This window comes from Nocardia bhagyanarayanae, from assembly GCF_006716565.1.
Lineage (GTDB): Bacteria > Actinomycetota > Actinomycetes > Mycobacteriales > Mycobacteriaceae > Nocardia > Nocardia bhagyanarayanae.
In genome coordinates this window covers 5513923-5629265 of sequence record NZ_VFPG01000001.1, presented here as the reverse complement: position 1 = coordinate 5629265, position 115343 = coordinate 5513923, and the positions used below count along the sequence as shown (strand labels likewise).

The following is a 115343-nucleotide window of genomic DNA, read 5'->3' as shown; positions in this document are numbered from 1 at the left end:
CCGCGGCCCGTCGGACAGAGCGAGCCGCCGCGAGTTCATGAGTAGACGAGTCTCGATCACCATGGCGGCGTTGTCCGTGCTCGCCGCCGCGACTACCGCGCCCGTGCTCGCCGAAGTGCTCGCCGCGCCCGCGAGCCCGGCGGCCGCGCCGACGCAGGCGCCCGCGGTCGATCCGAAGATGACCAGGACCGGTCTGCTGACCATCGAGAGCCTGGGTCCGCGCCGCGACCGCCTGCACATCGCCTCCGCCGCGATGCGCAGGGTCATCGAGGTCGACGTCCTGCGGGGCTCGGGCTCGGGCCCGCGCCCGACGCTGTACCTGCTCGACGGCGTCGACGGCGAACCGACCTCCGGCTGGCTCACCAAGGGCGGCGCGGAGCGGTTCTTCGCGGACAAACCGGTCGATGTGGTGCTCACCACCGGCGGCACCGGCAGCATGTACAGCGACTGGCAGCGCCACGACGCCGCGCTGGGGCTCAACCGCTGGGAGACCTTCCTCACCGAGGAACTGCCGCCGATCGTGGAATCGCTGCTGAAGGCCGACGGTCGGCGCGCCATCGCGGGCGTCTCGATGGGCGCGCAGGCGGCGATGATGCTCGCGCAGCGCCATCCCGGCCATTATCTGGCGGTCGCGGGCATGAGCGGCTGCTATTCCACCGCCGATCCGCTCGGTCACGCGGTCACCACGATCACGGTGGCCTCGCGCGGCGGGAACGTGGAAAACCTCTGGGGCCCACCGAGTTCGCCCGAGTGGGCGGCGCACGACAGCCTGCTCGGCGCGGACAAGCTGCGCGGCACCGCCATCTACTTGTCCGCCGCCTCGGGCGCCCCCACCGCCGCCGATCTGGCCGCGGTGGCGGCGGCGCCGTCGGTCGTCGACGCGCTGCGCCTCGCCGGGGGAGGCGCAGCGCTCGAGGCCGGCGCCCGCGCGTGCACCGAACGGTTCGCGGGCCGGCTCGCCGAACTGGGGATCCCGGCCGAGGTCGAGTACTCGGACGCGGGCATGCACACCTGGCCGGACTTCGAGGCGCAGCTGCCGCGCGCCTGGCGCGTGCTGGCCACGGCGCTGGGGGTGTGACCCGGCGTCGCGGTGGAATGGGCGAGCGGCGGGCGCGTTGACAACGGGTATGACCGCGGCACTGCCTTCCGTTCGCTTCTCCATCCTGGACCGCTCGCGGGTGCGCCGCGGGCAGTCGCATCCCGCGGCGCTGCGCGAGACGGTCGAGTTCGCGCGGCTGGCCGAGCAGTGGGGTTACCACCGGTTCTGGGTGTCCGAGCACCACAGCGTGCCGGGCGTCGCCGGGTCGGCGCCCACCGTGCTCGCCGCCGCGGCGGCGGCCGCGACCTCGCGCATCCGGATCGGCACCGGCGGGGTGATGCTGCCCAACCATCAGCCGCTGGTGGTGGCCGAACAGTTCGGCGTCCTGGAGTCGCTCTACCCCGGACGGATCGACATGGGCCTCGGCCGGTCGGTCGGCTTCACCGACGGGGTGCGCCGCGCGCTCGGGCACGGCAAGGCCGACGCCGAGGATTTCGACGACCAACTCGCCGCGGTGCTCGACTACTTCGCCCACGGCAGGCAGGGTGTGCACGCGTGGCCCGCGGAGGGCCTGCGGGTGCCCGCGTTCCTGCTGGCCACCGGTTCCGGCGCGGAACGCGCCGCGCGCTTCGGGCTGCCGCTGGTCGTCGCGGCGGTGGCGGGAACCGATCGGATGGTCGAGGCGATCGAACGCTACCGCGCGGAATTCCGCGAAACCGCTTGGGGGAGCGAACCGTACGTCGTCGTCTCGGGCACCGTCCTGATCGCCGACAGCACCGAGGAAGCGCGCAGGATGCTGCTGCCGGAGGCGTGGTCGAACGCGTACTCGCGCACCCGCGGCGAGTTCCCGGTGTTGCTGCCGCCGGAAGAGATCGAGTCGGCTCCGATGACCGAACGCGAGCGGCGCCTGGTCGCGGAATCGATGCGGGATCAGATCCACGGCACCGAGGACGAGGTGGCCGAGGCGCTCGAGCGGCTGGTCACCCGGACCGGAGCGGACGAGATCCTGGTGCACACCAGCACCTACGATCGCACCGCGCGGCTCGAGTCGCACCGGCGGCTGGCGCGACTCATCGGATTGCTTCCTGCCGAGGAGCGACGGGCGGCGTAGGACGCGCCACGCCTCAGCGGAATCGCGCCTCGACCGCGGCGTAGCCGAACAGCCGACGACCCTCGCAACGGAGGTCCACCGTGAGGGTGGCGGCGCGTCGGCGTCGATCCAGCGCGGTGATCCGGCCGCGCAGGGCGAGACGGACCCGCTGCCCGGGCCGGACGCGCAGGCCGTGGACGCCGGGCGCGACCTGGGTGCGGAGCCTGCCGATGGCGCCGGGATCACCGAGCCAGTCGGTGAGATAGCCCGTGGCGAGACCGATTTCGTACATGCCGGATGGCTCGTCGCTCGGCAGGCCGGTCACGTACGAGTACTCGGCCAGATCCGCACCGGACACCTCGAGCAGCTGGACCGGTAGTTGATCGCCGACCGCGAGGGTATCGAAATCTACTGCGGTGCAGAGCGTTCGATCATCGGTGTGGGGGAGCGCTGTCTCGGCCTGCTGCCGATCGGCGAACGCCTCCGCGCCTCCCGATCCGGTCACGGCCCGCACCCGCCCGAGCACCGTCGTCGTGCCGGTGTGCACCGCGCGACCGGCGCCGTCCACCAGCGCGCTCCTGATCGTGAGCACCTCGTAGTCCGAGAAATAGCGCGAGGATTCGACGTGCACCCGGCACTCCAGCCGATCGCCCGCCAGCAGCGGCCTGGCCAGATCGAGCACGTGGTCGGCGTGCAGGACGCGGGGCGCGGTGTGCGGGACGCGAGACGCCGCGGCGGTGATGGTGGTGCGCGGAGAGTGCAGCAATTCCCGGTACAGGTGGCCGAGGAACACGGTGGCGAATGTCGGCGGGGCGACGAGGCCGGAATACCCGAGCCGGTGCGCCGCGTCTTCCCGCCGGTGCGCCGGATGGAAATTGCGGACGGCGCGGGCGAATTCGCGAATGGTCTCTTCGCGAACCACGCCGCGCCACGACGCCGGGATGTCGTGATACGACGGTGATTCGGTGCGGGACATGGGCGTGAAGAGCTCGGTCATAATTTGCTCCAGAATTGCCGTGCCGGTGGAAAAGGGGATCGCCGATCAGGCGGGCGGACCGAAAGGGACGACCAGCGCGGGCACCTGATCCGGTGTCACGGTGGCGACGACGTCCACCCCCGCGCCGGCGAAATCGCCGACCGCGCGGTCGATGTGATCGGCCGAGGTGACGACGACCGCGTCCCTCGCGCCGATGTCGCGCATGATCCTGGCCGAGTGCTCGGCGTTCTGCACCGTCGACGCGGCGTCCGGCTCGACGATCACCCGGTCGGCCGGAATACCGCGGGCGATGAGCCAATCCGCCATCGCCCGCGCCTCGGTGACGCCGTTGCGCGGGTTTCCGCCGGTCACGATGACGGGCGAGGCGGGAGCGAGCAGCGCCTGCGCGAATCCGGCGTGCAGGCGTGCGAGCAGTTCCGGGCGCATCGCGCCATCGGGGAGCAGGCCGTAGCCGAGCACGACGATCGCGGTGTCCGGGCCGCGGAAACCCAGCGCGGGCTGCGCCGAGGCGAGGTGGGGCGGCGGCGGGGAAGCCGCGGCCGAACCGGTGCCCCCGTCGGCCATCGCGCCCGGGGCGTGGAGCAGCGCGGTCGCTGCCGTCGCGGCGCCGAGCAGGGCGCGCATCGTGCCGCGGCGGAACCGCGGTCGCGGAAACAACGTGTGGAACATGGCATCTCCATCGATTAGCCATCGAGTGGCCTTCGATGGCTGGGAAATCTCGCTCCATGATCGCGCCGTGATCCGCCCGGCACACCGTGCCCGCCGGAATATTTGGAGATGTCATCGTTCGGCGACCGCGTAATTGGAGGGTTGCACTCGAGGTCGTGAGCGATACCCGAAATCGTTCGGCGCGCCTGTCACCCGAACCGGCGCACGCCTGCGCGGCGGTGACTGTGCACGTTCCCTACGGCCGCGGCAAACGCTTCGTGAGGTGTCCAGATACCCGCTCGCGGTGTGGGTTTCGCCGTTTCGCCGGTCCTAGCGTTGGCGCAGTTTCAGTCCCGCCGACCGGCACGGCGGGCCTGCGAACCGCAAGAACCGAGAACGAGGGAACGACGTCGTTCCGACCGAAAGGCATCTGATGAAACGAAGTACCTGCGGCCGAACACTCGGCGCCGCGGCGGTGTCGATCGTATCGGTGCTCGCCATGAGCTTCACCGGTGTCGCGGCCCAGGCCGCGCCCGAACCGGCGCCGACCGAACAGGCCTTGGCGGACCTCATCGCCGCGGGCCGCAAGGCGGCGCCGGTCGCCGACTCGGGCAGCGCAGGCAGCTCCGGCTCGGCCTGCACCTCCGGCAGCGGCGCGGGCTCCGGCAACGGCTCGGGCGACTGCTACGGGGGATCCGGAAGCAGTTCCGGTTCCTCGGGCGGATTCGCCAGCGACACAGTCGGTTACGGCCCGCCGATGACATCGTGGCTGGCCGCGTTCGGCTACGGTCTGCTGAATCCCGATGTCGCCCCGCCCGGCGCCAACGACTGGAACTGCAAGCCCACCGCCGAGCACCCCCGTCCCGTGGTGATGCTGCACGGCACCTGGATGAACGCCTACAACGGCTACGCCTTCATGGGCCAGCCGATCAAGGACGCCGGCTTCTGCACCTTCACCTTCAACTACGGCCGCTCGAATTTGCTCGAGGGCGGCGGCCTCGGTTCGGTGCTGCCCGGCGTGATGGGCACCGGCTACATCTGGGACTCGGCCAAGCAACTGGCCACCTTCGTCGACCGGGTGCTCGCGGCCACCGGAGCCGACGAGGTCGACATCATCGCCCACTCGCAGGGCGGCGCGATGGCCAACTGGTACACCAAGTTCGAGGGCGGGGCGGCCAAGGTGCAGAACCTCGTCACCTACGGCGCGACCCACCACGGCACCAGCCTGATCGGGATCGGCGCGCTGGGCCGGGCCATCAACAACTTCGGCATCGACATCCTCGGCTTCATCGAGATCTTCGTCGGTCACGCGGGCATCCAGCAGACGGTCGGCTCGGAGTTCGTGCAGAAGCTCAACGCCAACGGCGACACCGTGCCCGGCGTGGACTACACCATCGTCGGCACCCGCTACGACGAGATCACCAACCCTTACGACCTGACCTTCCTGCAGGCCGGTCCCGGCGTGAAAGTGGACAACATCACCCTCCAGGACGGCTGCGAGCAGGACGTCTCCGACCACCTCACGATGATGTACTCGCCGCGGGCGCTGTCGATCGCGTTGCGCGCGCTGGACCCGGTGGGTCACCCGCAGCTCGACTGCACCTTCAACCCCTGGCTGATCGGAGGTGGTGGCGCACTGTGACCTGTTGACCGATCGGGCGGTCGGGATGTCGGGCGGGAACCCTCGAACCCCTCCCGTACAGGCGCGACCCGACCGCCGGCGCCGAGCCCACCGAGCGGAGTAACGCACGCACTGCCGCCCGGTGGGCTTCGGCGTGCTAGGAGTCGACCCGGTCCGGAGCCGCGGGCTGCCGAGCCCACCGCTGCTGGATGCGGCCGTAGCGCCACACCAGCAGCGCGAGGACCCAGGTGACGACGAACAGGCCCACGACGACATAGCCCAGGACGTTCAGGTCGATGCCGGTGAGCCAGTCCCAGAAACCGCCGGACCAGCCGAGCTGCTCGGCGAGCAGGCCGAGCAGCTGGACGGTGCCGATGAGCAGGGCAACGGCGACCGACAGCGCCGTGACGGCGATGTTGTAGTAGACCTTGCGGACAGGTTCGGCGAATGCCCATCCGTAGGCGAAATTCATGAACGTTCCGTCGATGGTGTCGAGCAGGCTCATGCCCGCGGCGAACAGGACGGGCAGGCACAGGATCGCGTACCAGGGCAGACCGGCGGCCGCGCTGGTCCCGGCCAGCACGAGCAGCGCCACCTCGGTCGCGGTGTCGAAGCCGACGCCGAAGAGCAGACCCACCGGGTACATCTGCCACGGCCTTTTGACCGCCTTCATCACCGGTCCGAGAAGGCGATTCGTCAATCCCCGTTTGGCGAGCTGATCTTCGAGCGCGGTCTCGTCGTAGACCCCGGCGCGCACGCTCCGGAAAACGCGCAGGATGCCGATCAGCACAACGATGTTGACGATGGCGATGAGGTAGAGGAACGCGCCCGAGACCGTGGTGCCGAACAGCCCGGTGTAGTGCTGCAGACCGGACGAGTCGTCCTCGACGGGTCCGGCGAGCGACCTGATCCCGATCGACAGCAGGAAGGCGAGTCCGAAGACGATCGTCGAATGCCCGAGAGAGAAGAAGAATCCGACCGAGAGCGGGCGCTGCCCGTCGCTCATCAGCTTGCGGGTGGTGTTGTCGATCGCGGCGATGTGGTCGGCGTCGAAGGCGTGTCGCAAACCGAGCGTGTAGGCGGTCAGGCCGACGCCGACCCCGAGCGTCTGCGCGCCGATGTCCAGATTTCGCGGCACGACGAACACGATCAGGGTGACCCAGCCGACCAGGTGCAAGGCCGCGATCACGGCGAACATGCCTGCCATGCCGAGCCACTCGGGGCGGGTCAGCGAGTGGCGAACGACGTCGAGGCGGGATCGTCCGGTGCCGGAGGAAACGGTCACGTCCGCGACAGCCTGTCGTTGGTGACGCGCAACTGGCGGTCCGTGCTGTCGGCGAGGTCGCGGACCTGCTCCGGCTCCAGCAGCCCGCACAACCGATCCCAGTGCAGCGCGACGAGATCGTGCTCGCGCACGTCCGGCGCGGGGGAGTAGCCGTCGACCCACACCGCTACCTGCCGAGTCTCGGGCGGGGACAACGCGAGTCGGTTCCCGTCCCACGCCAGGCGGCGAGTCGACACCGTCACCCGATCGTCCGCGCGAGCCAGGACCGTTCCCCAGGTGATGCGGCAGTTGTCGAGGACGCGCAGCGGGTGCTCGTCGTTTCCCCGTCCGAGCAGTCTGGTCCACGGGTAGACGCCGAAGACGTGGAAGCAGTGGTTGGCGGCGGCCTCGGGCGCCAGTTCCGTGGTCAGATGCGCCCAGTAGTGACCGGCGACCGGACCGATGACCGCCAGGAGTTCCGCCATGAACTCCGCCGGGTCCAGCCGCGCGCCGATTCCCCCTCCCAGCCAATACGATTCGACGAGGCGGCGGTCCAGCGGGTCGTCGATGCCGGTCAGCCGCGACATGACCCGCAGGTAGGGCCACGCGCCGGAGAATCGGCGCGCCATCGCCCTGACCTCCGCCGCGGGCAGGTCGACCATCGACCCGCTCGCGGCGGGACCGCAGTGGCCGAGCGCGTTGGGCGCGTGGGCGTAGCGGGCGAACATCTCCGTTCCGTCGAGGCCTGCCACGTCGAGCCCGGTGACCGAGCCACCTCCTCGCGCCGCCCCGGCGGAAGCCGAATCGCCGTCCATGTCAACAGATTCGGGGCAATTGCTCGCCCGCGGGCAGGTCGACCACCCGGTTTCCGCCCAGCGCCGTGCGGGCGACCACCATGCCGGGATGTTCGTCGACGCAGACGCCGATCGCCTCGGCGCGCCCGCCCAGCGGGTGCTCGCGCATGGCCGCGAGGACCCGGTCGGCGTCCTCCGGCGCGACGAAGGCGATCAGCTTGCCCTCGTTCGCGACGTACAGCGGATCCAGGCCGAGCAGTCCGCACGCATCGCGAACCTGCGAGGACACCGGGATCTTCCGCTCGTCCAGCGACACACCGACTTTCGCCACCCCGGCGATCTCGTTGAGCGTCGCGGCCACCCCACCGCGCGTCGGATCACGCAGGACGTGCACGTCGGCGCCGGTGGCCAGCATCGCCGCGACCAGACCGTGTAGCGGCGCGGTGTCGCTGCACACCGTGGTGCCGAATTCCAAGCCCTCGCGACAGCTCAGCACCGCCACGCCGTGCAAGCCGATCTCCCCGCTGACCAAGACCACGTCGCCCGGTCGCGCGCGCTGCGGGCGGATGTCGACGCCGTCGTCGATCAGGCCGATACCCGCGGTGTTGACGTACACGCCGTCGCCGTGACCGGCGTCGACGACCTTGGTGTCGCCGGTGACCAGCTTGACCTCCGCCCCGAGGGCGGCGGTGCCCATGGCCGCGGCGATGCGCGCGATGTCGGCGAGCGCGGTGCCCTCCTCCAGGATGAAGGCGGTCGACAGCACCATGGGACGGGCGCCGGACATCGCGAGATCGTTGACGGTGCCGTTCACGGCGAGCTCGCCGATCGAGCCGCCGGGGAACTCCATCGGTTTCACCACGAACGAATCGGTGGTGAACGCCAACCGGGCGCCGCCGAGGCTGACCACCGCCGAATCGCCGAATCCCGCCTCGGCGGCCGATCCGAACGCGGGCAGGAAGAGATGCTCGATCAGCTCGCCCGACATCGCACCGCCGCCGCCGTGCCCCATCACGATGTTCGGCGAATCCCGCAGCGGCATCGGGCAGACCCAGCTGCCCATGTCGACGCGCGCGGGCGCGGGCGATCCGGTCTCGTCAAGCATGAGCGACCTCCGCGGGTAGGTCGAGCCGCCGGTACAGGTAGTAGGCGGCGCACGCGCCCTCGGAGGAGACCATGGTGGCGCCCAAGGGATTTCGCGGCGTGCACTGCTTGCCGAAGGCGGCGCACTCGTGCGGCTTGATCAGGCCTTGCAGCACCTCGCCGGACCGGCAGATCGAGGACTCCTCGGTGTGCAGCTCGTCGACGGAGAACCGCTGCTCGGCGTCGTAGTCGCGGTACCGCTCCGACAGCCGCCAGCCGCTGCGCGGAATGACGCCGATGCCGCGCCAGGCCCGGTCGGTGACCTCGAAGACGTCCTCGAGCATCGCCTTGGCGGCCGGGTTGCCCGCGGCGGCCACCGCGCGGGGATAGGCGTTCTCCACCTCGTGCCGCCCGGCCTCCAGCTGCATCACCGTGCGGCGGATCCCCTCCAGGATGTCGAGCGGCTCGAACCCGGTGACCACCACCGGAACTCGGTATTTCTCGGCCAGCGGCGGGTATTCGCCGGTGCCCATGACGGTGCACACGTGACCGGCGGCGAGGAACCCCTGGACCCGGCAATCGGGCGACTCCATGATCGCGGCGATGGCGGGCGGCACCAGCACGTGCGAGACAAGCAGCGAGAAGTTCCGCACGCCGAGCCGCTTGGCTTGGTAGACGGTCATCGCGTTGGCCGGCGCGGTGGTCTCGAAGCCGATGCCGAAGAACACCACCTGCCGGTCCGGGTTCGCGCGCGCGAGCTCGAGCGCGTCGAGCGGTGAGTAGACCACGCGCACGTCGCCGCCTTCGCTCTTGACGCGGAACAGATCCTTGTTGCTGCCGGGCACCCGCAGCATGTCGCCGAACGAGCAGAAGATCACTCCCGGCCGCGCGGCGATCTCGAGCGCCTTGTCGATCACCTCGAGCGGGGTGACGCAGACGGGGCAACCCGGGCCGTGGATCATCTCGATCTGGTCGGGCAGCAGCTGATCGATGCCGTGCCGGATGATCGAATGCGTCTGGCCGCCACAGACTTCCATGATCGACCACCGTCTGCTCGTCGCGCCGCGGATCCGGTCGAGCAAGCCCTTGGCAAGCTGTGGATCGCTGAATTCGTCGAGGTACTTCACGACGTCACCTCCGGATCGTCTCGCTGCTCGGTCGTTTCGGGGTTCTCGACTCCCGCCTGCTTCGCGGCGATGGCGAATCCGTCGCCGAACTCTTCGTTGAGCACACCGAGGCGTTCGAACTCGGCCAGGGTCTGTAGCGCGGACTGCTCGTCCAGACGCTGAATCGCGAATCCGACGTGGACGACGACGTAGTCGCCGACCGCCGCGTCGGGGATGTATTGCAGGCACACATCCTTGTGCACGCCGCCGAAGTCGACGGTCGACATCAGCGTGCCGTCCCGCTCGTGCAGGCTGAGCACCTTTCCCGGTACTGCCAGGCACATCGTCGCTTCTCCTTTCCGCTCATCCCGCTCCGATGGCGAGTAGCTGGCCGAACGCGAGTCCGCCGTCGTTCGGCGGCAGCCTGCGATGGCAGAGGACTTCGAAGCCCTTCTCCTGTAGAAGTTTTCGAGTGGCCGAGAGCAGCAGGGCGTTCTGGAACACCCCGCCGGACAGGGCCACTGGCGTGGCCGAGGCTCCGTATTCGACGGCGAGGTCGAGGATCAGGCGCGCGACCGCCGCGTGGAAGCGCGCGCCGACCACGGCGGGCGGGACCCCGGCCCGCACATCGGCGACGACCGCGGCGATCACCGGAGCGGGATCGATCGCGGTGCCGCCGCGACCGCGGGAGCCGTCGTTCGCCGGGATGGCGAACTCGTAAACTCCCGCACCGGGATCCGCGCCGCGAGCCAGTCCCTCCAGCTCGATCGCCGCCTGGGCCTCGTAGTCCACCTCGTGGCGCACCCCGGCCAGCGACGAGACCGCGTCGAAGAGCCTGCCCATGCTCGAGGTCGGCACGCAGCCGAAGCCGGTATCCAGCTGGTGTGCCAGAACTTTGCGTTCTTCGGCCGGGCATGCCCGGACCGCGAGGATGTCCTCGGTCCAGTCGATCCCGGCGGCGCGCAGGTGCGCCAGCGCCATGCGGTACGGCCGACGCACGCTCAGGTCGCCACCGGCGAGGGGCACGTAGCGCAGATGCGCGAGCCGCCGGTACCCCTTGTATCCCGCGGCGAGCACCTCGGCGCCCCAGATCGCCGCGTCGGGCCCGAAACCGGTTCCGTCGAACGCGATTCCGAGCACCGTCGCGGCGGGGTCGAGGCCGTGCTCGCCCATCACCGCCGCGATATGGGCGTGGTGGTGCTGCACCGTCCGTAGCGGGCGGCCGTCGGCGTGTTGTTCGGCCCACGCGGTGGACCGGTAGCGCGGGTGCGCGTCGGCGGCCAACTGGATCGGCCGCACGGCGGTGAGCTCCTCGAGATGCCGCTCGGCCTCGGTGAACGCGCGCAGCGTTGCCAGGTCGTCCATGTCGCCGATGTGCTGGCTCAACCACGCGTAGCGGCCGTCGGCCACCGCGCAGGTGTTCTTCAGATCGGCGCCGACAGCCAGCGTCGGCGGCATCGGCGTCGGCAGGGCCAACGGCATCGGCGCGTACCCACGGGAGCGGCGCACCGGCAGTTCGACGCCGTCGACCAGCCGCACCACCGAATCGTCGCAGGGCACCACGATGCGCCGGTTGTGCGTGAGCCACGCGTCGGCGAGGCCCGCCAGGCGCTCGCGCGCGTCGGCGTCGTCGTAGCAGATCGGCTCGCCGCCGAGGTTTCCCGAGGTCATCACCAATGCCTGGGGGCCGGGCGGGTCGTCGGGCAGCCCGAACAGCAGCAGATGCAACGGCGAGTAGGCGATCATCACGCCGAGATCGGGATTGCGCGGAGCCACCGATCTGGCCGGTGCCGGAAAGGCCGCCACGGCAGGCGATTCGGGCTCCGCGCGCCGCGGCAGCAACACGATCGGGCGGGCGGGCCCGGTCAACAATGCGGCGGCGGCCGCGTCGACCTCGACGATCGCCCGTGCGGTCGCCAGATCCGGCACCATGAGCGCGAACGGCTTGTCGCCGCGCCGTTTCCGGCGACGGAGCTCGGCGACGGCGGCCTCGTTCGCCGCGTCGCAGGCCAGGTGGTATCCACCGATGCCCTTGACCGCGAGAATCCCGCCGCGCCGCAGCAACTCTCGGGACGCCGCGATCGGGTCTCCCGCGCCGGGGCCGGTGTAGCCGAGCGTGGGACCGCAGTCGGGACAGGCGATCGGCTGCGCGTGAAAGCGGCGATCGGCGGGGTCGGCGTACTCGCGCGCGCACGCCGCGCACATGGGGAACTCGGCCATCGACGTGCGGTCGCGGTCGTAGGGCAGACTCGCGATGATGGTGAATCGAGGACCGCAGTTGGTGCAGTTGACGAAGGGGTGCCGGTAGCGGCGATCGGCCGGATCGCGCAGTTCGGCGGCGCACTCGGCGCAGATCGCCACGTCCGGCGAGGCCAGTGTGCGTCCCGCGCCGTCGCGGGTGGTGTCGGCGATGTGGAACCCGGTGCCGCCGCGCGCCGGAATCTCGGTCGTCTCGATGGATTCGACGACGGCCAGCGGTGGCGGACTCTGGTGGACGCGGCGCTCGAATTCGTCCAGATCCCGCGCGGCGCCCTCGACCTCGACGATCACACCGGAGCTGTCGTTGGACACGCGACCGGCCAGCGACAGCTCGGCGGCGGTGGTGTAGACGAACGGCCGGAATCCGACGCCCTGCACCACGCCGCGGACCAGGATCCGCCGCCGGGTTCGCGCCGCGGTCACGGTTCCTCCCCGCGTCCCAGCAGCCGCAGCCCCGCGAGCGCCTCGGCCGCGCCCGCCTCGTCGGTTCGCTCGACCGCGAAACCCATGTGGATGATGACCCACTCGCCGGGGCGCACCGGGCCTTCGTCGAGCATGCCGATGTTCACTTTGCGCGTCTCACCCGAGACGTCCACCAAGGCCACCTGATCGTGGTAGCCCTCGGCCATCCGCACGACCCGGCCCGGAATCCCGAGGCACATCGTTCACACCTCCTGTCGGCTGAGCAGGTCCGCCAGCACCGACCCGACCGCGGCGGCGGCGGGTGCGACGGCCGCCTCGACGGGCTCGGTGAGGCCGATCCCCTCGGCGACCGAGACGACCTGGCACCCGACGATCACCGTCGGCGGCACGGTGCCGCCCAGCGTCCGCACCATCGAGAACACGGCCTCGGGATCCATCGCGTGCGCGTCGAGCCGGGTGCCGGCTTCCTCCGCCTGCTCCGCACGGAACACCTCGACCCGGCCCGGCGCGCCCCGATCGGGCAGGGCGTCGACGAGCACCAGCGCGTCCCAGTCGTTCAGCAGGTCGTAGGCGAGGTGCATGCCCCGGATGCCGTAGTCGGCGACGCGCACGTCCGCCGCGGTGGGGGCGGGCAGCCGCCGCACCACCGCCGGGCCGAATCCGTCGTCGCCGAGGAAGATGTTCCCGATCCCGGCGACCAGCACCTTCGTCGTCGCCTCACTCCTGTTCGTCGGTCGGCGTCGGCGTCGTCGCGCCGCCGACATCGGCGCCCTCCACCTCACCCGCCGCTGTCTCGCCCGGCCGATTCGCGGTGTCCTTGCGCTCGTCGTAGGGCGGGACGGCCGGTTCGGCGTCGGTGCCCGGCGTCGTGGTGAAGTCGGTGCCGCGCTCGGGGCGCTCACCCTCGGCCGAGGTCAGCTCCTCGTGCCCGATGTCGCCGGGTTCACGGTCCGTCGGACCGCCGGCGACCGTGTCCGAACCGGTGTCGCGCGAGCCAGGCGCCCCGCGTGCCGACTGCGGCTCTTCTTTCCTGTCACCCATGACTTGTCCTCACCTTCGCTACATGTTGCGGATCCGGAAATAGCGCCGGATGTCCGGTATCGACCGCACCCCGACGACCGTGAGAACACCTCCGATCACCGCGGCGATGGCGATCGCCACTGCTCCCACCCTGTCCATGGCCGACTCTCCTTTCATTCGTCTCGGTCTCCCTCGGTCGGCCCGTCGATCGGCTCGATCTCGTCGGGCGCGAAGTAGAGGTAGCGGCCGTACCACTCGTGCAGGTCGGCGGCCGGGTCGTTCTCGACGACGACTCCGACGTGCACGTCGCCGTCGACGTCCTCGTGCACCGACACCACCCGCGCGGGCTCGCCGTCGTAGAACAGATCGTGGGCATCCGCGCGCCGCGCCGGGCGCAGACGCACCCGGCTGCCTCGGCTGACCAGCACGCCCGCGACGACGACCGCGTCGGAATCGGGACGAACCGCGTTGTCGGCCAATGGATCCCACCAGTCGACGCCGTCCGGAACCTCGGGCAGCACGCGCGGCGGGTTCGCCGGTTCGCGCAGCACGCCGTGCAGCCGGTTCAGCTGGTCGGCCGTGGTGGCGTCGCAGCGGTCGACGATTCGCGCCGCGAGCGGGTCGGTGGCACGGGCCTGCTCCTTCTCCTCGTCGGTCATGCCCATCACGCGCAGGGTCAGGATCTCGTCGATCTCGGTCGCGTCGAACAACGGGCCCTCGCTTTGTTCGGCGATCTCCGGGTGGTCGTAGAGGATGATCGGCGAGATCAGCAGCAGACCGCGGTCGCCGGGCGGCCCGGCGAGAACCGGGAAGCAGCGGTGCTGGCCGCACTGCTCGACCGCCGCGGCCGCTTCGGGCGGCGGCTCCAGCAGCGACACGAACTCGCCGCCGTCGAGCTCGGCGATCACATGCGTGCCGAGCAGCGAATGCGCGAGCGCGTCGTCCGAGTTCGTCAGCGCAGCGGCGACATTGCGCACCGCGATCGTGACGCGGTGGCAACCCGCCAGCTCGTCGACCGATACCTCGACCCGGCAGTCGAGCGGTCGCCGGGTGCGCACCAGCCGTCCCGCGACAGCGCCCGCGGCGTCGTGCACGTCCTCGACATCGACGCCGCCCGGGACCGACACATCGAACACGGTGCCCGCCAGCGGCATCGGCCCGCGCTCGATCTCGTGCTCGACCGCCTCGTCCCAGCTGATCACCCTGCGGCCGCCGAGATCGAGCTCGGCGACCGGAGTTCCGTGGCGGTCTTCGACGGTGCGCCGCTGTAGTTGCAGGAACCGGACGGTCAGGACGAGCGTGGGGTCACCGTCCGCGGTGACCGGGAATTGCGCGCGGAGCATCGAGTCCTCACCGAGACCCGCCTGCGCGGCGCCCTCGGGACCGAGGACGCCGAATTGCCAGCGGCACTGGTTCTTTCGCGCGTTCGCCCGATACGGGTACAGCAGATAGCCCTCGTACAGCACCGCGTCGGCGACCGCCCGCGCCCTGGCGCGCGCGGACCGGACGGAGCGAGGGGTGCTCACGTCGGCTCCTGCGCCGAGGCGAGCAGCTCGACCACGGCGTCGTCGTAGCCGAGCAGCCCGCGCTCGTGCTTGTAAGCCGACAGGGCGTCGAGCGTCTCGCGAGACAGCCGGATCCAGCCGGAGTTGGGGAAGTGCGCGGCCATCAGGTCGTGCCACACCGAGACCGGCATGTCGAACTTGTCCTCGCGATCCCACGGCACCTGTTGCACCGCGAAACCGCCGGCGCCCCTGATGAATACGGTGCCGCTGAACAGGAAGAGCAACGGCACCGTGCCCTCGCGCAGCGCGTGCAGGTACTTCGATCCAGCGACCTCGAAGTCGTAGGTACACGGCAACGGCAGGTCCACCTCCGCGCCGCCGGTGAACCCGGGAATCGTTGTCGCGCAATGCATCCAGAGGAACGATCGCTGTGTGTCGTGCCACCGTTCCCGTGCGCCGAAGAGATCCGTGAGCCCCGCCGCCTCCTCGTCGGTGTAGGAGCGGCGGCGCGGTTCGATCCTGACCTGCGCGCGCAGCGCGATGGCGTGCACCGGCTCCTCGTGGAGCGCCGCGATCCCGACGCGCGCCGACAGCGTCGGCGTCGCCGCGTACGGCTCGGGCCGGATGTCCAGGACGCCGAAGGTGATCGAGTAGGCCGGGCTCATCGCGCGCCCCCCTCGGTTCGCGCCCGCGCCGACATCGTGGCGAAGAAGTCCTCGATGTACTGGTGCGCCTCCTGGCCGCCGTCGAAGCCGCGCCACAGCAACCGCATCCGGCCGACGAACTCGTAGCAGGCGTCGATGGGCAACAGCAGGCAGGCTCCGGGTCGGCCGCGGTGCGGCATGCGGATCAGCAACGCCTCGACATCGTCGGCCGCGACATCGATCTCCGGATGCCGGTCCAGGATCGCGTGCCAGCGCGGCAAGGGCAGTTCGGACTCGGTCGCGCCCGCCGGGCTCGGATAGAACGCGACGGTGCGCCCGAGCGCCGAATTGCGGAAGAAGAAGGCCAGACCGACCGGGATCTCGAGCGCGTCCCACTCGTCCTGATCGATGACCACGTCCGGGAACGACAGATAGCGGTCCGGCACCGCGCGGTACCGCAACGCGGCCGTCTGGTCGGTGAACAGCAGATAGCAGCCGCGGCAGACGCACATCAGCTGTCTGCCTTCGATATTCACCACGTGCTGGTGGGATTCGCCGATCGGGTCCGCGCACATCTCGCAGCGTTCGCCCGCCGGGGCGGGCGCCGGTCGCGGCGCGGTCAGGCGGCGCAGCACGCCGAACGCCGAACTCATCCGGGCACCTCCGCGGGAACCGCCACCGACAGCTCACCCGAGCGCACCAGCACCGGAAGCGGTTCGAGGTGCCCGTCGCCGTCGACCCGCGCACCGGCGTGCACCGCGTCGAAATGCGCGCCGCACGACGGGCAGCGCAGTACGGCGTCGCCCACGGGGAAGCCGAGGCGCCGGTGCAGGACCGCGCCCGCCATCGAACGGCCGCAGGCGCCACACCGGTCGCGGTAGACGAACACTTCGTCGCCGACCCGGCAGGCCAGCACCGGAACACCGGCCACCGAGAATCCGCCGACTTCACCGACCCCGAGCGCCGCCAGTTCGGGGACGGCGATCCAGCTGCCCGAATGCGGACCCGCGGCGTGCACGCGGGCGAACAACGACTCCGCCGCGATCACCCCCGAGCCCGCCTCCGGTTCGGCCGCGACCACCTCGATCGCCTCGATCTCGGGCGCCGCGGCGCGCACCGCCTCCTCGACGGCCAGTTCCAACGTCACCGACGACGACGGGCAGGTGCGGCAGCTGCCCGCCAGCTCGAGCCGCACGATCCCGTCCTCGACCGCGATCAGGGTGACGTCGCCGCCGTGCGAACCGAGGTAGGGCCGCACGCTGTCGAGCGCGGAGCGCACCCGAGTGGCCACGTCGTGCGGGTGCAGCCCGTGCACGAGCAGCAGACTCGCGATCAGGTCGTCACCGGCGAGACGTTCGAGTGCCGCGTCGTCGAGCATGCCGACGATGCGCTCGAGGCCCGCGCCGTAGAGATCGGCGACCTCGCGGACCAATTCCTCGGCCCGCTCCCTGGCCGCGGCGCCGCCCACCGAACTCGATTCGAGCAGCGTTTCGATGCGTTCGCCCGCGCCGCGCCAGCGATCGTCGTCGACTACGGCCTCGTCGTGGCCGTTTCCCATCTCTCGCTGCGGGCGCGCCATCCGCTACTCCGGGGTCAGCGTCTGGGCGGGGGAGTGCACTTTCTCCAGCGTCTTTCCCTTGCCGAGATACATGTGCACGCCACACGGCAGACACGGATCGAAGCTGCGCACGGTGCGCATGATGTCGATGCCCTTGAAGTTCTCCCGGTTGTTCTCCTCGAAGATCGCCTGGCCCTGCACCGCGTCCTCGTAGGGGCCCGGTGTGCCGAAGCTGTCGCGCGGGCTGGCGTTCCACGGCGTCGGCGGATACGGGTGGTAGTTGGCGATCTTGCCGTCCCTGATCACCATGTGGTGGGACAGGACGCCGCGCACGGCCTCGGTGAAGCCGCACCCGATGCTCTCCTCGGGCACCTCGAACGGCTCCCAGGTCTTGGTGTGCCCGGCCCGGATCTCCTCGATGGCCTTCTCGGCGAAGTGCAGGGCGCAGGCCGCCGCGTACGCCTGGAAGTAGGTGCGAGCGCGGTCGCGTTCGATGGTGTTGCTCCCGACGGACGGGATCTTCCATTCGAGCTCGACCGGCCCCTTCAGGGCGGTCTTCGGGAAGTTGATCTGCACGCTGTGCCCCGTCGACTTCACGTAGCCGATGTCGACGAGCCCGGCCAGCGCCGTGGTCCACAGCCGGGCCAGCGGTCCGCCGCCGGTGTCCAGCGCCAGGTGGTCCGTGCCGTCGAACCAGCGCGGCGACATCACCCAGCTGTACTTGTCCTCCAGGTCGCGCTTCTGCGGCTTGGGGTTGGTGTGCTGGTTCCACGGGTGGCGCCGGTCCACCGGATTGCCCAGCGGATCCGTCTTCACGAACATCTCCTGATCGGTCCAGTCGTCGTAATACGAACTGCCCAGCAGGATCCGGATGCCGAGGTTGATGTCGACCAGGCTGGTCGTGAGCAGTTTCCCGTCCACCACCACGCCGGGGGTCACGAACATCTTGCGACCCCAGTCCTCCATGTCCTTGTACGAGAAGTTGCAGAACTCGGGATCCTGGAACGAACCCCAGCAGCCGAGCAGCGTGCGGCGCAGACCGACCTTGTCGTAGCCGGGCAGCGCCTCGTAGAAGAAGTCGAACAGGTCGTCGTGCATCGGCACGGCCTTCTTCATGAACTCCACGTACCGCATCAGACGCGTCATGTAGTCGGTCATCAGCTGGATGGTGGCGACGGTGCCGACACCGCCCGGATACAGCGTCGACGGATGCACGTGCCTGCCCTCCATCAGGCAGAACATCTCGCGCGTGAACCGGCTGACCTGCAGCGCCTCGCGATAGAACTCGCCGCTGAACGGGTTCAGCGCGCGCATGATGTCGGCGATGGTCCGGAAGTTGTGCGCGTCCGCGTGCGGCGCTTCGGTGCGCTCGGCGCGAGCCAGCACACCGGGATTGGTCTCGGCGACCATCTTCTCGCAGAAGTCCACGCCGACCAGGTTCTCCTGGAAGATGTTGTGGTCGAACATGTACTCGGCCGCTTCGCCGAGGTTGACCAGCCACTCGCCCAGGTGCGGTGGCTGCACGCCGTAGGCCATGTTCTGGCAGTAGCACGAACAGGTGGCGTGGTTGTCGCCGCAGATGCCGCAGATCCGGCTGGTGATGAAGTGCGCGTCGCGCGGATCCTTGCCCTTCATGAAGATGGAGTAGCCGCGGAAGATCGACGACGTGCTGTGGCACTCCACGACCTGCTGATTCTCGAAATCGATCTTGGTGTAGATACCCAAGCTGCCGACGATCCGGGTGATCGGATCCCACGCCATCTCCACGAGGGCGTTCGGGTCGACCTTGCGGTGCGACGGCTCCGGAATGATCTGAGTCATCGAAGTCCTCCTACCAGGTGCGCGTCGCGCCGGTTTCCAGCTTCTCGCCGCGGTGCCGCCAGCGCGGCTCCTTGTCAACGGTGCGGCCGGTGACCGAGCGCAGGCTGCGGATCACCGACCCGTACAGTCCAGAGGCCGCCGAGGAGAACTTGCCGCCGGGCGGTTCGTCCATGAACGGCATGAACTTGTCCGGGAAACCGGGCATGGTGCAGCCGATGCAGATACCGCCGACGTTGGGGCAGCCGCCGACGCCGTTGATCCAACCGCGCTTGGGCACATTGCATTTCACGACCGGACCCCAGCAGCCGAGCTTCACGATGCACTTCGGCGATCCGTACTCGGTGGCGAAGTCACCCTGCTCGTAGTACCCGGCGCGATCGCAGCCCTCGTGGACGGTCGCGGCGAACAGCCACTTGGGCCGCAGCGCGTCGTCGAGCGGGATCATCGGCGCCTGGCCGGTGGCCATGTAGAGCAGGTAGGTCAGGGTCTCGGAGAGGTTGTCCGGGTGGATCGGGCACCCCGGCACGCAGACGATCGGGATGTCCGCCTTGCTCCGCCAATCCCAGCCGAGGTAGTCCGGCACGCCCATCGCCCCGGTCGGGTTTCCCGCCATGGCGTGGATGCCGCCGTAGGTGGCGCAGGTACCGGCGGCCACGATGGCGGTGGCTTTCGGGGCGAGGCGATCCAGCCATTCGCTGGTCGTCATCGGCTGGCCGGTCTCGGGGTTGTTGCCGAACCCGCACCAGTAGCCCTCGGTTTTGAGCTGCTCGTTGGGGATCGATCCCTCGACCACGAGGACGAACGGTTCGAGTTCGCCGCGGTCGGCGCGGAAGAACCATTCCAGGAAATCGTCGGCCCCACCGTTGGGACCGCATTCGAAATCGATCAGCGGCCAATGGACGGCAACCTTGGGGAGACCGGGGAGCGAACCCAGGGCGATCTCCTCGATGCTGGGCTGGGAGGCGGCAGTCAGCGCCACCGAGTCACCGTCACAACTGAGGCCGGCGTTGATCCAGAGAACGTGGATCAGCGTTTCTTCGGCTTTGACTGCTTCCTTAGTCGGCATGAGATGCCACCTTTCGAAGCTGGAGCGCCGCACAGGCTTCTGAAGGAGAAACCGTCCGGAATGTGACACTCGTCACGCCAGTCTAGGCGGGGCTGGAAGCTTCCTCAAGGGAGGTCGGCGGCGGCGACATCTGCCCGGAAAGCCATGTGTACCAGCTAGGCAAGCCCTCGCCGGTGATCGCGGAGACCGGCATGATCGGGACACCGGGATTGATCGAGTGCGCGTATTCGGCGCACCGGTCGAGATCGAAATCGACGTAGGGAATGAGGTCGATTTTGTTGACGAGCACCAATCCGGCCGCGGCGAACATATGCGGATATTTCAGCGGTTTGTCGGTGCCCTCGGTCACCGAGAACACCACGACCTTGGCGAGCTCGCCCAAATCGAACAGCGCGGGGCAGACCAAATTGCCGACATTCTCGATGAACAGCAGCGTGCCCGGCGCCGGATCGAGTTCGTCGAGGGCATGCCGCATCATTTCGGCATCCAGGTGGCAACCTGCACCGGTATTGACCTGCACCACCCGGCACCCCGTCGCCTTGATGCGTTGGGCGTCGAGCAGTGTCTCCTGATCGCCCTCGACGACCGCGATCGGTCGATCGCTCAGATCGCGGATGGTGCGCTCGAGCAGTGTCGTCTTGCCGGCTCCCGGCGAGCTGGTGACGTTGAGCGCCACGATGCCGCCGCGGCGCAGCCGATCTCTGTTGTGCTGGGCCAGCCGATCGTTCTTGGCCAGTACCTTCTGCTCCAACGTCACCGTCTCGGTGATCGGCACGTGGACGTGATCCGCGTGCTCGTGGCCGTGCTCGTGGCCGTGGTGGTGGCCGTGCGCGTGCTGGTGGTCGGGTTCGTGCCGGTGGTCGGGGTCGTGCTCGTGCGGGTGGTCGCGCAGGACCGTGATCATGGCTGTCGAATCGCCGCATCCGCAGGTCGCGCACATGGTTCGCTCACCTCCATCGTTCGGATTCGAAGCTCCCGCCCGGCCCTGATCTCGACGTCGGCGCTACCGCACGGACACAGCAGGATCAGGTCGACGAGGGCGAACTCGGCGCCGCAGGATCGGCAGATCGCGGCGCCGGGCACGGTCTGCACGACCAGCTCGGCGCCGTCCGCCACGGTCCCCTCGGTCGCCAGCTCGAAGCAGAACCGCATCGCCTCGGGCACGATCGCGCACAGCGCGCCGACCTCCACGGTGACGCTGTGCACCCGTCGTCCCGCCGCATGCTCACACACGGCGTCGACGACACTTCGAGTTATCGCCATTTCGTGCATTGTGGCCTCGGCTTTTGGGATATGACCCTTATCGAGGCTACTCCGCGGCACACGGGCCGGCGTCGTATCGGAGAATCCATCCGCCGACCGGCGGTGGGGTTCGGCGGTCGGCGAATCGCCGGGTGCGCCGCCCTCACAACTCCTGGGCGACGAGGGAGTCCACCAGGTCGTTCAGCTCCGCGACGAGGGCGGGTGCGCCGCCCGCGTGGGCGAGGTTGCGCAGCTCGAGCGGGTCCTCCTGGCGGTCGTAGAGCTCGTATTCGAACTCCGAGCGCGGGCCGGACAGGTTCTCCGGTGTGGAGTATCGGGCGAAGCTGTAGCGCGGGGTGATCGCACCGCGCAGGCAGTAGCCGACGCCGGGCAGCAGACCGCCGCTGGACTTGGCGTCGGAGGTGAGCAGAAGGGCGTCGCGCACCGTTCTGCCGGGATCGGCCAGCAACGGGGTCAGGTCACGGCCCGCGACGGGGCCGAGCGCTCCGGCGGAGGCTCCGGCCAGCGCGGCAAGGGTGGGCACCAAGTCCACGTGCGAGGTCAGGCCGGTGGCGGTGGTCCCGTGGGCGCCGGGATTGCGCGGGTCGGCGATGACCAGCGGGACCCGGTTGTTCTCGCGATAGATCATCGCGCCCTTCTGCCGAAGCCCGTGCGCGCCACCGAGTTCCCCGTGGTCGGCGACCCGGACCACGACGGTGTCGGCGGCGGCGCCGCTGTCGTCGAGGGCGCCGAGCACCCGGTCGATCAATTCGTCGGTGCGGCGCAACAATTCGAGGTACCAGTTGCCCCACTGTCGCCACTGCCGCTGGGCGAGCGGCGAGGTGACCTCGTCCGGCATCACCCCGCCCACAATGGAATTCGCTGTGCGCCAAGCTGTTTGCACGCGCGGCTTGGTCGACAGGTCGGATTCGAAATTCGCCGGTACGTCCGCGCCGTAGTCGGGGACGTCTTCGAGCCGGTAGAAACGCGGGCAGAACATCATGTCGTGCGGGTTGACCATGCTCACCACGCACAGCCACGGCTCGGTAGCGCCCGCGTGTGCGCGCAGCCAGTCCACCGCCTGATCCACGACACCGGGATCCTCGTGGATGCCCTCGTTCGGCCCGCCGCCGGACAGGATGTCGAGCGCCTCGTCGAACCCGTACTGCGACAGCGCCGTCGGCTCCGTGCCGACCGGATCGGACAGATGCCATTTGCCGATGTAGGCGGTGCGGTACCCGGCGCCGCGCAAGATCGTTCCGAGGGTCGGGATGGTGGCGTCGAGATTCGGGCTGAACGCCTCCATCGCGCCGAGCAGCGCGCCCATGGGCTCGCTGCCCCGAACATTGTCGAGCATGCCGGTGACGGGCGCCTGCCGACCGGTGAAGAACGTCGAGCGGGCGGGCGAGCACGGCGCTGTCGGGGTGTGGTGCATGGCGAAACGCACTCCCTTCGCCGCGATCCGAGCACGTGCGGGCAGGCTGAATCCCGGCGGCAACGCGACATCCGCGCGTTCCTGGTCGGTCATGACGACCAGGATGTTCGGCCGACGCGACGGGGGGGCGGCCACCGCGCGCGGGACCGGCGCGGCCGCGAGCACCGGCGCCGCGGCCATCATGGCGAGCACCTCGCGCCGGCCGACCATCGTTCGTTCGGGCATGTGGGACACAACCTTTCGCCGACTGCACACAAACTGACGATATCTTCACTTACGAACGAAAGGTCAGTCAAGTGTCGGGCGAATGGCGAGCTGCTAAGACGTGGTCACCGCGACCATGCGGCTGACGCCCGGCGAGGCGGCGGCGATCCGCGCGAGTCGACGACATCGGCCGGTCGATCACCACGCACGCCACCAGATCCGCGCCGCCGACGGGAACCTGGTGGCCCGCGCCACCCAGGACCTGCACGTCCGCCGCCTGGCCTGAGCGGTCTACTCGGTGGAATTCGCTTGCCGCTCCGCCAATTCGGCGAGGCGTTCGATGGAGGCGGACAGCTTGTCCGCGGTGGTGGCACGGGCGCGCACCAGACGCTTCTCGTCGGTCAGCGTCGTCCAGTCGTAGGTGTGCGTCACCAGCGTGCGACCGGCGCCGGCCGGTGCCAGCTCCCAGCGCCACAGGTGACCGGGCGGCTCCTTGCCCGGCTCCGACGGCCGCCACGCGATGCGGCCGCCCTCGGCGAACTCGACGACATGGTTGTCGCGCACCGCGCCGTTCGTGAGCGTCATGCTGAACACGTCGCCCACGGCGCGCACCCGCTGTCCGGTCGGCGCCTCGGCGAGGTTGTCGTTGCCGTCCCACCGCGGCTGCTGCGCGGGATCGGCGATGAGCTCGAAGATGTCGGCGGAGTCCGCCGCGATCTCACGACTGGCGCTGACTAGACGAATTTCGTCGATCTGCTCGGTCACGGGCGGTATCGAATCATCCCATCAACCAGGCACACAACACTTGTGCTCGAGGCGGCGTGAATTCGTGCGCGCACCTTTGCACTCGGAGGAAGCCGCGCCAGTGTTGGGCGCGCGGTCGCGGCATGGTCACGCGTGGGCGGCGGTTCGTCACTCGTGGGAGGTCGCGGTCAGATCAGGAGGGTGTTCAGTTCGTCGGCGTACAGGAGGGCAGGGTCGAACTCCATGTCACGGCGGTGTCGACGCGGGCCGTGCGTCGCGCCGACCGCGTCGATCGCGATTCCGCAGGAAAATGTCGGCGAGACACGCGCTCGGATAAGCCGCTGATGTTGCCGCAGGTGAGAAGGTCGCAGGGTGATCACGACTACTGACCGCGTCATCGACCGCTGTGTGACCGTGAGCCGTTCCCACGACCCCGCCGCGATGGGATCGGGGTGGACGTCGGAGGCGACAAGCGATGACCGGGCCGGAGATTTCGGCGTGCATCACCGCCCGACGCCCCGCCCCTGCCCGGAGCAACGCCGTCTGCTCGAGGCCATCCGCGTGGCGGCCGAGCACCTCGCATCGGCGCCCGGCTACACCGGCGAGGAACGCCGCCGCGCGCAGGCGCTGCTGGGCGACGCCGTCGCGCAATCGCGGAGCGCGGCCGAGATCTTCGATATAGACCCCACTCTCACCGACGAGTCGAACCTGACCGCCCACCACGTGGACCTGCTGATCGAGTTGCTGGGCCAGCTCCCGGCGAAGCTGGATGCCGCGTGCCCCGAACCGAACGACCCGCGCCGCACCCACGGTGCCGCCGCGCTCGCCCAGCAGTGGGCCGAAGCCATCGCGCTCGCCAGCGCTATCCGGGCCCGGGTGAACCAGATGCTGCAGGAGCTGCCGCGCCCGGACTGGGCCAGCCCGGTGGGCCAGCACCGCATTTCCCGGCAGCGCTTGGCGCGGAACGTCGCGCTGATCGCCGAGGCGGTCGACCTGCTGCGCGCGGCGGTCGGCAGCGCTGTCGCAGTCGACGTGCCGCACCCGCAGGCCCGCGCGGTCGCCCGGCTCGTGGACACCCTGGACACGCTGGTCGAGGACCTGCGAGCAGAGAACCCTCACTGACCGCCGGCCGCGCCGCGCCCACTGGCACTTCCGCGTGCCGTCGGCCATCGCCACGCTGCTCGAACCAACGCCGGACACGGTGTGCCGGATGTGATTCCGCGCCACGCCGACGCCTCGGGACATCAGGCATACACTGTTCGACGCGCTCGCGATCGGTGGTGCTCACCGCGCAAGCACATCGAGTTCGAACCGGGAAAGCCGCCGCCACGGCGATCGAGTATGAAGGTGTGACGCAGCACGGTGCGGGTACGACCGAGGTGTCGGTGGCGGACCGCGCGTGTTTGCGCGAGCAGGTGAGTGATCATGAAGACGAAATCGCCGGAGACGGTGAAATGCCGGGGATGTCAGAGCTGGTGGCCGTTGAGCGCCCACAATGTGTGCCACTGTTCGCAATGTCATCAGACGTTCACCGGTGAGAAAGCCGCGAACCTGCACCTGGTGGTCGATTATCGCCACAAACCGCACGTCACTTGCCGGACACCGGCCAGCGTCGGCCTCATCGACGCAGGCCGCGACTACCCGTGCTGGGGGTTGCCGCAGAATTAGGTCTGCGCGCCAACGGTTTCGGTGATCGCATTTCGATCGCGCCATACCGCCGATGCCCTGCGTGGACGGACAGGCACTGGGTTGTCGATCGCGCCAGCTCTTCGGTCGACAATCCGTCTGCTGTGGAGCAAGTTCCGGTCCGGCCGAAATGGACCGTTGTCCCGGTCGCGCGGCTGCGATGGGGGCGCGGTTGCTCGGGCTCGCCGGCCGCGTAGGCGACGGCTTCGAGCGTCAGGCGCTTTATCTGCAAATCGGATTCACACAAAGTTTCGGCGACACTTTGGGATCTCCACGAGGCGGTCGCAGAAGGCTACCGGCGGGTAACGAAGCGTGGTCTGATGGGCGCGTCCCGAATCCGGGGCGCGTTGAATGCACAACCAGAGGATGATGTATGACCTCCAAAATTGTTCGCCCGCTTGCCCTCGCCGCCCTGGTGCTGTCAGCCGGCTCGCTGAGCGCCGGCACCGCGACTGCGGCCACCCCGGTGTCGGGTTCGGTGGAAGTGTGCACCGGTATCCCGGTCGGTCCCGTCGAGCTGAGCTTCTGCCTGTAGCGGTTCGCCTCGCCTCGCGGCTGTCGCGAATCCATTCGTGGTGAAGAAGCTGCCTGACTTCATCGGTCTGGAATCGCCACCGCCGCAAGGCCTTGGACGCGTCTCCGCCTGGGGCCGCACGACCCCAGGCGGAGATGGGCGTGGCAGGGACGCTGTTCGCGAGCTCTGGCTCTGCTTTCGGCTCATCGGAGGTGTGGCCTATTGTCCATGGTCATGACCGGCCTACCGGATTCCGCAGCCGAGCTTTTCCGGAGGGATCCGCGCCCGCCGAACGAGATCGAGCGCCGACGGTCCGCCTCATACGAGGCGTGGCGGCAGCTCGTGGTCGCCGGCCGAATCGCCCATGAACAGCTGGTGGCCGACCTGGTCGGCATCAGCCGCTGTGTCCATTCTCCTGATGCCTACGCATTCCGATATGCGATTCCCGAAGACCTGCCGAATGTTTCACGAAACCGGCTCGCAGCCGCCCTGCGTGACACGCTCGCCCGGCTGCCGACGGAGTCGGCAGGCAAAATCCCACTCGAAGAAGTCGCGATCCGGCTCGTAGTCTTCTTCGGACCGGTGCCGATGGAATGGCTTTCGGACTCCGCCATCCGGGCCGCGTTCTCCGGCCTTCGACCCCGCGACGTCGAATTCAGGGAGTATGCCTACTATCCCGCGGCACTGGACAAAATCACAGTTGCCGATCCGCAGCGTCTGAGCCTTCTCCTGTATGACGTCGCCGATGCTCAACTGCTGTGCGCAGCTCGGCTGGCGCAACCGGCCCATCTCACGGCGCTGCATGCGGTATTCGGCCACACAGCCGGCGCACGGGCGGTCTTCTCCTACCTGGCCTGCGACTTTCCTCCGGCCCTCGACATCCCTGCCCCAGACAACCCTCGGATCCTCGCCGGTCTCATCACACTCGCCGACGGCATGCCGGGCGACGCGGTCTCGCACGGTCTGTTCCCCAGCCCCATCACGAAACTCGCCCGCCTGTGCCTCGCCTCGATAGGGCACTATCCGCCGACGGCAGTCCTCGACGCGGCGCGGGGTGCCTACGATGTAGGACGCTCCTACTGCGCACACGACGCCGTGGCATGTGCGCTCGTGCACCCGGAAATCTCCGTCACCGAGCGCGCGGACCTCATACGACATCTGGCGGCGGCTGACCCCTACGGGCGAGCGGTCCGCAGATGGCGAGCTCGCAAGAAGTTCTGGCGCATCGCCCGGCGGTATTCGAGTATCGCCTGCTGATTCACATCGATCCCGTCCGCGCCATCGACCCGCACCAGGCGATTCACTGTCGCGGAATCGGTGGCCGGTCGGTCGCGAGCAGGGTGCGGACAAGATCCCTGGCGCGAGCAGCCGGCCCCTCTGCACCGAATTCCGCGACCGTGGCGTACACACCCTCCATGACCAGCATGAGCTGATCGGCCAGCTCTGCCGGTTCCATCACGGACGTGCCGGCGGTGAATTCTTCGGCCAAGCGAATGAATTGGGCTCGCACCCAGGTTTTCATGGTCACGGCGTTCTTGTGACTGGCGAGATCTCGGTCCGGTATCTCGTCGAGCGCGATCAGGAACGGGCAACCACGGCATTGATCGGGGCGGACCTGCACGGCGAGCGCGTCGAAGACGGCAAGGATGCGAGCTCGTGGTTCCACCTCGGAATCGACTGCGGCAGTGAACCATTCGCGATAATGCAGATCCTCGCGTTCCAGGTACGCGGCAACGAGGTCGTCCTTGGACGCGAACAGCCGGTACAACGTGGTCGGCGCGACGCCCGCCTCCGCCGCAACACGGTCCACGCCTGTCGCCCGGATGCCGTTCCGGTAGAACAGCTCACGGGCGACCTGCAAGACATGCTCACGCGTCTCGACGCCGGAGCGGCGTTTCGTCACCATGCGAGCAAACTACCCCGATGTCAGGAGTCGTTCCCTCCCATCCCGATGCGACCCGCCTTTGTGCTGTTGGGCTCGGGTGCGCCGACTACACCTTCAGGTTCGGGGTCCGAGGTAGAGTCCACCGTTGACTTCGAGCGTCTGACCGGTTACCCAACGCGCATCGTCGGAGGCGAGAAACGCGACAACGTCCGCGATATCGGGACTGCGGCCGACGCGATCGAGGGCGGTGATCGCCGCGATTCCCGACGACGCTTCGTCGGTTTCGTGCAACCACGCATTCATCTCGGTATCGGTGATACCAGGGGACACCGTGTTGACGGTAATTCCCCGAGCACCAAGGGTGTTGGCGGCCGAGCGCGTCATCGCGTTGAGCGCGCCCTTGGTCATCGCGTACACGGTCTGGGGAATCGCGAACCAGGTGACGCCAGAGGAGATGTTGACCACTCGGCCACCGTCGGGAAGGACTGGCAACGCACGCTGAAGGATGAAGAACGGTGCACGCGCGTTGATGGCGAACAACCGCTCGAACTGCTCCGGAGTTGCCTCGTCGAGCGTGGCCTCGTAGGTCATGATCGCCGCGTTGTTCACCAGAATGTCCAGTGGTGCGCCGTCGAGGTGCGCTGTGAGAGTGTCGAACAAGGTGTCCACGCCGCTGGCCACCGCGAGGTCGGCGCGAACAGGGAAGGCCGCTCCTCCGGCGGCTTGGATCGCCTCGATCGTCTCTCGCGCTGCCGACTCGTTGCTGCCGTAGTGGATTGCGACCCGGGCGCCGTCGGAAGCCAAGCGCTGCGCGATAGCCCGTCCGATGCCGCGGGAAGCGCCGGTGACCAGGGCAGTCTTGCCGGTGAGATTGGACATCTCCAACTCCTCATTTGTAAGGGAACGATCCCTAACAACTTGACCCGCGATGGGGGTATTCCCTTCGCGCTCGCGGAGATCGGAATCGTGGGAGCCGGATGTTCAGCGACTACATCTGTTGCGGCCGAGGGGCTTTCAGTGTCCAGCCCCCTCGGTCGACAGCGCGGCACATCGTCGGTGCAACCGTATGGCGGCGTGGGCAACCCGTAACGCGGGCCGCGTCCTGCTCGCTACCGGACGGTCGGTGACGGCCTTTCTCGGGGATCGCCTACGACTACTCGGCGGCGCGACTGGTGAAGTCGAAGGACCCGCCGTCGATGCCCCACGAGATGATCCGTTCGGGGTGGATTCGGATGACTGCGCGTTCCTGGGGTTGGAACGGTGGCTCCTCGTCATCGAGCGCCTCGGCCGTGCCGCGTACCTCGATGCCGCGAATCACGTACGGCTCCAACGAGACCTGTTGGTCGACGACGAACGACACCCGGCTGCCCGCCTCGACATTGCGGTACTTGCGACTGGCGCGCATCCGCATGCCCCCGATGTCGATGGTGCCGTCGGCGTTCACCCGATAGCTGGTCGGGTTGTTCTGCACAACGCCGTCTGGCGATACCGTGGCCAGCCGACCGATCCCGGCCTCCGCGAGGAACTGCTGCTCATTGATGGTGAAGGTCATTTCGGTTACTCCTCGGTGAATTCGATATCAGAACAGAATCAGTGCGGCGCACAGTCCGGCGATGGCAATGAACTGCAGGGTGACCCGGTACTTCAGAATGCTGTCCCACTTGTCCTGCAGGGCACGGGCATTGGCCGGAATGATGCCGCTCTGCGCAGCGGCGGTCTGCTGGGTATTGATCGGCTTGGCGATGCGGACGTAGAAGGCGAGCCAGGTGAGCAGTGCCGCCACCGTGATCCCCGCCGCGACAGCGGCGCCGATCTGCCCGGCCACCAGCGCGATCAGCAGTGTGAGCACCGCGGTGACCACACCGCCCGCACCGAAAACCGGCATGCGTCTGTCGCCGTAATAGTGACCCCATCCCGCGCTGATGGTCACGGTCGCATCATCGAGCTTGCGGTAGACGGACCGGGTGATCACGGCCCCGCAGACATCGGTGCCGTAGACGACGGCATTGGCGAGAACGGCGACGGCGGCGACGATCTGGCCGGTGACAGTGAGCATTTCGGCTTCCCTCTACCTCGGATTCTAGCGGCGCTAGAAGATGGAGCAACGGTAACATTCGCTCGCTAGCCTGTCTAGCGTTGCTAGATTTCAGCTCGCAACCGCTGGGGGAAGAAGTTCGCTGCGCTCGTCGTTGTTGGCGCGGATGGACACCGAAGCCGGTTCGTTCACGCCGGTAGGTGGTTGGGGGAGTTGGGGACCGGAATTTCGAACTGCCAGGGGCCGGGGAGGCTGGGGCGGGCGGCGGCCTGGGTGTGGAGGTGCAGGTAGTCCGCGCGGGGGAGGTCGACGGCGCCGAGCGAGGTGAGGTGGCTGGAGGTGACCTGGCAGTCGATGAGGGCGAAATCCCAGGCGGCCAATTGGGCGCAAAGCCAATACAGCGCGACCTTGGAGGTGTCACGGGCGCGGGAGAACATGGACTCGCCGGCGAAGGAGCGGCCGCATGCGACGCCGTAGAGGCCGCCGACAAGGTCGCCGTCGCGCCATACCTCGACCGAGTGCGCATGACCGAGGTGGTGCAGCCGCAGGTAGGCCGCCAGCATGTCGGAGCCGATCCAGGTTCCGGCCTCCTTGTCACGCGGTTCGGCGCAATTCGACATCACATCGGCGAAGGCGCGATCCATGGTCACCCCGTAGTCGGCATTGGCGACGGATCGGCGATAGGACCTGCTCACCCGCAGGTCGGTCGGCACCAGAATGCTGCGCGGGTCCGGGCTGTACCAGTGGATCGTTTCGCCGGGGTTGTACCAGGGAAAGATGCCCGCGGAATAGGCGCCCAACAGCCGCTGTGGCGACAGATCCCCGCCCAAAGCGACCAGTCCGGTCGGATCCGCGAGCTCGACAGGTGGGAAAGGCTGATCTGGATGGACCAGATACATCCGCATCAGGTCGGCAGCGTCGGTCACCGGACAGACATTACCGACCTGAGCGAACAGCCTCAGGCTGCGATGACGGGGTGTGATTTCTCCTTTGATGGTGGTTCCGGCGGCCAGCCGAGTCAGGCGAAGGGTTCGAGGCTGAAACGGCCCCAGGCCACGAAGACCGCCATGGCCAGGTAGAGCACCTCGGCGACGGCCGTGACCCACAATCCGCGCCGGATCCGCACGATGATCGCCCCGCTGAAAAGCAGGGCCGTGCCGGTCGCCGCCACCGGCACCAGGATCGGTGCGATGTCGGGCACGGCGGGCAGGATCAGCCCACGGCCCCCATAAGGTCCACGACCCCAAGAGCTTTCAGAGCGCTCAGATCCCGCGAATCGCGCCGCGAGGACTCCCTCGACGAACACGGCGCAGGCCTCGAGCCGCGGCTTCGGGCCGATCCCGAGGAGGAGGCCCTGCTGGCGGATCGCCTTCGTCCTGCACGACCTGTTCGCCGTACCGTTCGCCGACATCGCCGCGATCGTCGACCGCAGTCCCGAGACGACGCAGCGGATCGCCAGCCGGGCGCGCGGTCGGGTGCGAGGCAACTCCGGGTCGGGCAGCGACGACCGGATGCGGCGATACCGAGCCGTCGAGGTGTTCCTGCGCGCCGCACAGAACGGCGAGTTCGAAGCGCTGCTGGCGATGCTCGACCCGGACGCGACCTACCGCACGGACGAGGCCGCACGCCTGCTGGGGGCGGGGACCGACATCGACGGTGGCCGAGTCCTCGCCGAAGCGTTCTGTGGAAGGGCGCAGCCTGCTCGCGCGGTCATGCTCGACGGCGAGCCGGGCATGGTGCTGGCACCGCGCGGCACGCTGATGCTGGTAATGACCTTGCGATTCGTGGGCGAGCGCATCGCCGGGATCGACGCGGTCGCAGATGACGACCGATTGTCGAAAATGGAACTCACGGTGCCATAGTCCCGGGCTCTCCAGATGATGCCGGACCGATGCAGCGCTCGCCGAGACGTCGCTGCCCATGGTTCACTGCCCTGATGGCAGAGGTCGAGATCCTCGCTGAGCGGCTGGTGGCGAAAGGGTTCGCTGTCACATCGCTCGAACAGGTGACCGGCGGGTGCATCTGCATCGCCGGGATCGCCACATTGCGCGACGGCGGCCGGATATTCGCGAAGACGCTGGCAAACGCTGACGTCTTCGACGTCGAGGCCGCCGGACTGTCGGCGCTCGCACGGCTCGGTGGTGTGCGTGTCCCTGCCGTGGTCCACGCTTCGACCAATCTGCTTGTGCTCGAGGCTCTGTGCCCTCGCGGCGAGGACGAGCAATTCTGGGAGCAGCTTGCTCGCATGGTCGCCGCGCTGCACACCTCCACAGTCTCCGACCGCTTCGGCTGGCACCGTGACGGCTGGCACGGCCGGATGCGGCAAGAAAACGCTTGGTCGACAGACGGATACGAGTTCTTCGCCGAGCACAGGATCCTGCGCTGGCTGCGGGAGGAGCTGGTGCTGGCAGAGTTCGACCGAGACCAGCGCACAGCGGTTGAACGGCTCTGCTCGGCGCTACCCGAGTTGGTCCCGCCGCATCCACCATCGCTGACCCACGGCGATATGTGGCCGGGCAACATCCTTGCCGACGGCTTCGGCATGCCCGCATTGATCGATCCCGCGGTGTCGTTTTCCTGGCCGGAGATCGACTTGGCCGCCCTGTGGTGCCAACCCCGACCGCCCGCGTCCGGCCGGTTCTTCGCTGTGTACGAGGAACTCGCTCGTCCGTGTGAGGGGTAGCGAGACCAAGCGCAGCGCAGCGGTTTCTCGCAGTGCGACGGTGTCCTACTCGAGCGCTGTCTCGTTCGACACGCTATGTGACACCTACGGTTTGGCCGACAAGGCGGTCGGCGGTGCGGCCGGGACACTGGTGTCCGGCAGCCCCGCGTAGTCGGGTAGTTCGACCCCATTGATCGCGCGCTCGACCAGCTCGGCGAACCACTCTCCGGTGAAATCAGGACCCGGCTCGGCGTCGGACCCGGGGATGTCGCGGCTGCGGGCGTTCAATTGGGCGATCTCCTGATTGGCCTCGACGAACGAGCGCATCCGCGCCTCGTAACGGGCGAAACCGATCTCTGGATTCCACTCGGCAGCAGCCAGTTCGCCGGCCAGCACGTAGGCGCCGACCAGGGCCAGCCCGGTGCCCTGGCCCGACATCGGGGAGGAGCTGAACGCCGCGTCCCCGAACAGCCCCACTCGCCCACGCGACCAGCGATCCATCACGACCTGGGCGACCTGGTCGAGATAGAAGTCCGGGGTGTCGTCCAGATGCGCGAGGATGCGCGGGGTCAACCAGCCCAGGCCGTCCATCCGCTCACGCAGCAGCCGCTTCTGGGCCTCGATATCGCGGTAATCGACATCGACGTCGGCCGCGGGGAAGGAGAACATCGCCATCGCCCGGGTGGCGTCCTGTATCGGGCGTAGCCCGGCCGAGCGCCCGGACTCCTGGTACTCGAGCAGCCATTTGTCGAGCCCGAATTCGTTGGGCACGCTGAAGAAGGCCAGCACGTGCCCGAGGTGGCGGACGAACTGCTCGTGCGGCCCGAAAACCATTGTGCGCAGCGCCGAATGCAGCCCGTCGGCTCCGACCACCAACTCGAAACGCCGCCGGTCACCGCTGTCGAAGACCACCTCGACCCCGTCCGCGTCCTGGGAGAGCTCGGCGATCCGGTCGCCGAAGATGTATTCGACGTCGTCACGGGTGTCCTCGTAGAGCACCTGCGACAAGTCACCGCGCAGGATCTCGATCTCCGCGATGAATCCGTCGCCGCCGTCGTCGTCCACGCGGAAGGTCTCCAGCACGTTCCCGTCCGCGTCCACGGTGTGCGCGCCGATGGTCTGGGTGCAGGCCGCGCGTACCGCCAGGTCCAGCCCCATCCGCCGGATGACTTCCTTGGTCACTCCACGCGCGTCCACGGCCTGGCCACCGGGACGCAGTTCGGCGGCCCGCTCCACCACCGTCACCACGGCTCCCCGCCGGTGCAACCAGTGGGCCAGCGCGGGCCCCGCGATGCTCGCTCCCGCCACCAACACTCTGACACCGCTCACTGCGCCTCCCACTTACCCCGCCGAATCACTGTCCGGATCGATTGCCTCTGTTCCTGACCCACCGCTGTCGGTGTATCCAGAGGTATCGACGACCGAGCCGCCAGGAATTCATCGGTGCACCCGAGACCACGTTCCTGCGAACACCTTGAACTCGGCAGTTGAGTGCGTTGGCCACTTCGGGCCATGACAGGTTGTGCACCGCGACAGGCTCCTTCTCCGCTATCCCGAATCCGCCACGTGTCCCACATATCTCGCTCCGGGAACCCTTGCCGCCTCTCGAATGGAGCGAGAGCTCGTGCCAGGTGCCGATCTCCAACCGGGCGCGGGTCGTGGCGCAACGGATCTTCGGTTGCAGAGAATATGTAGATCGGTCTACTGTTTCGGTATGTCGTCGGAACGCAAGGGCCAGCTCACGAGCGCCCGCATGGTTGACGCGATGCTGGATTCGATCCAGTCACACGGTTACGCCGGGACCGGGATCAACACCGTGCTGGCGCAGGCGAAAGCGCCACGGGGATCGATGTACTTCCACTTCCCTGGAGGGAAGGAGGAGCTCGGTGAGCAGGCGATCGGCAAGGCCGCCAAGCAATTCCAGCAACTCATCGCCGACGTCACAGCCGATGCGGCAGGCCCGGGACAACTCGTCACCAGGATCGTCGAGGCGTTGATCGGTTTGCTCGTCGAGAGTGACTACGCACTGGGCTGTCCGGTATCCGTGGTCACCTTGGAGATGGGTACGCACAGCGATCGGCTGCGCACGGCATGCGCCACGACCTACGAGTCCTGGATCGCGCCCGTGGCGGACTACCTGATGTCCGCCGGGCACACAGCCGATCGCGCACGCGACCTTGCCGAGACAACCCTCAGCACCCTCGAAGGAGCGATCATCCTCAGCCGAGCGGCACGGGATACCCGTCCGCTGGCCAGCGCCGCGCGCGTGCTCGGCCCGCTGCTCGATCAGCACGCCACATCCACGAGCGAGTCCGAATGAACCACGTTGGAGAACAGATGAATTCAGGACAAGCCCGGCACGCGTTGGTCTTCGGTGCCACCGGTTTCGTCGGTCGGCACCTGATTCTGGCGCTCGATGCCGTCGGCGTATCCGTGCTGGCGGCATGCCGCACCGAGATTTCGTACCAGAAGATGACCGATTGGCTCACCGCGCACGGATGTCGGACGCTGCCGAAGCTGGTGTCGGTCGATTTCGATGCGCCGGGACTCGGGTTGAGTTCGCCGGCTCAGTTGACCGAGGTCTCGGAGATCTACAACTGCGCGGGCGCATACCGATTCGGAATGTCCGAACACGAGGCCCGCAAGGCCAACGTGGACAGCGTGCGTGCGATCGTCGCGCTGGCCTCAGAAGTCGCCGGGCTGCGCCGACTGGTCCTGCTGTCGGGATACCGTACAGGCGGACAGGATCCGGCTCAGGTGCCGTGGAGCCCCGAGCGTATTCGCCACACCTATCGGGCCCTGGGCGCGTACGAAGCCTCCAAAGCCGAGTCCGACGCGGTCTTCCAGTCCGAGGCCGATCGGCTGGGTGTCCCATGGAGCATCGTCAATCCCTCCAGCGTCAGCGGGGTCGGCGCGACCGGTGAATCCGATCAGTATCTGGGTTTGGCAGACAGTTTCCATCAGTTGTGGAACGGCGGTATGGCGGCACTTCCCGGCAGCAAGGACACCTTCGTGCCGGTTGTCCCCGTGGACTACCTCGCGCGGTTCATGAGTCTGCTGCCACTGGATCCGACCACCCAAGGCCGTGCCTACTGGATACTCGACGAGGCGACACCGGCATTGCCGGAGCTGTTTCGCGTTGTGGCCCAACACTATCGAGTCAAGGTGCCGGCGATCGGAATCCCTGTCGGTCTTCTGAAACTGCTGCCCCGTGCGCTGACCAAGGCCGACCCGGAGACGATCGGTTTCATGTCGACCGACCGATACCCGACTGCTTCGGCGCAAGAATTCGCCGCCCGGCACGGTCTGACACTGCCGGAATCGGTCCCCGCGATCCAGCGATGGGCAGATCACCTCGCAGCACACCGTTTCGGCGAAGCCACGACCACGAGCCTTCCGCGTAGGTTCTCCGAATACGCCGGTGTGCGAACCTTCCGGCTGGGACCCGATCACGCATCGACGGTCGTATTGCCCGGTCTCCCGGTCAATGCCGAAACCTGGGCCGCCGTCGCCGAAACCCTCGAGCAGACGATTGTGGCCGATCTGCCCGGGCTGGGCATGAGCGACGGGGACAGCCGAGTGTGGCCGGACTGGCTCGATCACCTGTTGTCGAGCAGCGAAAGTCACCATGTGGTCGGACATTCCATCGGGGCGGCCGCGGCCGTCGAGGCTGCTGGCAGAAATCCCGGTCGTGTCCGGCAGCTGACGCTGGTGTCCCCGTTCTTCCTCCAGCGTCCCGCGCCGATGCACACCCGCATCAGCTTCCTCACCGAATTCGTCCTCCGCCGTATGAGCAGCGAGGCGTTGTCACGTCAGCTCACCGGCGGAGAAGCCGGCGCACCCGCTCTGCGGACGAGCGTCACCGATCTGCGGCGCGCCGGGACAGCAGGCCGGACAGCACGCCTGCTGCGGGCGACGACCGAACGACAATGGCGCACCCGCCTGATTCGCCAGCTCACCGAGTTCGGCGGCTCCGTCCACCTCATCGTGGGCTCCGAGGACCCCCTCGCCCCGTGGGCATCCGAGGTGATCGAAGCGCTGGGAGAACGGGTGCGGACAACCACGATCGACGGTGCGGGACACCACCCTCAGCTGACCCACCCCACCCACCTCGCACACACGATCCAGACCTCGCCCGCCACACATCGCTGAGGGGTGACGAAGCCGGCGGCCCAGTGCTTCAACAGAAGCGCGACTGCGAGATGCCGCTCGGGCGCTTGCGCGAACGGTCGACCCGGTAGTTGAAGCGTCGATACCTCGCCATATGCGCCGCGTAATAGCAGATCCAGTACACCACCAACGACACTGAGAATGTCAACCACGCAGGGATGCCGCTCGCCAGCACGCCGCCACCGATGAATGCAAGCGACAGTGCCAAGGGAAGCGCGACGGCCCACGCGAACAGAAGCCGCCGCCTCATGACGTGGGGCATGATCAGCGCGACACCTGTGAGGATGTAGTCCTGCTCGGCCCGCAAGTGGTTGTCGAAAGCGTCCCCTACCACCAGAACCGGCCGTCCCTTCCGAAGCCGGACCTGCGCCCCTTCCGGAAACATCTTCGACACCTTCCCCGACTCGACATCGAGAGGCTGCACACCGAACCTGGCTGCGATGTCACCCATGCGTGTTCTGGTCTGATCGAGCTCCACCCGCACATATTCTCGTACGACTGTGCAGGTCAGGCTGCGGGGCGCAGGCGACGCGCGAGCCCAGCATTACTCCGCTCAGGGTGCCCCCGGCGTGTTGTCTGCGAGAGCAAGAGCGCTAATGACGGCTTCTTCGGAGATTTGGTGTGCAGGCCCGCGGCGATGTCGTTGCCACCATCGTGAGTGACGTGCGATCTACCGAAGTCGTGACCACATGAAATCGATAGCACACCAACAGGATTTGGTTCGTCCGCTTAGGGTGACTTTTCCTGCGGCCTCGAATTGTCAGGCCGAGGCGAGTGCGACGACTACTCCGTCCAATCTCACTCGTCAGGAGGGGTCGCGTCGAGGACTTCGGTCACGTGAAAGTAGCCGACCTGGCGAGCGCCTTCGGTGATGATGACAACGGTGCCGGCCTGGACCGCGTGTGCACCCGTGTTGCCGACCATGAGCCATCCTGCGGTGGCGGGCGAGCGCCAGGCTGAACGATCCTGCACTCGCACGGCGAACGATCCCAGCCCGTTGTCGATGCCATACGGGGGCACGAATGCTGTGGCGGCATAGTCCTGATCCTCCGGTGTTGGTGGCGGTCCGGATGATCGGCCGCCTTGATCAGGGGTGAGCCAGATGATTTGGCCGCGGAACGGAAGGTTGCCATGAACGAGCACAACGACATTCTGTCGTTCGGTGGTCAGTCGCGATCATGGGGCAGCTTCGATGGTTGAGGAAATCTCATACTTTCGGGCGCTGGCGGCCCCGCGCCCACGCCTCGAGGACCTCCCGGTTGTCGGGTGCGGTCTCGGGAATGTCGGTGTAGTACTTCTTGGCGACCGCCTCGGTGTTGCCCAGTTGGCGCGCCGCCCGCTCCGGGGCTGGCGCACGACCGTGGCGACATGCGCGATCGGACGGTGCCGGCAGCGTTGCACGAGGCGTCGCCGCCCTCCACGGACAACGGGGCATTACGGTGGGACACGGCGGGTCTTTCTCGCTGGCGGATGCAGGGATTGGCGTTTCTCATCCTGCCGCTGAAAGACCCGCCCCTCAGCTCACACCACGTGTGACGTCACCAACGTCATGACCCGCAACAACTAGCCCAGCAACTGGCCGCCCGCCCGGGTCCGCGCCCTTGGCATCGAGAAGTTCGTCGTCCGTGGTTCCGGCTGTCGACTGGCGGCAACCGCACGGAATGTCAACTCAACCGTCAGACCACCAAGCTGCACGAAGCGACTAGACCTGTGTTCCGGGCTCACGATCTGCGAACCAACCCGATGGCCCGAGCGTGTTGCCGATGCGTGGCGCGTAATGGTCGAAGAACACTTTCGACATCAGTTCGCGCCGGCTGGAGACCCCGGTCTTGTCGAAGACCACCTTCAGGTGGTCCTGCACCGTGTACGGCGACAGATGCAGCTGCTTGGCGATTTCCGCGGTGGTCGCGCCGCGCAGCACGGCCTCGACCACATCTCGTTCGCGCGGGGTCAGCCCGAACGCCGCCACCACCAACGGCACCACCTCCGATGCGCCGGCGCGTTCGATGGTGACCACCACCTGGCTGCCGACCGCACCGCGGCCGTTCAACGGGGAGGCGTGCACGGTCAGCCACTCGCCGAGCCGGGACCGCACCTGCACCCGTGGCACGGTGCGGGCCCGGCCCGACTCCAGCGCCCGCGCCGCCGCAACGATCGCCAGCACCGGTTGCGGCAGCTCGCGCCAGAGGTCGCCGCCGAGTTCGGCGATGCGCTGCTCGGCGGCCGGGGTGGCCTGGCACACCTCGTTGTCGGAGTCGAAGGTCAGCACGACCGGTCCCTCCGCCGAGTCGTGCAGCTGCACCGGGGCGCCGGCCGCGTCGGCGATCAGGCCGGCGCGGATCCCAACCGCCAGTGTGCCGGATAGTCCGTCGAGGAAATCCGCCTCCGCGGGGCTGAAGCCGCTGCTGCCGAGTCCGCGGTAGATGGCGACGCCACCCCAGGTCTGGCCGCCACAGCGCATCATCGCCCGCAGTTCGTGCCCGAGCCCGAACACCGGCTCGAACAGCTCCCGGAACCGCGAGCTGCGCCGCGGGTCGCCACCGGTCTCCTCGTGCAGGATGCTCACGCCCACGTCCCGGCTCGCGAGGTCGCGGAAGAGGCTGACCTCGTCCCGCACGTACTCGTGGAAGGCGAACTCCGCCTCGCAGGGCTCGCCAAGCCCCACCTTCACCGAGCCGGTCACCAGCGAAGTATTCGGATCGATGGTGCCGAAGCACGCGGAGTCGAAGGGCACGGCGCGCACGAGGATGTCCAGCGCGTTCTCGCCGAACTCCTGCCACGGCAGCCCGGCGCGAGACAGCGCGTCCAGCGCGGCCCGCGCGGTCTCGGCTCGATAGGTACTCACTGTGGCAAGTGTGCCGGGCAAGACCGAACCCCCAGAACCCTGGGGGATCGATTTCCCACGTCGGTGGGATACCGCACGAGACGCCCGGCGGCGACGGTTGGTGCATGACTTCGACAACCGAGACCCACCCCGCCGGTGACCCCGTGCTGGCCCTGCGGGCAGGCCTGGACGGCGCCCTGACCCTGCCCGGCGACAACGGTTGGGAGCTCGCGGCGCGGGCCTGGAACCTGAGCGTGGCCCAGCGTCCCCGCGCGGTACTGGCCGCCCGCGTCGCCGCCGACGTGGTCACGGCCGTCCGGTTCGCGCGCGACCACTCGCTGCAGATCTCGGCCCAGCCCAGCGGCCACGGCGCTACCGGGGCCCTCGACGAGACGATCCTGATCCGGACCGCGGCCTTCGACGATGTCTGGATCGACGCCGACGCCCGGGTCGCGCGGGTCGGATCGGGCGTCACTTGGGCGCAGTTGCAGAGTGAGCTCGACGGCACCGGGCTGACGGGTCTGATCGGCTCGAGCCCGGATGTCACGGTCGTCGGTTCCTGCCTGGGCGGCGGGCTGTCGTGGCTGTCGCGGCCGTTCGGCACCGGCGCGAGTTCGCTGCGGGCCGTGGAGCTGGTCGACGCGTCGGGCCGACACCGCTGGGTCAGCGACGACAAGGACCCCGAACTGATGTGGGCGCTGCGCGGCGGCGGCGGGGACTTCGGGATCGTCACCGCCGTCGAGCTCGACCTGTTCCCCGCGCCGCGGATCACCGGCGGGCGGCTGGTGTTCCCCGCCGAGCAGGCGGCGCAAGTCCTGCGCGCGTTCACCGCAGTGACCAGCCTCGCCCCGGACACGCTGAGCCTGTGGGCGGCGGTGATGCACTTCCCGCCGCTGCCGTTCCTGCCCGAGGAGATCCGCGGCCGCTCCTTCTGCTTCGTCGACGCCGTGCACGTCGGAGGCCGCGACGAGCTGGCGACGCTGCTGGCCCCGGTTCGGCAGGCGGGCACCGTGCTACGCGAGACCGTGCGCCCGCTGCGGCCTTCCGAGATCGGCACGGTGTGCGAGGAACCGGCCGAACCCTCGCCCGCGACGCACACCGCGATGGGGCTCAGCGTGGTCGACGACGAGGTGATCGACCGGATCCTGCGGCTCGCCGGGCCGGGCACCGGGACACCCCTGACCCAGGTCCAGATCCGGCATCTCGGGGCGGCGCTGCGCAGGCCGGTGGCCGGTGCGGCCGGGCGGATCGACGCCGAATACCTGGTGTCCGCACTGGCCATGCTGCCCGAGCCGACGCTGGCCGGCCCGGTCGCGGCGGCGATGACGCAGCTGCGGGAGGCAATGGCGCCCTGGGACGCCGGCCCGACGGTGCTCAGCATGCTCGGCCCCCACGAGGAGGTCACCGCCGCGTTCGACGAGCCGACGCTGGCCCGGCTGCGCCGGGTCAAAGCCACCGTCGACCCCAGCGGGGTGATCCGCGGGAACTACCCGCTCGCCGGAAAGTAGGCGATTCCAACGGTTGCGGTGCGAGGCTGCGTCACGCGCCCCACCCTGGATGACGGTTGTCGCCGATGGTTGCCAGTGGTAGGTCACGCGAAAGCGATTGCCCGGCAACACATTCAGCGATTCGAGTGATTGCAACCCGAACTCTTCAGCCCGGCTTCCCGGTCACGGGACGAACAACTCGAGGGCCGGCGTCACGACGTTCGGATTCTTCTGTATGTCTGCTGGGAGGGTCGCAATGCGGCATGGAGCAAGAAGTGTGGCGAAGCACCATATCTGTCACCGGTTCTAGTACCCCAGCTGGAACGACCCGTCGGGCGGAGCCCTGTCACTGGAGTCGCAAGCTACTTGTCACCCCAGCGCCGGTTCAGTCAGTGTCATCGGTGAAGCGGACCGACCCGCGTACGTAACTCCCGCCTATCCGTTCCCTGCGAGAATGCGGCCGCACGGCTTCATACCGCGCTTCTGCAAGGTCTTCGATAGCTCGATCAGGTGCTCGAGAGAGCGGCCGAACATGGCAACCGTTACAGATTCGGTGGACTTCGACCTGCGGGAACGAACTGGGCCGCAACATGTCTCGTGCAAGATCGTTACCGGACGCTCGGACTCGAGCACTGCCTGTTCATGCCGATGTGCAAGCGCTTACATCTCGGCCCGGTCCGCTCTCCCGGAGGCGGACCGGGCCCAGATCCTTGATGCTGTTCAGCTTCCGGCAGGATCCGTCACGCCGGTTCGATGGGCAGCCACAGCTCGCAGGTCGCGATACTGAAGTCATCCGCGCGCTCGAGGACCGCAACGATCGAGGGACCCGGCCGCAGACGCCATGGGTTGGAGGGGAACCACTCGGTCGCAGTCGCGGCCCAGGCCTCCTGCAGGGTCTGCGGATGGGGTCCGGCGGTGTGGAAGACCGCCCACTTGCCGGCCGGTACCTCGATCGCGTCGAGGTCACCGGGGGTCGGAGTGCCCTGGGCGACAGCGACCCCATGCAGGTAGGTCAGTTCGCTTCCCTCGGTGCCGTCGGGGTCAAGGTCGTCGCAGACTTGCAGCAGGCCCCCTGGTTCGGCGTCTCCGAGGTCCTTCAGCCGCGCATGTTCCTCCTGCGGTAGTGCGGCGATGTGCCGCTGAATGTGCGGGTTGATGCCCTGGTGGATGAGTGGAACCCGGGCGCTGTGTCCGACGAGCCGGAACGCGGGGCGGTCGACGATGCGGGTGTCCATGGGGATACTCCCTTCGACGGTCAGGCGGAACCTGAGCTGCGGTTGTGTGCGAAGGGGGCCTCCGTCGCGGCGGACGTCGCTGGGGCGGGCGCCGTGGACTACCCGAAACGCCCGCCCGAACGCCTCCGTCGAGCCGTATCCGTGCCGGACGGCGATGCTCAGCAGATCGTCCTTGCCCCGGACGAGGTCACCGGCGGCGACGGTCATGCGGCGTCGGCGTACGTATTCCGACAGCGGCATGCCAGCCAACGACGAGAACATCCGGCGCAGGTGGTATTCGGTCGTGCCGAGTGTCCTGGCGGCTGCGTCGACGTCGAACTCTTCGGTGAGGTGCTCCTCGACAAGAGCGACAAGCCGGTTGAGTGCCGAGATCATGAGGCCTCCCTTCGATATAAACCCTGGCGGAAGGTACCCCTGCCGTGCCCGACCATTGCGATCCGATCCGATCATCTGATCATGCGCGTGGGCTGGCGCGCTCATGCCGTTGGGCGAGCCTCTCCAGTTTGGGCTATGTCGCCCTCACATCCAGTAGCCCACGGATGGCCGGATCGACACCCGGTCTTTCCCTGCGTCTCGGGCGGGCATTGATGTTCTCGCTGTGTGCGGGCGCAATGTGAGCGAGCACCTCGTCGTCGATGCGGCGGCCCCTCGCGGCGCATCTGTTCGACCGCCAGGCCGTAAGACTCTGCGGTCCAGGCGATCACTGCGTTGGTGGCCGAGGTCAGGCACCACGCCTGTTCGGTCTGGAATTCCAGATGCCGGGCGCGGATCATGCCTTCGTGGGCGTAGAGCAGGTCCCGGCGCAGGGCGTGCAGGGGTTCGCCCATGTTGAGCTGGCGGGAGATCTCGCGCCGATAGTCCGGATCCGCCCTGGACCCTTCCGAATTCGCTCGTTCAACGCAGGTGCGAGATACAGATCACAGCTCGTGCTCATCGGATTTATTCCCTTTTCGGAGCCGAGCGCGGGCCACAGCAGCGCGGGCACCATCGTGTCCACCGCGATGTCGTTGGAGATCAGAGCTGTCGCAAGGCTATTGGCGTTGTCCATGGTGACGAACTCGACGCTGACCCCCGCTTGTCGAAGAAGCCCTCCTGCTCGGCGACGAAGGTCATCAGATCGGCGGGCACACCATGCGCCAGACCAATCTTCAGGACGGCGCCCTGTGACCGTTGCTTTGTCGAAACGTCTTGTGGCGGACGAACTGTGGGAGCTGGTGGAAACCACTGCTGCCTGAGTTCACCGCGCGCCAGCAGGGCGGCGGCACCGCGCCGCTGGACCAGCGAGCGGCTCGGTGGATTTCGCGCCGAGCAGGCCCCGGCGCGGTCCAGATCGGCTCAGATTTGTGCAGTCCAGTTGACGGGAGGTAGTCCGTCGGCGCGGCGTAGCGTGTCGGCGACTGATTCCAGGTACAGCATGGTTCGCATCGACAAGCCGGTGACGACACGCCCGAGGCGGCGCAGCGCCGGATTGTCCAGGTCCGCAACGACATCCGCGTCCTCTTTGTACGACAGGATGGGTAGGTAGGTGAAATACCCGGGGTCCACGCCGAATACCTGAGCGAGACCGGAGCGCAGCGGCGCGGGGACGATGGCGATGTGGCCGGCGCGCAACCGGTACACGTAGTCCGGGGTGACGCGCTGGCCGATGGCAGTCAGCCACGCCGCGACGGTCTGGTCGGAGAGTGGACGCCCGTACCTGCGCTCCCACATCTCGAACGCCAGGGTCAACCGGGTTCCGAAATCCTTGTCCACAACTGCCTCGCCTTCTGGCCCCACTGCCGTTGATGAATCACTGAATTCTTCGACACCGTAAACCGAACCATCCCGGTCGTTCGTCCGATTCGGCACGAAGATCGAAGTTGTTCGGCCCGATGGGGACCTCGGCAAACTTTCCAGTCGGAAATATTAGTGAATTACCGTCCCACGCCCTGTTTTTCGCTGGCGCGCCGGGGAATCGAGTGCTCGCCATGGATGACTCGTCGGGAAGACGCCGTGTCTCATGTCGCCGTAATTCGTTGACAGTGTGTCGGAACTGGTGTTGTCGCCTGGTGTCGACGCGGGCTCCCGGCCAGTTGTCGAAACGCCTTGTGCCAGACGGTTTGCGGGCTCTCATCGAGCATGTTCTGCCGGAGTTCGCCGTGCGTCCACACGGTGGGATACGGCCCGGTCGAGGACCGTGTGGTGTTCACCGCGGTGGTGTTCGTGCTGACCAGTGGTTGCGGCGGTGGTGGTCGGGCCGTTGGGCGTGCGGGTACTTCAGGCGCGTGCGGGGACGGTCGCGCGGGTGGGAACCGATAGGTCGAACGGGCGGAGGGCGTCGGTGCGGTCCCAGTGTGCGGGGTCGATGGCGTCGCGTTGTCGGATGTGTTCGACCGGTTGGAGGCCGTGCGCGCAGGAGGGTGTCGACGTGTTCGAGCTGAGGAAAGTTCTCCAGGGTTCGCCCTGTTCGGCGGCGGCGGTCATGACCAGCTCGGCGTAGGGCTGGCCGACCTCGTCGCGGTGCTCGGCGGGGAGGAGGTGTTCGATGACGAGTTCGGTGCCGGGTGCGAAGCCGGCGAGGGCGCTCAGTACCTGCTCGATTGCGTCGAGTATGAGGTACATGGTGACGCCGAGCCGGTTGACCAGAGCGGGGCGACCGAGGTCGAACCCGGCGCGGGCGAGACGAGCGGGCAGTGAGTGGGCGGGTTCCTGCTCGAGGTCCAGGGCCACGAAGCGGACCGACGCCGGTGCCGTCGTCGCTGTCTCGACCAGCAGCTTCTGTTTCCAGCCATAGGCGTCGGGCTCGTCGACTTCGAATACCCGCATGCGGTGGGCCAGTTCGGAGCGGTAGGCGACGGAGTCCAGTCCGGCGCCGAGGATCACGGGCTGGTCGACGCCCTGGTCGGCCAGCCGGGTCGGGCGGTCTTCGGACTCGCCCGTCGCCCGCCTGCCAGCTACTGGTCCGCAACTGTGCTGGTGTCGCGGGTTCGGTCGAGATTGGTGGCGAGCCGGGTCAGTAGGTGTTTCAAGGTGGCGATTTCCTCGGTGGTGAACCCCGCGACGGCTCTGTTGTCGAGGGCGGTGAGGTGTTGGTGTGCCTCGGTGAGTTGAGCGTCGGTTCCGGGAGCCAGTGCGATCGTCTGGCTTCGTGCGTCGCGTGGGTGCGGCTTGCGGCGGATGAGCCCGTCGCGATCCATGCGGGTGAGCAGCTGGGCACGGATGTGGACGGTCGTGTGGGCCACGCGGTGACCGGCCTCCGACGCCCAGAACTTGGCGGTGGCGATCTCCGCGTCCGCGGGCAGTTCCCCCGATTCGCGCCAGGCGGCCTGCCACAGGGTCAGGCGCACGGCTTCGACGTCAAGGTAGGCGTCGGCCAGGCGCTGACGGACGGCCTGGAAGGCGCCGATGGGCTTGTCGAATTGCTGTCGGGTGCGGGGTCGGTGACAACGGACAGTGCGGTCGGGCTCGAGACAGGCCGATTGAGGTCGTGTAGGACCGCGACGACGGTCCGGGCCTGCTGGTGCAATTCGTGCAGCAGGTTGAGCACCTCGATCTGGCGGGCGATATCGAGGTAGGGTCGTGGGTTCGTCGACCAGGCGGGTCGACAGGTCCGCGGTGACGGTGGCCGAGAGTGCTTGGGCGACAGCGTCTTCGTCGGCGCGTGACCATTGGCGCAGCAGCCGCTGGTGCGGGACCTCCCGCGGGCGACCAGTTCGACGACGGTGATCCCATCGGGTGCGGTGGACGACTGCACCATGGGGGACCCTGCGCTGAGATACAACCGCGCCCCGGTGCCATCGATCGTGTCGGTGACATCCGGGGCGCGGAAGGGTGAATCAGCCCAGGTCCGGGTGGCCGACCCACTCGACAATCGTCCAGCCCTTCTGCGGGCTGCCCTCGAGGACGACGCGGCCGCCGTTGCGCATCGGATCGGTGCCGAGTTTGCTCTTGTCGGCGTTGTCGGCGTTCATCATCGACCAGAACATGATGGTGCCGCCGTGCGAGAAGATGACCGGGTTGGCGCAGCCGCGGCGCTGCACATCGAGCAGTGCCTGATCGACGCGGCCGTCGAACTCGTTGCCGTCGATCGAGCCTGGAATCCGCGCGTTCAGGTCGCCGGAGAGCCACTTGATCGGCGCCTGTAGGTACCCGGACATCGCCTGGGCCTCCGGGGTGCCCTCGTACTGGCCTGCCTCGATCTCCCGGAAACCGGGCTGGATGTCGAGGCTCAGGTCCTGCTTGGCGACGGTCGGTGCCGCAGTCTGCTCGGTACGCACCATGTTGGACGCGAAGGCGCAGTCGTAATTCTTGTCGGCCAGCTGGATGGCCAGATTGTCTGCCTGTGTCCGGCCGCGTGAGGTCAGGTCGGGTCCGGGCACCTTGGTGTCGATCAGGCCGGAGGTGTTACCGAGGGACTCGGCATGGCGCACCAGGGTGATAACCATTTCGCCGCTGCTGCCGGAGCTGCTGCCGGAGCTTCCGAAGTCGATATCGGCGGACGCGACGCCGGTGGTAGCGGTTGTGGCCGCGACCGCGGCCGCCATCACCGCAATGGACAATCGAAGAGATCGGATTCGCATGGGTGGGAATGCCTTTCATCGTGGCGAACGCCACTTCAGGTATGCCGAAGAACCGGAATTTGGGGTGTCGCGTCTCACAGAAGCAGCTATTTGCCCGAATCGAGTATGGGGTATCCCATTCATCGGGATCTTTCGCGCGTTGGACCGCGCGCAGGCGAAACCACCGATAGCGGAGGTGCGAGCGGCATGTCGACTCACTCGACCCGCTCATCCGGCCGTTTCGATGCCGCCGATCCCGTCAGTCGACCCGGCATCGTCGGACTGTTCGTCGACTTGGGCCATCCACCAACCGGATTCGTCGACGTCCTGCATCTGCCGTTTCCTCCGACCAATGGCCGACTTTCGGCACAGTCACCGAATTCGAGGTCCTCCAGCACAGACGCGGGCAGGTTCGCCTCTGGCCACTCGATCCCGCCTTCCGATCGAGCACGACGAGCTTTCCCTCCATGAGCGAGATCCGTCGGTGTCGTCGGTCATCGGGGTCGCTCCTTTCCGTGGATCGGGTTCACGGGTTCCAGTCGGTGACCGGTGGGGCCGCCGACTCGGCGGCCTGGGCGACGATCTCGGCCATGGAGACGTCCAGGCGGAACCGGTGGCCGATCTGCTGTTCGACCGCGGCGTAATGAGCGGCCAATTGCGGATGCAGTTGCGCGGCGCGCACGTGGGCGCTGCGTGAGGCGAGCACGCAGAAGACGCAGGAGGCGCGAGGAATCCAGCCAGGTATGCCGGATGTGGTCGAGTACCCGCAGCGGTGATACGCGCCCATGCGGTCCCGAGACGCCAGGAATGGAACGGCAGCCAGGTATCGACGATGCGCAAACTGTTGGAGACGCTGCCCGTGGGGGCGCGGCCGTCGGTGCGCCATAACCCAGTTCGGTCAGTTGCAGGACTCGACCACCGCAAAACTCAGGGCCCTCGGCAACCAGCACCCCGACTGGCAACAGACGATCATTTCCGTATTCCAGGCGGTCAATAACCTCTTCTCAATGCACTGGACACGGAGCGCGACTTCCTCACATTGCTGGTGTCGGACACGCCCCATCAAGCAGGTCGTGTGAACACATTTTTCGGCGACTTGGTGTCCCGAATCGAGGACGGTTGGAGGCGGATAGTGGGGTGATACGGGAAGCCCACGATCAGCGGTGGCGAGCAACTGGCAAACCAGCGGTTCGGCCTGCGATGTGGTCGGTGATGCGGTCGATCGGCTAGACGAGCCATGGACTGCGGCAATGATCTTGCGTGCGGTGCAGGGTCTCGCCGAGTCTGATGGCATGGATCGTCGAGGATTCCTAGCCCTGGCAGGTGTGCACCTCAACGCGCCTGCCCACCAGTGGCTGCTGGAGCGGCCTGGCGGCGACCTGTCCCGGCGCGGAAGCGCCAGAGTGCACGCTGGCGCGGTCGAGGTCATCGACGCGATCACCGCGGGCCTGCGCCGCGTCGATGATTCCCACGGCGGCGGTGGCGCCGCGCTCACCGCCCAACTGCACGCGCACCTGCGTCACGTCGTTGAGCTGCTGAGCTCCGGCACCTACGACGACAGCACCGGAAAGCGGCTCTACGCGAGCGCCGCTGAGCTGCTGCGCCTGCGTGGATGGACAGCCTTCGAGAACGGCGAACACGGCATGGCCCAGCGGTGTTGGATAGCGGCGCTGCGCGCCGCCGACACCAGCGGTGACCGCGCGCTGGCCGCGAACATTCTAGGTTTCATGTCCTGCCAAGCCAAAGACCTTGCCTCGCAAGCATCCACAGCCGTCACCCTGGCCGAGACCGCGCGCAGTGGTTACCGCGGCACCAGCCCTCGCGTCGCCGCGATCCTGCATCTGCGCGCCGCCGAAGCTTACGCCACCGTCGGCGATCGCCGCCGCTGCCACAGCGCTATCGACGCGGCATTCGACTCCCTCGACCGCAGCGGCGATTCACCGGACTGGAGTTACTGGATCGACAACCCTGCCCAAGTCCACGCCCAGGCTGGATTCTGCCACCTCCGCCTCGGCGAAGCCGCCCAAGCCCGCCACCATCTGACCCAAGCCCTCACCCTCAGCCCCGACACGGACCATCGCGAAACGGCGCTGCGCCACACGCTGCTGACCGCCGCCTGGCTACACCTGCGCCAGACCGATGTCGAGCAGGCCGTCTATCACGCTGGGCACGCGTTGACTCTGCTGACCGGCACTGTCAACTCCACCCGATGCGCACACCAACTCGCCGCCGTCGTCTCCGCCGCCCAGGACCACAATCACCAACCGGCCCTGCGGGTCCTGCGCCATCGGATTCAAGACTTGCTCTACCCGCCACTGGGCGGATGATTTGATCGTTGTGCGGAGTCGGCGCTGTTGCGGACGGATGACGAGTGCCGCGGCAGCGGCACGGGTAGTTCAGTAGCTCCAGTTCTTGCCGGTGGCCCGGTACTGCTCGATGGGGAATCGGTTGGATTCCGGGGCGCAAGTGGTCGAGGTAGAGCTGCCCGTGCAGGTAGTCGATCTCGTGTGCGACCAAGCGCGCAACGCCGCGCTCGAATTCGGTTATCCGGATGTAGCCGTCGACAGGCCGCCGGAATCGGCAGGGCGCGGCTGAAAGACCGATTTCAGGTCGCTGAGAAGTTCGATCATGAGTTCGGTGAATTGGGGGGCGTGCTTGCCCGCGGCGGGCAGCATTTCGTTGATCTGGGTGGGGTGGCGACGATCTGGCGCATGATCGGGTCGGCGTCGGTGGGGGTGTCCTTGATCAGTTTCTCGAAGATCCGCAGTCGTCGTGGTTCCTCGTCGGCGCCGACGATGGTGGAACAGAGCGGTCGCTGTCGTCGCGTGGGTAGAGCGTTTGGAGCGCGAGCTCGATCATCATCTCTGGCGGTTCCGAGTGCCTCCTGGGTCGATATCTGGCCAGGATCATGGACACCGCTGTTGCCGACCCACTTCGTGGCCTCGAGCAGGGCACCGGTGTGCGGCTCGGCTTTGGTGAAAGTCGCCAATCGCTCGCCCAAAGGCATCCGGCGTCGTGTCGGCCTTTTGTCGGAATGGCGTGGTCGTCCATCACGCGCCCGGGGGCGACGGGCTGGGCTGTCGATACGGTCGGGGAATGTGCGGAATCGGAACCGGTCTCGACGCGATCCTGATTCAATTGATCCGGAGATTCGCCTTGGAAGACCGACTACGAGATCAGTGCGGCGTGACCGGTGGTGGACATCCGGTGGCGCCCTGTTCACACGGTGAGGACGCACCCATGGCTGAATTCGATGGCACGTATCCGATCGTCACCGCGCCGCCCGGCGGTGGTTCCGCGTCGAAGCCCCGCACCCTGATCCGAACCGTTGTGGATGAGACTGCCCTACGAGACGTGATTCCTCCTGGGTAGTGAATCACGTCTCCTGGGGCTGCTGCTCACACTCTGCGCCGTGCGAACAGGAGCTTCTGTGTGTCGAGGCGCGGGTCGCTGCTCGCGGGCGACCTGTCGTCCGGCTTCCATTGGAAAGGCGCGGGCTACAAGCGGTCTGGCCCGGTCCGCGTCACTGATTCCGCGTGGCCAGCGCAACGAGCTACAGGAGGAAGCGATGACCGTAACCGACGCGCAGCTCAAGCAAGTGACCGTGCCTTTATCGGAGATGCAGAAGCCTGCCGAGCGAAGCTCGGTCGCCCCGTACACGGTGTACAACGACACCGATCGCCACGTCTCGGTCTTCCTGATGGAGGGGGACGCGGGCAACCCGGTGAGCATCATCACGCTGGCCCCCGGCGAAACCAGCAGCTCCTTCGATCGCGGAACCTACGCGGCCATCATGGACGTGGGTTCCGGCCACCAGCAGCAGATCCTGTGGTGGCCGGACGACCGGTCCGAATTCACCTACTGGTTCAGCTGGAGTGGAGGAGTGGCGGGGGGTCGGCGGAACAGGGTGAGTGACTTCACCGGTTGATTGATAGGGATGCGGGATCGGCGAGAACCTCGTATTCGAGTGCTCGGTATCATCGAGCCGATCCCGACTCCCCGACGGTCCCCATTGTCTGAACGGGACGCGAAATCTGGTGTCGAAGAATCGCTCCCGGCCGCAGCAACGCGCCACCACTGCTGATCAAGCCATTATCGTGTCCGGCCCGGGTCTGGTAGCTCAGCGCGGAATGTTCTCGCCGGTGGTTTGTATTCGTTCTTCCAGTCGCCGATCACGACGCGAGCCTAGGTGGGGTGACCCGAAGCTACTGACGTTGAGGTATTTCGTCGCACAGGCGGCCGTTGAACGATTCGCTGAAACCGTGCACCAAGCGATCAAGGACTGAGGAGGATGAAAAAATGCACAGGTTCTGTGTATCTGAGATGCCTTCCCGTGACGAGCTGCAAAACCCGTCAGAGGCCGTGAAGAAGTTCATCCCAGCCTCTGACGGAGGTCGCGATGATACATCCAGTCTATTCACATTGGCGGTAATGCAGGCTGCTGTTGAGGCGGAAGAAAACGGCTCGGGGGACGACGTGAAATGCTTCGACATATTCAGTAGTCAGTTGCCAACCTGTGTGAGTAAATGGGGCTTGAAATTGAATGTGCACAGCTGTGGCGTCTACCATATAGCAGGCCAGCCCTTGAGCGTTGACCATGGAGATACGTCTTCGATCTATTGGGTGATGCAGAAGTTCAGCGACAGGCCGCGTACCTACGACGCGATCGCCCTGCCGTCCGATGCGCCTAAACCAGCCGATTCGCTTATCGATCAATACAATAACTGGTCCCAGTCCGCTGGCTGGACAGCAGACCAGGCAACAAGCGACTCGACACGTTTCTCCGCGTTCGTAGAAAAGATGTCGGGCAGTCTGAATACATCTGGTGACGCGCTGGGTGGAACCGCATTTGTTTACTACAACACAAACGGCGGAATGGTATCTTCTGTGCAGGAGGAGTGCGAGATGTTGTGGAGCATCGCGCCATTTGGTTCTGAAGCCGGCCATAACTACGAATGCGTCACCGCGCTTCCGAAATGAGTGAGTCTCCCGGCACGGCGTCGGGCGAGATCGCAGACGGCTCGCGTCGGCACGAACCGGGCAGGCGACGAAGGCCGCAACTGCCCAGGCTGGGCCCACCAGCCGAGCGAATCGGGCGGCCAGCGGTTCGACCGGATCCCGGCCCATCGGTTCCATGGTCAACCGCCCAATTCGGGGACGCTGAACGCTGAGCCCGCATGTCTGGTGGACCGAGGTCTGGACTCGCCTCCACGGCTTGCGATCCGGGATGTCTGTCCCCCGCTGCGGACCAGGCCCGTGAATCCGCGTCACTGCTTCACCCCTGTCTCTGTTCGGATGAAACTTCTCTTCGACAAGGAGCGGCACATGACTGCACAATCCACGACGAGCAACGAGGCGGCGCTGCAAGACAAGATCACATTCCAGCTGTCGCTGTACGCGAACTTGATCAACGGCGAGGAAAACGACGGCAACCTGGAGCACCTGCTCCAGCAGCGGATCCAGGACAATCTCGATATCAACCGGGGGGTCATCGGGGGGTGGGAGATTGTCTGGGGTCCAGGGATCGAGGTGTTTCCCACCGACCTGTACGCGCGCAACGTCCTGTACATGGTGCGAAGCACCGACGACCCCTCCCGGTACGTGATCGCCGTAGCCGGCAGCACAGACGGACCGTTCGACTGGCTCGTCGAGAACTTCCTGATCGGCCAGATCCCCTGGCTCGCCTACCCCGCCGCCCGCTACACGACCGGCGCGGCCATCGGGGTGAATATCCTCTCGAAGATCACCCCCTCCGGCGACCGCCCCGGCGCCGGTCGCACTCTACACGCGTTTCTGGGCGCGCTCGATCACACCGATATCGACCTGACCGTCACCGGCCACAGCCTCGCTGGTGTCCTGTCACCCACACTGGCCCTGTTGCTCCGCGACACCCAGCAGCTGTGGGACCCATCCGAGAAAGCCCGGGTCAGCGTGCTGTCTACCGCCGGACCGAGTTTCGGCAATCCCGAATTCGTCGCCTACGCCACCCAACGCCTGCAGCGGGTGCGGCGCTACGCCAACAGCCTCGACGTCATCCCGAACGTCTGGAACCCCGACGACATCGATCGCGCCAAGACCTTCTACTCCGACAACAACCTGCCCGCTCCTTGGCCCGGACTGTTCGACCTGATCAAACAGGCGTCCAACTCGGGCCAGTACGCACACCTCGACTCCACCAACGGCGTATTCCAAGGCACGTTCAACACCGAGGTGACCGATTACCTGAAACAGGTCGGATACCAGCACATAGGCGGCTACAGGCAGTTCTTCGAAATCCCAGGCGTGAGCTGGCCGGTAGCGATCCCGGCGGGCGTCGGCGACACCGGGATAGGCCGCATCGCGGCCTTGGCCGGTGGACCGCTCGGCGACGGTATTGGAAAGGCGCCGGAGAATCGTCGGCCGCTGACCGCTCCGATCAACGGACAGCCCGTGGAGCTGCCCACCGACCCCGACAGCCGCGAGGCCGGAAAACTCGTGGATCTCGTCACCGCCGAGATCGACCCCACTGCCGACGTGAGCTGATGCCCCGGGCCCGGCCATGGTCAGAACCGCGGTGCGTCATCGTGCGGGCCGCTGCCGAAGAGGGAGTCACAGCTGCCCGGAGAACCAGGTGAACAACCCGAGTTCGTTCCAGTAACCGTGATCCAGGGTCCCGGTCTAGCCGGGACCCTGGTGCGGCAGGCTGCTCCCCACCAACTTCGGCGCGGCACCACCCGGGGACCGATGAACGGCCAGGTGATGCCGCGTGGCTGAAGCTTAGGGATTTGATCGATGTCCTCGTGGCAACACATTCCCGAGCAACTCGGCCACGCCATCGGCTGTTCCGGGCGTACCTGTATATCTGCCAACGCTCTTCGAGCACCCAGTTCACCTCAATTACGAGGGGTAACAACACCCCTCGGCAACAACACTCACTGGCTACAGAACGCCGCTGAGCGACATGAGGTAGTGGTCGTAGCTGAGCAGATCCGGCCCGGGCGCCACTGCAAAATCCTTTGCACCGCGCAGTGGCAGCGAACGCTGAACACCGCGGTAGCGATGGTCGCTTCGCTGGCGTGGGGCGGCGAGGGTGGGCATGGAACCTCTCTTCTCTGCGTCAGTGGGAGCTGGCGTGATTTCGACAGCGTTCGTTGGCGGATGCACACACCAGGGCGGCGTCGATGGATCCCAGCGAACTGCGTGGCTGGAATACGTTGTGGCGGGGTCTTCCGGGCCGGATCGGTGAGCAGATGGGCGAGGTCTAGCGGCGGTTTTGCGCTAATCTGGTGGCGGGAAATCAGGCAGACGGGCCCCGCAACCTTGGAGTCCGCCCATGCCCACTTCACGTCCGAAGCGATCGGCCCGCACGCCGCGGCGTCCGGAAGTCCGTGCCCGCCTGGAGCGTTCACGCGAGCGGGTCCGCGCCCGCCGCCAGCTGGCTCGGCAACGCGAGCAACTCATCGCCGCCGCGGTCAAGCAGTACATCGCCGCCTGGGACGCCATCACTGACTGTGAATCCGCCCCCGACCGCGAGATCGAGGACCTGCGTGCGCAGATCGCGCGCGTGCAGCAGCGGGCGGCCGAACAGATCGCCGCCCACCGCGCCCAACAGGTGCTCGCCGCGGCGGCGATCCGTGATCAAGGCCAAACCGACGACGACGTCGCCGAACTGCTGGAAATCAGCGCCAAGCAAGCCCGCCAACTCATCATCGCCGCACGCGCCGACACCGACAGCGGATCCAGCTCAGCGGCGAACCCGCCTGCGCCAGCGCCCCTCGCACCGAAACCTCCGACGGCCACCGAATCGGCGTCAACTGCAGGGCCATCCCAGAACTTTCGTGAGTAAACACGCAGGTCAAGAAGTGTGCTCCCCGCACGAGCGGGGATGAGCCCACGGCAGTCGCGCATGGGATCGCGATGGCGGAGTGCTCCCCGCGCACGCGGGAATGAGCCCATCGTCAGCGTGGACGTGATCATCATCGGCGCGTGCTCCCCGCGCACGAGTTGGGCTGGTTGTGTGGGTGGCGAGGGCCTTTGGTTACCAGATGGACGTTTCCGCGGGACGCGCCGTCTTACCCGTCTCGGCTTGTGCGGTGTCTTTAGACGCGGGTGGAAGTTGTGGTGAGGGTTCCAGACCTGCTCGGTCGTGGTGGGGTTTCTCGGGGTCGGATTCTAGGGTCGTCGCAGGTCGCGCGATGGGCGCGAGTGTCGGGTCTCGGCACTGTGGTTGGCGGAAAGGCAGACGGTGCAACGTAATTCCTATGGGCGCTGGTCGGTGGTGTCGCGGGGAAGCGGGGCGTGGCGGGGTGCTTGGTCGAGGGTGGTGGCATCGGTGTCTGCGGTGCTGATTGTGGCCGCCGGGGTGGTCGCGGCGTCGCCGAGTGTGGTCGCCGAGCCTGGGCGTCCGGCGATCACGGGGCAGTGGGTCGAGGACGAGCGGACCGTGCAGTTGCGCGTGTATTCCGCGGCGATGGATCAGGACATCATGGTCAAGGTGTTGCGGCCTGCCGATCGTTCGGTGCCGCGCCCGACTCTGTATCTGCTCAACGGTGGTGGGGGAGGGCAGGACAGTGCGACCTGGCAGAAGAACACCGATGTGTTGAGCTTCCTGGCCGGGAAGGAGGTGAATGTCGTTCAGCCGGTGGGTGGTCGGTGGAGTTACTACGCCGATTGGCGGGCGCCGGATCCGAGACTCGGTGTGTACAAGTGGAAGACGTTCCTCACCGAGGAGCTGCCGCCGTTGATCGATGCGGAGCTCGGCACGACCGGCGTGAATGCCATTGCGGGGCTTTCTACTTCGGGGACCTCGGTGTTGCAGCTGCCGATCGCGAAGCCGGGCCTCTACAGCGCGGTCGCCGCCTACAGCGGATGCGCGCAGACCAGCGACCCGATCGGCAGGCAGTTCATCGAGCTGGCGGTCGAGACCTGGGGCGGCGGCGACACCGACAACATGTACGGCCCGCCCGACGACCCGATGTGGGCCGCCAACGACCCCTACCTGCACGCCGAACAACTCCGTGGCCTTCGCCTGTTCCTCTCTACCGGAACCGGAGTTCCTGGAATGTATGACACCTATAACGGCAGTCACATGCAGCCCGGCCCCCGTGGATTCTTCAACCAGCTCGTGCTCGGCGGCGTCATCGAGGCCGCGGTCAACTGGTGCACCCGCAACTTGCGCGACAAACTCGACGCACTCGGCATCCCCGCCACCTACGACTTCCAGCCGACCGGTACCCACTCCTGGGGATATTGGCAAGACGCATTGAAGAAGTCGTGGCCGGTGCTCGCCGACGGACTCGGCCTGCCGCACTGAGCGTCGGTATCGTCCCGGCTTCGGTCGGCTGGGGCGCGGAGGCCAGTTGGTTCGGCGCAGGAGTACCGGCACCGGTGGCACGACGAAGGGCGCGGTGTTTCGCGGCAGCCGGGCATCGAGAGAGCCCGGATCAGGTGGATCGCCGCTGGGTCGGCCCGCCGTAAGTCGGGGCGGGTCGATGCGGTGAATATCGCCGCTCGGGTTGTTTACTTGGCGGGATGTTCGTTCGCGGACCCCGTCGAATGCGCGAGCGGGGCCGTGGATACGGCAATGCCCGATCCGTTGGTCGTGTCCTCGATCGCAGTGGCATTGCCGGAGTGGTTGCCAACCGGAATCGACTGTGAGGAGGGTTAGTGACGAACGATGTGGTTCGGCGGGCCACTGGCGTGAGCGCCAAAGTGGGTGTCGTCGGTGCGGCGGTCGGTGCGTTGGTGTTCGGGCAGCATACCGTCGCGCACGCCGCGGAGACGACCACATTCCGTCTCCCGCTGATCAAGTTGTCCCAAACATGGGCTGTGCCAACGATATTCAGCGTCTACTTGACTGCGACCGTCGGCGAGGAACCTGGGGTCACCACTTTCGGCGTCGCCAACCCGGGACCGTTCAGCGGTGGTACGGTTTTCGACTCTCACGCCCGGATTCACTGGTCGAATCTGACGACCGGTGCGGTCGGCGTGGTGGACGTCCCGGATCGGGAAACGGCTCAGCGGCCCTGCGACTGCGCCCCGGCGCCGGTGCGGGTGTTCACGGGAGCGGGCTCGATCGTCGCATTGGCGACCGCCGGTGGCGTCGCCCTCAATGTGTCCTCGGGGCTCGGTACCTTCAAGGCTCTCTGAGCCGCTTCTCGTAACACCGCGCGTGCGCCGATGGGGTCGGCGGGATCCGTCGGCCCTCGGTCCTCGAGGTCGTTCGATACGCCGAACGTTCGCCACCTCCCGGTATTGCGCATGCGAGGCCGGCGTGACATTCGGCTCGGCATCGATAAGGCAGCGCCTCACTAGGTACTCGGTCGCCAGTAACCGGTGAGAACGAGCCCTGGCGGCGGTCCTCAGGTGCGGACTAGTGCCATTGATTAATCGGTAAGTGCGGAGGAAGAGACGCAAAACCTCCGTATGCGAGGATAGTGTCCGACGGGTTGCTGCGGGGAAGGGCGATTCGTGGGGCGCTACCAACCGCCGGTATCGCCGCCATGGACGTCCTCGCGGTGAGCAAGGAACCCTTGAATCGCAGAAAGTTGTTGAGGATGAAGACATTCCGAGCGCTCGGCACGGCCGCGGCCGTACTCACCGTCACCGCGGGGCTGATCGGCTGCGGCTCCGACGATGCGAAGACCCCGGCGGGATCGGACCAGATCTCCGGCACCGTCACGGTGTTCGCGGCGGCCTCGCTCACCGAGACCTTCACCGCGCTCGGTAAAGAGTTCGAAGCCGCGCACCCCGGGGTGAAGGTGGTGTACAGCTTCGGCGCCAGCTCGTCGCTCGCCCAGCAGATCGGGCAAGGCGCGCCCGCGGATGTCTTCGCTTCCGCGTCGCCCGCCAATATGCAGCAGGTCGTCGACCGTGGCGAAATCACCGCCCAACCGACGACCTTCGTGAGCAACCGATTGAAAATAGCGGTGCCCAAGGGCAATCCGGGCAAGATCACCGGACTCGCCGACTTCGGCAAGACCGAGCCGCGCATCGCGCTGTGCGCGGAGCAGGTGCCTTGCGGCGCCGCGGCCAAGAAGGTTTTCGAGATCGCCGGCGTCACACCGCAACCCGATACCCGCGAGCAGGACGTCAAGGCCGTGCTCACCAAGGTGACGCTCGACGAGGTCGACGCCGCCCTGGTGTACCGCACCGACGTTCAGGCCGCCGGGGACAAGGTCGAGGGCATCGACTTCCCCGAATCGGCCCAGGCCGTCAACACCTATCCGATCGCACCGCTGGCCGCGGCGCCCAACCCGAACGCGGCCGCCGCCTTCGTCGACTTCGTCCGGTCGGATCGGGCCGAGCAGGTGTTCACCGCCGCTGGTTTCGAAACCCCTTGAGCGCGAGTTCTTTCGCAACGAGGAGCCACCGGAAGACCCCGCGCACGCCAACGCCGCGGGGTTCGTGCCGATTCGTCCTCACGGGCGATCCGAGTCGTCGAAGAGCGGACGCAGGTTTCGCGCCGCCATGATCAGGTCGTTGCCCGCTCCGGCTTCGACCATCGGCCACACCTGGGCGTCCGAGCCGACGACGAAATCGATGACCACGGGCCGGTCGCGCACGGCGCGGGCCGCCGCGATCACGCCGGCGACGTCGGCTTCCCGCTCGCAGCGCAACCCGACGCAGCCGAGGGCTTCGGCGAGCTGGACGAAATCGGGGATGCGCCGGGAATGGGTGGCCAGCTCGCTCTGCGAATACCGCTCGTCGTAGAACAGGTGCTGCCACTGCCGGATCATGCCGAGGTGACCGTTGTTGATCACCGCCACTTTGATCGGCACCCCCTCGACGGCCGCCGTGGCCAGCTCCTGGTTGGTCATCTGGAAGCAGCCGTCGCCATCGATGGCCCAGACTTCGGCCTCGGGCGCACCGAGTTTGGCGCCGAGCGCGGCCGGGACGGCATAGCCCATCGTGCCCATGCCACCGGAGTTGAGCCAGGTCCGCGGCTTCTCGTAGTCGATGAACTGCGCGGCCCACATCTGATGCTGGCCGACGCCCGCGCAGAAGATGGCGTCGGGCCCGGCCGCTCGTCCCAGCGCGCGGATGACGAACTGCGGCGCGAGCGCGCCGTCCGAGGGCCGGTCGTAGCCGAGCGGATACGACGTGCGGAGCCGTTCCAACACCGACCACCAGGCCGAAAGGTCCGGCAGCGGTTCCTCGTTCGCGCTCAGCTCGGCGATCAAGCCCTCCAGCACGGCGCGGCAATCGCCCACGATCGGCACGTCGGCGTGCCGGATCTTGCCGATCTCGGCGGGGTCGATATCGGCGTGAATCACCGCGGCGTGCGGCGCGAACGAGTCGGGATCACCGGTCACGCGGTCGTCGAATCGGGCGCCGAGGGCGATGAGCAGATCACTCTTCTGCATGGCCGCCACCGCGGCGACCGTTCCGTGCATGCCCGGCATGCCGAGGTTCTGGGGGTGGCTGTCGGGAAAAGCCCCGCGCGCCATGAGAGTGGTCACCACCGGAATGCCGGTCAGTTCGGCGAACGCGCGCAACGCCGCGGCGGCTTCGGCCTTGACGACACCGCCGCCCACGTAGAGCACCGGGGCTTGCGCGCGCGTGATCAAGCGCAGCGCCGCCCGCAGTTGCCGTGGGTTGGGCGCGGTGACCGGCCGATAGCCGGACAGCCGAGGCCGCGGCGGCCAGCGGAAGACCGTCTTGGCGCGCAGCACGTCCTTGGGGATGTCGACCAGGACCGCGCCGGGTCTGCCCGAACCAGCCAGATGGAACGCCTCGGCGAGGATCCGCGGGATATCGGCGCCGTGCGTGACGAGGACGTTGTGCTTCGTGATCGGCATCGTGATGCCGGTGATGTCGGCTTCCTGGAACGCGTCGGTACCCATCATCGGTCTCGGCACCTGACCGGTGATGGCGACGAGCGGCACCGAATCGGCTTGGGCGTCGGCCAGCGGGGTCACCAGGTTGGTCGCGCCGGGACCCGAAGTGGCCATGCACACGCCGACGCGGCCGGTCGCCTGGGCGTAGCCCGTGGCCGCGTGCCCGGCGCCCTGTTCGTGCCGCACCAGCACGTGGCGGATGCGCCGGGAGTCGAGCAGCGGATCGTAGACCGGCAGAATGGCCCCGCCGGGAATGCCGAAGACCACTTCGACCCCGAGTTCCTCCAGCGATCGAACCACCGACTGTGCGCCGGTGATCCGCTCGACGATCGGCTCGGAAATGTCGGAAACCGCTGCGCGGCAAGGATCGTCGCTGTTCTGTGGCGACTCGGATCGCGTCGGTGCTGAGGTCACGGGAAGACTCCTTTTCGGTCGCCGCGCAGGGCGACCGTCGGCGAGCGCACCGCCGATCCGGGGACTTCCGGAGCAGGCTCGATTCCGGGACGACGGCACGCGGGAACAGCCGCTCCCGTCCGGACACACCGACTTGTTCCGGCGGGTCTCTCCGCCGTGGGTGTGCCGCAGGATGATCGGCTCGCCGGTCCGGATTCCCGTGGTGAGGACGGACCGTCCTTGGTGCGGACGCCCGATGCGGCGTTCACGCACTCAAATTGATCTTAACCGTCGCCTCGTCGACGTCGCGCCGCACCCCGGCGTCTCGCCTCGAACCGGTTTGGAACGGGGGACTCTCACGGAGCCGCGCGCTCAGGGCAGCCGCATCAGCTGCCGGGAGAGACCGAACAGGCGGCGGGCGAGCCGCACGACGGGCAGGCCCAGCGGAAGAAGGATGATCGTCACGCACAGCACCCCGCCGACGAGCCACACCACGGCCGCGAGAATCCCCACCACCGTGCCGAGTACGGCGGTCAGAACTCCAACCACTACGTCGAGCAGACCCTTGAGCAGTCGCATGATGACCTTCCTGGCTCCATTCTGCTCCTTCGCGAACCGCCGCGCACGTGCCTTTTTCGCCGGATGACTACTCCGAAACCGGCCCTCCGGCCGCGGGCAACTCCGCGTGGAACTCGCGCAGCGCGGCCGTGACTCCGACGAGGACCCGATGGGCAGCCCGCAGGTCGGCATCGGGCAGCTCGGCCAGCGCGGCACGGGTCCGGGCGCCGAGCGGGCCGAAGAAGCCCGCCGCGACCGCCATGCCGTGCTCGGTGTAGCGCAGGTGGACTCGACGTCGATCGGCGGCGTCCGGGATGCGTTCCAGGTGGCCCGAGTCGATCATGCGCTCGATCAGGTAGGTGACGGCGGGCGCGGAGATTCCCATCAACTTGCTCAGCTGCCCAGCGGTGACGGGCGTGCCTTCGGCATCGGCCGTCGCGACGTGCATCAAGGCGCGAAAATCGTTGGGGCGCAGGTTGTTCTCCCGCGCGAAGACGTGACCGACCTGCTCCGAGACGGCCGTTAGCGCGCGAAGGTCCCGAGCGATCTCGGCCTCCAATGCCGTCCGATCGATGCCCGGATCCGTCGTGTTCGCGACGCTGTCGCCCACCGGCGCCTCCTGTCTGTCCGGCTCAGAGCTTAGTCACTCGGGGGCGCGCCCGTTGCCAATTAATTAAGTTTCTGAAATAGTTGCCGACGTGAACGGGAGCGCATGGGACGGATTCGCCAGGCTCGTCACCGGGCGACGATCGTGGGGTGTCCTGCTCGTGGTCGTCGCGGCGGCCATGGCGGTCATGGCGCTGGCGGGCGGCAACGACAGCGCCGGCCAGGCGCCCGATTCGCTGCCCGCCTCGACCGAGTCCGCGCGCGCCGCGCTGGTGGCCGAACAGTTCCCGGACGCCGGAACGGCCGCCGCCATCGTGGTCGCGACCCGCGCCGACGACGGCGAACTGACGCAAGCCGATCGCGCCGCGCTGGAAGCGGCGATCGCCCGCGCCGATGCCGCCGCGCGACCGACAGACGTCGTCGTGGCCCCCGACGGTCGCGCGGCGCTCGGCCGCGTCGCGGTCCCCGCGGATCTCAACGGTTTCGCACTCACCGACCGGATCGAGGAACTGCGCGCCGCCGTCACCGAAGGCGCACCCGAGGGCCTCCGATTGCAGGTGACGGGCGGACCGGCCTTCGGGGCCGATATCGCCGACTCGTTCTCCGGTGCGAACACCCTGCTGCTCACCGTGACCGCGATCGTGGTGATGGTGCTGCTGATCGTGACCTACCGCTCGCCGGTGCTGTGGCTGGTGCCGCTGACCGTGGTCGGCCTCGCGGACCGGGTCGCCACCAGCGTCGGCACCGCCCTCGCCGACCTCACCGGACTCGTCTTCGACGGATCGACCTCCGGCATCACCAGCGTGCTCGTCTTCGGGGCGGGAACCAATTACGCGCTGCTGCTGGTGTCGCGCTACCGCGACGAACTGCACCGGCACACCGACCATCGCGAGGCGTTGCGTGCGGCGGTGCGGCACGCCGGACCCGCCATCGTCGCCAGCAACGTCACCGTGGTCCTCGCCCTGCTGACCTTGCTGCTGGGCCTGTCGCCGAACACCCGCAGCCTCGGCGCGTTCGCGGCGGCCGGCCTGGTGGTCGCGGTGATCTTCGTGCTCACCGCGCTGCCGTCCGCCCTCGCGCTGTGCGGACGACGGGTGTTCTGGCCGTTCGTGCCCCGCCCGGATGGCCGCGACGCCGCCGAGGACGGGGCCTGGGCCGCGGTCGCGACGCGGGTGGTGCGCCGCCCTGCCGTCGTCGCCTGCGGCGCGTCGGCGGTGCTCGTCGTCTTCGCCGCCGGTCTGGCGACCACCGACATCGGGCTCTCGCGCACCGAACAGTTCCGCGTCCAAGCCGAATCGGTCGACGGTTTGAACGTCCTTGCCGAGCACTTCCCGTCGGGAGCGTCGGACCCGGCCCTCGTGATCGCGCGGACCAGCGCTACCGCGCCGGTCCAGTCGGCGCTCGACACCGTCTCCGGCGTCTCGCGCGCCACAGTGACGGGAACAGCCGAAAGTGGTTGGACCCGTTGGTCGGTGGTGCTCGACGCGGCTCCGGCCTCCGCAACGGCGTTCACCACCATCGAGAACATCCGGTCGGCGGTGGCGGCGGTGCCCGGCGCGGAGGCGCTGGTCGGCGGATCCGATGCCGAAGCGCTCGACGTCCGGGACGCCGCGCGCCGCGACCAAGCTCTGGTCGTCCCGCTCATCCTCGCCGTCGTGCTGCTGGTGCTCGTGGTGTTGCTCCGCGCGTTGCCCGCCGCGGTGCTGCTGGTGGGTGTCACGGTGCTCAGTGCCCTCGCCGCACTCGGCGCGGGCAGCTGGATCAGCGACAACGTGTTCGGCTTCCCGGCGCTGGACACCAACGTCCCGCTGTTCGGCTTCCTGTTCCTCGTGGCGCTGGGCGTGGATTACACGATCTTCCTGGTGACCAGGGCGCGGGAGGAGGCGAACGCGCACGGCACCACGCGGGGCATGGTCCGTGCGGTCGCCTCGACCGGCGCCGTCATCACCAGCGCGGGCGTCGTCCTCGCCGCGGTGTTCTGCGTCCTGGGAGTGCTGCCGCTGATCACCCTGACCCAGTTGGGCATCGTCGTGGGCGTCGGCATCCTGCTGGACACCTTCGTGGTGCGCACGCTGGTCGTTCCGGCCTTGTTCGCGATATTGGGCGACAAAGTCTGGTGGCCGGGCGAGCCTGCCGCGCGTGCCTCCTATCCCGCCGCGACCGCGGCCGCCCAGCGGTAGTCGGCTTTGCCCGCCGGCGTGCGCCGGACTTCGTCCACCACGACCATGGATCGCGGTATCTTGTAGCCCGCCAATGTCTTTCGGCAGTGCCGCTGGACTTCCTCCAGTTCGAGCTCCGGTGCGTCCGGATAGGTGGCGACGACCGCGGCGACCTTCTGGCCCATGCGCTCGTCGGGCACGGGGACGACGAGCGCGTCGGCGATCGACGGGTGGTCGTGCAGTGCGGCCTCGACCTCTTCGGCGAAGACCTTCTCGCCGCCGGTGTTGATGCACTGCGAGCCGCGTCCGAGGAACACGATGGTGCCGTCCGCCTCGACGCGCCCCATGTCGCCGAGGATCGACATCCGCGTGCCGTCGGCGCGGGTGCGGAAGGTGCGGGCGGATTTCTCGTCGTCCTTGTAGTACCCGAGCGGGATGTTGCCGACGCGGGCGATGTATCCGATCCGCTCGCTGCCCGGCGGGATGTCGTCGAGGTCCTCGTCGACGAGGAGCATGGTCGGCGACGGCGGCATGCGCAGATTACCGTGCTCGTCGACGGTGAAGGCGCCGTCGTTGCCGGACTCGGAGGCTCCGAAGTTGTCGCGCAGCAGCAGATCCGGCTTGACCGCGAGCATGCGTTCGCGCACGCCGACCGACCAGATCGCGCCGCCCGAGGTGATCGAGAACAGCGAGCTGAAGTCGATCTCGCCCCGGCGTCGCTCCATCTCGTCGACCAGCGGAAGGCCCATACCGTCCCCGACGATGAGGATCACCTGGAGCTTGTCTCGCTCGATCGCCTCCACGACGCGTCGCGGATCGAAGTCGCGCATGAGGACGACGCGCGCCCCGAGGGTGAAGAAGGTGAACAGCGAGTACAGCGCGGCGCCGTGCATCAGCGGTGCGGCGATCAGGAAGGCCAGCTCCGGGAATTCTTTGGCGGCGGTGGCTATTTCGGCGAGATCCTGCCGGGCGTCGGCACCGTAGGGGTTGCCGCCGGAGAGCGGCTTGCGGAAGAAATCGTCGTGCCGCCACATCACCCCCTTCGGGTACCCGGTCGTGCCCCCGGTGTAGAGCAGGTACAGCTCGTCTCCGGTGCGCGGTGCGAATTCCATGGCGGGGGAGTAGGTTTCGGCATCGGCGAACGGCACCACGGCGATCGAGCGCGCCTCCGCGGCGGCGCGCAGTTCACCCTCGATCGCACCGACCACGATCACGGTCCGCACCAGCGGGCACGCGTCGAGGAGCCCGGCCAGCGTTCGCTGGTGTTCGGGCAGTTCGACGATCACGGCCACGGAATCCGAATTCGTGAAGATGTACTCGAGCTCGGCGGGGGTGTAGCGGTAGTTGACGTTGATCGGCACCGCGCGAATCTTGATCAGACCCAGGATGGCGGTGACGTGTTCGACGCTGTTCTTCAAGAACAGCGACACGTGTTCGCCCGCGCCGATGCCCGCTTCCGACAACAGTCGCGCCACCTTGTTGGCTTCGGCGTCGAGCCGAGCGTAGGTGCGGTGCTCGCCCTCGTAGGTCAGCGCGACGCGGTCGGGGACCGCGGCCGCGACCGTCTCGAAGACATCGGCCAGGTTGAACTGCACATCCACTCCTCGCGAGACCCTGGCCGGGCCGCGGAGGTTCGGGATTCGCCTCGTTGGGCGCCGACCGACGACCAACTGTAGAACATGTTCTAGTTAGCGGGGAGGCGTTCGGCGAAGTGACCGTCAGTCTTTGGCGAACGCCGCCGCGAGTTCCCGTTCGACGTCGATGTACGGGGTGCCCGAGGTATCGACGATCACCTTCGCGACGGTGCCACCGGTGAACGGATACGGTGCGGTGTACGCGCTCGACACCGGCTGCCCGCCGTTGCGGCCCACACCGATTCCGCCGCCCGCCAGTCCGAAGGTGCCCGGGTGGGTACGCAGGCCGGACCGAGACGCGACGACGGCGTCGTCGACATACAGCGAAAGCTCACCCAGCGGGGTGTGGCTGCCGTCGACGGTGCCGGTGCGCTCGTAGCGGACGCCGAACAGGTGGCTGCCCAACGGCACGGCGTCCGGCGCGGACACCCACTGCTCGTCCTCGCCCATGAAGTTGTAGAGGTAGTGCAACCGGCCGTCTTTGACGAAGAGGACGTGTCCGCCGTGGCCCGCGCCCTGTTTGAACAACACGCCCTCGGCGGCGGGGGAGTCGACGGTGACTTCGGCGAGCACCGAATAGGACTGACCGCGGATCTCGACTCCGGCGCCGATGCCGACCTCGGCGGTTCCCGGGTAGTACGTGAAATTCGTCCGGTCGGCCATGAGGTAGGGCCGCCAACGGTTCAGCGTCTCGAGGATGTTGAGATCGGCCAGCGGCAGCCCGTTGTATTCGGCGGCCTCGGAGAACCACAACGCCTTCAGTTCTTCGAGTTTCCCGGGATTCTCGGCGGCCAAGTCGCGGTTCTGGCTGCGGTCCTCCTCGATGTGGTAGAGCTCCCAGCGGTCCTGATCGAAGTGACTCCAGCCGGACGGGGTGGCCGCGTGCACGGTGTTGGCGAACCAGCCGCGGTGCCAGATGCCCCGGGTGCCGAGCATCGTGTAGAACTGCGTGTCCTTGCCGGTCGCGGCCGACGGATCGTCCAGTGCGGCTTTGAAACTCACGCCTTCCAGCGGCCGTTGCGGGATGCCGCGCACGGTGTCGGGCGGGGTGATGCCCAGCAGGTCGTAGACGGTCGGCGTCACGTCGCACACGTTGACGTAGCTGTCGCACACCGTGCCGTGCGCGCGAATTCCGTTGGGCCAGGAGATGATCGCGGGGTCGGCGATGCCCCCCTCGTGGGAGGCGTACCGCTTGTAGAGCTTGTAGGGCGTGTTGAACGCCATCGCCCAGCCGATCGGATAGTGGTTGTAGGTCTGCGGGCCGCCGAGCCGGTCGTAGAACCGCATGCTCTCTTCGACGGTGTCGATGTAGCCGTTGAAGAACTTCACCTCGTTGACCGAGCCGTTGGGTCCGCCTTCGCCGCTGGCGCCGTTGTCGGAGATGACCACGATGATGGTGTCGTCCAGTTGGCCCGACTCTTCCAGGTAGTCGAGTATCCGGCCGATCTGAGCATCGGTGTAGCTCAGGAAGCCCGCGAAGACCTCCGCCATTCGGGCGAACAGCCGCTTCTCGTCGGCGTTCAGCGAGTCCCACGGGCGCACGGTGTCCAGCAACGGCCACGGCTCGCCGTTGGGGCCTTTGGCGCCGAGATACGGGTTGACCGGCGACATCTCGGTCTCGGCCGGGACGATGCCCATCCGTTTCTGGTTCTCCAGCACGATGTCGCGGTAGGCCTCGTAGCCCATGTCGAAGCGACCGGCGTAGCGGTCGGCCCACTCGGCGAACACGTGATGCGGGGCGTGGCCCGCACCCGGGCAGACGTAGGAGAACCACGGCTTGTCGGGCGCGATGACCTTGGCGTCGCGGATGAACTCGATGGTCTTGTCCGCGATGTCCTTCGACAGGTGGTAGCCCTCCTCCGGGGTGGCCGGTGGCGCGGCGGTGTGATTGTCGTAGATCAACTCGGGGTACCACTGGTCGGTCTCGCCGCCCATGAAACCGTAGAAGCGTTCGAAACCCCGGCCGAGCGGCCAATGCCGTTTGGTGGCAGCAAGATTCGACTCCTCCAGCGGCGTCAGGTGCCACTTGCCGACGCAGTAGGTGTTCCACCCCTGTTCGGCGAGTACCTCCGACAGCAACGCGGTCTCGAAGGGAATCCGGCCACTGCAATTGGGGAAGCCGTCGGTGAATTCCTCGATCGTCGCCATGCCGACGGAGGTGGCGTTGCGTCCGGTGAGCAACGACGCGCGCGTGGGCGAGCACAGCGCGGTGGTGTGGAACTGCGACAGCCGCACGCCGCGCTCGGCGATCCGCGTCATGTTCGGCATGTCGACGAGGCCGCCGAAGCAGTCCCAGGTGGCGATACCGATGTCGTCCCAGACGAGGTACAGCACATTCGGCGTCCCCTCCGGTGCGGTGGGCGCCGCGAACGGGCCCCAATCCGGTTCGGAGTCGCGGATGTCCAGTGCGATCTTGCCCTTGAAATCGGTCGCCATCGAGCACCCCGATCGTGGTTGGAAGATAGCTGTCGACGTGCTGAGTGGAGGATAACGCGCGCTATGCCCTGCTCGAGGGGGAAATCATCGCCTCTGTCGAGATATCAGCAACTATTCAGTTATGCGCGGTGCGGACCGGCGGCGCTGCCGCCCGGCGACGATCGCATATCCGATCACCGCGGCGAGCAGCGCGGCGAGCCCCGCGCCCAACGCGGGCATGGCGATGTCCTGGGCCCGGTTCAGGTATTCGGGGGTGTCGCTGTTGTACCCGTCCACCCCGAGCAGCCGACCGGCCGGTGACTGCCAATCGTCGGCGTCCCCGCCGTCCGACATGAACCAGCAGAAGATGCTCAGACCGAACATGTACACCCACAGCAGCCCGGCCACGATCCATTGGTGCGCCTTGGGCGCCGCCGCGAAAGCGCTTGTCGGGGACAGCATTCCGGAGGCCATCCAGATCAACGCGCCGAAGCTCAGCAGCCAGATCGGCGCGCCGAGGTAGAACACGAACGCGAAGATCCATCCGGGAGTCGCCAGGAACCGCGCCGCCACGTCCAGCGCCGGGATCACCAGAATCGCGGCCCCGGTCACCGCCACGCACGCCCTCGTCGCGCTCATGCCTGCGCCTCGCCGGCGCTCGGCTGCGGCATGCGCGAGGCACGCTGGCACATGATTCGCTCACTGCGTTCGCTCATCCCCGCCCCTTCCACACGCGTCGCTTTCGTCCGAGTGTTCCTCGATCGGGCGATCGACGCATGAGTACTACTACCCACGCGCGCGGGGGCTTGCACTCCCAACCGGTGGCGCCGCGGCGAAACCGCCGGAGCGCCACCGGAAGTGGTTCAGCCGCCCACGTACAAGGCGAGATGCTCGCCGGTGAGGGTGGAGCGACCGGCGACCAGCTCGGCGGGCGTGCCCTCGAAGACGATCTTGCCGCCGTCGTGGCCCGCGCCGGGACCGAGGTCGATGATCCAGTCCGCGTGCGCCATCACCGCTTGGTGGTGCTCGATGACGATGACCGACTTGCCGGAATCGACGAGCCGGTCCAGCAGACCGAGCAACTGTTCCACGTCAGCGAGGTGCAGGCCGGTGGTCGGCTCGTCGAGGACGTAGACGCCGCCTTTGTCGGCCATGTGCGTGGCCAGCTTGAGCCGCTGCCGCTCGCCGCCGGACAGCGTGGTCAGCGGCTGGCCGAGGCCGAGATAGCCGAGCCCGACGTCCACGAGCCGGTCCAGGATGGCGTGCGCGGCCGGTATCCGCGCCTCGCCCGAGCCGAAGAACTCCTCGGCCTCGGTCACCGACATCGCGAGCACCTCGCTGATGTCGCGGCCGCCGAGCTTGTACTCCAGCACCGCGGGCTGGAACCGCTTGCCCTCGCAGTCCTCGCAGGGTGACTCGACACCGGCCATCATCCCCAGATCGGTGTAGATGACACCGGCGCCGTTGCAGGTCGGGCACGCGCCTTCGGAGTTGGCGCTGAACAGCGCGGGCTTCACGCCGTTGGCCTTGGCGAACGCCTTGCGGATCGGCTCGAGCAGTCCGGTGTAGGTCGCCGGATTGCTGCGCCGCGAGCCGCGGATCGGCGCCTGATCGACCGCGACCACGCCCTCCGAGGCGGGGATCGAACCGTGGATCAGCGAGCTCTTGCCGGAACCGGCGACGCCCGTCACGACGACGAGCACGCCGAGCGGGATGTCGACGTCGACGTCGCGCAGGTTGTTGGCCGACGCGCCGCGGATGGCCAGCTTGCCGGTCGGCTTGCGCACCGTCGGCTTGAGCGAGGCCCGATCGTCGAGATGGCGGCCGGTGACGGTGCCGCTGGCCCGCAGTCCCTCGAGGGTGCCTTCGTAGCAGATGGTGCCGCCCGCCGAACCGGCGCCGGGCCCGAGGTCCACGACGTGGTCGGCGATCGCGATCGCTTCCGGCTTGTGCTCGACGACGAGCACCGTGTTGCCCTTGTCGCGCAGCCGCAGCAGCAGCTCGTTCATCCGCTGGATGTCGTGCGGATGCAGGCCGATGGTCGGCTCGTCGAAGACGTAGGTGACGTCGGTGAGCGACGAGCCCAGATGGCGGATCATCTTGACCCGCTGCGCCTCACCGCCCGACAAGGTGCCCGCGGGCCGGTCGAGCGAGAGGTAGCCCAGGCCGATCTCCACGAACGAGTCCAGCGTGTGCCCGAGTGCTTCGAGCAACGGCCCGACCGAGGGTTCGTCCAGGCCGCGGACCCATTCGGCGAGGTCGCGAATCTCCATCGCGCAGGCGTCGGCGATGTTGATGCCCTTGATCCGCGAGGAGCGCGCGCCCTCGGCGAGCCGGGTGCCGTCGCATTCGGGGCAGGTGGCGAAGGTGACCGCCCGCTCGACGAACGCGCGAATGTGCGGCTGCATCGACTCGGGGTCCTTGGAGAGGAACGACTTCTGCACCTTGGGAATCAGGCCCTCGTAGGTGAGGTTGACGCCGTCGACCTTCACCTTGACCGGCTCGTGGTAGAGGAAGTCGCGCATCTCCTTCTTGGTGTACTTGCGGATCGGCTTGTTCGGGTCGACGAAGCCCGACTCGGCGTAGACCCGCACCGTCCAGAAACTGTCCGACTTCCAGCCGGGAATGGTGAACGCGCCGTCGGCGAGCGACTTGGAGTCGTCGTAGAGCTGGGTGAGGTCGATATCCGAGACCGTCCCGCGACCCTCGCAGCGGGGACACATGCCGCCGGTGCGGGAGAAGGTCGCCTTGACGGCCTTGGTCTTGCCCTCGCCGCGTTCGACCGTGATAGCACCGGCCGCCTTGACCGAGGCGGTGTTGAAGGAGAACGCGCTGGGCGGGCCGATGTGCGGATCGCCGAGCCTGCTGAACAGGATGCGCAGCATCGCGTTGGCGTCGGTGGCGGTGCCGACCGTGGAGCGCGGATCGCCGCCCATTCGCTGCTGGTCGACGGTGATCGCGGTGGTCAGGCCGTCGAGCACGTCGACCTCGGGCCGCGCCAACGTGGGCATGAAGCCCTGCACGAAGGCGCTGTAGGTCTCGTTGATCAGCCGCTGCGACTCGGCGGCGATCGTGCCGAACACCAGCGAGCTCTTACCGGAGCCGGAAACGCCGGTGAACACCGTGAGCCTGCGCTTGGGGAGCTCGATGCTGACGTCCTGGAGGTTGTTCACCCGCGCTCCGTGCACACGGATCAGATCGTGGCTGTCGGCAGCGTGCCGCGCGGGCGATGTGGCGCCCGTCTTGGTGGCCTTTCCAGTGCTCTTCCTCGTGGACGTCGCCATCGCTTCTCCTTTGGTTCGCGAGCCTTTCGGGGTCTCCGCCGAAGTGGCCTGGCTCGATCCAACCAGCTTCGAGTAGTGCGTCGGGTTTCTTGTCAGAGCCGCTCGGCGGGCGGGTCAGCTCACCTGCTGGATGCGGACCATGTTGCCCGCGGGATCGCGGAAGGCGCAGTCGCGGACGCCGTAGGGCTGGTCGGTCGGCTCCTGGACGACCTCGGCGTCACCGGCCTGAAGCCGATCGAAGACGCCGTCGACGTCCTTGGACGCCAGCACGACGCTCGCGTAGGTGCCCTTGGCCATCATCTCCTCGACGGTGCGGCGTTCCTCGTCGGTGATGCCGGGGGTGGCTTGCGGCGGGTACAGGACGATGGACGTGTCGGGCTGGTCGACGGGCCCGACGGTGATCCAGCGCATCCCGTTGTATCCGACGTCGTTGCGGACCTCGAAGCCGAGGGTGTCGCGGTAGAAGGCCAGGGCCGCGTCCGGGTCGTTCTGCGGAAGGAAGCTCGAGTGAATGCTGATATCCATGCTGATCAGGCTAAACGCGGCGCGGCGGCCGACGCTTCTTTATTCCTGATCGGTCTGGTCACCTGTTTCGCCACGCACGACGGGATCCCCTCGGTCGTCTGCGCCGCCTCGCGCCGGTAGACGCTGGGCGGCACGCCGACCAACTCGGTGAAACGGGTGCTGAAGGTGCCCAGCGACGAGCAGCCGACCGCGAAGCAGACCTCGGTGACGCTGAGATCGCCGCGCCGCAGCAGCGCCATCGCGCGCTCGATGCGCCGCGTCATCAGGTAGGAGTACGGCGACTCGCCGTACGCGAGCTTGAACTGGCGGCTGAGGTGCCCCGCCGACATGTGCGCGTCGCGGGCGAGCTTCTCGACGTCCAGCGGCTGGGCGTACTCCCGGTCGATACGATCGCGGACGCGGCGCAACCGCGCGAGGTCGCGCAGGTGCGGCTCCGAGGCGGAATTGCTGCTCACCTCCGCGATCGTCCCACGTCGTGTCGGATCGTGGGTGACACGGTCTAGTTCCGCGCGCCCGGGAGTCCGTAGTAGTCGAGGACCAGTCGTTCGTACAACCGGCCAGGAACCAGGCGGCGGGTCCAGAAGGACAGCCGAACATCGTTGCCGCACAAGTATGTCTGGCGCGGCCGCGATGTTTCCAGGATGTCCTGCACCTTCCGGGCGACCGCGACGGCGGGTTGGCCGTCGGCCAGGTATCCGCTGACCCGTTCGAGCACCGCCTGCCGATCGGCGTCGTACTCCGGCAGCGGCGCGGACACGCGCACGGCCGATTCGATGATCGGAGTCACCGTCCACCCCGGCGCCAGCACGGACACCGCGATGCCGAATCCGGCCGCCTCCATCCGCATCGCCTCACCGATCCGCTCCACCGCCGCCTTCGTGGCGGAGTACCAGCCGCCGTAGGGCTCGGCGATCGCGCCCGCACCGGAGCTGACCACGATCACCCGCCCGCCGCCCTGCGCGCGCATGATCGGCATGACCGCGCGCACCACGCGGTGGGTGCCGAGGACATTGGTGTCGAACAGGGCGGCGGCCTCGTCCGGTTCGGTCTCCTCCACCGAGCCGACCACGCCGTAGGCGGCGAAGGCGACGACGGCGTCGATCCGGCCGTGCCGCGCGACCACCTCCTTCACCCAGGCGCGCACCGCCTCGGTATCCCGGACATCCACGGTCGCGTGGGCCGGCCCGGCGACGAGGTCGGACCCCTCCACGATGTAGCCCGCACGCGCCAAGTGCTCCGCCGTCGCCGCGCCCATGCCGTTGGCCGCGCCGGTGATCAGGACGACTTTCTTCATGCCGCACACACCTTCAGCGCCCGCGGCAGCACTTCCAGGCGCGCGGATTCGACCACGGTGATCTCGCCGTCCAGCTCCAGCGGGACGGGCCGTTCGGGACGCAGCTCCACGGCGGTGTCGCGATGACAGATCGCCAGCGGCGAGCCGGTGAACGCGCCGCGGTACAGCCCGGCGATCAGACCGAGGACGCGCAGTCGTCCGGCTGCGGCCCAGATGTTCACGTCGAACCGGCCGTCGGTCCGGGTGACGGGGGTGTCGTAGTACATGCCGCCCGCGAAGTGCACGCTCTTGAGCACTCCGATATTGGTGATCGGCGCGGTGTACGTCCAGTCGGTGCCGCGGACCTCGAGGCGCATCGGGCGGTGGGTGGCGATATTGCGCAACGCGGTGGCGACGATGGCGGCTTCCACGTTGCGCGACTTCAGCCAGGCCAGCGCGCCGGTCGCGTTGTTGAACGAATCGTTGCCCGCCGCGACCAGTCCCATGCTCGCGTTGAGCAGGAAGTAGCGGACCGCGCGGGTGCCGTCGGGCAGGAGCATCGTGGCCTTGCCGACGTCGACCGCCTCCGCGCGCGCCGCGTCGACCCGGACCGGGACGCCGTCGATCGTGGCCGAGGCCGGCACCGGCTTGTGGAAGTCGTTGGAGCTGCCGAGTCCGATGGCGCCGAGCGCGAGTTCCTCCGCGCCGCGGCGCGGCCGATCGGTCGCCGGGTCCATGATCGCGTTGAGCACCAGGTTCACCATGCCGTCGCCGCCCGCGGCGACGATCGCCTCCGGCCTTGTGCCGTCGCCTGTTTCGATGTGCGTGCGCACCAGCTTCACCGCCTGGTCGGCGTCGGCGGGCAGTTCGACGGTCATGCCGGGATGGCGTTCGCGCAGCGCGCCTTCCACCGGCTGCCAGCGTCGCAGGGCGGTCCCCGCGTTGGATTGCGGATTCAAGATGACGAGCATGACTTCTCCTCGTTGCCCAGCCACACGCGCAGCCGGGTCCAATCTCCCGTGGTGACCAGACCGGTTCGTGAACACTCCTGCGGCACAGTTGTTTCCGCGACACCGAGCAGGAAGACGGGGATGCCGATCCGGGCGGCGGGCGCGTCGTTGGCGGCGTCGTTGCCGATCATCACGCAGTCCCGCGCCGCGAGCCCGAGCCGGTCCAGCAGTTCGCGATAGAACTCCACGCGCGGCTTCGACCGGCGCATGGTCTCCCCGCTGGTGATGAACTCGAACACGCCGGGATCGTGGCCGCCCCAGCGCAATCGGGTGGTCGCGGTGCTCAGCGGCCAGAGCGGATTGGTGGCGACGATCTGCGGAACGCCTGCCTCGCGCAGCTCGCGCACCGCCGACACCGCCTCGGGCAGCGCCGGGAAACAGCGGCGCAGCCGGACGAAATCGTGCTCGGCCAGCCGCCGTAGCCGCTCGTCCACCCGCTCGCGTCCGATATGCAGCCCATCCGCGAGCAGGTCGACCATGAATTCGGTATTGGTGCGGTCGGTTTCGTTGCGGCGCACCTCGGGAAGGACGCCGGAGAGCACCCGGAGAAACCGGTGCGGCGGCGTCAGGTCCCGAAACGCCAGTGCCGCTGTCAGCGGCATCAGCGTCTTGAAGCTGCGCTTGCGCAGGCCGACCAAGGTGCCGTCCAGGTCCCACAGCACGGTGCGGTGCGCCGCGGTCATTCCTGACTGTCCAGCACGGCTTGCAGGTCGGCGCGGGTCAGCCCGAGCTCCGCCGCGTACTCGTCGATCCCGGGCCGGGCGGCGGCCGCACGCACGCCCGCGCGCTGCGCGAGCTCGGCGCCGTAGGCCGCGCCGAGGTCGACGACGGTCTTGGCCAGCGCCGCGGGAAACAGCCAGCGGCCGAGATCGCGCTGGAACACCCGGGTCAGCCGGTAGGGGGCGGACACGCGCGCGCCGAGCGCGGAGAGCGCCTTCGGCTCGCGCAGCGAACTCATCCGCTCCGCCTCGGCGGCCGGCACCAGCAGCAGATCCGACCACAGCCGCCCGAAGCTGGCGCGCTTCTCGTGCGCCTGCGCCGTCATGTTGAACTCGGTGTAGGCCTTCTCGATGCGCGAGGTGTGGGTGGAGCGGCTGCGCAGCAGCGCGTGGATGTCGGCGGTCTTGCGGGCCGTGTCGTAGCGGGTGAAGCGGTTGATCCTCGGCCGCACCCGGTCGACGAGGGCGGCGAACGCCGGGTTCGGCACCAGCCGGTGGCTCAGTGAAAGCGCGTGATACATAAGGCTTTCGGTGCCCGCCTTCGCGATCTCGCCCGCGAGCAGGTCGTAGTCGAGATCGGTGGCGTAACGGGCGAGGTTCCACAGATCACCGAGTTCGCGCACGCCGGTCTTGTAGTACGGCAGGTGCACGCCGAGGTGGTGCAGGTTGTCCTCGTGCGCCATGGCCCAGGCGGGCACACCGTAGAAGTCGATGCGCCGCACCCGGTTCCAGATGGCGGCGTAGTCGATGGTGTACGGGGCCAGCGGCGTGATGAGTCCCCAGTGCGTGCCGACCACCAGCGCGCCGTCGCGCGAGACGAACGAGGGTAGATGGTGCGAGCGCTCGGACCGCACCTTCGGCGCCTTGCCCAGCAGCTCGGAGGTGGCGAAAAGCCCGAGCTCCCGGTAGATCTCGATGGCGGTGTCGACCTGATCCAGCTCGATCAGGATGTCCAGGTCGTTCATCCGCTTGTAGCGCGGGTCGCCGTAGATCTCGGTCGAGAAGAGCATTCCCTTGAGCACCACGCAGCGCACGCCGCGTTCGTCGAAGCGGCGCAACAACTCCAGCGCTCCGGCGAGCCTGCGCTCGTTGACCGCGGCGATGTGATCGGTGACGGCGGCGAAGTCGGCGCGGACCGCGTCCGGCACGAGCCCGTAGAGTTCCTCGGCTTCGAGCCTGCGCTGTACCAGCGGCACCGTCGCGTTGACCTTCGCCAGCGCGAAGAACTCGGCCCAGTCGGCGACGTCGTGGGCGAGCTTGGCCATTTCGGCGCGCTCGTCGGCGCTCGGGGCGGCCAGTGCCGCGTGCACCAGCAGCCGTTCGACGGCGGTGCCGCCCGCGGCGATCTGGGTTCCGGTCATGCCGCACCCTCCTGTTCTGGATGGAAACCGAAGCTTCTGGCGACGGTCGAGATCTGTTCGAGCGCGAAGTCGAGCTGATCGCGGGTCAGGGTGGCCATCATCGAAACCCGCAAACGCTGCTGTTCCCTCGGCACCGCGGGGAATTCGACGCCGTTGACGAAGACGCCCGCTCGGTGCAGCGCGGCGACCACCTCGGAGACGGCAAGGCGCTGCGGCACCAGAATCGGGATGATCGCCGTCTGCGGGTCCACCGCGAAACCCATCCGGCGCAGTTCGCGCGCGAAATACGCGGTGTTGTCGTGCAATTGGGCGACCCGCTCGGGATGGGCGTCGATGAAATCGATCGAGGCGAGCACCGCCGCGACCACCGCGGGTGACAGCGAGGCCGAGAACATGTAGGAGCGTGCGAAGAACCGCAGCGTGTCGACCAGGTCCCTGGACCCGGCGACGAAGCCGCCGGTGGTGGCGAACACCTTCGAGAACGTGCCCATGTACAGCTCCACCGATCCATCGCCGAGACCGAAGTGCTCGGCGGTGCCGTGGCCATTCGCGCCGAGCACGCCGGTGCCGTGCGCGTCGTCGATGGCCAGCCAGGCGCCGAACGAATCGCACAGCGCGCGGATCTCCGGCAGCGGAGCGATGTCGCCGTCCATGGAATAGACGCCCTCGACCGCGACCACGATGTTCGCGCCCGGGTTCCGCCAGCGCACCTGCATCAGGCGGTGCCGCAGGTGGCGCAGATCGTTGTGCTGGAAGGCCATCGATCGGACGCGACCGAGCTGGATGCCGTCGTAGAGGCTGGCGTGGCTCTGCTCGTCGTAGAGCAGGGTGTCGCCGTTGCGCAGCAGGCCGGTCACCCAGCCGACGTTCGCCGCGTAGCCGGAGGAGAACACCATCGCCGACTCGCAGCCCTTCGTCTCCGCGAGGCGCTCCTCCAGCCGCCGGTGCAGCGAGGTGGTGCCGTTGAGCAGCGGCGGTCCGCCGCACCCCACGCCGAATTCCCTGGTCGCGGCGACCGCGGCTTCGATGATCTCCGGCTCGCTGCCGAGCCCGAGATAGTTGTTGGAGCCGAGCATGATCAGCTCGCGGGTCTCGCCGCCGTCCGGGTCGCGCACCTGCACGACCGGCCCGGCTGGGCCGGTGATCTCGCGCAACACGAAACCGCTGCCCCTGGCGTTCGTGACGTACGGCCGGAATTCCTCGAAGCGCTGTTCGAAGGTGTGCGCGGCGGGGTCGAGATAGTGTTCGAGACTGAAGTTCTCGCCGTGACCGGCGGTCGCTGGTGTCATTGTTCGTCCTCGTGCACGATGGTTGCGGTGCCCGCGCGTCCGTCGAGCACCAGGCGGTCTCCGGTCGCGACCAGGCGGGTGACGCCGGGAACGCCGACGACGGTCGGGATGCCGAGTTCGCGGCCGATGATGGCGGTGTGCGAGAGCACGCTGCCCTTCTCGCTCACCAGGCCGCCCGCGGCGACCATGAGGAAGACCCAGCCGGGATCGGTGGTTGCGGCGACCAGGATCTGTCCGTCGATCTCCACCTCGGGATCCGGGGTGCCGAGCACCAGCGCGGGCGCCTCGACACGCCCTGGCGCGCAACCGATGCCGCGCAGCACGGTCTGCGCCGTTGCGTCGACTGCCGAAATCGAGGCGTCGAAGGCGGGGTCGTCGATGCTCGCCGCGGCGATGCCGGTGGTGACGATCCGGGTGGGGAGTTCGGTGGCGCGCCACCGCTCGTGATCGCGTTTACGGGTGGCGACGGTGCGGGCCGCGTCGGTGTCGACGGCGGTGCCGCGGGTCAGCGCCGCGATCTCCTCATAGGTGAGCCAGAAGATGTCGCGCGGATCGTCGAGCAGTCCCGCGCCGTGCATCTGCTTGCCGAACTCCCGGAACACCCGTTTGACCAAGCCGAAGGAACGGCTGCGGCCCAATCGCATATTCTCGCGCTGCTTCACGTGCTCGCGGGCACGGCCCAGCGCGAGGCGGAAGGCGAGGCGCCGGGCGAAACTGTCGCGGAACAGCGCGGCCGCGGTCCGCTCGGCTTCGCGGCGGATCGCCTTCTCACGCGCCGCCATCTCGTCGATGTTCTGTCCGCCGCGCAGGTAGTTCCGCAGCATCGGCACCAGACGTTCCGGGTGCTCGCCGAGCGGATCGGTCTCGAGCTTGAGCTCGTCGACCGTGCGATCGCCGAACAGCGCGATATGGCGAAGGCAGGCCGCGCGGAAAGCCGTGAATTCCGGCTGCGCCAGGCTCTTCCACACCGTCCCCGCGTCCAACGGGCCGGTGAACAGTGCGCGCAGTGCCGGATCGTCGCGGATCGTCGCGGTCAACGCGAGCGCCGAACGCACCGGGTCCACGCTGTCGACGCCCTCTTCGCCGCAGAACAATTCGTTGCGCAGCGTGATCGCCTCGGTCGTATCGAGCCCCTGCCGTTCCAGCAGCAGGCCGACGACGTGGAACAGCTGCTGGGCGAGGAAGTCGTTGAAGATCTGCACCGAGTACGCGGGCACCAGCTCGTGCAGGCAGCGCTCCATCCACCGCAGCAGCGCCTCCGGATCGCGTTCGCGCTCGGGCGTTTCGGGGTCGAGGCGGCGGTCCAGGTCGGCGGTGAAGGCGGCCAGCTCGGTGAAGAAGGCCCGCAACCTGCGCGGCAGCCGCAGCCAGCCCGCGCCGATGATCGCGAAGACTCGCACCCGCAGCGCGTACATCCGCAGCCGGGCGAGACCGCGTTTCGGCGTGGCGGGGCGTTGGTAGCGGTTCTCGATGTTGAGGGCGGCCTCCCAGCCCTCGATCGCGAACTCCATGCCGGGAATCTGCAGGAACAGCCGGTACCAGTTGCTGATGTTGTAGTAGATCCGCCCGTGCGCGGTGCCGACCAGATACGGGTACAGGCTCGCCGCGTTGCGATCCACGATCGCGCCGGTCGCGCCGAAATCCCGGTGGCAGGCGCGGAAGACCTGTTCGTAGGCGGCGCGCAGGATCGAGAACGTCAGCGGGCTGGACAGTCCCGGGTAGGACTCGGCGACATTGACGTTGTCGAAGATGGTCTCGCGCGCTCCCGTCGCGGTGACCGGGCGGGCTTGCAACAGGAACAGGGTGCCGTCCGCGTCGTAGGCCCACTCGACGTCCTGGGGCGCGCCGAAGGTGTCGGCGAGCGCGGCCGCGGTACGGGTGAGCTGGAGAATCCGATCGTCGGTGAGTGCCGGTTCGACACTGCCGCCCGCGATCTCCGCCACGACGGTGCCGGAACCGGCTTCGGCGACGACCCGGCTCCGCTTGTCGACGACGCTGCGGGAGACGATCGCGCCCGAGGCGTTGTCGATGAAGTAGGTGTCGCACTCCACCGTGCCGGCCACCACGCCTTCGCCGAGACCCAACGCCGCCGACACCACCGATTCGGCAGGGTCACCGGTCTGCGGATTGCAGCTGAAGACGACGCCGGAGACCGCGCTGTCGACGAGCACCTGGACCAGGACCGCGCACTCGACGCCGCTGTTGTCGAGGCCGCGATGGGCCCGATAGAAGAGCGAACGCTCCGAATAGGCCGAAGCGAGCACCTCCAGCAGGGCGCGGGCCACCCCGTCCGGTGCGACATTGAGGATGGTATCGAGCTGCCCCGCGAAAGAATCCGTAGCGGAGTCCTCGCCGCTGACCGAGGAACGGACCGCGAGCCGCGCGCCGGACCACTCCGCGACGGCGGCGTCGAGTTCGGCCGCCACTCGGTCGGGCAGCGCGAGGCCGAGGATCAGGCCGCGGATCGCCGCCGACACCGACCGCAGCGACGCGGGGTCGGTGTGGTCCAGATTCTCCAGCAGTTCGGCGATGCCGTCGGTGACGGGCGCGAGGATCTCCGCGCACGCCTCGGTGGTCACCACCGCGAACGGCGGCACCCGGTGGCCGGCCGCCAGCAGGCGGCCGAGGTTCGCGGCCTTGGCCCCGAAACGCGCGGTGTGCTCCGGCGCCGCGTCCGGCCGTGCGGCCAGCGTCGCGGCGGGCACCACCGCGCCGGTGTTCGTCGGTCTCATAGATATGTGCCTCTGTGTATCGAAAGGGCAAGGGGGAGTGCGTTCATCGGGCCGACTCCGCCAGGCTGTCGGTGGCGGCGATCGCCGGTTCGCGCCGCGTCAGCCGCACCAGCACCGGGTCGGGGGTGTTGGAGATCTCGGGGTTCTCCCGCACCCGCAGTCCGTTCACCAGTTCGATGTCGTACCGCGCGAGCAGCATCGCCAGACCGACGCGCAGTTCGGTCAGCGCCATGTGCTGGCCGACGCAGAGGTGCGCGCCCCACCCGAACGGGAAGTAGCGGAACGGCGGACGAGCCCGGTTGCGCTCCTTGGTGAACCGGTCCGGGTCGAAGGTCAGGGGAGAGTCCCAGAAGTCCGGGAAGCGGTGGTTGACGAACGGGCTGATCACCACGATCGCGCCCGGTTCCAGATCGAAGCCGTCGAAACTGTCGGCCTCGAGCGCCGTGCGGCTGAACGCCCACGCCGGTGGGTGTAGCCGCATCGACTCGTCGATGGCCCGGCCGGTCAGCTCCAGCGCGGGCAACGCGCCCGCCACGTCGCCGGCGCCGAGCGCGGCGTCGATCTCGGCCCGAACCCGTTGCAGCACCGCGGGATTGCGGCACAGCTCGTAGACGGTCCAGGCCAGCGCGCCGCCGGTGGTCTCGTGCCCGGCCAGCAGGAAGGTGAGCACCTCGTGCCGCAGCTGTTCGTCGTCCATCGCGTGACCCGCGTCGTCGCGCGCGGCGAGCAGGCGGCTGAGCAGCGAATCGGCGGGGCCCGCCGCGGCGGCGCGGTGTCCCTGGATGACGTCGTCGACGACCCGGTGCAAGCGGTCGAGCACGCCACGGAAGCGCCGATTGGCCGGAGTCGGCACGGTCGGCGGGATCTGGATCGGCGCGGACATGTGCCGCATCACCCAGGAGACGCCCTCGCGCACGTCGTCCTCGATCTGCGGCAGCACACCGTCGATGTCCGCGCCCATGACCGCGCGGCACACCACATCCGCCGCGAAACCCATCACCTCGGGCACCAGATCGAACGCCGCGCCGTCGGCGGCGCGCTTGTCCAGCCGGTCCAGCATCCGCTGCCCGCACGCGATCATCAGCGGAATCTCGGTGTCGACGTGCCTGCGCGCGAACGCCGGTTTGATCAACGCGCGCTGGCGCTTCCAGAGTTCGCCACCGCTGGTCAGCAGGCCGGGGCCGAGCAGATAGTTCAGGCTCTGGTAGCTGATGCCCTTGGCGTACTTGGCCGCGTTGGTCACCAGCACCTGGTTGATGTGGTCGGGATTCACCAGCAGGTGCAGTTGCTGATGTACCAGCCGTAGCCGGACGCTGCCGCCGTGCGCGACGGCCTGCTCGTAGAACAGCGTGAGCGGGTCGGCGCGGTAGTCGAGGTAGGCGCCGAGCGGATGCCGCAGCGCCGGACCGGCGAGCGCGCGGGTCGTCATAGCGCGCCTCCCGCGTCGACGAGTTCCGGTGCGGGCCGCTCGACGAACAGACGGCGTACTTCGGCGCGCTGCACCTTGCCGCTGGTGGTCTTGGGGATGCTGCGCGGCGGCACGACATGGACATCGGCGGGCAGCACGCCGGTGCGTTTGCTCACCGCGACCCGCACCGCGCGCCGCAGCGCCTCGTGATCGCCTGGGGCGAGCGCGGTTTCGACCACTAGGTGCAGTTCCTCCGACAGGCCCGCGGCATCCGCGTGGCCGACCGCGGCGACCCCGCCGAGCCGCACGCCGTCCACCTGTTCGGCGGCGATCTCGAAATCGGTGGGCAGGTAGTTCGCGCCGCGGATGATGATCAGATCCTTCTGCCTGCCCGTGATGCGCAATCTGCCCGCCCGCAGATAGCCGATGTCGCCGGTGTCCCACCAGCCGTCGGACAGCGCCGAGGCCGTCGCCTCGGGGAGCCGGAAGTAGCCGGCGGTCGTCGACGGACCGCGGAACTGGATGCGCCCGACCGTATCCTCCCCGACGGGCGCGCCGTCGCCGTCGACGATCCGGACCTCGGTGCCGAGCACCGGCGCACCGCAGTCCACGATCTGCATCTCGTCGGGGTCGCCTGCCGAAACATTCAGCGCCACGTCGTCTCCGGTCAGCGCGCGCCGCGAGACCGAGTCGTAGGCGACCGGTGCGTTCGGGCGCGCGACGGTCACGGCCAGCGAGGCTTCCGCCATGCCGTAGCAGGGCACCAGCGCGTCCGGCGGCAGTCCCCACGCGCCGAAACGATCCACGAAGCGCTGCACGGTGGGCGGGTGGATCGGCTCCGCGCCGCAGAACAGGAACCGCCAGCTCGACAGGTCGACCCCGGCCAGTTCGGCGTCGGTGACCCGCGCGGCCGCGTAGCCGTAGGCGAAGTTCGGTGCGGCGGTGAAGGTTCCGCGGTACTTGCTCACCGCGCGCAGCCAGTCGCCCGGGCTGCGCAGGAATCGGCTCGGCGGCATCAGTACCGCGTCGATGCCGCGGAACAGGGGGGTCAGGAAGCCGCCGATCAGTCCCATGTCGTGGTGCAACGGCAGCCAGCCGACCCAGGTGTCGCCCGGTCCCATCGACGCGGCCAGTGCGATCTGCTCGCAGTTCGCGGCCAGATTGGCGTGGGTGATCTGCACGCCCTTCGGCGTCCCGGTGGAGCCCGAGGTGGCCTGGATGAACGCCAGGTCGCCGGGTTCCGGCAGCCGCGGCGGCAACGCGGGCGCGTTCGGATCGCCCGCGAGCCGGTGCAGCGCCGCGCCGTCGAGACCGGTCAGCCCCGACGGTAGTTCCGCCGCCGCGAGCACGGTCGCGGTGGCGACGACCGCCTTCGGTTCGAGGTAGCCGATCAGCCGGTGGAACTTCTCGTAGAACAGCTCCGCCGAACCGAATCCGCCGGGTGTCGCCACCGCCGTGGGGACGGCTCCGAGCAGCAGCGCGCCGAAGAACGCGGTGACGAACTCGGGGGAGGTGGGCAGCGAAAGCACCACGCGATCGCCAGGGCGCACCCCGGCATCGGCCAGCGCGGCCGCGGCGCGTCCGGCAGCTAGCGCGAGATCGTCGTGCCGCCAGGAGAATTCACCGTCGGTGCCGCGTTCCGGTACGAAAATGGTCGACGCGCCATCTGTTCCGCGTTCGGCGTTCGCGAGCAGCGCGTGCACGATGCTCGAATACCGCGGTGACAGCCGCTCGGTCACGACTCGCCCCGCACGTACTCGACGATCTCGGCGACCGTGTTCAACTGAGCCGCAACGTCTTCGGGGATCTCGATGGCGAAGGCCTGTTCCAGCTGAATGGTCAGCTCGATGGCGGTCGGCGAGTCCAGTCCGTAGTCGATCAGCTGCGTGCCCGGCTCGATGTCGTCGGCCGCGACCCACAACACCTCACCGACGATGACGCGGACGCGCTCCTCGATCTCGGCGGTGGAACGGGTTTGTGCACTCATCCGAAGAGTTTTCCTTCCGTGACGCAGGCGCGGACGGACTCGTCCAGGTCGACGCCGTCGGCGGTGTCGATGCGATGGAAGCCGACCTCCGGGTAGGCGGCGGCCAAGGTGTCGCGCACCCGCAGGTAGCCGTCGCGCAGGGCGGCGAGGCGCTCCGCGGTCTCGTGCGCCTCCGTCGGGCCGTCGCCGGACCGTTCCGCGCAGCGGGCGGCCGCCTGCTCGGGCGGGACGTCGAGCCACAGCACGGCGTCGGGCAGCGTGGTGCGGAAGCGGGCGGCGAAACCCGCGACCGAGCTCGTGATGTCGCGGCCGACCAGGTCCGCGATCTCGGAGAGCAGCTGCCAGATGTCGGGTGCGCTGCCGAGCCGGGCGGACTCGGAGCGCTGCCAAGCCAGAATGTCGTCGAAGGTGCCGGGCCGGTGCCGTTCGAGCACCTCGGCGATCTCGGCCTCGCGATCGTGGCCGTTCCACTCGGGGCGGGCGAGCGCCACGTAGAGCGGACCGTAGACCAGCAGCTCGATCAGCGGATGCCGTTCGAAGACAAGGACATCCGGCGCCCAGGTGTCCAGGAAGTGCCGCTCCACCGGACCGAACAGCGTCATCTGCAGGTACATGGCGGTGGCTTTCATCTCCAGGCTGGAGATCTCGTCACAGCCGACGCTGAACGCCCTGAGCTGCTTGGACAGATCCGTGAGCGGAACGTCGCGGGTGTTGTGGAAGTCCGGGCAGGTCATCGAGGCGAACGAGACGTGATCCCCGCTCGGGGCCAGCTCGCGCAGCCGCGCCATGACCGAGGACTTGCCCGCGCCGTCGATGCCCACGATGGCGACGCGGCGGGTCATCGGTCGTCCTCCCGCAGCTGGGCCAGCACGGCCTTGGTGATCTCGGCGGGCGCGGCGGTGCCGTCCAGGCGCACCCAGCCCAGCTCCTCCGACAGCGACTCCAGCGCGTCGTGGCTGCGCTGCTGGAAGTCCAAGAACGCCTTCTCGTCCCCGTAGCCGCTCTCGTAGTCGCTGCGCAATTGCTTGCGCCCCAACGCGTCCTGCGGGCTGACGGTCAGATAGAAGGTGCGGTCCGGCTCCGGGAACCCCGCCGTGAGCTGACGCAACACCGCGGGATCACCGCCGTGCGCTACCTCGGTGGCGTAGTACTTGTACCAGTAGGCGTTCGCCAGCACGATGTCCACGCCGCGCGCGGCGGCCAGGTCGAACGACAGCTGCATGGCGTGGAACAGGAAGTGAGCGCGGCTCAACGGCGTGAGCAGCTTCAGGTACCCGTAGATCTCGGAAGGGCTCTGCCACGGCAGCTTCGAGGAGATCTTCGGATCCAGGAAGGCGTCCCAGATCGTGACCGCGGCGACGCTCTGTCCCTGGGCCTCGAACTCGGCGGCGATCCGCGCCACCTGCGTGGTCTTGCCCGACCCGTCGCCCCCCGCGATGCAGATCAGGCGTTTGCGTGCGGTCAGTTGTTCATCCCTTCTAGGCGCCGGACGCGAGGGCGCCGGGCGGAGTGGTTCTTCGGAGGGGGTGGCCGACGTTTCGGTGGCCGTGGGCGCCGAGTCGGTCGCCGCCGGTGCGGAATCGGCCGTCGGGCGTGGAGAGCCGACCGTCGCGAGTGCCGTGTCGACTGTGGGCGGCGTGATTCCAGCCGCAACGGGCGCGGATTTCGGCACCGCGGTAGATGTCGCACCGTCGTCTGGACCCACGTCCAGCACGCTGATGACCCCGGCGCTGCCGTCGACCCGGATGCGCTGTCCCGACCGCACCGCGCTAGTCGCGCCCGCGACGTTCAGCACCGCCGGAATCCCGTATTCGCGCCCGATGACGGCGGCGTGCGAGAGCATGCCGCCCACCTCGGTGACGACCGCCGCCACCAGGCCGAGCGCCGGGGTCCAGCCCGGATCGGTGAACCGGGTGACCAGAATGTCGCCCTCGCGCAGCTGGTCGATGTCGGCGAGCGAGGTGATCACCCTGGCGGTGCCCTCGGCGATGCCCGGGCTGCAACCGAGCCCGGTCAGGTCGCCGTCGCCGATCTCGCGGACCGCGCCGACCGTGACCCCGCCGCCGAGTTCGTGCGGCGGCGTCAGATCCCGGTATCCCGCGTACATCGCACGGCGGTAAGCGATTCGGGGCGCGAGCTCGGCGATCTCGACGCGACCCGCGACCAGATCGCTCAACTCGTGGATGCTGAGCTGGAACGCGTCGTCGGCATGTTCGAGCGTGCCCGCCGCGGCCAGCCGGACGCCCGCTTCCACCACGTAGGCCCGCACGATCGCGTAGCACTGCGAGGAGAACTCCCGCATCCGTTCGCGCGCGACGAGGTAGCGGCGGATCCGGTCGACGTGCTTGTCTATCGCCTTGGCGTACTTCACCCGGGTCAGCGGCTTGGCCCGGACCCTTGCCCGCAGTGCGGCGAGCTCGGCCTCGTAGCGCCTGCGCTGCTCCACCTGCGTCACATCGGGATCCGCGGGCGCGGTGCCGTGTTGCAGCATGACCGCGATCATCGAGCGCACCCGGTCGGGCGCCTCGGACCAGCGCGGGCAGGTCAGATCCAGTTCGGCGTCGGCGTGGAAGCCCTGCTCGGCGACGAATTCGGCGAGCGCCGCGTCCCACGCGGCGCTGTCCAGCCCGTGTTCCGTTGCCACGCGGTGCAATTCGACGATGCCGCGCTGCAGATGCATGTGGCTGATCTCGGCGAGACCGCCCATCAGGTCGATGGCCGAGGTCGAGCCCTCCGTGGCGGCGTCGACCTTGTCGAGCAGCTGCTTGAAGTCGGTCTGCACGCTCGAGTTGTTGTAGATGGTGGTGAAGTAGGTGCGTTCGGTGGCGGCGTGGAAGGTCAGCAGGCAGTCGGTCAGGTCGGCGGCGAAGGTGGCCTCGTCGGTCTGCGACAGTTCGGCGACCCGCTGCCGCCAGAGGGCGTGTTTCGCGGGCCATTCCGCCGCGAAGGCGTCCACCGCGGCCAGCTGGTCCCGATAACTCTGCTGGACGGCCAGCGCCGCGGGCAGCGCCTTGGCGATGGTCTTGGCGTTGGTCGGGGTGCGGTGCGGACCCTCGGGCCCGTATTCGTTGAGCACGCCGAGGTCGTCGTCGAAGTGCTGCTCGTCGAAGCCCGGAATCTTGAAGAAGCAGTTCTTCACCGCGCTGACATTCCAGTAGGCGCGGCCGTAGTACATGGCCATCCAGTCCGGTTCCACGCCCGGGTCGGCGAGCTTCAGCCGCTCGAAGAACCGCTGCATGGAATGCTGAAAGGCGTTGTCGTACAACGAGAACATCATCGGCGTGCAGGCACGAGCCGAGACGCCGCCGTCGCGCAGATCCGCGTCGGAGAACTGGTCGATGTCGGTGCGCCAGGTGATCGCGGTGATTGCCCGTGCCTGTAGCAGCCACAGCTTGCCCGCACCGTCGATGGCCCACTCGATGTCCTGCGGGCGGTGCCGGTGTGCCTGCACGGCCAGCATCAGCGCGGCGAGTCCCGCGGTGTCCGTCGGCGCGAGGTCGACGTCCTCACCGCCCGCGTCCCGCTCGACCACCGTGCCGTCGAACAGCCGCAGCGTGTACCGGGTGGGCGTCAGCTGCCCCGAGACCAGACGTTCGCCCAGACCCACGCAGCATTCGACGACCGCGTGTTCCTCGATGCCGGTGAGCGCGTCGATGCTGAAACCCACACCGGCGTACCGCGCGTCGACCATCCGCTGCACCAGCACCGCCACGGTGGCCTTCGCCTCGGTGTAGCCGTGCTTGGCCAGGTAGGTGCGAACCCGGTCGTTGTGAACCGAGGCGCGGCACTGCCCGATGTAGTCGCGCAGCGCCGAGGCCTCGGTGATGTCCAGGTAGGACTCGTACTGCCCGGCGAAGCTGGCGTCGTCGAGATCCTCCAGCACACCGCTGGAGCGCGCGGCGACGGGGAATCCGCCCAGCGCCTGCACCCACCGAGTGAGGTCGTCGTCGCCGATCGCGTCGAGATCGAGTTCGGCGGGCACCACGAATCCCGGTGGCACGTCGAAGCCCGCGACGATCAGTTCGTGCAGGGTGGCGGCCTTGCCGCCGGCTCGTTCGGGGACGAAATCCGCCGCGCCGAGGAACATCGGCGCGGGTATCGGGTTGTCGGACACGGTGGAAGCTCCTGTCGGAAGCAGTACCGGGCGCACCTCGTGGCGAGCCGCGAGTTCGCGCGCGGCGTGCACGCCCGCGGCGGTGAGGCCGCCGTACGAGGGGCTCGCGGTGTCGGGTTCGAAGCCGAGCAGCACGGTCTCGGCCATGCAGGCGTAGACGATGCCCGGGGGCAGTCCGGTTTCGGGGAAGGGAGGTGTCTGGCCGAGGGGCAGCGCCATGCGCCCGCCGGAGACCAGGGTGATGTTCGGGCGCTCGGCGACGGCGGGATCCACATCGCCGGGGACCGCCAGATCGCACACCAGCACCGGATGGTCCACGGCGAGCAGGTCCGCGGTGACGAGCGGCGCCGCGGCATTGGTCGCGGTGAGCACGACGTCGCAGTCCCGCAGCGCGGCCAGATCCTCGCTGACCTCGACCGCGCGCGAGCCGAGCTGGTCCGCCACGCGGCGCAGTCGGCTCGCGGATCCGGGCCGCCCCACCAACGTGATCGAATCGGCGTGCGGGGCGAGCAGTTCCGCCATTACAGCGCCGATATTGCCCAGCGCGCCGAGGATGCCGACGCGTCGCCGCCCGGGACCGAGCCGGGCCAGTTCACCGCGCACCACCTCGTAGGCGGAGGCGGCGGTGAGCGAATTCCCGGAGGTCACCGTGACGGAGTCCTCCACCACGTCGCGGGAGGCGTTGGTCACGATGGAGGTGTAGCCGCCGAGACCGATCACCGCGGCGCCCAGCGCGATCGCCTGTTCGACGGCGTCGAGCACCAGATCGCGCAGCCAGGCCCGGTGCCCGGCGCGCTGGCATTCGATGATCTGTTCCGCGGAGATCGGCACCGCGATCAGGCAGACCTCGACCGTGGCGCCGGTGGGCGAGGTGACCAGTTGCCTGGTCAGCTCGAAGGGCTCGGCCACACCGCGCAACCGCTCGAAGAGCGCGGCGAACTGCGCGTCCGACCATTCGCCCAGCTCCGGTGCGAATCGGCGCAGATCGGCGGCCTCGGGCAGGTTGGCGAGGAAGGCAACCCGGTTCGGCGCGCCGAAATCTCGTGCCACCACGGCGGCGTGCCGATCGGCGAGCGGTTTGGCCTCTGGCACTTGCCAATTCGTGGTGACCGGCGCCGCGAGGTGGGCGAGCAGCGTGGCCAGGTCGCCGCGGTGCAGCACGGCGGCGAGCTCGTCGAGCGCGGACTCCAGCCGGACCAGATCCGCTTCGGTGAGGAACGCCGAAGGCTGGATGCGCAGCGTGGTCGGCGCGGACAGCGTCGGCAGCATCCGAATGCGGTGGGCGTGCAGCAGATAGCCCGCGACCACGTAGCCGAACATGTCGGGATCGCAGATCTCCCGCAGCAGCGCCGATTCCGTCGCGGGTGGAACGAGTTCGATGCCTTGCAGCAGTCCGCGCCCGCGCACGCCCGCCAGCACCCGCGGCCAGCGCCGTGCCACCGCGTCCAGGCGGGCCCGCAGCCGCGCACCGGTATCGGAGATCCGGATCTGGTTGTCGCGCAACAGGTCCAACGCGGCTTCCGCGACCGCGCAGGACAGGTCGTCGTCGGCGAAGGTCGAGGTGTGGTACCTGCCGAAATCAGAGACCGATCCGCCGCGCTCGACCAGCAGCGCCGAGATCTTCACCAGTCCGCCGCCCAGTGATTTGGACAGCAGGTAGTAGTCCGCGGCGACCCCCGACGGCGCCGAAGCCAAGAAGGTGCCGGTGCGGCCCATACCGGATTGAATCTCGTCGAAAACCAGTGCGGCCGTGTGCCGGTCGGCGAGTTCGCGCAGGGCGCGCAGCGTCGCGACGGGTACCTCGCGTACACCGCCCTCGCCCTGGATCGGTTCGGCGAAGACCGCGGCGATGGGGGAGAGGGAGGTCCGGGCCAGTACCGGGCGTCCGGCGGCGTCCACGCTGATCCGGTCGATCGGCCGCAGCTCGTCCGCGAAGGCCGCGGCGATCTCGTCGGGCGCCCAGGTGTCGAGCTTGCGGCGTTCGGGGCCGGGCACCACCAAGTCCGCGGGCGTATCGGCCTGCTCGGTGAGCGCGAAAGCGCCCGCCGTCTTGCCGTGGAAGGCGTTCGCCAGCGAGACGTACACCGGCCCGCGCCGCGCGACGTCCTCGACCACGCGCAACGAGTCCTCGAGAACCTCTGCCGCCGAACGTGTTTCCGTACGACTCGGCTCCGAGGTGCGTCCTTGGACCGGACGTACCGTGTGCAGTCCGTCGCGGCGGAGCCGCCGCAGCGTGCGTCGCAGTTCGGTGCGCAACTCGGCGAGGCGGCGGTTGTGCGCGACGGCGGCGTGCCGGACGGCCGCCTCGACCGCGTCGGCGCCGGTGGACCCGAAGGTGACGACGTACTCGCCCCCGGTGCTCGATCCGACCAGGTCCGAAAGCCGATGGGCCAGCCGGGCGGCGCCCGGACGGACACTGCCCTGCGAGACGAACGGCGTCTGCTGGTTCAGCCGCGCCGTGGCCACCCGGACCAGTGCCGGATGGTTGTGTCCGAACAGCGCGGCGCCGAAGCCGCCGACCAGGTCGAGCACGCGCGAACCGTCGGCTCGGATCAGATGGTCGCCCTCGGCCCCCACGTACACCACGTCCAGGTGGCAGGCGCGCAACAGTCGGGCCAGCCCGGGCCGGTTGTGCCGTGCGAAGTCGTCGAACAGCGGCGGCGCCGCGGCGTCCGAGCCGATCGCCGCGGCATCGTGATCTTGCGCTCTGGGGGCCATGCCGTTACGCACCGACCCCGGTGCGGTGCGCCGACTTGGTCGTCACGCACTCGATCACGTCACGCGCGGTATGCAGTGCGGAGGCCTCCTCGTCGGAGATCTCCACGCCGAAGGCGCGCTCGAGTTCGATGATGATCTCGGCCGATCGAACCGAATCCAAGCCATAATCCAGCAACGGTGTGTCTAGATCGATATCCGGCACCTGCAAACCGGCGCGAAACAGCTCTCGCACGCGCTCGGACACCTGTCCCCGCGCGCTCATTTCCAGCCCCCCGTCGCGCTCGGGTCTTCCCCGTCCCCGAGCGGCGCGACCACCGCCGCAGTGTTTGCCCGCCCCATCCAGAGCTTGTCTTTTCCCTGGTCAGCATGGGGTTCGGCGACTGCCGAGACCGCGATCACTTGCCCTCCGATATCGACAACCAAGACTGTTATGCCTCATATCTCGTCACTGTGCACAACTGTCACCGATCACAGTCGCGCTTTCGACCAATCTCTACACCGCTACTCTGCGCCCTGCAATGTGAAAAGACGTGTCCCGCAGCAGCTCTCGATAGTGAGCAATCGATGGGCTAATCAATGCCGAGGATGTGTGTGAAACGTCTTGTCACCCATAAAAAACGGGGCATGACAGCGCTTCATGGCGAACCATGGAAGCTGCGAGTACGAGTTGCGGGTATGCGTCCGAATGAACTGCCGTAGACCACTATTCGGTAGCTCGACGGAAAGTTCGCTGTTCACGATCGGTTCACCGAACGGACGGCTGGAAATTGAAACCAACCCATCGGTACTTTCCGATTGAATCGGGCGCTACCACATCTCGCAGCCGAATCCCACTCCATTAACGACGTTTTTACTCGACGCCGGATGCCCGGCAGGCTATTGGAGAGCTCGGCAAACCTTCACCTACGATGGAAAATGTGACCGCTTTCATTACCGTCTGGTAGTGGAAACGTCTGTAATGGGAGTCACAGATCGTGCGGTCCATTTGGATCGTCGCCGAAACCGTGGATTCGATTCGTCGTCCCCGCCCTGACGATCGCGCGCTGGGGCCCGCGCGGAACATCCGGCCGTGGGCCGCTTCGGCTTTTTCTCCGGCGACCTGGTCATGATCGCGCGAGCGCGGGGAAGTAGGGCGTCGGGGCGGCCAGCGGGCGATCGGTGTGTACCGCGGTATGCAGGCGGTGGACGAGAGAAGCGGGGTCGTCGGCCTGAAAGACGTTGCGGCCGAACGCCAGACCGGCGACACCACTGGACAGGATGTGCTCCGCGTGCGCGATGGCCCGGTCGGTGCGCTGCGCGAGTCCGCCCGCGACGACCACGGGAATGTCGACCGAGGCCGCGACCTCGGACATGCTCGACGAGTCGCCGGTGAACGGCACTTTAACGATGTCGGCGCCGAGTTCGGCTGCGACCACCGCGGCGTGACAGACCAGCTCGGGATCCGTGGGATTCGAGACGCGCGGACCTCGCGGATAGGCCATCGCGAACAGCGGAACGTTCCAGCGGTCGCACGCCCGCGCGACCCGCGCGACGTCTTCCAGCTGCTGGGACTCGGTGCGCGAGCCCAGGTTGACGTGCACGCTGACAGCGTCGGCGCCCAGCCGCAACGCCTCCTCGACGCCGGTGACGATGACCTTGTGATCGGGATCGGTGCTGGAGCGGGCGCTGGCCGACAAGTGCACGATGAGGGCGAGGTCGTCGAAGACCGCCGAGTCGACGTGATCGAGCGCGCCCTTGTGCAGCACGGTGGCGTCCGCGCCGCCGACGCGCAGTGCGTGGAGCACTTCGCGCAGGCGGTGCGCACGCAACAGCGCGCCTTCGCCGACGGTGTGATCGAGCGGGACGACCAGCAGCTTCGAATCGCCGTAGCGGTGTAGGTTCTCGGTCCGATCGTGTCTTGCGAACGTCTTGGTCACGCGCTTGCCTCCCTTGTCGTATCCCCCTGCGCCGCAGACGCGGACCGGTCGTCTCCCATCCCGCGTGACGCATGAGCCCGAGTGCACGACCGTGTGGTGTGTCGTGTCGGGAGCGTGGAAGCTGTTGACCTGCTGGAGGTTTCAGTGAAAACTATGCCGCCGCCGCCGAGTGCGCGACCCGACGCGAGGGTGATCTCGCGCACGGAGGGCGCCGCTACCGCCCCGCCCTCGCTGAGCGCCCGTCGTGCCCTGGTCGCCTCGGGGTGGCGGGGGACGGATGCGGTACAGGGCGGAAATTCGTAGCAAACGACAATATTTCCGCGGAAATTTAGTTTCCGAGGACGGAAAAATGGTTTGTAGGTAGAAGCCGTGGCCCCGAAATTGGGTCAGGACACAATTCGGTGCGGCCATCGCGGCATCCGCGCCCTGCCCTTTCCTCTTCGTAGTTCGGGCGTCGCCCGACTATCCCGAGACGCGGTTCAGCGAACCCGGGAACCAGCGTTGGATTCGAGCGGCGGCCGCATCGGCCTTCTCGCGCGCTAGTTCCTCCGAGGGCGCGGTGAAGGGGGCGAGCGGCGCCGGACCGGACAGGAAATCGGCGTCGACCTTGCCGACCAGCCCGCCGCCGAATTCGATGTGGCACGCGCCTCGGCCGCGGTACCGGTCGGTCGCGTCCGATCCGCGCAGTTTCGCCGCGATGCCCGCGGCGACCGTGCGGGCGGCGTCCTCGGCGAAGACACCCGCGCGCGGCACCGGCGCGTCGGCGCAATCGCCGAGGGCGTAGACGTTCGGATAGGGCGTTTCGAGGGTCCGCGGGTCGACCGCGACCCAGCCGTCCGTGCCGCCCACGGTCAACCCCGACGCTTCGACGACGGCGGGTACGCGGTGTGCCGGGATGCCGATGAAGAGGTCGTAGGCGATGTCGCCCGCACGGGTGAGGGCGACGTGGCGGTCCGCATCCAGGCCGTGGACCAGGTGTCCGGGTGTGTACTCGATTCCGCGGCGGGTCAGCGCCTCGACGAGGGCGGCGGAGGTGTCCGCCGACACCGGGATCGGCGAATCCATCGGACTGATCATCCGGATGCGCGTGCTGTCGCCGAGACCGCGCCGCGCGAGCTTCTCGTGCAACAGCATCGCGCCCTCGTACGGCGCGGGCGGGCACTTGAAGGGGACGCGGAGTATCGCGAGGACGATGGAGCCGCCGTCGAAGCTGTCGAGCCGGTCGCGCAGCAAGGCGGCCCCGTCGATCGAGTAGTACTCGTAGCCGTCTTCGACGAATCCCGGAGTCGCCGCCGGGTCGTAGTCGGCGCCGAGCGCGACGACGAGAATGTCCGGCTCGTACTCGGACCGATCGGTGACGACGCGGCGCGTGCGCGGATCGATCGCGGTAACTTCCTCGCGCCGGAACTCGACACCCGGATGCGCGAGGTCGGCGTAGGGGACCCGAACGGCCTCCGGCGGCACATCCCGGAACAGGATCTCCAGTTTGGCGAAACCGAAGGTGAACGAGTCGTTCCGGTCGACAAGAACGACCCGGAGCTCGTCGGCCAGCGAACGCGACAGGAGGGTGGCCAGCTCCAAACCCCCGAACCCGGCGCCGAGAATGAGCACGGTTCGCATGCACTCATTCTCCCCCGGTTGCCTGGCGTTCGCTGGCATTCCGAGTTCTGCGCGCATACCCGCACGCCAGGTCCGTGTCGCCGGGAACGTGGGCTTCGCCGAGCGGGATCTGCGGAACTTCGGATCGGTGTGATTCCAATGGCGCGAGGCGGTGGCGAGGTGGCGGAATCGCCGGCGCGCCGCAGGTCGACTCCGCGTCCAACCGGCGCAATGGTGTGCGCCGGTTTTCGCCCCCGAATCGGGCGCCGGGCGGGCGGCGCCGCGCTGGTTATCGTCTGAGCGGCGGGTCGGCGCGCCGAAAGAGGTCGGCTCGCCTGCTCGAACTCCGACCGTCCCGCGAACGTATTCGGGCGCGGTACGAACCGGTTCGTCCATGCCTGTCGACTCTCCCGAGGTAGTCCTGTGTCCAGTTCCAGTCCGCCCGTCGTGGCGAAGTCCGGTTCGACTCGCCGGCGGCCCTCGAGCTTTCCCGCGTTCGGGCGCGGTGAACGGGTCGGCGTCGCCCTCGTCCTTCCGATCGTCAGCGTCTTCGGCGCGTTGACGATCTGGTACGCGCTCACCCGTTTCCAGGTGTTCGCGCCCGCCCTGCTGCCGTCACCGGGCGAGGTGGCCGGAGCCGCCGCCGAGATGGCGGCGCAGGGCACGCTGGTCGACGACGCACTCGCCAGCTTCCGGCGCGCGGCGAGCGGTTTCATCGTCGGTTCGGCGATCGCCGTGGTGGTCGGAGCGCTCACCGGACGCAGCGTGATCGCGCGCGGTTTGCTGGAGCCGCTCATCCAGCTGGTTCGGCCGATCCCCGCGATCGCACTGGTACCGCTGGCGATCCTGTGGTTCGGCCTCGGTGAGGAGTCCAAGCTGTTCCTCACCTCGCTGGGCGTCTTCTTCCCGGTCTGGATCAACACCCACACCGGGATCGCGGCCACCCGCGAGGACCACCTCCGGGTGGCGGCCAGCGTCGGCGCCAGCCGCGCGCAGGTGTTCGGCTCCGTTGTGCTGCCATCGGCCCTGCCGTTCGTGCTGACCGGTCTGCGGCAGGGCATCGCGATGTCGCTGATCCTGATCGTCGCCTCGGAACAGGCGGGCGTCACGGCGGGGCTCGGGTTCCGGCTCGACCAGGCGCGGCTGTTCAGTCAGCCGGATCGGCTCTTCGCCTGCCTCGCGGCGCTCGGCATCGTCGGGGCGCTGGCCGATCAGTTGTTCCACCGGGCGACCAAGGGGTTCGTGGCGTGGGCGGCGGAACAGTCGTGATCGCCGGCGGAATCGAATTGTCCTCGGTCACCGTCGGTTACGGTGACCGGCCGGTGCTCGCCGATTTCGATCTGCGCGTCGAGCCCGGCTCCTTCCTCGCCGTGCTCGGTCCCTCCGGCTGCGGGAAGTCGACCTTGCTGAACTGCGTGGCCGGCTTCGTCCGGCCCGTGCGCGGACGGGCCTGCTTCGACGGCGCGGAGATCACCGGGCCGGGCCGCGAACGCGGCGTCGTCTTCCAGCGCGATGTGCTCTTCCCGTGGGCCACGGTAGCCCGCAACCTCGGCTTCGCGCTGCGCGCCGCCAGGGTACCGCGCACCGAGCGACGCGAGCGGATCGCCGAATTGCTCACCGCCGTCGGTTTGCCGCCGGAGGTCGCAGGCAAGCTGCCGCACGAACTGTCCGGCGGGATGCGCCAGCGGGTCGGCATCGCACGGGCGCTCGCGATCCGGCCGCGGGTGTTGTTGATGGACGAGCCATTCGGCGCGCTGGATGCCCAGACCCGCACGCACATGCAGGACCTCGTCGTCGATCTGTGGCAAAGCACAGGAACCACAATCGTTTTCGTCACTCATGACGTGGAGGAATCGATCCGCATCGCCTCCGACATTTTGGTGCTGCGGGCCGACGGCATCGTCGCCGACCACTTGACCAACCCGCTGCCACGCCCGCGTCCGGCGAGCAGCCTCGGTGAGTTCACCGCTTACCCCGCGCTGCGCAAGCACCTCTACGAACTGCTGCGCCCGCCGTCGTCTCCGGCCCCGACGGGGTCGGACCGTCCCGTCACAACCGGAGAGCACCCATGAGATCCATCCGATATCGTCTCGGCGCCGTCCTCGCCGCTGTCTTCGCGCTCGCGGCGACGGTCACCGCGTGCGGCGGCGGACAGGCCAGCGCGCCAGGCACCCTCCGGCTCGGCTGGGTCGTCGATCCCTGCTGGTCGCAGGTACCGGTCGCGCGCGACCTCGGTCTGTTCGACAAAGCCGGTGTGCGGGTGGAGATTCTGCCGTTCCCGACCGGTGCGGCGGCGTTGGAAGCGCTCGCGGGCGGGGCCGTCGACATCGCCAACGGCGGGGACGTGCCGACGGCCGCGGCCGCGATCAAGAACCCCGCACTGCGGGTCGTCGCCGACGGGGCGCGTTGGGACGGAGGACGTTTCGTCGCGCGGCGGTCGGCGGGCATCGATGAGATCGCCGACCTCGCTGGCCGCCGGATCGCGGTGCCGCTCGGAAGCAGCGCGCACTTCTTCGCCACCAGGTTCCTCGCCGAGGCCGGGATCACCGCGGAGCTGGTGCAGACCGGGCCCGCCGAGATCGTCGCCGCCGTGAGCACCGGCAGCGTGGACGCGGTCGCGGTCTTCCAGCCCGCGCTGGCGAAGGTCGTCGCCGCACTCGGCGCCGATGCGGTCGAGTTGCAGGGCCGAGACAAGTACAACCAGCACAGCCTGTATCTCGCGACCGCGAGCACGGTGGAGAGCAAGTCGGCCGAGATCAAGGCCCTGCTGTCGGCTCTGCGCCTCGCCGATGCGCCGCTCACCAACCGGGAACCGGCCGCGCTGGCAGCCGTTGCCGCGGCCACCGGCTTGGAACAGGGGCTGATCGGTGGCGTCGCAAGCGAATTCGAGTTCCGTACCGAACTCGGTCCGGAGCTCGCCGGCGACCTCGCCGATCGGGCACGGTGGGCCAAGAGCATCGGCCGGATCCCCGTCGACGCAACCATTCCCGACTACGGCGCGCTCGTGGCGCCGGGGCCGTTGAACGGAGCGGCGAATGGCTGACGTGCGGTTGATCGGCCTCGGCGGCACGATCTCGATGCGGGAGGCGGCGGGCGGCGCCGTCCCGGTGCACGGGGCGGCGCGTCTCGCCGAACACGTCGAAGGAATCAACAGCGCAGAGGATTTGGCGCTCGTCGGCGGCTCGGAAGTCGGCTTCGAACTGCTGGAGCGGCTGGTGCGGCGCGGCAGGGAACTGGTGGCCGAGGGCGTCGACGGCCTCGTGATCACCACCGGCACCGATTCGATCGAGGAGGTGGGCGCTTGGCTCGCCTATCGCGAGCGGTGGCCCGTGCCCGTCGTGGTGACCGGTTCGATGATCCCGGGCGATCGCGCCGACAGCGACGGAGCGGCCAATCTGGCCGACGCGGCCGCGGTTGCGGCGGCGGGCGCGGACATCGATCCGGTGGTCGTCTTCGCGGGCAAGGTGTTCGCCGCACGCGAGGTGCTGAAGGTCTCCGGTCTGGCGCGCGACGCGTTCGACGCGCCGGGGCGCGGACCGATCGCGGTGGTAGCGCCGAACAGCGTGTTGTGGCACCGGATTCCCGCGCGAGGTATCGCGCACGGTGACCCGACGGGCCCCATCGTGCCGGTTCCGATCGTCGTCGCCGCGCTCGACGACGACGGCGCCCTGCTCGAGGCGGCGGGGGCGCGGCACCGGGTGGTGGTGGTCGCCGCGAATGGCGCGGGCAACCTGCCGCCGGAGCAGGCCGCCGCCGCCGAACGCCTGCTGCGGGCCGGCGTTCTGGTCGTACTCACCACCCGCGCAACGGATTCCAGGGTCGCCCCGGTCTATGGCTATCCGGGCGGGGTGGCGACCCTCGCCGCGGCGGGCGCGGTGCTCGCGCCGAATCTGTCGCCGCACCGGGCGCGCCTGCTGGTCGGGCTGGGGCTGGCTCGCGGACTGGACGACCGTGGCCTGCGGGCACTGGTGGAATTGGAGGCGGCATGACGCAGGTGCCGGAGACGGAACTCGTAGCGCTGGTCACCGAACTGGTGGCGACCGGTCAACCGTGGTGCGAGAACAGTCTGGACGGGCCCGCGCGTCCGCCGGAGGAAGAACGCATCGCGCGTCCGCTGGCGGCCCGGCTGAGCGACTGGGGTTTCGCGGTGGAATTGGCGGGCCGGTCACCGCGGCGGCCGAATGTCGTCGCCGTCAAACGGTTCGGGCCGGGACCGACGCTCGTGCTCAACGACCACCTCGACACCTATCCGGCCGGACCGCCGAGCCGCTGGCCGATCTGCGAAGGCGAACCGTACGCGGCGGTGGTCGCCGAAGGCAGGATCTACGGTCGCGGTACGTCGGACACCCGCGCGAACCTCGCCGCATTGCTGCTCGCCGCGCGGCGCGTGCTCGACGACCCGCCCAGCCGCGGCACCCTCGCCGTGGTGCTGACCGTCGACGAGGAACGCAACGGCGGCGACGGCTCGTGCTACCTCCTCGACGACTACGGACTGCGCGCCGACGCCTCGATCACCGTGGAACCGACCGCGTGGCAGGACGATTCGGGCGGCGGCATCGCGCTCGCCGTCGCCAACACCGGGCACGCGCTGTTCGACATCACCGCCCACGGCACCGCCAGCCACATCTGGCGGCCCGATACCGGCGTCAACCCGGCCGCGTTCCTGAGCCAGGCGCTCGCGGCGATCGTCACCGAACCGGTCGGGGACTGGCCCATCTCGATCGTCGGGCTGGAGGCAGGCGAAGCGGGCATGGCCCAGTTCACGCCGCTCCGCGCGCGAGCGAGGGTGGCGGCGGTGAACGTCGGCCCCGGTGTCGCGGCGGGGGAGCTGCTCACGGCCTTCCACGCTCGGCTGGCCGCGCTGGCGCCCGCTGGTATCACCGTCGAGGTCGAGTACGTGCCAGGGCCGACCTTCGTGCCGGGCAGCGTCGCGGTGCCCGCCGACGACCCGGTGGTGCGCGCGATCGGCGACGCTTACCGGACCGTCACCGGAAAGCCGGTGCGGCACTACGTGAAACCAGCGTTCAACGACACGATCCGCTTCCGGCACGCGGGGATCTCCGCCGTCACCTTCGGGCCAGGTGACGACGGATGGGCGGTCTACGACGAGAGCATTTCGGTGGACAAGACGCTGCTCGCGGTCGATGTGCTCGAACGGGCCGTGCGGGGTTACTTCGCCATCGCTGCTCCGGACGTCGGCGCGGTAGCCACGGCCGAGGCGGACGCTGTCGGATGAGCCGCTTTCATACCGCTGGTGATAGCGGTCTGCGGGAAACGTGATCCCTCCGGGTCGAATTGGGCGAATCGGACGTTGATGCGTCATGATTCGTGGATTCGTATCCACCGCAGGTGTTCACAGAGGAAAGTGCTCGATGAAGTTCATGGGTAAGGCCGTCGTCGCCGTCGCGGCGGTGGGTTTCGCGGCCGGGTCGGTGATCGGCGCCGGTACCGCGAATGCGGGCGGTCTGTACGGGGCGATCGCGTTCAGCGCCGAGGAGTGGAGCTACGGCACCGGTATCGATGCTCCCAGCCGCGAAGAGGCCATCGAGGAGGCGCTCGCCTGGTGCGGTTGGGACGGCGCCTCCGACTGCGTCGTCTTCGTGGACTGGTCGGACGGCTGCGGCGCGCTTGTCTACAGCGACGACGCGGTCGGCAGCGGCGCGGGTCCGACCCGCTCGGACGCGCTGTTCGCCGCCTACACCAGCCTGGCCCAGTACTACCCGCCCGCGATGCTGGCCAATGTCGGTTCCGCGGACAAGTCGGGGGCGGAGATCAGCGAGGTGCTCTGCACCGCAAACGCGTACTGACCGCGGTCGGCTTGGAAGACCCGGACCTGTTGCAGGCCGGGTTTTTCGAATGTTCCGCGACTCCGGAAGACTTGCGGCAGCAGCGCGTGAGGGGGCAGGGAGCGCCGCCTACAACTGACGTCGCGGCCCGGCGCAGGGAGCCGCGGCGTCCAGGAGTTGGCGGCGAAAGCGGCTGTCTGCGTCCAGGTTTCAGGACAACTTGCCGTCGTAATCCGGCAGCTTGAACGTCCGCTCGGCGTGCCCGCCCGCGAGATCCGATGGGCTGTTGCCGATATTGGCGACGATGGTGTAGCCGTCGCCCTCGATGTCGATGCGGGCGTTGGTCTTGTACTGCTCCAATCCGGCCGAGCCCGCGGACAGGGTGGTGAGGGGACTGCCGTAGAGCCCGTCCACCGGGTATCCGACGGCGGTCAGGTTGGTCTGGGTGTAGAGGTTCGTGAGCGCGGGCCGGCCGGTGACGAAAATGATTGCCGCTCCCTGCGATTCCGCCCACTTGGCGAGTTCGAGGATGGGCGCGATGGCCGGGGTGATCGGGCCGGGGTTGTATTGCGTTTCCAGCGAGGTGTTGTCGATGTCGAGGACGATGGCCGGTCGCGTGGCGCCGGGCAGCCGTCCGGCCAGGTAGTCCCGCGCCTGCGCGGCGACCGTCTGCACCTCGGTGATCCACTGCGCGTACGGGGGAAGCCCGCCGCCACCGGAGAGCGAGGAGGAACCGGAACCGCCCGACAGCGAGGACGAGCCGGAGCCCCCCGACAATGAGGACGAGCCGGTGTCGGCCTGCGCGGCGGACAGTGGGGCGGCGACGGTGATGGTGATGCCGAGGGCGATGCCTGCAACAGAGCGTCTCATGACTAGGGGACGTTATCGCCGACGAAACAGACGCGCAGCTGTTTCACATTGTCTCGCCCAGGATTTCCCGCTCAGTGGGACAAACGCCATCGAAGCGCGAGGCCGATCCGAATTCGTGGTAAGGGCAATAACTTTCGGTGACCGGAGCACCGGATGCCCGATCCGCCAAGCCGTGTCTGCGCCGCCGCTGGCGAGTGCGCGCACACCCGAAATGGGCAGAGTGTGCACGCACCCGCCTGGAATCACGCCGTGCGGTAGGTGCGCGCTACCAGCGCGGAACGGAGATACCAGAGCCCGGAGGGCTGCGACGGGTCGAAGCCGGTCAGCTGGCCGATTCGTTTGAGCCGGTAGTCGACGGTGTTCGTGTGCACGTGCAGCACGCGGGCGGTGCGCTGCCGGTTGAGGTTGTTGGCGATGTGCCGCTGCAATGTCTCCAGCAGTTCCGGGTGCTCGTCGAGCGGGTCGAGCAGCGATCCAAGATATTCGCGGCCGGGCCCGGGACGGGTCAGCTGGTATTCGAGCGCCAGCTCGTCGAACCGGTAGAGCCCGGCCACCGCCTGGAGGCGCTGCACCATGTCGAGCAGTTCGTGCGCTTGGTCGGCGGCGTTGGGTATCTGCTCGGGGGTGGCCTCGACCATGGTCGCGGTGATGCCTACCTGCGCGGACCGCGACAGCTCGGTGATCAGCGCGTCCAGCTGCCCTTTGTCGAGCGCGCCGGACGGAATCAGAATGGTGCCGCCGTCCACGCTGAGCAAGGACAGCGCGGTGTTGCCGCACCGGGTGGCCAGCTCGGCCTGCACCCGGCGCAGCTTGCGTCTGGCCACGACCTGACCGTCCACGGCCGGATTGCGTTCGTCGCGATGCTGGGGGATGGCGACCGCGATCACCGCGTAGGACGAGGCGATGGCGATGCCGCATTCGCGCGCCATCGTGGAGGTGCTGTGCCCGCCGAGCAGCGCGGAGGTGAGGGTGTGCACGGCGGTGTGGTGCTCGCTGACCACCGCGCGCAGCTCGCGCACATAGGCCATCGAGATCGCCGAGGTGATCTGGTCGAGCATTTCCACGACCATCTTTGCGCCGTCGACGAGGTTGCCGTAATCCTTGATGGTGGCGTTGGAGACCACCAGATCCAGGCCGATCTTGAAGCCCTCGTGAATCGAGTGGTGGATCGTGTCGATCGGCACGCCCTCGCGCGCCCAGCCCGCCGCGGCGTCCTGCAGTCGCTGCAATTTGGCGGGAATGTCCTGTCCGTCGAGCATGCTCACGGCGAACTCGAGGCAGAGCCGGGTGATGGTCGTGACGTCGCCGCTGATGGCGTCGCCGGGTAAGGTGCCGCAGGGAACCACGTTCTCGACGAAATGCCCGACCATCTGGCGCGATAGGCTCCGGACGTCCTGCAACGGCGAAGACATCGGTCGGCCGGACAAAGTCAAGCTCGGTCTGGCCCCACTGTCGACGGTCATTGGCGACTCCTTCCGCCCAAGATTTTGCTGTGCAGCGCATTCACACTAACCGGATGATCACCGGAGTGGATCGATTCGTCAGGTTCTGTGAGATGACGACGCGGCGGAATTCGCGGCCTTGTGAGCGCTCACAGGACCGGGGAGTCGAGGCTTTCGGCCGTTGCGGTTCACGGGGTTTGTCCAGGGACAACTTTCAATTTGTCGGCAGGTCCGAGTGGAATATCTCCGAGTCGGTTTGTCGCGCAAATCGTCTGGGACGATATGGGCGTCGACGCCTCGCTATCACCGCGGCGAGCGCCGAATTCGAACTACTCGCACCTCGGGGGCGGGGACGGTTCGGGGGGGGCAGGCGGTTACCGGTCCGTCGGACGGATGCGTGGCGGCGTGGCCCGGGAGCCGTCGGACGTACGGCCGGATGGCCCGCCCGCGGCGCACCTTCCGACATTGCGCCGGGCCCGCCCCGACTGGAAGTTGCTCGGCGGTCGCTCGTTGGCGGTGGAGGGCGCGAAATCGCCTCGCGGGCACAGCCGCAGACCGAGGTCGTCGATGGGGGAGTAGCGGCACAACGCGTGATGGCACCGACCTTGCGACCGCGTTCGTCCCAAGCGAGCGCTTGTGTGGGCGAAGACGTGGACGCCGAAAGGGGCCGACCGCGCCGACCGTGCAAGCGGGACAAGGTCGTTCGCGCGGCGCGGGGAGCTGACGGTTTGCCTGCTCGGCTCGGATGCCGCTCCGCCGGGCTGCCGGTAGTATCACCCGAGCCGGACCGGCCACCCAGAAACCTGGGGCTTGCCCGGCACGTGTCGTGCCCCCGATGGTTGCAGTAGCCCGTCTGCCGGGCACGCCACGGCAGGGCAGGCAGTGATGACGAAACGATAGGGGCAGGCGATGAGACCGGCTCTGAGATGTCTTGTCTGGGAACTGGACAACACCATGTGGGACGGCGTCGTGTGCGACGCGACCAGCTCCGCGCCGAGGCCCGCGGCCCTGCGCACGTTGCGGACGTTGAGCGACCGCGGCATCTGGCACGCCGTCGCGAGCCGCAGCGATCGCAACCTCACGCTGGACCGGCTGTACCGGCACGGACTCTACGAGATGTTCTCGGCGCTGGAGATCGGCTGGGGCCGCAAATCCGCCAGCATCGTGCAGATCGCCCGAACCCTCGGCCTGAGCTTGGACACCATCGCGTTCGTCGACGACGAGCCGGTGGAGCGGGCCGAAGTGTCCCGCGCGTTGCCGCAAGTGCGCTGCTACGCGGCCCGCAACATCGACGTACTGACCGCGCTGCCCGACTTCAAGCCGGTGCTCGGCACCGGCCCGACCCCCACGCCGCCGCTCGGCTTCGACCGCGTGCCCGTCTTCTAGCTCGGCCCCGCCCCGCCGGGCCGTCAGGCCTCCCGCAGGAACTTGGCGGCCTGCTCGCCGACGAACACGCTCGGCGCGTGCGTGTGGCCGCGGATCAGCAGCGGCATCACCGACGCGTCGGCGACCCGAAGCCCTTGCACGCCACGAACTTCCAGCCGCGGTGTGACCACGCTGGCCGGGTCGGTGCCCATTCGGCAGGTGCCGACGGGGTGGTAGAGGGTGTGCGAGTAGCCGTTGATCGCCAGTTCGAGGGTGGCCTCGAGTTCGTCCGGCGCGTTCGGCGGATAGATGAGGCTGCCGAGCACCGCCTTCATCGCGGGCGCGTCGGCGATCTTCGCGCAGGTGCGCAGGCCCGCGAGCAGGGCGGCGCGGTCGGCGCCCGCGGAGTCGGACAGGTAGCGGGGATCGATGACCGGCTTGGCGGTCGGATCGGCCGATGCGAGCGCGATCCGCCCGCGGCTGTGCGGGCGCAGCAGCACGGTAGCCAGGATGACGCCGTGTTCGGTCGGATCGACCAAGCCCTCGTAGTAGAACGGTGCGGGCGCGTAGACCAGCTCCAGATCCGGCAGTTCCAGTTCCGGCTTGGACCGGACGAAGCCGTAGGCCTCGCCGACGTTGGAGGTGAGCATGCCGCGGTGGCGCAGCAGGTAGTCGATCAGCTGCCGCGGCTTCTTGTCGGCGCCGAACAGCGAATCCTCGGCGACCCCGTAGCCGATGCCCGCGACCAGGTGGTCCTGCAGATTGGACCCGACCTCGGGCGCGTGCTCCACCACCTCGATCCCGTGCCGGGTCAGTTCGTCGGCGTCACCGATGCCGGAGAGCATGAGCAGCTGCGGACTGTTGATTGCCCCGCCGCACAACACCACCTCGCGGCGCGCGGTGACGGTGCGGGTCTCGCCGTTCTGGCGGTATTCCACGCCGACCGCGCGCTTGCCCTCGAAGATCACGCGAGTGGCGAGGGCTTCGCTGTGCACGGTGAGGTTGTCCCGGCGGAGCGCGGGGCGCAGGTAGGCGTCGGCGGTGCTCCAACGCCTGCCCGCGCGCTGGGTCACCATGGTCTGGCTGAAGCCGTCGGGCTGCGGGCGGTTCGGCGCCTCGACGGTGAAGCCCGACTCCTGCGCCGCCGTCAGGAACGCCGCGGTGGAGGAGCGCGGGCTGCGCTGGTGCGAGACGTACAGCGGTCCGGCCGTGCCCTCGTCGGGGTACTGGGCGTCCTCCACGTTCTCGATCCGGCGGAACTGTTCGACCGCCGCGGCGAATCCCCACTCCTCGCCGGCCAGCAGTGCCCACTCGTCGTAGTCGGCGCGGAAGCCGCGCACCCACATCATGGCGTTCATCGACGACGAGCCGCCGTACATCCGGCCGCGCGGCCAGTACACCTGCCGGTTGTCGAGTTGCGGCTGCGGCTCGGTCAGGTAGTCCCAATCGAGCTCGGAGCGAAACAGTTTCGCGAACGCCGCCGGAATATGGGCGAACTTGTCCTTGTCCGGCGGGCCCGCCTCCAGCACCACCACCTGGGTCCCGGAATCCTCGCTGAGCCGGTTGGCGATCACCGCGCCCGCCGAGCCCGATCCGACGATCACGTAGTCGGCCGAGAGCTGCCCTGCTGCCACTATCCACTCCGATCCACACCGCTTACGGCAAAGATACGGCCAACGACGCCGCCTCGGCCACGTTTCGCGCAGACGCCGCCCGCCGCTTGCGCCTCCGGCATGCTTCTGGCGCGTTGTGCCGCGGTGCCGCGGCGCTGGGACTAGCGTGAAGTAGTGGCCACCCCGGCCACCCAACCTCATCCAACGTCTATCCAAACGACCGAGGAGTGGGTCCATGCCAGCGCAGCGCCGCACCTATCTCGTCCGACTCGATCCCGCGCACTTCACCGACGCCGCCGGTGCGGGGGGAAATCGCGAGAAGCTCTTCGATTGGCTCGGGCCCACCTCCGGCGAGGTCGTCCAGCTCTGCGGCGCCGACCGCGTCGTCGTCTCCTGCACCGGCGCTCTCGCCGATCAGATGAGGGTGCTCGACTACGTCCTCGACGTCGAGCCGCACGAGCCGACCGTGTGATGCGCCGGCACCGACCGCACCGACCCCCCGATCGCGGTTGGTGGACGCCAGTCCGCCCGTAGACCGCGCACGGCCGGAGCGAAGGCGGAGGTACGCACAGATGACGCTGTCGGACACAGTCCGTCCCTAGACCGCGCACGGCCGGAGCGAAGGCGGAGGTACGCACAGATGACGCTGTCGGACACAGTCCGTCCCTAGACCGCGTACGGCCGGAGCGAAGGCGGAGGTACGCCTAGTCGTCGATCGGACGAAGGCCGATGATCGTGCGTGGAGCGGCGTAGATGTAGCGACCGTTGCCCTTCGTGCTGAGCTCGCCCCCACCGGTGATGGCGTCCGGATCGGCGTCGATCGCGAGGAACGGTATGTCCCAGGCGATTTCGCCGGTGCGTGGCTCGACAGCCCACAGGCCGGTGGCGTCGGTGAGGACGGCGACGTGACCGTCCCAGCCGTGCACCGCGCCGAAGCGTTCGGTGTTCGTACGCCAAAGCCGTTGCCCGGTGCGGAGATCGAGCCCGGTCGCGGTCAGGGTCGCGGGATCGTGGAGCAGAGCGACGTCACCGAGCACGGCCGTCGCGGTGCCTCGGTTCGCGCCGCTGCCGTCGCGGTCGGGGCCGGTCTGCACGAGGTCGGGGTTGGTCCACCGGATTGTTCCGTCGCGGCGGTCGTAGGCGACGTCGGCCAGCAGGACGGGAATCGTCGCGTCCGCGGGTCTGTCGATCGTCAGATCGTGCACGCCCTCGCCTTCGGTCGCGACGAGCGTGCGTCCGGTGCGGTCGAAGATCTCGGCGCCGGCCGGCGAATACCCGGCACACCCGGTGTGGTCGTGCAGGACGAGGGCGTCGAAAGTCCGTGTGACGCGAGAACATCCGTGCAGTCCGGCGGTCCATGCCGGATCGCCGCCGCGCAGCTCGAAACCGGCGATGTCGGCGCCGAGGGCGAACACACCCTGCCCGTGCGAGACGTCCAGCGCGTCGGAGGGGAGGTCCTCCCACAACGTGCCCATCGCGAACGCGCGCGTCCAGTAGGCGTCGGGGTCCGCGAGCGTTCCGGCGTGTACCCGAACGTCGTCGGACTCGACATCTCCTTCCGCGACGTAGACGCGATCGTCGGCCGCCGCGAGCGCGAAGACGAGCCAATCGGTGGGTGTTCGGGTGATCGCTCCGCTGGCCACGTCGTAGCCGACCAGGGCAGGCACATCTGCCATCGGGGACGTGAAGCAGATGATGTCGCCGTCGACCGGAGTGTCCGCGCATCCGCCGAGTTCGGCCGCGGGCGCCCGCCAGCGCGTCGCGCCCGTCGCGGCGTCGATGCCGTACATCACCGGGTCGCGCACCATGCCGTCGTCCGCGACGCCGATCACGGTCACGACGGTGTCTCCGGCGTCGACGAAACCCGGTGTGTCCATGTCGTATTCGGTGCCAGCAACCGGATCGCGGAACTCCGCGGACGCTCGCCCGTCGATGGCCGCCGCGTCGATCGACCATGCCAGACCCGGTGCGGCGTCGACGGTTCCGGTGATCTTGCGGGTGCCATCCTCGGGGTGCAGCAGCACCGCGACCGCGCCCGCGCTCGTCACGACGGCGGCCACCGCGGCCAGCACCAGATTGCGAACGCCGGGCGGCCACGCCATCACGACACCTCCAGTCCGGGAGTCAGCGCGATCGCCTCGAGCTGCGCGACGCTCAGCGGCTCGGCGGGACTCTCCGCGACGGAAACCACCTGCACCGTGGCCCCGGACGGTCGGGTGACGACGACGGTGCGCGTCAGCTCCGAGGTTTCCGCGAGAGTCGTTCGCGCCTCGTGGTTCTCGACGACCGTCCCGTCGGGGAGCTGCCGTGTGCCGAGCCGCTCTCCGCTCGGCGGCGCAGCGGATTGCGTAGGCGCCGTTCGACCGGCGCCGATCGCGATGCTCAGCCGCGATCGGTGACCCGCGGCGGTGACACGCACCGCCTGGCACACTCCGCCGGAGTCGTCCGCGCCGGGACGCAGCGCCCCCAGCGGGCGGTCGAGGGTGAGGCCATCCAGGGGGATCCGCGCCAGCACCGCGTCCAGACCGCGCGCTCGGTCCTCATCGATAGGGGCGGAGTCCTCCGTCGTGAGGCGGCAGTCGTCGGGTGGCTCCGGCGTTCCGGGCGGCACGGGTGCCGCGACCCGTATTCCCGGCGCGCTCACCAGGCCGACGAGTTCGTCGACGGACAACGGCACGGTCCCGGTGGGGCCGAGCCCGTATGGCGCGTCGGTGGCAGCGGCCACCACGACGCTGCCGTCGGGTGCGTAGGCGTGGGCGGTGCGGGAGAGGGTGCGCACCCCGTCGACCTGCGACCAGGTGTCGTGTGTGTCGACCGTCGTACCGTCGGCGAGCAGGCGACGCTCGTCGAGGTGCCCGGCGACACAGGGCGGGATCGGCGCGGCGGAATGCCGCACCGATACCCACAGCGATCCAGTCAGATCGCCCCGCCGCAACGTGGCGCGCGCGTCGGTGAAGCCACCGAGCTTCGCGAATTCGGCTGAGTCGTCGAGGGTTACGGGGATCGGCTGGAACAACAGCGACTCACCGACGGGTTCGAAACCGATGACCACTCCGTCGGGCAGCGCCTCGTGCAGCGCGGTCGACATCGCGACGGCCTTGGGCCCGGAGAACCACGGATACGCCGGGTTGTCGTAACCGAATTCGCCGCTGACCATGAAGCCCACCGATCCGCCTTCGTCGGGCGGTTCGACGGCGGCGCAGCCGGGAATGTGTGTCGGATACGTGACCGGCGGCGTGACAACGGCCTGCGGCGGCTCGGCCTCGGCGGTCGTGCTGGTCGTGGTGAGCGGCGTTGTCGTCAGGTCGGGGTCCGGGTCGTGCAGCAACCCGCCGACGATCACGCCGCTCGCCACGATCGCCACGCAGAGCAGGCCTTGCGTCCACGCCGTGACGGCGCGCGACGGCGTGGCATTCGCGTTCGTTGCCTCTGGCACCGTTGCTCCCCTCGGTCCCGACCATTAGATCAATCCGGGGAGCGACGTCGGTCACCAGATTCGCCGCCACCGCGCCTAACGGATCGGCAGCACGCTCAGGACCGGGTCGTAGGCCCAGTTCAGCATTCGCTCGGCATCGTCCTTCGCGATGACGTCGCTGTGCGGTGAGCTGTGCAGGACCACACCGATCAGCGGTATTCCCGCCCGGACCGTCTCGAACAGCAGACAGGTCCCCGCAGCGTCGGTCCATCCGGTTTTGATGCCGATGGTGCCGGGATAGTCGCGCAGCAGCCGGTTCGTGGTCCGCCAGAAGTGTTCACGGTTGCTCGGGCCCGCGGGCACGTGATGGGTCTGCGCGCTGACGATCTCGCGGAACACCGGCTGGCGCATCGCGCGCAGGCCGAGGGTCACCAGGTCCGCCGGTGTGGAGTGGTTGGAGTGGTCGGTGGGGATGGGCAGTCCGCTGGGATCGGTGAAATGTGTTCCCGCCAGCCCCATCTGACGCGCGATATCGTTCATTCGCGCGATGAAGCCGTCCTGGCCGGGCCCGTATGCCTCTGCGAGGGCGTAGGCCGCGTCACAGCCCGAGGGCAGCATCAGCGCGTAGAGGAGCTGTCGCGCGGTGAGTACCTCGCCGGGGACGAGGCCAGCGGTGCTGCCGTCGTGCCTGATGCAGTAGGCGATGGCTTCCTGCGGGACGGTGATGGTCCGGTCGACGTCGCCGGCGTCGATGACGACCACCGCCGTCATCACCTTCGTGATGCTGGCTATGGGGACCGGGGTGTCCGGCTGTCGCGACCACAGTGCCGTGCCGGTGAATCCGTCTGCCAGCACGGCCCCCGACGCGTGCACTCCGTCCGGCTCGGAAGTCAGCCAGGGCAACTGAATATGGGGCATGCCCGCGGCGGGCGCGGATACGACACCATGACTGGCCGCCACGACCAACGCCCCGGAAACGACAGCCTGCAACAAACGGGCAAATGTTCGCATGGCCCACATTGTGCCGTCAGGCCTTATCGATCAGCGGGATTTAGCCGTCCGTATTTCCGCCGGATTTCGGGCCCTAGCATGCAATTGGCAAATACCGTGGCCGGCGCTAGGTCAGTTCCGGCTCCCAGGTCGTGAGAGCCCAGATGACCACCACGCTCAACGCGATGACCACAATGGACCACGCGGGGTAATGGGGCAGGGACAGGAAGTTCGCGAGAATCACCAACGCCGCGATCCCCAGCGCGGAGTACCGACCCCAAGCCGTTCCGAAAAGCACTCCGAGCGCGCAGATCAGCGCCAGAATGCCGAGGACCACATGGATCCAGCCCCATGTCGTCGTGTCGAGCTTGTAGACGTAGTCGGTGCCTGTCACGTAGAGCTCGTCGTCCGCCAGCGCGGAGATGCCCTCCAGGATCGAGGTCACCGCCAGAATCAGGAGCATGCTTGCGGCTGTGATGGATATTCCCATAGCGACGCTCTGGCGCTGGAAGGGCTCTTCCGGGGGCGGGACTTTGTTTCCAGCGGACGTGTTGCCGGTCATGGTCGACTCCTTGCCGGTGCTGAGGATGCGGGGATTCGGAACGCCGCAGCGGCCCGTGGGGTGGACGTCACCACACGGGCCGCTGCGCGATACGCCGGTGGAAAGGTAAGCGGCGCTGTTGATCTGGCGAGCGACGGTCAGCAGTTGCGCGGTGCGGGATGGCCCTTGATCCGGGCGTCCAGCCACGTCATCGCCGCGGGCGCGCCGGCCAATGCCGCGGACAGATGCTCGGGGACGGACACGCGCAGCGTTTCCAGCTGCACCCCCGCATCGCACCAGCGACGGTCGGTGTTCGCGATGGAGCCGACCGGAATCAGCGGGTCGCTCGGCGAATGCCATTCGAACATCGGGATTTCCGGCACGCCGGGGTACAGCTCCAAGCTGTTCTCCTCCACGACCGCCCTGGCATCGGCGGGCATGTCGAAGAAGGGGTTGGAGGCGTAGTCGCGCGCACCGGTGTTGGCGCCGATGGCGAGCAGTTCATTGGTGCAGCTGTTGGCCATCGCGGCGCGGACCTCGAGGCCACGTGGGTTGAGGTGCGCGCCGAGCGGCAGCCGGTTCGGGTACTCCCGTTCCAGGCCGATCGCCACCGCCATGGCCAGTCCGAAGGCCGGGTGCGGGTCGTAGCCCAAAGCCTCCGCCATGGTCCACAAGTTCATCGGTACGCCGCCGATGGCGGCGCCGGCGAGATTCAGCTCGGGCGCGTACGTCGGTTGCAGCGCCGCCGCCCATGAGGTGGCGATGCCGCCGCCCGAGTAGCCCACCATTCCCACCGGGCTGTTCGCCAGACCTAGCTCGGGTAGTCGTTTGGCCGCGCGAATGCCGTCCAAGGTGATCTGGCCACCGAGGCGAGCGGCGCCGAGGGCGAACTGCGGACCGAGATGATCCGGCAGCGCGATACTCCAGCCCTGCTGCAACGCGACGTTCAGAATCGGGGTGGTGAGCGACAGGTTCACATCGTTGTCGTAGAGCCTGCGTGACACCGCGCATTGACTGCCGAGCGAGTTGATGAAGTGTTGATACGACAGCAGCGGCGCGTCCGGCCGGTTGAAGAGGGGGGTGAGGATCGTCGTTGTCGCGGCGATCGGCGTGCCGTGCGAGTCGGTGGACCGGAACTCGACCTGCCGGACGATGGCGCCGGGGAAGAGCGGCAGCGGCGGCAATTCCCGCACGTCCAGCACGTCGCCGGGGCGGTGTGCGGCCAGGTCCGCCGGGGCGGCGTAGAACGGGTCCGGATCGGGTGCGGGATACAGCGGTGCCGCGGTTGCCGTCGTCGCCAGCACAACACCCAGCGCCATACCGCCGAGGGTGCCGAGGACTTGGGTCACGCGGTTGCAGCAATTGCCGGGGAACAGGGAAAACGGACGAGTCACGACCTCTGACCTCCAAGGGGAGCGCGGATACGTCGACGAGCCACCAGCATTCAAATGCCCTCTTCGGCAAACTCCCAGCGACACGCCGAAGGGGTGCGAGTGCGCCGCCAAATCGTGTTCCGGCAGCATCGCCTCGAGGCTCGGTCCCCGACGATGCGTGCGGGTGGATCGGTAGATCGCAGCCCAAGCGGCCGGTACGGTCGCCAGCATGAGCAAGTCGGTCGTGGAGCTGTCCCATCCGATCTCGGACGGCATGCTCACCTACCAAGGCCTGCCTCGCCCGCGAGTCACCCCGGACATTTCGCGTACGCGGTCGCCGCTGATCGACATGGCCTACGAGATCGCCCGCGTGGACATGGTCGGCCACACCGGCACCTACATCGCCGCACCCTTCCATTTCCACGCCGAGGGCGGCGACATCGCCGAGCTGCCGCTGGAGCGGCTGTTCAATGTGCCGATCGTGGTGATCCGTGCGGCGGGGATGCGCGCGGTGGGGCCGGATCTGCTCGGTGACCCCGCCCGGCTGTGGGGCAAGGCGGTGCTCGTGCACACCGGGTGGTCCTCCCGATGGGGTTCGGCCTCGTATCAGGGCCCCGGACATCCGTTCCTGGTCGGCGAGGTCGCGGACGCGCTCGTCGCCGCCAATGTCGCGCTGGTCGGCATCGACTCGCTCGACATCGACGACACGTCCCTGCCGACGCGGCCGTGTCACCACACGCTGCTGGGCGCGGGGATTCCGATCATCGAGCAGATGACGAACCTCCACGCGGTGCCCGACCTCGGCGCCAGGCTGGTCGCGCTGCCCGCGCCGGTGCACGGAACGGGCTCGTTTCCGCTGCGCGCCGTCGCTTGGACCGACTGGTAGCGCCGGTCGCCATACGCAAGGCGGCCCGCGGTCGAATCGACCACGGGCCGCCGGTACTTCGTCGGCCGACCGCGCTCAGCCGGCGGCCGGGGTCTCCTGGTTCGCCGGGCGCACCGGAACGATCGGCAACACGAGCGCGGCGGGCGAGCCTGCCGGTACCACCGGCTTGACCGGGGCGACCGGGGAAATCCGCTGGTACCCCTCGCTTTGCGACGGCCTGGTGTCCACCTCGCCCTTGTTCGGCCAGTAGGCCGCGGCCCGCTCGGCCTGCGCGGTGATGGTCAGCGACGGGTTCACGCCGAGGTTGGCGGAGACCGCCGCGCCGTCCACCACGCTCAGCGTCGGATAACCGAAGACCCGGTGGTAGCCGTCGATGACGCCGTGCTCCGGGTCGGCGCCGATGGTGGCGCCGCCGAGGAAGTGCGCGGTGAGCGGGATGTTGAAGATCTCGCCCCAGCTGCCGCCCGCGATGCCGCCGATCTCGTCGGCCACCTTGCGCGTGACCTCGTTGCCGACCGGGATCCACGTCGGATTCGGTTGGCCGTGGCCCTGTTTGGAGGTGAGCTTGCGTCCGAACACGCCGCGCTTGGTGTAGGTGGTGATCGAGTTGTCCAGGTGCTGCATCACCAGCGAGATGATGGTGCGCTCGCTCCAGTTCTTGGTGCTGAGGAACTGGAACAGGTGCAGCGGATGGCGCAGGACCAGCAGCAGGAATCGCAGCCAGCGCGGGATGCGGCCGCCGCCGTCCACCATCAGCGTCTGCAGCAGACCCATCGAGTTGGAGCCCTTGCCGTAGCGGACGGGTTCGATGTGGGTGTCCGGCGTCGGATGGATCGAGGACGTGATCGCCACGCCCTTGGTGAAGTCGACGCCGGGAGTGACCTTCCTGGTCGCGGCGCCGACGATCGATTCGGAATTGGTGCGGGTCAGCACGCCGAGCCGCTTGGAAAGGCCGGGCAGCACGCCCTTGTCGCGCATGTCGAACAGCAGCTTCTGGGTGCCTCGGGTGCCCGCGGCGAGCACCACGTGCGCGGCGGTGTAGGTCTTGGGCTGTTTGCGGACCACCTTGCCGGTGCGCTTGGTCTCGACGTCCCAGGTGCCGTCGGGCAGCGGCCGCAGCGCGGTGACCGTGGTCATCGGGACGACCTCGGCGCCGGCCTGCTCGGCCAGGTACAGATAGTTCTTGACGAGCGTGTTCTTGGCGCCGAACTTGCAGCCGACCATGCAGTCGCCGCATTCCACGCAGCCGGTGCGCTCGGGGCCGACACCGCCGAAGTACGGATCGGCCACGGTCTTGCCCGGCTCACCGAAGAACACGCCGACCGGGGTTTGCACGAAGGTGTCGCCGACGCCCATGTCCTCGGCGACCTTCTTGAAGATCTCGTCGGCGGGTGTCATGTGCGGATTGCGCACGACGCCGAGCATCTTCTGGGCCTGCTCGTAGTAGGGCGTGAGCTCCGAGCGCCAGTCCGTCATGTCCCGCCACTGCGGGTCCTGGAAGAACGGCTTCGGCGGCACGTAGAGGGTGTTGGCGTAGTTCAGCGAACCGCCGCCGACACCGGCGCCGCCGAGGATCAGTACGTCGCGCAGCAGGTGGATGCGCTGAATGCCGTAACAGCCGAGCGCCGGCGCCCATAGGAACTTGCGTAGGTCCCAGCTGGTCTTGGGGAGTTCGTCGTCGGCGAAGCGCTGACCCGCCTCGAGCACGCCGACCTTGTACCCCTTCTCCACCAGGCGCAGCGCGGTGACGCTGCCGCCGAAACCGGAACCGACGATGAGCACATCGAAGTCGGTTGCTCGCTGGGACATGCGCGGGACTCCTCGAACGGTCGGCAGTGACCCGCGTTACGCTAATGCGGACAGTAGGAGCTGTCAACGAGCGGTCGCCCGGAGTATCTATGCTGAGTCGCGTGTCCCGATACAGCCGTCTTCAGCTGGCCGATCTCAGCGGTGTACCGGCGCGCACCATCCGCTACTACCACTCACTGGGTGTGCTGCCGAAACCCGGTCGCGCAGGCAAGGAGGCGGTGTACACCGACGAACACCTGGATCGGTTGCGCGACATCTCCGGCATGCAGGCGCGCGGGCTGCGCCTGGAGGCGATCCGGGAGGTGTTCGACGCCGAAGCCCAGCGTGGCGCCAACGCCGACTGGCGCTCGGTGCTCGATCCGCGGTATCCCGGTGCGGCGGACCAATCGGTGGTGATCGATGACGACGAACTGTCGTCCCTGCTCGGCGATCGCCGCGCCGACATCCTCGACGAACTCGTCGCCGCCCAGTACGTCGAGCCGTGCGGGGAGGGCTGGCGCATTCCCGATCAGCCGATGCTCAAGGGCGCGCTGATCCTCTACGACGTCGGCACCGACATCACCCTCAGCGGTGCGCTGCGCAAACTCATCCGCGCCAGAATCGCCGAGCTCGCCGACGAGATGGTGCGCACGTTCCGCGACGCGGCCGCGACGAGTTACGGCGGCGAGGGCATCGGCACCGACCTGAGCCGGTTCCGCGAACGCTTCCGCGCCGCCGCGTGGGAGGTCGGCGGTGCGACCTTGGCCGACGAGATCGAGCGCGCGGTCCGCGAACTGGACGGCTGACGGATTCGCGAGCGGTGTTCACTAAAGTGACGCCCATGACGACGCCGCGCGCGCGGGCACGAGCCCAGACGATGGAGGACATCAAGCGGATCGGCCGCGAACATCTGGCCACACACGGCGCCGCGGCGCTGTCGCTGCGCGCGGTGGCCCGCGATCTCGGCGTGGTCTCCTCGGCGGTGTACCGGTACGTACGCAGCCGTGACGAGTTGCTGACCCTGCTCGTCGTCGACGGCTACAACGCCCTCGGCGACGCCGTCGACGACGCCCTCACCGCCGCGCCCGCCGATCCCGCGGAGCGGCTGCGGGTGGCGGGCCGCGCGGTGCGCGCCTGGGCGCTGGCCGAACCCGCTTGGTACGGGCTGCTTTTCGGCTCGCCGGTGCCGGGATACGAGGCGCCCGCCGACCAGACCGTCGATCCCGGTGTGCGGGTGATCGCCACGCTCATGCGGATCTTCGCCGACGCGTACGGTGCGGGCCGCTTGCGGGAGCCGTCCCGCCCGGTCCGCGTCTCGACCGCGCTGGCGGGCAGCTTCGCCGATGTCCGCGACGAATTCGACCTGAACGTGCCGGACTGGTTGGTGGTGCGCGGCGTCGCGGTCTGGAGCGCGCTGTTCGGCGCGGTGAGCTTCGACGTGTTCGACATGTACGGCCGCGACACCTTCGCCGACCGCACCGAGCTGTTCGAGCTGGTCCTGGACAACCTGCTGGACCTGCTGGGTTTCCCCGCCTGACCGCCGAACAAACCTCTCTCGCCCCATTGTGTGGGACCGCCAGTCCCATATATTCTGGATCACAACACGCGAGGAGCGTGCGCAGTGCCGGCGCCCGGCGCCGGCCTGAGCGAGGAGGCATCGATGACGCTGTCCGAATCGGTTCGCACCGGACTGTTCGATCGGGAGTACTGGGAAACGCTGGACACCCTGTCCGAGGGTTCGGTGCACCGGAAGTTCGACCCGTACCTGGACATCGACTGGGACGGCCCCGAATTCGCGATCGACAAGGACGATCCACGATGGATCCTGTCCCCGGAGTTCGATCCGCTCGGCGCGACCGACTGGTACCGAAACCTGCCGCCGCAGCGGCAGATCGAGATCGGCCGCTGGCGCACCGCGAATGTGATCAAGGTGGGCGCGGCCTTCGAGAGCGTGCTGATCCGCGGAATGATGCAGTACATCATGAAGCTGCCCAACGGCTCTCCGGAGTTCCGTTACTGCTTGCACGAGATGACCGAAGAGTGCAATCACATCCAGATGTTCCAGGAGTTGGTCAACCGGATCGGCGTGGATGTGCCCGGCATGCGGCCGATCTTCCGCGCGCTGTCCCCCCTGATCGGCGTGGCGGGCGGCTACGC

The 115343-nt window shown here is 68.2% G+C and carries 105 protein-coding genes and 3 pseudogenes (2 of these 108 only partly in view); 37 read left to right on the top strand and 71 right to left on the bottom strand.

Going from position 1 to position 115343, the window contains the following annotated elements; translation table 11 throughout:
• The 3 genes in view from FB390_RS24655 to FB390_RS24645 are tightly spaced (at most 49 nt apart) and all read left to right on the top strand, a layout consistent with a single transcriptional unit that may run on beyond the window.
• On the top strand, window positions 1-41 hold the 3' portion of the coding sequence (locus FB390_RS24655) for an acyl-ACP desaturase (protein WP_141811088.1). Its footprint begins 910 nt before the window's first position; 41 of the gene's 951 nt are visible here — the last part of the coding sequence; its start codon lies beyond the left edge, outside the window; the stop codon is at window positions 39-41.
• The gene (locus tag FB390_RS24650; protein WP_141811087.1) at window positions 38-1078 is read left to right on the top strand and encodes an alpha/beta hydrolase; all 1041 of its coding nucleotides are present in this window, start codon (window positions 38-40) and stop codon (window positions 1076-1078) included. Before FB390_RS24655 ends, FB390_RS24650 begins: the two co-directional genes overlap by 4 nt.
• 49 nt (window positions 1079-1127) lie before the next feature.
• Window positions 1128-2150, top strand: coding sequence for an LLM class flavin-dependent oxidoreductase (locus FB390_RS24645; protein WP_141811086.1), 1023 nt, complete (start codon window positions 1128-1130; stop codon window positions 2148-2150).
• 13 nt (window positions 2151-2163) lie between these two features.
• Here FB390_RS24645 and FB390_RS24640 read toward each other — a convergent pair whose 3' ends face one another.
• Together FB390_RS24640 and FB390_RS24635 are read right to left on the bottom strand one after the other, a co-directional pair.
• A complete protein-coding gene (locus FB390_RS24640; RefSeq protein ID WP_141811085.1) occupies window positions 2164-3126 on the bottom strand; it encodes an FAS1-like dehydratase domain-containing protein in 963 nt (320 codons plus the stop codon).
• Between the two features lie 45 nt (window positions 3127-3171).
• Window positions 3172-3795: a YdcF family protein gene (locus FB390_RS24635; RefSeq protein WP_141811084.1), complete on the bottom strand. Its 624-nt coding sequence runs from the start codon at window positions 3793-3795 to the stop codon at window positions 3172-3174.
• 412 nt (window positions 3796-4207) lie between these two features.
• Here FB390_RS24635 and FB390_RS24630 point away from each other — a divergent pair, with 412 nt between their 5' ends.
• Entirely contained in the window at window positions 4208-5416 is a 1209-nt protein-coding gene (locus tag FB390_RS24630) for an esterase/lipase family protein (RefSeq protein WP_141811083.1), read from the top strand.
• Window positions 5417-5552: 136 nt separating this feature from the next.
• Here the strand turns inward: FB390_RS24630 and nicT are convergent, their stop codons facing one another.
• The 19 genes from nicT to FB390_RS24540 all read right to left on the bottom strand — a co-directional run bounded on the left by nicT (window position 5553) and on the right by FB390_RS24540 (window position 22840).
• Window positions 5553-6680 carry a Nickel transporter NicT gene (gene nicT, locus FB390_RS24625; RefSeq protein WP_246124193.1) on the bottom strand — a complete coding sequence of 376 codons (1128 nt, stop codon included), beginning with the start codon at window positions 6678-6680 and terminating at the stop codon, window positions 5553-5555.
• Window positions 6677-7387 (bottom strand): DUF6390 family protein, encoded by a 711-nt coding sequence (locus tag FB390_RS24620; protein WP_141812006.1) that lies wholly within the window; start codon window positions 7385-7387, stop codon window positions 6677-6679. The genes nicT and FB390_RS24620 overlap by 4 nt, the downstream gene beginning before the upstream one ends.
• Before the next feature lie 88 nt (window positions 7388-7475).
• Window positions 7476-8558, bottom strand: coding sequence for a hydrogenase expression/formation protein HypE (gene hypE, locus FB390_RS24615; protein WP_141811082.1), 1083 nt, complete (start codon window positions 8556-8558; stop codon window positions 7476-7478).
• Complete coding sequence (gene hypD / locus FB390_RS24610) at window positions 8551-9663, bottom strand: hydrogenase formation protein HypD (protein ID WP_141811081.1); 1113 nt, start codon at window positions 9661-9663, stop codon at window positions 8551-8553. Before hypD ends, hypE begins: the two co-directional genes overlap by 8 nt.
• Window positions 9660-9986, bottom strand: coding sequence for a HypC/HybG/HupF family hydrogenase formation chaperone (locus FB390_RS24605; RefSeq protein WP_141811080.1), 327 nt, complete (start codon window positions 9984-9986; stop codon window positions 9660-9662). Before FB390_RS24605 ends, hypD begins: the two co-directional genes overlap by 4 nt.
• Before the next feature lie 19 nt (window positions 9987-10005).
• Window positions 10006-12324 (bottom strand): carbamoyltransferase HypF, encoded by a 2319-nt coding sequence (gene hypF / locus FB390_RS24600; protein ID WP_141811079.1) that lies wholly within the window; start codon window positions 12322-12324, stop codon window positions 10006-10008.
• Window positions 12321-12563, bottom strand: a complete 243-nt coding sequence (locus tag FB390_RS24595; RefSeq protein ID WP_141811078.1) for a HypC/HybG/HupF family hydrogenase formation chaperone — start codon at window positions 12561-12563, stop codon at window positions 12321-12323. Before FB390_RS24595 ends, hypF begins: the two co-directional genes overlap by 4 nt.
• Window positions 12564-12566: 3 nt before the next feature.
• Entirely contained in the window at window positions 12567-13088 is a 522-nt protein-coding gene (locus FB390_RS24590) for a hydrogenase maturation protease (protein ID WP_141811077.1), read from the bottom strand.
• Window positions 13042-13365 carry a hypothetical protein gene (locus FB390_RS24585; protein ID WP_185757159.1) on the bottom strand — a complete coding sequence of 108 codons (324 nt, stop codon included), beginning with the start codon at window positions 13363-13365 and terminating at the stop codon, window positions 13042-13044. The genes FB390_RS24590 and FB390_RS24585 overlap by 47 nt, the downstream gene beginning before the upstream one ends.
• An 18-nt stretch (window positions 13366-13383) precedes the next feature.
• Entirely contained in the window at window positions 13384-13503 is a 120-nt protein-coding gene (locus FB390_RS34925) for a DUF6893 family small protein (protein WP_425465882.1), read from the bottom strand.
• A gap of 14 nt (window positions 13504-13517) precedes the next feature.
• Complete coding sequence (locus FB390_RS24580) at window positions 13518-14870, bottom strand: hypothetical protein (RefSeq protein ID WP_141811076.1); 1353 nt, start codon at window positions 14868-14870, stop codon at window positions 13518-13520.
• The gene (locus FB390_RS24575; RefSeq protein ID WP_141811075.1) at window positions 14867-15514 is read right to left on the bottom strand and encodes a DUF6084 family protein; all 648 of its coding nucleotides are present in this window, start codon (window positions 15512-15514) and stop codon (window positions 14867-14869) included. The genes FB390_RS24580 and FB390_RS24575 overlap by 4 nt, the downstream gene beginning before the upstream one ends.
• Window positions 15511-16146 carry a DUF5947 family protein gene (locus FB390_RS24570; RefSeq protein ID WP_141811074.1) on the bottom strand — a complete coding sequence of 212 codons (636 nt, stop codon included), beginning with the start codon at window positions 16144-16146 and terminating at the stop codon, window positions 15511-15513. Before FB390_RS24570 ends, FB390_RS24575 begins: the two co-directional genes overlap by 4 nt.
• Entirely contained in the window at window positions 16143-17072 is a 930-nt protein-coding gene (locus tag FB390_RS24565) for a NifU family protein (protein ID WP_246124192.1), read from the bottom strand. The genes FB390_RS24570 and FB390_RS24565 overlap by 4 nt, the downstream gene beginning before the upstream one ends.
• A 3-nt stretch (window positions 17073-17075) precedes the next feature.
• Entirely contained in the window at window positions 17076-18872 is a 1797-nt protein-coding gene (locus tag FB390_RS24560) for a nickel-dependent hydrogenase large subunit (RefSeq protein WP_141811073.1), read from the bottom strand.
• A 10-nt stretch (window positions 18873-18882) separates the two neighbouring features.
• Window positions 18883-19938, bottom strand: a complete 1056-nt coding sequence (locus FB390_RS24555; protein WP_141811072.1) for an NADH-quinone oxidoreductase subunit B family protein — start codon at window positions 19936-19938, stop codon at window positions 18883-18885.
• A gap of 82 nt (window positions 19939-20020) precedes the next feature.
• Window positions 20021-20878, bottom strand: a complete 858-nt coding sequence (gene hypB, locus FB390_RS24550; RefSeq protein WP_141811071.1) for a hydrogenase nickel incorporation protein HypB — start codon at window positions 20876-20878, stop codon at window positions 20021-20023.
• Window positions 20839-21210, bottom strand: a complete 372-nt coding sequence (locus FB390_RS24545; RefSeq protein ID WP_141811070.1) for a hydrogenase maturation nickel metallochaperone HypA/HybF — start codon at window positions 21208-21210, stop codon at window positions 20839-20841. The genes hypB and FB390_RS24545 overlap by 40 nt, the downstream gene beginning before the upstream one ends.
• A 133-nt stretch (window positions 21211-21343) precedes the next feature.
• Window positions 21344-22840, bottom strand: a complete 1497-nt coding sequence (locus FB390_RS24540; protein ID WP_141811069.1) for a sulfatase family protein — start codon at window positions 22838-22840, stop codon at window positions 21344-21346.
• A gap of 100 nt (window positions 22841-22940) precedes the next feature.
• Between FB390_RS24540 and FB390_RS33715 the strand changes: the two genes are divergently transcribed.
• Window positions 22941-23105, top strand: a complete 165-nt coding sequence (locus FB390_RS33715) for a hypothetical protein (protein WP_185757158.1) — start codon at window positions 22941-22943, stop codon at window positions 23103-23105.
• 5 nt (window positions 23106-23110) lie between these two features.
• Here the strand turns inward: FB390_RS33715 and FB390_RS24535 are convergent, their stop codons facing one another.
• Window positions 23111-23584, bottom strand: coding sequence for an SRPBCC family protein (locus FB390_RS24535; protein WP_425465881.1), 474 nt, complete (start codon window positions 23582-23584; stop codon window positions 23111-23113).
• Between the two features lie 351 nt (window positions 23585-23935).
• On the opposite strand from FB390_RS24535, the gene FB390_RS24530 reads away from it, so the two are divergent.
• The 4 genes from FB390_RS24530 to FB390_RS24515 all read left to right on the top strand — a co-directional run bounded on the left by FB390_RS24530 (window position 23936) and on the right by FB390_RS24515 (window position 27020).
• On the top strand, window positions 23936-24685 hold the full coding sequence (locus FB390_RS24530; protein ID WP_141811067.1) for a hypothetical protein: 750 nt from the start codon (window positions 23936-23938) through the stop codon (window positions 24683-24685).
• A 303-nt stretch (window positions 24686-24988) separates the two neighbouring features.
• Window positions 24989-25231 carry an FDXHR family putative zinc-binding protein gene (locus FB390_RS24520; RefSeq protein WP_141811066.1) on the top strand — a complete coding sequence of 81 codons (243 nt, stop codon included), beginning with the start codon at window positions 24989-24991 and terminating at the stop codon, window positions 25229-25231.
• A gap of 391 nt (window positions 25232-25622) precedes the next feature.
• Window positions 25623-25784: a hypothetical protein gene (locus FB390_RS33710; protein ID WP_185757157.1), complete on the top strand. Its 162-nt coding sequence runs from the start codon at window positions 25623-25625 to the stop codon at window positions 25782-25784.
• A gap of 213 nt (window positions 25785-25997) precedes the next feature.
• Entirely contained in the window at window positions 25998-27020 is a 1023-nt protein-coding gene (locus tag FB390_RS24515; protein WP_141811065.1) for a hypothetical protein, read from the top strand.
• Window positions 27021-27063: 43 nt separating this feature from the next.
• Here FB390_RS24515 and FB390_RS24510 read toward each other — a convergent pair whose 3' ends face one another.
• The 6 genes from FB390_RS24510 to FB390_RS34675 form a co-directional block, all read right to left on the bottom strand.
• Window positions 27064-27669: a TetR/AcrR family transcriptional regulator gene (locus FB390_RS24510; protein WP_141811064.1), complete on the bottom strand. Its 606-nt coding sequence runs from the start codon at window positions 27667-27669 to the stop codon at window positions 27064-27066.
• Between the two features lie 93 nt (window positions 27670-27762).
• Window positions 27763-28527, bottom strand: coding sequence for an SDR family oxidoreductase (locus FB390_RS24505; RefSeq protein WP_141811063.1), 765 nt, complete (start codon window positions 28525-28527; stop codon window positions 27763-27765).
• Window positions 28528-28801: 274 nt separating this feature from the next.
• Window positions 28802-29200 (bottom strand): PPOX class F420-dependent oxidoreductase, encoded by a 399-nt coding sequence (locus tag FB390_RS24500; protein WP_141811062.1) that lies wholly within the window; start codon window positions 29198-29200, stop codon window positions 28802-28804.
• Between the two features lie 27 nt (window positions 29201-29227).
• Window positions 29228-29704: a DUF1772 domain-containing protein gene (locus FB390_RS24495; RefSeq protein WP_141811061.1), complete on the bottom strand. Its 477-nt coding sequence runs from the start codon at window positions 29702-29704 to the stop codon at window positions 29228-29230.
• Between the two features lie 167 nt (window positions 29705-29871).
• Window positions 29872-30609 (bottom strand): leucyl/phenylalanyl-tRNA--protein transferase, encoded by a 738-nt coding sequence (gene aat / locus FB390_RS24490; RefSeq protein ID WP_246124191.1) that lies wholly within the window; start codon window positions 30607-30609, stop codon window positions 29872-29874.
• Between the two features lie 92 nt (window positions 30610-30701).
• The gene (locus FB390_RS34675) at window positions 30702-31094 is read right to left on the bottom strand and encodes a DoxX family protein (RefSeq protein ID WP_281292407.1); all 393 of its coding nucleotides are present in this window, start codon (window positions 31092-31094) and stop codon (window positions 30702-30704) included.
• 124 nt (window positions 31095-31218) lie between these two features.
• On the opposite strand from FB390_RS34675, the gene FB390_RS24480 reads away from it, so the two are divergent.
• Both FB390_RS24480 and FB390_RS24475 read left to right on the top strand, forming a co-directional pair.
• Window positions 31219-31545, top strand: coding sequence for a sigma-70 family RNA polymerase sigma factor family protein (locus FB390_RS24480; RefSeq protein ID WP_141811060.1), 327 nt, complete (start codon window positions 31219-31221; stop codon window positions 31543-31545).
• A 74-nt stretch (window positions 31546-31619) separates the two neighbouring features.
• Window positions 31620-32366 carry a fructosamine kinase family protein gene (locus FB390_RS24475; protein WP_185757156.1) on the top strand — a complete coding sequence of 249 codons (747 nt, stop codon included), beginning with the start codon at window positions 31620-31622 and terminating at the stop codon, window positions 32364-32366.
• Window positions 32367-32450: 84 nt separating this feature from the next.
• On the opposite strand, the gene FB390_RS24470 is transcribed toward FB390_RS24475, so the two are convergent.
• Window positions 32451-33674, bottom strand: a complete 1224-nt coding sequence (locus tag FB390_RS24470) for an FAD-dependent monooxygenase (protein ID WP_141811058.1) — start codon at window positions 33672-33674, stop codon at window positions 32451-32453.
• Between the two features lie 385 nt (window positions 33675-34059).
• Between FB390_RS24470 and FB390_RS24465 the strand changes: the two genes are divergently transcribed.
• Entirely contained in the window at window positions 34060-34665 is a 606-nt protein-coding gene (locus FB390_RS24465) for a TetR/AcrR family transcriptional regulator (RefSeq protein WP_246124190.1), read from the top strand.
• A gap of 17 nt (window positions 34666-34682) precedes the next feature.
• Window positions 34683-36497, top strand: coding sequence for an alpha/beta fold hydrolase (locus tag FB390_RS24460; RefSeq protein ID WP_141811057.1), 1815 nt, complete (start codon window positions 34683-34685; stop codon window positions 36495-36497).
• Between the two features lie 28 nt (window positions 36498-36525).
• On the opposite strand, the gene FB390_RS24455 is transcribed toward FB390_RS24460, so the two are convergent.
• From FB390_RS24455 to FB390_RS24445, 3 genes are all read right to left on the bottom strand, one after another.
• Window positions 36526-36993, bottom strand: a complete 468-nt coding sequence (locus tag FB390_RS24455; protein WP_141811056.1) for a hypothetical protein — start codon at window positions 36991-36993, stop codon at window positions 36526-36528.
• A gap of 320 nt (window positions 36994-37313) precedes the next feature.
• Window positions 37314-37658, bottom strand: a complete 345-nt coding sequence (locus FB390_RS24450; RefSeq protein ID WP_141811055.1) for a hypothetical protein — start codon at window positions 37656-37658, stop codon at window positions 37314-37316.
• Window positions 37659-38217: 559 nt separating this feature from the next.
• Window positions 38218-39360 (bottom strand): helix-turn-helix transcriptional regulator, encoded by a 1143-nt coding sequence (locus tag FB390_RS24445; protein WP_141811054.1) that lies wholly within the window; start codon window positions 39358-39360, stop codon window positions 38218-38220.
• A gap of 104 nt (window positions 39361-39464) precedes the next feature.
• Here FB390_RS24445 and FB390_RS24440 point away from each other — a divergent pair, with 104 nt between their 5' ends.
• Window positions 39465-40847 carry an FAD-binding oxidoreductase gene (locus tag FB390_RS24440; RefSeq protein ID WP_141811053.1) on the top strand — a complete coding sequence of 461 codons (1383 nt, stop codon included), beginning with the start codon at window positions 39465-39467 and terminating at the stop codon, window positions 40845-40847.
• A gap of 719 nt (window positions 40848-41566) precedes the next feature.
• Here the strand turns inward: FB390_RS24440 and FB390_RS24435 are convergent.
• The 3 genes and pseudogenes from FB390_RS24435 to FB390_RS24425 all read right to left on the bottom strand — a co-directional run bounded on the left by FB390_RS24435 (window position 41567) and on the right by FB390_RS24425 (window position 43813).
• Window positions 41567-42541: an AraC family transcriptional regulator gene (locus FB390_RS24435; protein ID WP_342780431.1), complete on the bottom strand. Its 975-nt coding sequence runs from the start codon at window positions 42539-42541 to the stop codon at window positions 41567-41569.
• Between the two features lie 103 nt (window positions 42542-42644).
• Window positions 42645-42930 (bottom strand): annotated as a pseudogene (locus FB390_RS24430) (Tn3 family transposase); the annotation flags it as partial.
• A gap of 466 nt (window positions 42931-43396) precedes the next feature.
• Window positions 43397-43813, bottom strand: a complete 417-nt coding sequence (locus FB390_RS24425; protein WP_141811052.1) for a hypothetical protein — start codon at window positions 43811-43813, stop codon at window positions 43397-43399.
• Between the two features lie 335 nt (window positions 43814-44148).
• Between FB390_RS24425 and FB390_RS34425 the strand changes: the two are divergent.
• A pseudogene (locus tag FB390_RS34425) lies at window positions 44149-44281 on the top strand (IS5/IS1182 family transposase); the annotation flags it as partial.
• 36 nt (window positions 44282-44317) lie between these two features.
• Here FB390_RS34425 and FB390_RS34920 read toward each other — a convergent pair.
• The 4 genes and pseudogenes from FB390_RS34920 to FB390_RS24400 all read right to left on the bottom strand — a co-directional run bounded on the left by FB390_RS34920 (window position 44318) and on the right by FB390_RS24400 (window position 47305).
• Window positions 44318-45307, bottom strand: coding sequence for a class I SAM-dependent methyltransferase (locus FB390_RS34920; RefSeq protein ID WP_425465917.1), 990 nt, complete (start codon window positions 45305-45307; stop codon window positions 44318-44320).
• Window positions 45211-45477 (bottom strand): annotated as a pseudogene (locus FB390_RS34915) (acyl-CoA dehydrogenase family protein); the annotation flags it as partial. The gene FB390_RS34920 and the pseudogene FB390_RS34915, both read right to left, overlap by 97 nt.
• Window positions 45478-45876: 399 nt before the next feature.
• Window positions 45877-46599 (bottom strand): histidine phosphatase family protein, encoded by a 723-nt coding sequence (locus FB390_RS24405; RefSeq protein ID WP_246124188.1) that lies wholly within the window; start codon window positions 46597-46599, stop codon window positions 45877-45879.
• Between the two features lie 526 nt (window positions 46600-47125).
• The gene (locus tag FB390_RS24400; RefSeq protein ID WP_141811050.1) at window positions 47126-47305 is read right to left on the bottom strand and encodes a hypothetical protein; all 180 of its coding nucleotides are present in this window, start codon (window positions 47303-47305) and stop codon (window positions 47126-47128) included.
• A gap of 457 nt (window positions 47306-47762) precedes the next feature.
• On the opposite strand from FB390_RS24400, the gene FB390_RS24395 reads away from it, so the two are divergent.
• The 9 genes from FB390_RS24395 (at window position 47763) to modA (ending at window position 57920) form a co-directional block, all read left to right on the top strand.
• Window positions 47763-48926 (top strand): NsdA family TPR-like regulatory protein, encoded by a 1164-nt coding sequence (locus FB390_RS24395; protein ID WP_141811049.1) that lies wholly within the window; start codon window positions 47763-47765, stop codon window positions 48924-48926.
• 109 nt (window positions 48927-49035) lie between these two features.
• Window positions 49036-49194 carry a hypothetical protein gene (locus FB390_RS33695; RefSeq protein WP_185757155.1) on the top strand — a complete coding sequence of 53 codons (159 nt, stop codon included), beginning with the start codon at window positions 49036-49038 and terminating at the stop codon, window positions 49192-49194.
• Window positions 49195-50167: 973 nt separating this feature from the next.
• Window positions 50168-50527, top strand: coding sequence for a hypothetical protein (locus FB390_RS24390; RefSeq protein ID WP_141811048.1), 360 nt, complete (start codon window positions 50168-50170; stop codon window positions 50525-50527).
• A gap of 314 nt (window positions 50528-50841) precedes the next feature.
• The gene (locus FB390_RS24385; RefSeq protein WP_141811047.1) at window positions 50842-51579 is read left to right on the top strand and encodes a hypothetical protein; all 738 of its coding nucleotides are present in this window, start codon (window positions 50842-50844) and stop codon (window positions 51577-51579) included.
• A 276-nt stretch (window positions 51580-51855) separates the two neighbouring features.
• Window positions 51856-53121 (top strand): lipase family protein, encoded by a 1266-nt coding sequence (locus tag FB390_RS24380; protein WP_141811046.1) that lies wholly within the window; start codon window positions 51856-51858, stop codon window positions 53119-53121.
• A 790-nt stretch (window positions 53122-53911) separates the two neighbouring features.
• On the top strand, window positions 53912-54424 hold the full coding sequence (locus FB390_RS24375; RefSeq protein ID WP_141811045.1) for a hypothetical protein: 513 nt from the start codon (window positions 53912-53914) through the stop codon (window positions 54422-54424).
• 477 nt (window positions 54425-54901) lie between these two features.
• Entirely contained in the window at window positions 54902-55891 is a 990-nt protein-coding gene (locus tag FB390_RS24370; RefSeq protein WP_425465880.1) for an alpha/beta hydrolase, read from the top strand.
• Window positions 55892-56244: 353 nt separating this feature from the next.
• Entirely contained in the window at window positions 56245-56727 is a 483-nt protein-coding gene (locus FB390_RS24365) for a hypothetical protein (protein ID WP_141811043.1), read from the top strand.
• 407 nt (window positions 56728-57134) lie between these two features.
• Window positions 57135-57920 carry a molybdate ABC transporter substrate-binding protein gene (gene modA, locus FB390_RS24360; RefSeq protein WP_141811042.1) on the top strand — a complete coding sequence of 262 codons (786 nt, stop codon included), beginning with the start codon at window positions 57135-57137 and terminating at the stop codon, window positions 57918-57920.
• A 78-nt stretch (window positions 57921-57998) separates the two neighbouring features.
• Here the strand turns inward: modA and FB390_RS24355 are convergent, their stop codons facing one another.
• The 3 genes from FB390_RS24355 to FB390_RS24345 form a co-directional block, all read right to left on the bottom strand.
• Window positions 57999-59831, bottom strand: a complete 1833-nt coding sequence (locus tag FB390_RS24355; RefSeq protein WP_141811041.1) for an acetolactate synthase large subunit — start codon at window positions 59829-59831, stop codon at window positions 57999-58001.
• 351 nt (window positions 59832-60182) lie between these two features.
• Window positions 60183-60389 (bottom strand): hypothetical protein, encoded by a 207-nt coding sequence (locus tag FB390_RS24350; RefSeq protein WP_141811040.1) that lies wholly within the window; start codon window positions 60387-60389, stop codon window positions 60183-60185.
• A 67-nt stretch (window positions 60390-60456) separates the two neighbouring features.
• Window positions 60457-60978 (bottom strand): MarR family winged helix-turn-helix transcriptional regulator, encoded by a 522-nt coding sequence (locus FB390_RS24345; protein WP_246124187.1) that lies wholly within the window; start codon window positions 60976-60978, stop codon window positions 60457-60459.
• A gap of 175 nt (window positions 60979-61153) precedes the next feature.
• Between FB390_RS24345 and FB390_RS24340 the strand changes: the two genes are divergently transcribed.
• Window positions 61154-63154, top strand: a complete 2001-nt coding sequence (locus FB390_RS24340) for an MMPL family transporter (RefSeq protein ID WP_141811998.1) — start codon at window positions 61154-61156, stop codon at window positions 63152-63154.
• Here the strand turns inward: FB390_RS24340 and FB390_RS24335 are convergent.
• From FB390_RS24335 to FB390_RS24240, 20 genes are all read right to left on the bottom strand, one after another.
• Window positions 63121-64728 carry an AMP-binding protein gene (locus tag FB390_RS24335; protein WP_141811039.1) on the bottom strand — a complete coding sequence of 536 codons (1608 nt, stop codon included), beginning with the start codon at window positions 64726-64728 and terminating at the stop codon, window positions 63121-63123. The genes FB390_RS24340 and FB390_RS24335 overlap by 34 nt on opposite strands.
• A 123-nt stretch (window positions 64729-64851) precedes the next feature.
• Window positions 64852-67203, bottom strand: a complete 2352-nt coding sequence (locus FB390_RS24330) for an arylsulfatase (protein WP_141811038.1) — start codon at window positions 67201-67203, stop codon at window positions 64852-64854.
• Window positions 67204-67314: 111 nt separating this feature from the next.
• Entirely contained in the window at window positions 67315-67821 is a 507-nt protein-coding gene (locus FB390_RS24325; RefSeq protein WP_141811037.1) for a hypothetical protein, read from the bottom strand.
• Between the two features lie 224 nt (window positions 67822-68045).
• Window positions 68046-70466, bottom strand: coding sequence for an ATP-binding cassette domain-containing protein (locus tag FB390_RS24320; RefSeq protein WP_141811036.1), 2421 nt, complete (start codon window positions 70464-70466; stop codon window positions 68046-68048).
• 114 nt (window positions 70467-70580) lie between these two features.
• On the bottom strand, window positions 70581-70991 hold the full coding sequence (locus FB390_RS24315) for a VOC family protein (protein WP_141811035.1): 411 nt from the start codon (window positions 70989-70991) through the stop codon (window positions 70581-70583).
• A gap of 5 nt (window positions 70992-70996) precedes the next feature.
• Window positions 70997-71446, bottom strand: coding sequence for a helix-turn-helix transcriptional regulator (locus FB390_RS24310; RefSeq protein WP_141811034.1), 450 nt, complete (start codon window positions 71444-71446; stop codon window positions 70997-70999).
• Between the two features lie 44 nt (window positions 71447-71490).
• Window positions 71491-72285, bottom strand: coding sequence for an SDR family NAD(P)-dependent oxidoreductase (locus FB390_RS24305; RefSeq protein ID WP_141811033.1), 795 nt, complete (start codon window positions 72283-72285; stop codon window positions 71491-71493).
• Window positions 72282-73235 (bottom strand): diacylglycerol/lipid kinase family protein, encoded by a 954-nt coding sequence (locus tag FB390_RS24300; RefSeq protein ID WP_141811032.1) that lies wholly within the window; start codon window positions 73233-73235, stop codon window positions 72282-72284. The genes FB390_RS24305 and FB390_RS24300 overlap by 4 nt, the downstream gene beginning before the upstream one ends.
• Window positions 73220-73957 (bottom strand): HAD family hydrolase, encoded by a 738-nt coding sequence (locus tag FB390_RS24295; protein WP_141811031.1) that lies wholly within the window; start codon window positions 73955-73957, stop codon window positions 73220-73222. Before FB390_RS24295 ends, FB390_RS24300 begins: the two co-directional genes overlap by 16 nt.
• Complete coding sequence (locus FB390_RS24290) at window positions 73954-75354, bottom strand: nucleotidyltransferase domain-containing protein (protein ID WP_141811030.1); 1401 nt, start codon at window positions 75352-75354, stop codon at window positions 73954-73956. Before FB390_RS24290 ends, FB390_RS24295 begins: the two co-directional genes overlap by 4 nt.
• Window positions 75351-76643, bottom strand: a complete 1293-nt coding sequence (locus FB390_RS24285; protein ID WP_141811029.1) for an aminotransferase class I/II-fold pyridoxal phosphate-dependent enzyme — start codon at window positions 76641-76643, stop codon at window positions 75351-75353. Before FB390_RS24285 ends, FB390_RS24290 begins: the two co-directional genes overlap by 4 nt.
• Window positions 76640-79375 (bottom strand): PEP/pyruvate-binding domain-containing protein, encoded by a 2736-nt coding sequence (locus FB390_RS24280; RefSeq protein WP_141811028.1) that lies wholly within the window; start codon window positions 79373-79375, stop codon window positions 76640-76642. Before FB390_RS24280 ends, FB390_RS24285 begins: the two co-directional genes overlap by 4 nt.
• A 43-nt stretch (window positions 79376-79418) precedes the next feature.
• Window positions 79419-80804, bottom strand: coding sequence for a cytochrome P450 (locus tag FB390_RS24275; RefSeq protein ID WP_141811027.1), 1386 nt, complete (start codon window positions 80802-80804; stop codon window positions 79419-79421).
• A complete protein-coding gene (locus tag FB390_RS24270) occupies window positions 80801-82522 on the bottom strand; it encodes a fatty acyl-AMP ligase (protein WP_141811026.1) in 1722 nt (573 codons plus the stop codon). The genes FB390_RS24275 and FB390_RS24270 overlap by 4 nt, the downstream gene beginning before the upstream one ends.
• Window positions 82519-82770 carry an acyl carrier protein gene (locus tag FB390_RS24265; protein WP_141811025.1) on the bottom strand — a complete coding sequence of 84 codons (252 nt, stop codon included), beginning with the start codon at window positions 82768-82770 and terminating at the stop codon, window positions 82519-82521. The genes FB390_RS24270 and FB390_RS24265 overlap by 4 nt, the downstream gene beginning before the upstream one ends.
• On the bottom strand, window positions 82767-83612 hold the full coding sequence (locus tag FB390_RS24260) for a nucleoside/nucleotide kinase family protein (protein WP_141811024.1): 846 nt from the start codon (window positions 83610-83612) through the stop codon (window positions 82767-82769). The genes FB390_RS24265 and FB390_RS24260 overlap by 4 nt, the downstream gene beginning before the upstream one ends.
• A complete protein-coding gene (locus FB390_RS24255) occupies window positions 83609-89602 on the bottom strand; it encodes an aminotransferase class III-fold pyridoxal phosphate-dependent enzyme (RefSeq protein WP_141811023.1) in 5994 nt (1997 codons plus the stop codon). The genes FB390_RS24260 and FB390_RS24255 overlap by 4 nt, the downstream gene beginning before the upstream one ends.
• A 4-nt stretch (window positions 89603-89606) precedes the next feature.
• Window positions 89607-89864, bottom strand: coding sequence for an acyl carrier protein (locus tag FB390_RS24250; protein WP_141811022.1), 258 nt, complete (start codon window positions 89862-89864; stop codon window positions 89607-89609).
• 841 nt (window positions 89865-90705) lie between these two features.
• Complete coding sequence (locus FB390_RS24245) at window positions 90706-91518, bottom strand: 2-amino-3,7-dideoxy-D-threo-hept-6-ulosonate synthase (protein WP_141811021.1); 813 nt, start codon at window positions 91516-91518, stop codon at window positions 90706-90708.
• Between the two features lie 462 nt (window positions 91519-91980).
• On the bottom strand, window positions 91981-93138 hold the full coding sequence (locus tag FB390_RS24240) for an NAD(P)/FAD-dependent oxidoreductase (protein WP_141811020.1): 1158 nt from the start codon (window positions 93136-93138) through the stop codon (window positions 91981-91983).
• A gap of 402 nt (window positions 93139-93540) precedes the next feature.
• On the opposite strand from FB390_RS24240, the gene FB390_RS24235 reads away from it, so the two are divergent.
• The 6 genes from FB390_RS24235 (at window position 93541) to FB390_RS24210 (ending at window position 98924) form a co-directional block, all read left to right on the top strand.
• Complete coding sequence (locus tag FB390_RS24235; RefSeq protein ID WP_141811019.1) at window positions 93541-94386, top strand: ABC transporter permease; 846 nt, start codon at window positions 93541-93543, stop codon at window positions 94384-94386.
• Window positions 94383-95189: an ABC transporter ATP-binding protein gene (locus FB390_RS24230; RefSeq protein ID WP_141811018.1), complete on the top strand. Its 807-nt coding sequence runs from the start codon at window positions 94383-94385 to the stop codon at window positions 95187-95189. Before FB390_RS24235 ends, FB390_RS24230 begins: the two co-directional genes overlap by 4 nt.
• On the top strand, window positions 95186-96160 hold the full coding sequence (locus FB390_RS24225) for an ABC transporter substrate-binding protein (protein WP_141811017.1): 975 nt from the start codon (window positions 95186-95188) through the stop codon (window positions 96158-96160). Before FB390_RS24230 ends, FB390_RS24225 begins: the two co-directional genes overlap by 4 nt.
• Entirely contained in the window at window positions 96153-97106 is a 954-nt protein-coding gene (locus FB390_RS24220; protein WP_141811016.1) for an asparaginase, read from the top strand. Before FB390_RS24225 ends, FB390_RS24220 begins: the two co-directional genes overlap by 8 nt.
• On the top strand, window positions 97103-98353 hold the full coding sequence (locus FB390_RS24215) for a M20 family metallopeptidase (RefSeq protein WP_141811015.1): 1251 nt from the start codon (window positions 97103-97105) through the stop codon (window positions 98351-98353). The genes FB390_RS24220 and FB390_RS24215 overlap by 4 nt, the downstream gene beginning before the upstream one ends.
• 136 nt (window positions 98354-98489) lie before the next feature.
• A complete protein-coding gene (locus FB390_RS24210) occupies window positions 98490-98924 on the top strand; it encodes a DUF4189 domain-containing protein (protein ID WP_141811014.1) in 435 nt (144 codons plus the stop codon).
• A gap of 189 nt (window positions 98925-99113) precedes the next feature.
• Here FB390_RS24210 and FB390_RS24205 read toward each other — a convergent pair whose 3' ends face one another.
• Window positions 99114-99773, bottom strand: a complete 660-nt coding sequence (locus FB390_RS24205; RefSeq protein ID WP_141811013.1) for an HAD family acid phosphatase — start codon at window positions 99771-99773, stop codon at window positions 99114-99116.
• Window positions 99774-100015: 242 nt separating this feature from the next.
• Window positions 100016-101236: a PucR family transcriptional regulator gene (locus FB390_RS24200; RefSeq protein WP_141811012.1), complete on the bottom strand. Its 1221-nt coding sequence runs from the start codon at window positions 101234-101236 to the stop codon at window positions 100016-100018.
• An 888-nt stretch (window positions 101237-102124) separates the two neighbouring features.
• Here FB390_RS24200 and FB390_RS24195 point away from each other — a divergent pair.
• Entirely contained in the window at window positions 102125-102601 is a 477-nt protein-coding gene (locus tag FB390_RS24195; protein ID WP_141811011.1) for an HAD-IIIC family phosphatase, read from the top strand.
• A gap of 23 nt (window positions 102602-102624) precedes the next feature.
• Here the strand turns inward: FB390_RS24195 and FB390_RS24190 are convergent, their stop codons facing one another.
• Complete coding sequence (locus tag FB390_RS24190) at window positions 102625-104214, bottom strand: GMC family oxidoreductase (RefSeq protein WP_141811010.1); 1590 nt, start codon at window positions 104212-104214, stop codon at window positions 102625-102627.
• Between the two features lie 214 nt (window positions 104215-104428).
• Here FB390_RS24190 and FB390_RS24185 point away from each other — a divergent pair, with 214 nt between their 5' ends.
• Window positions 104429-104665 carry a hypothetical protein gene (locus FB390_RS24185; RefSeq protein ID WP_141811009.1) on the top strand — a complete coding sequence of 79 codons (237 nt, stop codon included), beginning with the start codon at window positions 104429-104431 and terminating at the stop codon, window positions 104663-104665.
• 232 nt (window positions 104666-104897) lie between these two features.
• Here FB390_RS24185 and FB390_RS24180 read toward each other — a convergent pair whose 3' ends face one another.
• The 5 genes from FB390_RS24180 to FB390_RS24160 form a co-directional block, all read right to left on the bottom strand.
• Window positions 104898-106295: an outer membrane protein assembly factor BamB family protein gene (locus FB390_RS24180; RefSeq protein ID WP_141811008.1), complete on the bottom strand. Its 1398-nt coding sequence runs from the start codon at window positions 106293-106295 to the stop codon at window positions 104898-104900.
• The gene (locus FB390_RS24175) at window positions 106295-107629 is read right to left on the bottom strand and encodes a hypothetical protein (protein WP_141811007.1); all 1335 of its coding nucleotides are present in this window, start codon (window positions 107627-107629) and stop codon (window positions 106295-106297) included. The genes FB390_RS24180 and FB390_RS24175 overlap by 1 nt, the downstream gene beginning before the upstream one ends.
• A gap of 75 nt (window positions 107630-107704) precedes the next feature.
• On the bottom strand, window positions 107705-108619 hold the full coding sequence (locus FB390_RS24170; RefSeq protein ID WP_246124186.1) for a D-alanyl-D-alanine carboxypeptidase family protein: 915 nt from the start codon (window positions 108617-108619) through the stop codon (window positions 107705-107707).
• Window positions 108620-108725: 106 nt separating this feature from the next.
• A complete protein-coding gene (locus tag FB390_RS24165) occupies window positions 108726-109160 on the bottom strand; it encodes a DUF7144 family membrane protein (protein WP_141811006.1) in 435 nt (144 codons plus the stop codon).
• 137 nt (window positions 109161-109297) lie between these two features.
• Window positions 109298-110458: a lipase family protein gene (locus FB390_RS24160; RefSeq protein ID WP_141811996.1), complete on the bottom strand. Its 1161-nt coding sequence runs from the start codon at window positions 110456-110458 to the stop codon at window positions 109298-109300.
• Between the two features lie 283 nt (window positions 110459-110741).
• On the opposite strand from FB390_RS24160, the gene FB390_RS24155 reads away from it, so the two are divergent.
• A complete protein-coding gene (locus FB390_RS24155; RefSeq protein WP_141811005.1) occupies window positions 110742-111398 on the top strand; it encodes a cyclase family protein in 657 nt (218 codons plus the stop codon).
• A gap of 75 nt (window positions 111399-111473) precedes the next feature.
• On the opposite strand, the gene FB390_RS24150 is transcribed toward FB390_RS24155, so the two are convergent.
• On the bottom strand, window positions 111474-113207 hold the full coding sequence (locus FB390_RS24150) for a GMC oxidoreductase (protein ID WP_141811004.1): 1734 nt from the start codon (window positions 113205-113207) through the stop codon (window positions 111474-111476).
• Window positions 113208-113308: 101 nt separating this feature from the next.
• On the opposite strand from FB390_RS24150, the gene FB390_RS24145 reads away from it, so the two are divergent.
• The 3 genes from FB390_RS24145 to FB390_RS24135 all read left to right on the top strand — a co-directional run.
• The gene (locus FB390_RS24145; RefSeq protein WP_246124185.1) at window positions 113309-113992 is read left to right on the top strand and encodes a MerR family transcriptional regulator; all 684 of its coding nucleotides are present in this window, start codon (window positions 113309-113311) and stop codon (window positions 113990-113992) included.
• Window positions 113993-114027: 35 nt separating this feature from the next.
• The gene (locus tag FB390_RS24140; RefSeq protein WP_141811002.1) at window positions 114028-114723 is read left to right on the top strand and encodes a TetR/AcrR family transcriptional regulator; all 696 of its coding nucleotides are present in this window, start codon (window positions 114028-114030) and stop codon (window positions 114721-114723) included.
• A gap of 123 nt (window positions 114724-114846) precedes the next feature.
• Window positions 114847-115343: the 5' portion of an AurF N-oxygenase family protein gene (locus FB390_RS24135; protein ID WP_141811001.1), read on the top strand. 493 nt of this gene lie beyond the right edge of the window; the window shows 497 of its 990 coding nt (coding positions 1-497); its start codon is at window positions 114847-114849; its stop codon lies off the right edge, out of view.

Bases quoted from the DNA above. Each gene is read 5' to 3' on its own strand.
- FB390_RS24590 (WP_141811077.1), bottom strand. From the start codon at position 13,088: ATGTCGGCGGCGCGACGACGCCGACGCCGACCGACGAACAGGAGTGAG.
- FB390_RS24200 (WP_141811012.1), bottom strand. From the start codon at position 101,236: ATGACCGTCGACAGTGGGGCCAGACCGAGCTTGACTTTGTCCGGCCGA.
- FB390_RS24390 (WP_141811048.1), top strand. From the start codon at position 50,168: ATGACCGTAACCGACGCGCAGCTCAAGCAAGTGACCGTGCCTTTATCG.
- FB390_RS34925 (WP_425465882.1), bottom strand. From the start codon at position 13,503: ATGGACAGGGTGGGAGCAGTGGCGATCGCCATCGCCGCGGTGATCGGA.
- FB390_RS24595 (WP_141811078.1), bottom strand. From the start codon at position 12,563: ATGTGCCTCGGGATTCCGGGCCGGGTCGTGCGGATGGCCGAGGGCTAC.
- FB390_RS24225 (WP_141811017.1), top strand. From the start codon at position 95,186: ATGAGATCCATCCGATATCGTCTCGGCGCCGTCCTCGCCGCTGTCTTC.
- FB390_RS24465 (WP_246124190.1), top strand. From the start codon at position 34,060: ATGTCGTCGGAACGCAAGGGCCAGCTCACGAGCGCCCGCATGGTTGAC.
- FB390_RS33695 (WP_185757155.1), top strand. From the start codon at position 49,036: ATGGGGAATCGGTTGGATTCCGGGGCGCAAGTGGTCGAGGTAGAGCTG.
- FB390_RS24260 (WP_141811024.1), bottom strand. From the start codon at position 83,612: ATGACCCGCCGCGTCGCCATCGTGGGCATCGACGGCGCGGGCAAGTCC.
- FB390_RS24210 (WP_141811014.1), top strand. From the start codon at position 98,490: ATGAAGTTCATGGGTAAGGCCGTCGTCGCCGTCGCGGCGGTGGGTTTC.
- FB390_RS24350 (WP_141811040.1), bottom strand. From the start codon at position 60,389: ATGCGACTGCTCAAGGGTCTGCTCGACGTAGTGGTTGGAGTTCTGACC.
- FB390_RS24570 (WP_141811074.1), bottom strand. From the start codon at position 16,146: ATGAGTTCGGCGTTCGGCGTGCTGCGCCGCCTGACCGCGCCGCGACCG.
- FB390_RS24585 (WP_185757159.1), bottom strand. From the start codon at position 13,365: ATGGGTGACAGGAAAGAAGAGCCGCAGTCGGCACGCGGGGCGCCTGGC.
- FB390_RS24255 (WP_141811023.1), bottom strand. From the start codon at position 89,602: ATGGCCCCCAGAGCGCAAGATCACGATGCCGCGGCGATCGGCTCGGAC.
- FB390_RS24560 (WP_141811073.1), bottom strand. From the start codon at position 18,872: ATGACTCAGATCATTCCGGAGCCGTCGCACCGCAAGGTCGACCCGAAC.
- FB390_RS24290 (WP_141811030.1), bottom strand. From the start codon at position 75,354: ATGACCGGAACCCAGATCGCCGCGGGCGGCACCGCCGTCGAACGGCTG.
- FB390_RS24605 (WP_141811080.1), bottom strand. From the start codon at position 9,986: ATGTGCCTGGCAGTACCGGGAAAGGTGCTCAGCCTGCACGAGCGGGAC.
- FB390_RS24620 (WP_141812006.1), bottom strand. From the start codon at position 7,387: ATGTTCGCCCGCTACGCCCACGCGCCCAACGCGCTCGGCCACTGCGGT.
- FB390_RS33710 (WP_185757157.1), top strand. From the start codon at position 25,623: ATGACCTCCAAAATTGTTCGCCCGCTTGCCCTCGCCGCCCTGGTGCTG.
- FB390_RS24325 (WP_141811037.1), bottom strand. From the start codon at position 67,821: ATGAGCGCGACGAGGGCGTGCGTGGCGGTGACCGGGGCCGCGATTCTG.
- FB390_RS24215 (WP_141811015.1), top strand. From the start codon at position 97,103: ATGACGCAGGTGCCGGAGACGGAACTCGTAGCGCTGGTCACCGAACTG.
- FB390_RS24340 (WP_141811998.1), top strand. From the start codon at position 61,154: ATGGCGGTCATGGCGCTGGCGGGCGGCAACGACAGCGCCGGCCAGGCG.
- FB390_RS24575 (WP_141811075.1), bottom strand. From the start codon at position 15,514: ATGAGCCCGGCCTACTCGATCACCTTCGGCGTCCTGGACATCCGGCCC.
- FB390_RS24240 (WP_141811020.1), bottom strand. From the start codon at position 93,138: ATGCGAACCGTGCTCATTCTCGGCGCCGGGTTCGGGGGTTTGGAGCTG.
- FB390_RS24185 (WP_141811009.1), top strand. From the start codon at position 104,429: ATGCCAGCGCAGCGCCGCACCTATCTCGTCCGACTCGATCCCGCGCAC.
- FB390_RS24630 (WP_141811083.1), top strand. From the start codon at position 4,208: ATGAAACGAAGTACCTGCGGCCGAACACTCGGCGCCGCGGCGGTGTCG.
- FB390_RS24515 (WP_141811065.1), top strand. From the start codon at position 25,998: ATGACCGGCCTACCGGATTCCGCAGCCGAGCTTTTCCGGAGGGATCCG.
- FB390_RS24205 (WP_141811013.1), bottom strand. From the start codon at position 99,773: ATGAGACGCTCTGTTGCAGGCATCGCCCTCGGCATCACCATCACCGTC.
- FB390_RS24295 (WP_141811031.1), bottom strand. From the start codon at position 73,957: ATGACCGCGGCGCACCGCACCGTGCTGTGGGACCTGGACGGCACCTTG.
- FB390_RS24265 (WP_141811025.1), bottom strand. From the start codon at position 82,770: ATGAGTGCACAAACCCGTTCCACCGCCGAGATCGAGGAGCGCGTCCGC.
- FB390_RS24320 (WP_141811036.1), bottom strand. From the start codon at position 70,466: ATGGCGACGTCCACGAGGAAGAGCACTGGAAAGGCCACCAAGACGGGC.
- FB390_RS24555 (WP_141811072.1), bottom strand. From the start codon at position 19,938: ATGCCGACTAAGGAAGCAGTCAAAGCCGAAGAAACGCTGATCCACGTT.
- FB390_RS24650 (WP_141811087.1), top strand. From the start codon at position 38: ATGAGTAGACGAGTCTCGATCACCATGGCGGCGTTGTCCGTGCTCGCC.
- FB390_RS24155 (WP_141811005.1), top strand. From the start codon at position 110,742: ATGAGCAAGTCGGTCGTGGAGCTGTCCCATCCGATCTCGGACGGCATG.
- FB390_RS24195 (WP_141811011.1), top strand. From the start codon at position 102,125: ATGAGACCGGCTCTGAGATGTCTTGTCTGGGAACTGGACAACACCATG.
- FB390_RS24520 (WP_141811066.1), top strand. From the start codon at position 24,989: ATGAAGACGAAATCGCCGGAGACGGTGAAATGCCGGGGATGTCAGAGC.
- FB390_RS24435 (WP_342780431.1), bottom strand. From the start codon at position 42,541: ATGAGCGCGCCAGCCCACGCGCATGATCAGATGATCGGATCGGATCGC.
- FB390_RS24505 (WP_141811063.1), bottom strand. From the start codon at position 28,527: ATGTCCAATCTCACCGGCAAGACTGCCCTGGTCACCGGCGCTTCCCGC.
- FB390_RS24170 (WP_246124186.1), bottom strand. From the start codon at position 108,619: ATGCGAACATTTGCCCGTTTGTTGCAGGCTGTCGTTTCCGGGGCGTTG.
- FB390_RS24375 (WP_141811045.1), top strand. From the start codon at position 53,912: ATGCCCACTTCACGTCCGAAGCGATCGGCCCGCACGCCGCGGCGTCCG.
- FB390_RS24315 (WP_141811035.1), bottom strand. From the start codon at position 70,991: ATGGATATCAGCATTCACTCGAGCTTCCTTCCGCAGAACGACCCGGAC.
- hypE (WP_141811082.1), bottom strand. From the start codon at position 8,558: ATGCTTGACGAGACCGGATCGCCCGCGCCCGCGCGCGTCGACATGGGC.
- FB390_RS24165 (WP_141811006.1), bottom strand. From the start codon at position 109,160: ATGACCGGCAACACGTCCGCTGGAAACAAAGTCCCGCCCCCGGAAGAG.
- FB390_RS24300 (WP_141811032.1), bottom strand. From the start codon at position 73,235: ATGCTCGTCATCTTGAATCCGCAATCCAACGCGGGGACCGCCCTGCGA.
- FB390_RS24250 (WP_141811022.1), bottom strand. From the start codon at position 89,864: ATGAGCGCGCGGGGACAGGTGTCCGAGCGCGTGCGAGAGCTGTTTCGC.
- FB390_RS24645 (WP_141811086.1), top strand. From the start codon at position 1,128: ATGACCGCGGCACTGCCTTCCGTTCGCTTCTCCATCCTGGACCGCTCG.
- FB390_RS24640 (WP_141811085.1), bottom strand. From the start codon at position 3,126: ATGACCGAGCTCTTCACGCCCATGTCCCGCACCGAATCACCGTCGTAT.
- FB390_RS24635 (WP_141811084.1), bottom strand. From the start codon at position 3,795: ATGTTCCACACGTTGTTTCCGCGACCGCGGTTCCGCCGCGGCACGATG.
- FB390_RS24285 (WP_141811029.1), bottom strand. From the start codon at position 76,643: ATGACACCAGCGACCGCCGGTCACGGCGAGAACTTCAGTCTCGAACAC.
- FB390_RS24545 (WP_141811070.1), bottom strand. From the start codon at position 21,210: ATGCACGAAATGGCGATAACTCGAAGTGTCGTCGACGCCGTGTGTGAG.
- FB390_RS24140 (WP_141811002.1), top strand. From the start codon at position 114,028: ATGACGACGCCGCGCGCGCGGGCACGAGCCCAGACGATGGAGGACATC.
- FB390_RS24280 (WP_141811028.1), bottom strand. From the start codon at position 79,375: ATGAGACCGACGAACACCGGCGCGGTGGTGCCCGCCGCGACGCTGGCC.
- FB390_RS24180 (WP_141811008.1), bottom strand. From the start codon at position 106,295: ATGGCGTGGCCGCCCGGCGTTCGCAATCTGGTGCTGGCCGCGGTGGCC.
- FB390_RS24440 (WP_141811053.1), top strand. From the start codon at position 39,465: ATGACTTCGACAACCGAGACCCACCCCGCCGGTGACCCCGTGCTGGCC.
- modA (WP_141811042.1), top strand. From the start codon at position 57,135: ATGAAGACATTCCGAGCGCTCGGCACGGCCGCGGCCGTACTCACCGTC.
- FB390_RS24330 (WP_141811038.1), bottom strand. From the start codon at position 67,203: ATGGCGACCGATTTCAAGGGCAAGATCGCACTGGACATCCGCGACTCC.
- FB390_RS24475 (WP_185757156.1), top strand. From the start codon at position 31,620: ATGGCAGAGGTCGAGATCCTCGCTGAGCGGCTGGTGGCGAAAGGGTTC.
- FB390_RS24500 (WP_141811062.1), bottom strand. From the start codon at position 29,200: ATGACCTTCACCATCAATGAGCAGCAGTTCCTCGCGGAGGCCGGGATC.
- FB390_RS24305 (WP_141811033.1), bottom strand. From the start codon at position 72,285: ATGAAGAAAGTCGTCCTGATCACCGGCGCGGCCAACGGCATGGGCGCG.
- FB390_RS24510 (WP_141811064.1), bottom strand. From the start codon at position 27,669: ATGGTGACGAAACGCCGCTCCGGCGTCGAGACGCGTGAGCATGTCTTG.
- FB390_RS24160 (WP_141811996.1), bottom strand. From the start codon at position 110,458: ATGGCGCTGGGTGTTGTGCTGGCGACGACGGCAACCGCGGCACCGCTG.
- FB390_RS24540 (WP_141811069.1), bottom strand. From the start codon at position 22,840: ATGCCCGAACGAACGATGGTCGGCCGGCGCGAGGTGCTCGCCATGATG.
- FB390_RS34675 (WP_281292407.1), bottom strand. From the start codon at position 31,094: ATGTCGGCGAACGGTACGGCGAACAGGTCGTGCAGGACGAAGGCGATC.
- FB390_RS24150 (WP_141811004.1), bottom strand. From the start codon at position 113,207: ATGTCCCAGCGAGCAACCGACTTCGATGTGCTCATCGTCGGTTCCGGT.
- FB390_RS24495 (WP_141811061.1), bottom strand. From the start codon at position 29,704: ATGCTCACTGTCACCGGCCAGATCGTCGCCGCCGTCGCCGTTCTCGCC.
- FB390_RS24275 (WP_141811027.1), bottom strand. From the start codon at position 80,804: ATGACGACCCGCGCGCTCGCCGGTCCGGCGCTGCGGCATCCGCTCGGC.
- FB390_RS24220 (WP_141811016.1), top strand. From the start codon at position 96,153: ATGGCTGACGTGCGGTTGATCGGCCTCGGCGGCACGATCTCGATGCGG.
- FB390_RS24460 (WP_141811057.1), top strand. From the start codon at position 34,683: ATGAATTCAGGACAAGCCCGGCACGCGTTGGTCTTCGGTGCCACCGGT.
- FB390_RS24565 (WP_246124192.1), bottom strand. From the start codon at position 17,072: ATGGCGCGCCCGCAGCGAGAGATGGGAAACGGCCACGACGAGGCCGTA.
- hypB (WP_141811071.1), bottom strand. From the start codon at position 20,878: ATGTGCGCGACCTGCGGATGCGGCGATTCGACAGCCATGATCACGGTC.